Source organism: Clostridium sp. AM27-28, from assembly GCF_003480955.1.
GTDB lineage: Bacteria > Bacillota > Clostridia > Lachnospirales > Lachnospiraceae > Otoolea > Otoolea fessa.
This window is the reverse complement of the sequence record NZ_QUJT01000001.1, coordinates 404175-519517: the sequence shown is the minus strand read 5'-3', so window position 1 is coordinate 519517 and position 115343 is coordinate 404175. Positions and strand designations below refer to the sequence as shown.

108 protein-coding genes and 2 pseudogenes (2 of these 110 cut by a window edge) are annotated in these 115343 nt (G+C 49.4%); 21 read left to right on the top strand and 89 right to left on the bottom strand.

Going from position 1 to position 115343, the window contains the following annotated elements:
* On the bottom strand, positions 1-218 hold the 5' portion of the coding sequence (locus DW720_RS02570; protein ID WP_002584957.1) for a helix-turn-helix transcriptional regulator. 139 nt of this gene lie to the left of the window's left edge; 218 of the gene's 357 nt are visible here — the first part of the coding sequence; it begins with the start codon at positions 216-218; its stop codon lies off the left edge, out of view.
* Positions 219-605: 387 nt separating this feature from the next.
* On the opposite strand from DW720_RS02570, the gene DW720_RS02565 reads away from it, so the two are divergent.
* The 6 genes from DW720_RS02565 to DW720_RS02535 all read left to right on the top strand — a co-directional run bounded on the left by DW720_RS02565 (position 606) and on the right by DW720_RS02535 (position 5440).
* Positions 606-791, top strand: a complete 186-nt coding sequence (locus tag DW720_RS02565; protein WP_003431289.1) for a cysteine-rich KTR domain-containing protein — start codon at positions 606-608, stop codon at positions 789-791.
* Positions 792-807: 16 nt separating this feature from the next.
* The gene (gene rlmN / locus DW720_RS02560) at positions 808-1791 is read left to right on the top strand and encodes a 23S rRNA (adenine(2503)-C(2))-methyltransferase RlmN (protein ID WP_002584956.1); all 984 of its coding nucleotides are present in this window, start codon (positions 808-810) and stop codon (positions 1789-1791) included.
* A 473-nt stretch (positions 1792-2264) separates the two neighbouring features.
* The gene (locus DW720_RS02555) at positions 2265-2702 is read left to right on the top strand and encodes a sigma-70 family RNA polymerase sigma factor (RefSeq protein WP_002604474.1); all 438 of its coding nucleotides are present in this window, start codon (positions 2265-2267) and stop codon (positions 2700-2702) included.
* On the top strand, positions 2686-2928 hold the full coding sequence (locus DW720_RS02550; RefSeq protein WP_002604473.1) for a helix-turn-helix domain-containing protein: 243 nt from the start codon (positions 2686-2688) through the stop codon (positions 2926-2928). The genes DW720_RS02555 and DW720_RS02550 overlap by 17 nt, the downstream gene beginning before the upstream one ends.
* A 207-nt stretch (positions 2929-3135) precedes the next feature.
* Positions 3136-3663, top strand: coding sequence for a DUF6870 family protein (locus tag DW720_RS15885; RefSeq protein ID WP_231311547.1), 528 nt, complete (start codon positions 3136-3138; stop codon positions 3661-3663).
* Between the two features lie 94 nt (positions 3664-3757).
* On the top strand, positions 3758-5440 hold the full coding sequence (locus DW720_RS02535) for a recombinase family protein (RefSeq protein WP_008979761.1): 1683 nt from the start codon (positions 3758-3760) through the stop codon (positions 5438-5440).
* A gap of 688 nt (positions 5441-6128) precedes the next feature.
* Here the strand turns inward: DW720_RS02535 and tuf are convergent.
* From tuf to DW720_RS02490, 8 genes are all read right to left on the bottom strand, one after another.
* Positions 6129-7322: an elongation factor Tu gene (tuf, locus tag DW720_RS02525; RefSeq protein ID WP_107000672.1), complete on the bottom strand. Its 1194-nt coding sequence runs from the start codon at positions 7320-7322 to the stop codon at positions 6129-6131.
* 155 nt (positions 7323-7477) lie between these two features.
* Positions 7478-9598 carry an elongation factor G gene (fusA, locus tag DW720_RS02520; RefSeq protein WP_107000673.1) on the bottom strand — a complete coding sequence of 707 codons (2121 nt, stop codon included), beginning with the start codon at positions 9596-9598 and terminating at the stop codon, positions 7478-7480.
* A 15-nt stretch (positions 9599-9613) separates the two neighbouring features.
* Positions 9614-10084 carry a 30S ribosomal protein S7 gene (gene rpsG / locus DW720_RS02515; RefSeq protein ID WP_022358473.1) on the bottom strand — a complete coding sequence of 157 codons (471 nt, stop codon included), beginning with the start codon at positions 10082-10084 and terminating at the stop codon, positions 9614-9616.
* A gap of 343 nt (positions 10085-10427) precedes the next feature.
* Positions 10428-10847, bottom strand: a complete 420-nt coding sequence (rpsL, locus tag DW720_RS02510) for a 30S ribosomal protein S12 (RefSeq protein ID WP_022358472.1) — start codon at positions 10845-10847, stop codon at positions 10428-10430.
* A 392-nt stretch (positions 10848-11239) separates the two neighbouring features.
* Complete coding sequence (locus DW720_RS02505) at positions 11240-11656, bottom strand: DUF5684 domain-containing protein (RefSeq protein WP_022358471.1); 417 nt, start codon at positions 11654-11656, stop codon at positions 11240-11242.
* Positions 11657-11677: 21 nt separating this feature from the next.
* Positions 11678-12775 carry an N-acetylmuramoyl-L-alanine amidase gene (locus tag DW720_RS02500; protein WP_118494279.1) on the bottom strand — a complete coding sequence of 366 codons (1098 nt, stop codon included), beginning with the start codon at positions 12773-12775 and terminating at the stop codon, positions 11678-11680.
* A 360-nt stretch (positions 12776-13135) separates the two neighbouring features.
* Entirely contained in the window at positions 13136-16786 is a 3651-nt protein-coding gene (gene rpoC / locus DW720_RS02495) for a DNA-directed RNA polymerase subunit beta' (RefSeq protein ID WP_107000676.1), read from the bottom strand.
* 22 nt (positions 16787-16808) lie between these two features.
* Positions 16809-20687 carry a DNA-directed RNA polymerase subunit beta gene (locus DW720_RS02490; protein ID WP_107000677.1) on the bottom strand — a complete coding sequence of 1293 codons (3879 nt, stop codon included), beginning with the start codon at positions 20685-20687 and terminating at the stop codon, positions 16809-16811.
* Positions 20688-21032: 345 nt separating this feature from the next.
* Between DW720_RS02490 and DW720_RS02485 the strand changes: the two genes are divergently transcribed.
* A complete protein-coding gene (locus DW720_RS02485) occupies positions 21033-21518 on the top strand; it encodes a hypothetical protein (protein WP_022360091.1) in 486 nt (161 codons plus the stop codon).
* Positions 21519-21611: 93 nt separating this feature from the next.
* Here the strand turns inward: DW720_RS02485 and DW720_RS02480 are convergent, their stop codons facing one another.
* The 3 genes from DW720_RS02480 to DW720_RS02470 form a co-directional block, all read right to left on the bottom strand.
* Complete coding sequence (locus tag DW720_RS02480; RefSeq protein ID WP_022360090.1) at positions 21612-22061, bottom strand: DUF1934 domain-containing protein; 450 nt, start codon at positions 22059-22061, stop codon at positions 21612-21614.
* A 3-nt stretch (positions 22062-22064) separates the two neighbouring features.
* Positions 22065-22928 carry a glutamate racemase gene (murI, locus tag DW720_RS02475; RefSeq protein WP_118637870.1) on the bottom strand — a complete coding sequence of 288 codons (864 nt, stop codon included), beginning with the start codon at positions 22926-22928 and terminating at the stop codon, positions 22065-22067.
* A gap of 137 nt (positions 22929-23065) precedes the next feature.
* A complete protein-coding gene (locus tag DW720_RS02470) occupies positions 23066-24127 on the bottom strand; it encodes a D-alanine--D-alanine ligase family protein (protein ID WP_181357193.1) in 1062 nt (353 codons plus the stop codon).
* A gap of 138 nt (positions 24128-24265) precedes the next feature.
* Here DW720_RS02470 and DW720_RS02465 point away from each other — a divergent pair, with 138 nt between their 5' ends.
* Complete coding sequence (locus DW720_RS02465) at positions 24266-24961, top strand: hypothetical protein (protein WP_118471400.1); 696 nt, start codon at positions 24266-24268, stop codon at positions 24959-24961.
* Here the strand turns inward: DW720_RS02465 and DW720_RS02460 are convergent.
* The 6 genes from DW720_RS02460 to DW720_RS02435 are packed head-to-tail and all read right to left on the bottom strand — an operon-like array spanning position 24906 to position 29626.
* On the bottom strand, positions 24906-25532 hold the full coding sequence (locus DW720_RS02460; RefSeq protein WP_107000681.1) for an HD domain-containing protein: 627 nt from the start codon (positions 25530-25532) through the stop codon (positions 24906-24908). The two genes, DW720_RS02465 and DW720_RS02460, sit on opposite strands and share 56 nt — an antisense overlap.
* Before the next feature lie 13 nt (positions 25533-25545).
* Complete coding sequence (locus DW720_RS02455) at positions 25546-26766, bottom strand: aldo/keto reductase (protein ID WP_118742841.1); 1221 nt, start codon at positions 26764-26766, stop codon at positions 25546-25548.
* Positions 26763-27443 carry a GntR family transcriptional regulator gene (locus tag DW720_RS02450; RefSeq protein WP_107000683.1) on the bottom strand — a complete coding sequence of 227 codons (681 nt, stop codon included), beginning with the start codon at positions 27441-27443 and terminating at the stop codon, positions 26763-26765. The genes DW720_RS02455 and DW720_RS02450 overlap by 4 nt, the downstream gene beginning before the upstream one ends.
* Entirely contained in the window at positions 27427-28338 is a 912-nt protein-coding gene (gene ispE, locus DW720_RS02445) for a 4-(cytidine 5'-diphospho)-2-C-methyl-D-erythritol kinase (RefSeq protein ID WP_022360083.1), read from the bottom strand. Before ispE ends, DW720_RS02450 begins: the two co-directional genes overlap by 17 nt.
* Positions 28339-28393: 55 nt before the next feature.
* Positions 28394-29095: a GNAT family N-acetyltransferase gene (locus tag DW720_RS02440; protein ID WP_117796284.1), complete on the bottom strand. Its 702-nt coding sequence runs from the start codon at positions 29093-29095 to the stop codon at positions 28394-28396.
* A 3-nt stretch (positions 29096-29098) separates the two neighbouring features.
* Positions 29099-29626: a peptidylprolyl isomerase gene (locus DW720_RS02435; RefSeq protein ID WP_022360081.1), complete on the bottom strand. Its 528-nt coding sequence runs from the start codon at positions 29624-29626 to the stop codon at positions 29099-29101.
* 283 nt (positions 29627-29909) lie between these two features.
* Between DW720_RS02435 and DW720_RS02430 the strand changes: the two genes are divergently transcribed.
* On the top strand, positions 29910-30350 hold the full coding sequence (locus DW720_RS02430) for a hypothetical protein (RefSeq protein ID WP_118471406.1): 441 nt from the start codon (positions 29910-29912) through the stop codon (positions 30348-30350).
* Positions 30351-30717: 367 nt separating this feature from the next.
* Here DW720_RS02430 and DW720_RS02425 read toward each other — a convergent pair whose 3' ends face one another.
* Entirely contained in the window at positions 30718-32076 is a 1359-nt protein-coding gene (locus DW720_RS02425; RefSeq protein ID WP_118742840.1) for an alanine:cation symporter family protein, read from the bottom strand.
* Between the two features lie 241 nt (positions 32077-32317).
* Between DW720_RS02425 and DW720_RS02420 the strand changes: the two genes are divergently transcribed.
* Positions 32318-33295, top strand: a complete 978-nt coding sequence (locus tag DW720_RS02420) for a zinc dependent phospholipase C family protein (RefSeq protein ID WP_117796288.1) — start codon at positions 32318-32320, stop codon at positions 33293-33295.
* Positions 33296-33431: 136 nt separating this feature from the next.
* Here DW720_RS02420 and DW720_RS02415 read toward each other — a convergent pair whose 3' ends face one another.
* The 16 genes from DW720_RS02415 to DW720_RS02340 form a co-directional block, all read right to left on the bottom strand.
* On the bottom strand, positions 33432-34025 hold the full coding sequence (locus tag DW720_RS02415; protein ID WP_181357194.1) for a hypothetical protein: 594 nt from the start codon (positions 34023-34025) through the stop codon (positions 33432-33434).
* Between the two features lie 188 nt (positions 34026-34213).
* On the bottom strand, positions 34214-35959 hold the full coding sequence (locus tag DW720_RS02410; RefSeq protein WP_117796289.1) for a D-alanyl-D-alanine carboxypeptidase family protein: 1746 nt from the start codon (positions 35957-35959) through the stop codon (positions 34214-34216).
* A 14-nt stretch (positions 35960-35973) separates the two neighbouring features.
* The gene (locus tag DW720_RS02405) at positions 35974-36930 is read right to left on the bottom strand and encodes a glycosyltransferase family 2 protein (RefSeq protein WP_107001004.1); all 957 of its coding nucleotides are present in this window, start codon (positions 36928-36930) and stop codon (positions 35974-35976) included.
* A 110-nt stretch (positions 36931-37040) separates the two neighbouring features.
* On the bottom strand, positions 37041-37934 hold the full coding sequence (locus DW720_RS02400) for a LicD family protein (protein ID WP_118469173.1): 894 nt from the start codon (positions 37932-37934) through the stop codon (positions 37041-37043).
* A 121-nt stretch (positions 37935-38055) separates the two neighbouring features.
* Positions 38056-39411 (bottom strand): lipopolysaccharide biosynthesis protein RfbH, encoded by a 1356-nt coding sequence (gene rfbH / locus DW720_RS02395; RefSeq protein WP_022360072.1) that lies wholly within the window; start codon positions 39409-39411, stop codon positions 38056-38058.
* A gap of 88 nt (positions 39412-39499) precedes the next feature.
* On the bottom strand, positions 39500-40564 hold the full coding sequence (rfbG, locus tag DW720_RS02390) for a CDP-glucose 4,6-dehydratase (protein WP_118471414.1): 1065 nt from the start codon (positions 40562-40564) through the stop codon (positions 39500-39502).
* Positions 40565-40672: 108 nt separating this feature from the next.
* Positions 40673-40876, bottom strand: a complete 204-nt coding sequence (locus DW720_RS02385) for a hypothetical protein (RefSeq protein ID WP_118749230.1) — start codon at positions 40874-40876, stop codon at positions 40673-40675.
* 199 nt (positions 40877-41075) lie between these two features.
* Positions 41076-41849 carry a glucose-1-phosphate cytidylyltransferase gene (gene rfbF / locus DW720_RS02380; protein WP_022360069.1) on the bottom strand — a complete coding sequence of 258 codons (774 nt, stop codon included), beginning with the start codon at positions 41847-41849 and terminating at the stop codon, positions 41076-41078.
* Between the two features lie 26 nt (positions 41850-41875).
* Entirely contained in the window at positions 41876-43339 is a 1464-nt protein-coding gene (locus DW720_RS02375) for a hypothetical protein (RefSeq protein ID WP_118749229.1), read from the bottom strand.
* The gene (locus DW720_RS02370; protein ID WP_118749228.1) at positions 43336-44271 is read right to left on the bottom strand and encodes a glycosyltransferase family 2 protein; all 936 of its coding nucleotides are present in this window, start codon (positions 44269-44271) and stop codon (positions 43336-43338) included. The genes DW720_RS02375 and DW720_RS02370 overlap by 4 nt, the downstream gene beginning before the upstream one ends.
* A gap of 16 nt (positions 44272-44287) precedes the next feature.
* Positions 44288-46477: a hypothetical protein gene (locus DW720_RS02365; RefSeq protein WP_118749227.1), complete on the bottom strand. Its 2190-nt coding sequence runs from the start codon at positions 46475-46477 to the stop codon at positions 44288-44290.
* 90 nt (positions 46478-46567) lie between these two features.
* Positions 46568-47203 (bottom strand): SIS domain-containing protein, encoded by a 636-nt coding sequence (locus DW720_RS02360; protein ID WP_118749226.1) that lies wholly within the window; start codon positions 47201-47203, stop codon positions 46568-46570.
* Positions 47204-47237: 34 nt separating this feature from the next.
* Positions 47238-49649, bottom strand: a complete 2412-nt coding sequence (locus tag DW720_RS02355) for a potassium transporter KefB (protein WP_118749225.1) — start codon at positions 49647-49649, stop codon at positions 47238-47240.
* Between the two features lie 59 nt (positions 49650-49708).
* Entirely contained in the window at positions 49709-50326 is a 618-nt protein-coding gene (locus tag DW720_RS02350) for an HAD family hydrolase (RefSeq protein WP_118569927.1), read from the bottom strand.
* On the bottom strand, positions 50319-51389 hold the full coding sequence (locus DW720_RS02345) for a GHMP kinase (protein WP_118569928.1): 1071 nt from the start codon (positions 51387-51389) through the stop codon (positions 50319-50321). The genes DW720_RS02350 and DW720_RS02345 overlap by 8 nt, the downstream gene beginning before the upstream one ends.
* A complete protein-coding gene (locus DW720_RS02340; RefSeq protein WP_107000699.1) occupies positions 51383-52090 on the bottom strand; it encodes a nucleotidyltransferase family protein in 708 nt (235 codons plus the stop codon). The genes DW720_RS02345 and DW720_RS02340 overlap by 7 nt, the downstream gene beginning before the upstream one ends.
* Positions 52091-52413: 323 nt before the next feature.
* On the opposite strand from DW720_RS02340, the gene DW720_RS02335 reads away from it, so the two are divergent.
* Entirely contained in the window at positions 52414-53757 is a 1344-nt protein-coding gene (locus DW720_RS02335) for an MATE family efflux transporter (RefSeq protein ID WP_118749224.1), read from the top strand.
* Between the two features lie 170 nt (positions 53758-53927).
* Here DW720_RS02335 and DW720_RS02330 read toward each other — a convergent pair whose 3' ends face one another.
* Positions 53928-57920, bottom strand: a complete 3993-nt coding sequence (locus DW720_RS02330) for a glycosyltransferase (protein WP_118469194.1) — start codon at positions 57918-57920, stop codon at positions 53928-53930.
* Between the two features lie 15 nt (positions 57921-57935).
* A complete protein-coding gene (locus tag DW720_RS02325) occupies positions 57936-59516 on the bottom strand; it encodes an ABC transporter ATP-binding protein (RefSeq protein ID WP_118556264.1) in 1581 nt (526 codons plus the stop codon).
* A 199-nt stretch (positions 59517-59715) separates the two neighbouring features.
* Here DW720_RS02325 and DW720_RS02320 point away from each other — a divergent pair, with 199 nt between their 5' ends.
* From DW720_RS02320 to DW720_RS15880, 3 genes are all read left to right on the top strand, one after another.
* A complete protein-coding gene (locus tag DW720_RS02320; RefSeq protein WP_117796860.1) occupies positions 59716-60180 on the top strand; it encodes a methylglyoxal synthase in 465 nt (154 codons plus the stop codon).
* Positions 60181-60267: 87 nt separating this feature from the next.
* Positions 60268-61581, top strand: coding sequence for an MATE family efflux transporter (locus DW720_RS02315; RefSeq protein ID WP_118749223.1), 1314 nt, complete (start codon positions 60268-60270; stop codon positions 61579-61581).
* 274 nt (positions 61582-61855) lie between these two features.
* Positions 61856-62017, top strand: a complete 162-nt coding sequence (locus DW720_RS15880) for a hypothetical protein (RefSeq protein ID WP_243099686.1) — start codon at positions 61856-61858, stop codon at positions 62015-62017.
* A gap of 134 nt (positions 62018-62151) precedes the next feature.
* Here the strand turns inward: DW720_RS15880 and DW720_RS02300 are convergent, their stop codons facing one another.
* The 18 genes from DW720_RS02300 to DW720_RS02215 all read right to left on the bottom strand — a co-directional run bounded on the left by DW720_RS02300 (position 62152) and on the right by DW720_RS02215 (position 79700).
* Positions 62152-62358, bottom strand: coding sequence for a hypothetical protein (locus DW720_RS02300; RefSeq protein WP_107000704.1), 207 nt, complete (start codon positions 62356-62358; stop codon positions 62152-62154).
* A gap of 436 nt (positions 62359-62794) precedes the next feature.
* Entirely contained in the window at positions 62795-63073 is a 279-nt protein-coding gene (locus DW720_RS02295; RefSeq protein ID WP_107000705.1) for a helix-turn-helix transcriptional regulator, read from the bottom strand.
* A 17-nt stretch (positions 63074-63090) separates the two neighbouring features.
* Positions 63091-64221 carry a type II toxin-antitoxin system HipA family toxin gene (locus DW720_RS02290; RefSeq protein ID WP_107000706.1) on the bottom strand — a complete coding sequence of 377 codons (1131 nt, stop codon included), beginning with the start codon at positions 64219-64221 and terminating at the stop codon, positions 63091-63093.
* A gap of 363 nt (positions 64222-64584) precedes the next feature.
* Positions 64585-65721, bottom strand: coding sequence for a hypothetical protein (locus tag DW720_RS02285; RefSeq protein ID WP_118749222.1), 1137 nt, complete (start codon positions 65719-65721; stop codon positions 64585-64587).
* Between the two features lie 112 nt (positions 65722-65833).
* Positions 65834-67240, bottom strand: coding sequence for an MBOAT family O-acyltransferase (locus tag DW720_RS02280; protein ID WP_118749221.1), 1407 nt, complete (start codon positions 67238-67240; stop codon positions 65834-65836).
* Positions 67241-67377: 137 nt separating this feature from the next.
* The gene (locus tag DW720_RS02275) at positions 67378-68193 is read right to left on the bottom strand and encodes an ABC transporter permease (RefSeq protein WP_022360049.1); all 816 of its coding nucleotides are present in this window, start codon (positions 68191-68193) and stop codon (positions 67378-67380) included.
* Between the two features lie 18 nt (positions 68194-68211).
* On the bottom strand, positions 68212-68766 hold the full coding sequence (gene rfbC / locus DW720_RS02270; protein ID WP_022360048.1) for a dTDP-4-dehydrorhamnose 3,5-epimerase: 555 nt from the start codon (positions 68764-68766) through the stop codon (positions 68212-68214).
* Positions 68767-68856: 90 nt separating this feature from the next.
* Entirely contained in the window at positions 68857-69240 is a 384-nt protein-coding gene (locus tag DW720_RS02265) for a DUF2304 domain-containing protein (RefSeq protein ID WP_118749220.1), read from the bottom strand.
* A 4-nt stretch (positions 69241-69244) separates the two neighbouring features.
* Positions 69245-69982 carry a glycosyltransferase family 2 protein gene (locus tag DW720_RS02260; protein ID WP_118749219.1) on the bottom strand — a complete coding sequence of 246 codons (738 nt, stop codon included), beginning with the start codon at positions 69980-69982 and terminating at the stop codon, positions 69245-69247.
* Complete coding sequence (locus DW720_RS02255) at positions 69972-70922, bottom strand: glycosyltransferase (RefSeq protein ID WP_118749218.1); 951 nt, start codon at positions 70920-70922, stop codon at positions 69972-69974. Before DW720_RS02255 ends, DW720_RS02260 begins: the two co-directional genes overlap by 11 nt.
* Positions 70919-71794: a glycosyltransferase family A protein gene (locus DW720_RS02250; RefSeq protein WP_347560691.1), complete on the bottom strand. Its 876-nt coding sequence runs from the start codon at positions 71792-71794 to the stop codon at positions 70919-70921. Before DW720_RS02250 ends, DW720_RS02255 begins: the two co-directional genes overlap by 4 nt.
* Before the next feature lie 230 nt (positions 71795-72024).
* Positions 72025-73995, bottom strand: a complete 1971-nt coding sequence (locus tag DW720_RS02245; protein ID WP_118749244.1) for a DUF2142 domain-containing protein — start codon at positions 73993-73995, stop codon at positions 72025-72027.
* A 149-nt stretch (positions 73996-74144) separates the two neighbouring features.
* Positions 74145-74864, bottom strand: coding sequence for a phosphocholine cytidylyltransferase family protein (locus DW720_RS02240; protein WP_022360042.1), 720 nt, complete (start codon positions 74862-74864; stop codon positions 74145-74147).
* Entirely contained in the window at positions 74861-75952 is a 1092-nt protein-coding gene (locus DW720_RS02235) for an aminotransferase class V-fold PLP-dependent enzyme (protein ID WP_118749217.1), read from the bottom strand. Before DW720_RS02235 ends, DW720_RS02240 begins: the two co-directional genes overlap by 4 nt.
* Positions 75953-76148: 196 nt before the next feature.
* A complete protein-coding gene (locus DW720_RS02230; protein WP_347560690.1) occupies positions 76149-77432 on the bottom strand; it encodes a lipopolysaccharide biosynthesis protein in 1284 nt (427 codons plus the stop codon).
* Entirely contained in the window at positions 77432-78292 is an 861-nt protein-coding gene (locus tag DW720_RS02225; RefSeq protein ID WP_022360039.1) for a LicD family protein, read from the bottom strand. The genes DW720_RS02230 and DW720_RS02225 overlap by 1 nt, the downstream gene beginning before the upstream one ends.
* Before the next feature lie 119 nt (positions 78293-78411).
* On the bottom strand, positions 78412-78894 hold the full coding sequence (locus tag DW720_RS02220) for a threonine/serine exporter family protein (protein WP_022360038.1): 483 nt from the start codon (positions 78892-78894) through the stop codon (positions 78412-78414).
* Complete coding sequence (locus DW720_RS02215; RefSeq protein WP_022360037.1) at positions 78894-79700, bottom strand: threonine/serine exporter family protein; 807 nt, start codon at positions 79698-79700, stop codon at positions 78894-78896. Before DW720_RS02215 ends, DW720_RS02220 begins: the two co-directional genes overlap by 1 nt.
* Before the next feature lie 245 nt (positions 79701-79945).
* Here DW720_RS02215 and DW720_RS02210 point away from each other — a divergent pair, with 245 nt between their 5' ends.
* Positions 79946-80539, top strand: a complete 594-nt coding sequence (locus DW720_RS02210) for a cupin domain-containing protein (protein ID WP_022360036.1) — start codon at positions 79946-79948, stop codon at positions 80537-80539.
* A gap of 138 nt (positions 80540-80677) precedes the next feature.
* On the opposite strand, the gene DW720_RS02205 is transcribed toward DW720_RS02210, so the two are convergent.
* The 29 genes and pseudogenes from DW720_RS02205 to DW720_RS02055 all read right to left on the bottom strand — a co-directional run bounded on the left by DW720_RS02205 (position 80678) and on the right by DW720_RS02055 (position 109383).
* Entirely contained in the window at positions 80678-81877 is a 1200-nt protein-coding gene (locus tag DW720_RS02205; RefSeq protein WP_118749216.1) for an amidohydrolase family protein, read from the bottom strand.
* A 260-nt stretch (positions 81878-82137) separates the two neighbouring features.
* Positions 82138-83805 carry a 2-isopropylmalate synthase gene (gene leuA, locus DW720_RS02200; RefSeq protein WP_118749215.1) on the bottom strand — a complete coding sequence of 556 codons (1668 nt, stop codon included), beginning with the start codon at positions 83803-83805 and terminating at the stop codon, positions 82138-82140.
* Between the two features lie 477 nt (positions 83806-84282).
* On the bottom strand, positions 84283-84837 hold the full coding sequence (locus tag DW720_RS02195) for a phosphatase PAP2 family protein (protein ID WP_347560689.1): 555 nt from the start codon (positions 84835-84837) through the stop codon (positions 84283-84285).
* Positions 84838-84860: 23 nt separating this feature from the next.
* The gene (locus tag DW720_RS02190; protein WP_118672546.1) at positions 84861-86213 is read right to left on the bottom strand and encodes an MATE family efflux transporter; all 1353 of its coding nucleotides are present in this window, start codon (positions 86211-86213) and stop codon (positions 84861-84863) included.
* A 149-nt stretch (positions 86214-86362) separates the two neighbouring features.
* Positions 86363-87652, bottom strand: a complete 1290-nt coding sequence (locus tag DW720_RS02185; RefSeq protein WP_118749213.1) for a hypothetical protein — start codon at positions 87650-87652, stop codon at positions 86363-86365.
* On the bottom strand, positions 87639-88487 hold the full coding sequence (locus DW720_RS02180) for a DNA adenine methylase (RefSeq protein WP_118749212.1): 849 nt from the start codon (positions 88485-88487) through the stop codon (positions 87639-87641). The genes DW720_RS02185 and DW720_RS02180 overlap by 14 nt, the downstream gene beginning before the upstream one ends.
* Positions 88488-88798: 311 nt before the next feature.
* On the bottom strand, positions 88799-89026 hold the full coding sequence (locus tag DW720_RS02175) for a hypothetical protein (protein WP_118749211.1): 228 nt from the start codon (positions 89024-89026) through the stop codon (positions 88799-88801).
* Positions 89027-89035: 9 nt separating this feature from the next.
* A complete protein-coding gene (locus DW720_RS02170; RefSeq protein WP_118749210.1) occupies positions 89036-89197 on the bottom strand; it encodes a prepilin-type N-terminal cleavage/methylation domain-containing protein in 162 nt (53 codons plus the stop codon).
* Between the two features lie 135 nt (positions 89198-89332).
* Positions 89333-90676 carry an MATE family efflux transporter gene (locus DW720_RS02165; protein ID WP_118749209.1) on the bottom strand — a complete coding sequence of 448 codons (1344 nt, stop codon included), beginning with the start codon at positions 90674-90676 and terminating at the stop codon, positions 89333-89335.
* 382 nt (positions 90677-91058) lie between these two features.
* Positions 91059-91727 carry an aspartate/glutamate racemase family protein gene (locus tag DW720_RS02160; RefSeq protein ID WP_118749208.1) on the bottom strand — a complete coding sequence of 223 codons (669 nt, stop codon included), beginning with the start codon at positions 91725-91727 and terminating at the stop codon, positions 91059-91061.
* A 78-nt stretch (positions 91728-91805) separates the two neighbouring features.
* Positions 91806-92747: an aminopeptidase gene (locus tag DW720_RS02155; protein ID WP_118637818.1), complete on the bottom strand. Its 942-nt coding sequence runs from the start codon at positions 92745-92747 to the stop codon at positions 91806-91808.
* 16 nt (positions 92748-92763) lie between these two features.
* Entirely contained in the window at positions 92764-93441 is a 678-nt protein-coding gene (locus tag DW720_RS02150; protein WP_227589689.1) for an AroM family protein, read from the bottom strand.
* 238 nt (positions 93442-93679) lie between these two features.
* The gene (locus DW720_RS02145) at positions 93680-94765 is read right to left on the bottom strand and encodes a DUF917 family protein (protein WP_118471474.1); all 1086 of its coding nucleotides are present in this window, start codon (positions 94763-94765) and stop codon (positions 93680-93682) included.
* A gap of 42 nt (positions 94766-94807) precedes the next feature.
* Positions 94808-96121 carry a cytosine permease gene (locus DW720_RS02140; RefSeq protein ID WP_118749207.1) on the bottom strand — a complete coding sequence of 438 codons (1314 nt, stop codon included), beginning with the start codon at positions 96119-96121 and terminating at the stop codon, positions 94808-94810.
* A 16-nt stretch (positions 96122-96137) separates the two neighbouring features.
* A complete protein-coding gene (locus tag DW720_RS02135) occupies positions 96138-97826 on the bottom strand; it encodes a nitrilase-related carbon-nitrogen hydrolase (protein WP_118749206.1) in 1689 nt (562 codons plus the stop codon).
* 243 nt (positions 97827-98069) lie between these two features.
* Entirely contained in the window at positions 98070-98852 is a 783-nt protein-coding gene (locus DW720_RS02130; RefSeq protein WP_118749205.1) for an IclR family transcriptional regulator, read from the bottom strand.
* Between the two features lie 109 nt (positions 98853-98961).
* Complete coding sequence (locus DW720_RS02125) at positions 98962-99501, bottom strand: histidine phosphatase family protein (protein ID WP_118749204.1); 540 nt, start codon at positions 99499-99501, stop codon at positions 98962-98964.
* 312 nt (positions 99502-99813) lie between these two features.
* Positions 99814-100086 (bottom strand): hypothetical protein, encoded by a 273-nt coding sequence (locus DW720_RS15875; RefSeq protein WP_243099685.1) that lies wholly within the window; start codon positions 100084-100086, stop codon positions 99814-99816.
* A 3-nt stretch (positions 100087-100089) separates the two neighbouring features.
* Complete coding sequence (locus DW720_RS02115) at positions 100090-101274, bottom strand: AI-2E family transporter (RefSeq protein ID WP_147355500.1); 1185 nt, start codon at positions 101272-101274, stop codon at positions 100090-100092.
* 315 nt (positions 101275-101589) lie between these two features.
* On the bottom strand, positions 101590-102336 hold the full coding sequence (locus tag DW720_RS02105; RefSeq protein ID WP_118749202.1) for a YoaP domain-containing protein: 747 nt from the start codon (positions 102334-102336) through the stop codon (positions 101590-101592).
* Positions 102333-102989, bottom strand: coding sequence for a TetR/AcrR family transcriptional regulator (locus tag DW720_RS02100; protein ID WP_107000730.1), 657 nt, complete (start codon positions 102987-102989; stop codon positions 102333-102335). The genes DW720_RS02105 and DW720_RS02100 overlap by 4 nt, the downstream gene beginning before the upstream one ends.
* Before the next feature lie 194 nt (positions 102990-103183).
* Positions 103184-103654, bottom strand: a complete 471-nt coding sequence (locus DW720_RS02090) for a flavodoxin (RefSeq protein ID WP_107000731.1) — start codon at positions 103652-103654, stop codon at positions 103184-103186.
* Between the two features lie 122 nt (positions 103655-103776).
* A pseudogene (locus tag DW720_RS15865) lies at positions 103777-103914 on the bottom strand (LysR family transcriptional regulator); the annotation flags it as partial.
* 94 nt (positions 103915-104008) lie between these two features.
* Positions 104009-106009, bottom strand: coding sequence for a heavy metal translocating P-type ATPase (locus DW720_RS02080; protein ID WP_118749201.1), 2001 nt, complete (start codon positions 106007-106009; stop codon positions 104009-104011).
* A 98-nt stretch (positions 106010-106107) separates the two neighbouring features.
* Positions 106108-106326, bottom strand: coding sequence for a cation transporter (locus DW720_RS02075; protein WP_117509136.1), 219 nt, complete (start codon positions 106324-106326; stop codon positions 106108-106110).
* 247 nt (positions 106327-106573) lie between these two features.
* Positions 106574-106681: pseudogene (locus DW720_RS02070) on the bottom strand (DNA-3-methyladenine glycosylase I); the annotation flags it as partial.
* Complete coding sequence (locus DW720_RS02065; RefSeq protein ID WP_118749199.1) at positions 106672-107508, bottom strand: NAD-dependent protein deacetylase, SIR2 family; 837 nt, start codon at positions 107506-107508, stop codon at positions 106672-106674. The gene DW720_RS02065 and the pseudogene DW720_RS02070, both read right to left, overlap by 10 nt.
* 16 nt (positions 107509-107524) lie before the next feature.
* Entirely contained in the window at positions 107525-108406 is an 882-nt protein-coding gene (locus tag DW720_RS02060) for an NAD-dependent protein deacetylase, SIR2 family (RefSeq protein ID WP_118749198.1), read from the bottom strand.
* Positions 108403-109383 carry an NAD-dependent protein deacetylase gene (locus DW720_RS02055; protein WP_182436505.1) on the bottom strand — a complete coding sequence of 327 codons (981 nt, stop codon included), beginning with the start codon at positions 109381-109383 and terminating at the stop codon, positions 108403-108405. Before DW720_RS02055 ends, DW720_RS02060 begins: the two co-directional genes overlap by 4 nt.
* Positions 109384-109510: 127 nt before the next feature.
* Between DW720_RS02055 and DW720_RS02050 the strand changes: the two genes are divergently transcribed.
* The 4 genes from DW720_RS02050 (at position 109511) to DW720_RS02035 (ending at position 112020) form a co-directional block, all read left to right on the top strand.
* On the top strand, positions 109511-109954 hold the full coding sequence (locus DW720_RS02050; protein WP_107000738.1) for an Rrf2 family transcriptional regulator: 444 nt from the start codon (positions 109511-109513) through the stop codon (positions 109952-109954).
* 244 nt (positions 109955-110198) lie between these two features.
* Entirely contained in the window at positions 110199-110561 is a 363-nt protein-coding gene (locus DW720_RS02045; RefSeq protein ID WP_107000739.1) for a CGGC domain-containing protein, read from the top strand.
* Between the two features lie 53 nt (positions 110562-110614).
* Positions 110615-111001, top strand: coding sequence for a metalloregulator ArsR/SmtB family transcription factor (locus DW720_RS02040; protein WP_118538464.1), 387 nt, complete (start codon positions 110615-110617; stop codon positions 110999-111001).
* A complete protein-coding gene (locus DW720_RS02035; protein ID WP_118749196.1) occupies positions 110998-112020 on the top strand; it encodes an AraC family transcriptional regulator in 1023 nt (340 codons plus the stop codon). The genes DW720_RS02040 and DW720_RS02035 overlap by 4 nt, the downstream gene beginning before the upstream one ends.
* Before the next feature lie 126 nt (positions 112021-112146).
* On the opposite strand, the gene DW720_RS02030 is transcribed toward DW720_RS02035, so the two are convergent.
* From DW720_RS02030 to DW720_RS02025, 3 genes are all read right to left on the bottom strand, one after another.
* The gene (locus DW720_RS02030) at positions 112147-112740 is read right to left on the bottom strand and encodes a sugar O-acetyltransferase (protein ID WP_107001009.1); all 594 of its coding nucleotides are present in this window, start codon (positions 112738-112740) and stop codon (positions 112147-112149) included.
* An 83-nt stretch (positions 112741-112823) separates the two neighbouring features.
* Positions 112824-112934 (bottom strand): DUF2200 domain-containing protein, encoded by a 111-nt coding sequence (locus DW720_RS15860; RefSeq protein WP_147353120.1) that lies wholly within the window; start codon positions 112932-112934, stop codon positions 112824-112826.
* A gap of 142 nt (positions 112935-113076) precedes the next feature.
* Positions 113077-113472: a pyridoxamine 5'-phosphate oxidase family protein gene (locus DW720_RS02025; RefSeq protein ID WP_118481843.1), complete on the bottom strand. Its 396-nt coding sequence runs from the start codon at positions 113470-113472 to the stop codon at positions 113077-113079.
* Between the two features lie 119 nt (positions 113473-113591).
* Between DW720_RS02025 and DW720_RS02020 the strand changes: the two genes are divergently transcribed.
* Positions 113592-113930: a helix-turn-helix domain-containing protein gene (locus tag DW720_RS02020; protein WP_107000743.1), complete on the top strand. Its 339-nt coding sequence runs from the start codon at positions 113592-113594 to the stop codon at positions 113928-113930.
* A 411-nt stretch (positions 113931-114341) separates the two neighbouring features.
* On the opposite strand, the gene DW720_RS02015 is transcribed toward DW720_RS02020, so the two are convergent.
* Together DW720_RS02015 and DW720_RS02010 are read right to left on the bottom strand one after the other, a co-directional pair.
* Complete coding sequence (locus tag DW720_RS02015; RefSeq protein WP_333489793.1) at positions 114342-114656, bottom strand: hypothetical protein; 315 nt, start codon at positions 114654-114656, stop codon at positions 114342-114344.
* A 12-nt stretch (positions 114657-114668) separates the two neighbouring features.
* The gene (locus DW720_RS02010) at positions 114669-114932 is read right to left on the bottom strand and encodes a hypothetical protein (protein WP_333489792.1); all 264 of its coding nucleotides are present in this window, start codon (positions 114930-114932) and stop codon (positions 114669-114671) included.
* Between the two features lie 324 nt (positions 114933-115256).
* Here DW720_RS02010 and DW720_RS02005 point away from each other — a divergent pair, with 324 nt between their 5' ends.
* Positions 115257-115343, top strand: the beginning of a protein-coding gene (locus DW720_RS02005) for a diguanylate cyclase (RefSeq protein WP_118749241.1). 1674 nt of this gene lie beyond the right edge of the window; the window shows 87 of its 1761 coding nt (coding positions 1-87); the start codon lies at positions 115257-115259; its stop codon lies beyond the right edge, outside the window.

Here is a 115343-nt window from a genome sequence, read left to right as displayed (position 1 = left end):
AAAAATTGATCTACCGAAATATGATACCGGGTTACAAGGTCATAGAATACCTGTAAACTCGGCTGTTGTCCCTTGTTCTCGATATTCGCAAGGTAGCGCGGGGAAATATATAACTCGTCGCTTACCTTTTTGCGGCTCTCGCCGTATTCATTTCTCGCGGCTTTTATAGCTGCCCCGAAAGCCTTAAAGTCGTACAATGGTACGGGTCTTTTTGCCATTTTCATTCACCCTGTTACATTTTACAGTTCACCTTTCTTTTTGGATATGTCCACACAATTCATATCATTAGGTTAAATACTTCCTGTTGTGTATTGACAGTAGACTGATTTTCTGATAAAATAAAATTTATGTAAAAGGAGGCGGCGTTTATGTTGCATAGCATGCGTATTAGATAAGCATTGAAAAAAAGGATTTTCCCATTTTCAACATGGGCTTTTTTGTCATGCTTATTTTGCGGATGCTATACAAAAAACTAACGACGTATAGATATAGTGCAAGCTATGCCTTAGTTTTGTTGTACTGCTCTGTGCATTATAAATGCAGGTCAATGCTCATGTTGAGGATTGACCTGCATTTTTTTGTGTAAAAAGGACGAGTGAAATATAATGCTTAAAAAATATTGGATAAAATGTCCGATTTGTAACGGAAAGACGAGAGTTCAAGTATTTCATAATACTGTATTAAAAGATTTTCCTCTTTTCTGCCCTAAATGCAAATTGACGCATATCATTGATGTAGAAAAATTAGAGATTGTAATCAAAAATACAGAAAAACAAACTTTTATTATTTAGAAGAAAGGATATAAAAATGAAACGTTTACCTAAATATACGCCTGCGGAAGTACGGAATGATCCATACGGATTTACTTACAAAGAAATGTCGGAAGTTATTGGCGAGAATGAAGCAAAAGCCTTATATGAAGAATTATATAAGCAATTACCACGCAAAAAAAATCTATCAATGTTGGTAAAAAATATTTGCAAAAGCAGTGATACTGAAAAGTATGTTTACGAACTGAAAGACAACAAATACATTGAAACGGTTTTTATCAAGCGGCGAGATGGTGGAACTGTTTGCGTGAGCACACAAGTCGGTTGTCCTGTTGGTTGTATTTTTTGTGAGTCCGGGCGAAATGGCTTTGTTCGTAATCTAACATCGTCAGAAATCGTACAACAGATTATATTGTTGCGTCGAAAAGTAAACCGTATCGTTTTTATGGGTATGGGAGAGCCTTTATTCAATTATGACAACTTGATAAAAGCAATCCATATTCTCCGAGATAGATATGGGCTCAACTTTCCAACCGACGGCATTACCATATCAACAGTTGGTCCGGTCGATCAATTAAAAAAATTGCGCGAGGAACATCTTAAAATTCAGTTGACAATATCTTTACACGCAGCAACACAATCTGCAAGAAATCGTATTATTCCTCACATGCGCATATATGCTATTGAAGATGTTGTTAAGCAAGCCTTATCCTATTCTGAAAGGCATAATCGCAAAATTGTCTTTGCGTATTTGCTTTTACCGGGTATAAATGACCGGCCCTCAGATGTAAGACAACTTGCAAAATGGTTTCGGGGCAAAAAAGTTATGATTAACGTGTTACAATACAACCCAACAAGCAATTCAAGAATTAAAGCACCACAGAAACGGGAAATAGTTGCATTCAAACATCAATTAGAGCAAGCAGGACTTGAAGTTACTATGAGAGTTTCTCATGGCAGAGAGATTAACGCGGCTTGTGGACAGTTAGCTAACACATATAATAAATTCAAAAAAAAATGATTAAAAGTGCCAGACGCATAGACGCAGAGCCGATAACGCATTAGGTCAAAAAACCTATGTGTTATCGGCTTTTTTATTTAATATTGCGCAAAAGCCGCTGTTCCCTATTATAGAATGGATTGCGGGTAGTGTATTAAAGTCGCCCTTTTTTAAGGATACGGCGGTATCGGGGAGGTATCGCCGTGTCCATTTTTATTTACTGTAACCCGCCTAATGCTTTGCGGTCAAAAAAAGCTATGCTCCGCAAGCGGGATATTCCGGCTATGAATGTGAACTGTCAATACATTTAGCTACTGCTTACATTTCCTTTGCGCCCGTCCGCGTCTTGCGGACGGGCGCATTTTGCTTTTTTCAACTTTTTTCTGAAAAGCGCACTCAAGAGCCATCTCCCGAACGGGTACGGAGCGAAAGGGGCAGAGAGGACAAGCCCTTAACTCCCGTCCTCTACTCCACGCGGGAAGGAGGTGAACTCTATGGAGCTATCTTCTTCCGACAAGGAAAGAATACAACATCAGTACGACGCATTAGCAAAGAAAACTTTGGTCGGCGAAGCGAAAAGCCACCGCCGCACTCTTGCGAAACGCGCAGCACGCGAAGTTACTTTTTCGGATTTGAGCGAAAGCGAACTCGCGCAGCTTTTCACAACGGACGAATACGAAAGCGATTATTTCCGTTTTCAAGTGTCCGGCTTTGATGTACTCGTCAAAAATGAACTGCTTGCCGAAGCCCTTAACGCTTTGCCCGAAAGGAAACGCGACATTATCCTTTTGTCCTACTTCTTGGATATGAGCGACGCGGAAATTGGCGAACTGCTGAATGTTGTACGCACGACGGTTTTCCGGCACAGGAAATCCGCGCTTGCGAAAATCAAACAGTATTTGGAGGGAAAAGCAGATGATGAATACCGTTAGGAAGTCTGAAAATCTGTTGCCGTTCCCTGTCATTTCCGCAGCGGCAAACGGCGACACAACCGCCATGTGCGCGATCTTGAAGCACTACGAGGGTTACATAGCGAAACTTTGTACCCGCACGCTGAAAGACGACGCGGGCAATACCTATTCCTATGTGGACGAGGAAATGCGTAACAGGCTGCAAGTGCGCCTTATTACCCGCACCCTTGCTTTTCATGTAGGATAATCTTTTAGCCCATGCGGGGAGCGTGTCCCCTTTCCACGCTTCCCGTTATGGGCTATTTGTCGTTCCGCAAAAGCATATCCGCTGTTGATGTGCTTTTGCAGGCCGACAAAGCCTATTGTTCTTTGACAAAGAAAGCGGCCTTTGGTGCGCAGCATAACAGGCAAACGGGTACATTCCGTCTGTACCGAGCCAGTCGGCGGGTACGCCATGACAGCTTTTCCCCTACGGGGAAAAGTCGAGCGACAACTACCGCGCCGTAAAACAGGTTTAGCAGCTTGTGGGCGACGACATACAAGGCGGCACAATGATACTCCCGCGTTGAACACCCTCAAAGTATTGCGCGGCGCACCCATAAGCATGGGCCGGGGTGAAACTCCCGTGAGGTTGCAGCTAACAACCGCCCGTTTCAGCCTTATTTCTCATATCGTACAAGCCGGAGCGCATATTCTGTACTATGCCGCTAACCGGGAGGGAAAGAAGATGATTACCAAGTTACAACTTCAACAAATGAGAAATGTTGATATTACACAGGTTGACCGCAGCACTTTGGTTGATATTCGTAATATCCATATTGACAGTTCTTTGCCAGCAGCAAAAAAAATGCAAAGCTACTTGGAGCAGATCGTCAATCCGTATTGTTTTCTTTGCGGCGATACGCCCGTAAGAATACGGTTTGTCGCAGAGGATAGAACGCTAAAGCAATCATTGTGCGATTACTTTTTAAGTCTGAAATAACCGCCGACTTTCCCTAACTCTATGGGTAAGACCTTGTGATTACGGGGCGAAAATGGTATAATTAACTCGTAATTATAGGGGGAAAGGAGGTATAATGCCCCGCATACGCAAAGACAAAATGGCACGCAGTTATGCAGAGCCGTTTTGGAAAATTGGGCTATACATTCGACTATCCAGAGAGGACGACAACGAGGACGAAAGCGAGAGTGTTATCAACCAAGAAAAGATACTCCGCGACTTTGTAGACAGCTATTTTGAGCCGGGAACCTATGTGATTGTAGACGTGTTTGCCGACGACGGATTGACAGGCACCGACACAGCGCGACCAAACTTCAAACGGCTTGAGGGCTGCATTGTCCGAAAAGAAGTAAACTGCATGATTATCAAATCCCTTGCACGCGGTTTCCGCAACCTTGCCGACCAGCAAAAGTTTTTAGAGGAGTTCATACCCATTAACGGTGCAAGGTTTATTTGCACAGGCACACCATTTATTGACACTTACGCAAATCCCCATTCTGCAAGCGGCCTTGAAGTACCTATTAGGGGAATGTTCAACGAGCAGTTTGCCGCGACCACTTCCGAAGAAATCCGCAAAACATTCAAGATGAAACGGGAGCGCGGCGAGTTCATAGGCGCGTTTGCCCCTTACGGCTACAAGAAAGACCCAAACGACAAAAACAGCTTGATTGTAGATGAAGAAGCAGCGGAGGTTGTCAAAAGCATTTACCATTGGTTTGTCAATGAGGGGTACAGTAAAATGGGGATTGCAAAGCGGCTTAACCAAATGGGAGAGCCGAACCCCGAAGCCTATAAGAAGAAAAAAGGCTTTAAGTATAACAACCCTAATTCCGACAAAAACGATGGTTTGTGGTCTGCCAGCACGATTGTAAGGATATTGCAAAATGAAGTTTATACGGGCGTAATGGTGCAAGGCCGTAATCGCGTAATAAGCTACAAAGTACACAAGCAGATCAACGTCCCCGAAGAAGAATGGTTTGTCGTCCCCAACACACACGAAGCGATTATTGACAGGGAAACATTCGAGAAAGCGCAAGCCCTACATAAGCGCGACACAAGGACAGCCCCCGGCAAACAGGAAGTCTATCTCATGTCCGGCTTTGTCCGTTGCGCGGATTGCAAAAAGGCCATGCGGCGCAAAACCGCCCGCGATATTGCCTACTACTCTTGCCGCAGCTACACCGATAAGAAGATTTGCAGCAAACATTCTATCCGGCAAGACAAGTTGGAAAACGCGGTATTGGCAGCGTTGCAAATGCAAATTGCCCTTGTAGATCGGCTTGCAGAAGAAATTGAACGGATTAACAACGCGCCTGTTATCAACCGGGAAAGCAAGAGATTATCCCATTCCTTGAAACAGGCAGAGAAGCAGCTAAAACAGTACAATGACGCTTCCGATAGCTTGTACCTTGATTGGAAAAGCGGTGAGATTACCAAAGAGGAATACCGCCGCTTGAAAGGCAAGATTGCAGAACAGATACAACAGCTTGAAGCGAACATCTCCTATCTGAAAGAGGAAATGCAGGTAATGGCTGATGGTATCGGAACCGACGACCCGTATCTAACCGCCTTTCTGAAATACAAAAACATTCAGAGCCTTAACCGCGGGATTATGGTTGAACTCGTAAAAGCGGTTTGGGTGCATGAGAACGGGGAAATAACGGTTGACTTCAATTTTGCCGACGAGTACCAGCGAATTATTGATTACATCGAGAATAACCACAACGTTATCCGAGTGATTGAGAACAAGGCAATCTAACGGCTTGCCTATTCAACACAAAGGAAAATCTAATGTTGTGCATAAATAAACGGCTCTACGGGTCCGACTGGGCCGGCTGGCGCTGACGGGGCTGCGGGTCCGACTGGGCCGACCGGGGCTGACGGCGCTACCGGCCCAACTGGCGCTACAGGAGCTACCGGCGCTGCGGGGCCGACTGGCGCTACAGGTCCTACCGGCGCTGCAGGAGCTGTCGGCGCTACAGGAGCTACCGGCGCAACGGGTCCTACCGGCGCAACGGGTCCTACCGGTCCCGCCGCCATCGTCACCGCCGCTGCTCCCGTCGCAGATGCAACAAGTGCTGAAGATGTCGTTGAACGCTTCAATGAACTTCTTGCCAACCTGCGTGCCGCCGGACTTCTAGCAACCGACAATGCGTAAAAGGCTGAAATTCTGTGAAAAAGAATGTACCTTGACACATTCGGGCGTCTCGCGCGGTCGCTTGCGACATGTTTCTGCTTCGCGCGAGTACGCATCCTCGCGGAGCGTTTGTTGTTTCATAGAACGCAATTTCCTATGAAACAACAGAAAAACCCCGGAAACCTTACGGTTCCGGGGTATCTCTTACGTCTGGACACAATGCGCTTCCTGGAAGCGACTTTATAATATATATACGGTACATCTTCTTGCCTACTGTGCATACAAGAAGCACCTTTGTTTAATTCATTGATTACTCGATGATAGTAGCAACTCTACCAGATCCTACTGTACGGCCGCCCTCACGGATAGCGAAACGAAGACCCTGCTCCATAGCTACCGGATGAATCAGCTCTACAGTCATCTCTACGTTGTCGCCCGGCATACACATCTCGGTACCAGCCGGTAACTCACAAACGCCTGTTACGTCAGTGGTTCTGAAGTAGAACTGCGGACGATAGTTGTTGAAGAACGGAGTATGACGACCACCCTCGTCTTTTGTCAGAACGTAAACCTGAGCAGTAAATTTCTTATGGCATTTTACAGAGCCCGGTTTAACCAGACACTGACCACGCTGGATGTCAGTTCTCTGAACACCACGAAGCAGAGCACCGATGTTATCACCAGCCTCAGCCTGATCAAGCAGCTTACGGAACATCTCGATACCAGTTACAACAGTCTTACGAGTCTCCTCGTGAATACCAACGATCTCAACCTCATCGTTCAGTTTCAGAGTACCACGCTCAACACGGCCGGTAGCAACAGTACCACGACCTGTGATGGTGAATACGTCCTCGATTGGCATCAGGAACGGCTTATCAGTAGCACGTACCGGATCCGGAATGTAGGAATCTACAGCGTCCATGAGCTCCATGATCTTGTCGCCCCACTCGCCGTTCGGATCTTCAAGAGCCTTCAGAGCAGAACCCTGGATGATCGGTGTGTCATCGCCCGGGAACTCGTACTCGTTCAGCAGGTCTCTGATCTCCATCTCAACCAGCTCAAGCAGCTCCGGATCGTCTACCATATCGCACTTGTTCATGAATACTACGATGTACGGTACGCCTACCTGACGGGAAAGCAGGATGTGCTCTCTTGTCTGAGCCATAACACCATCGGTAGCAGCTACAACCAGAATAGCGCCATCCATCTGAGCAGCACCAGTGATCATGTTCTTAACGTAGTCAGCATGTCCTGGGCAGTCAACGTGTGCGTAATGTCTCTTCTCTGTCTGATACTCAACGTGTGCAGTAGAGATAGTAATACCACGCTCTCTCTCTTCCGGAGCTTTATCGATATCCTCGAAGTTCTCAGCTGTGTTACCAGCTACTCTTGCAGCCAGAACTTTTGTGATAGCTGCTGTCAGGGTTGTTTTACCATGGTCTACGTGTCCGATAGTACCAATGTTACAATGCGGTTTAGTTCTTTCAAACTTTGCTTTTGCCATTTTAAGACGTCCTCCTTAATTTACACCCAATACGGGTATCTCAATTTATGTTAGGCTGACTCTAATTATATTCGATTAGAGCCGTTTTTTCAAGCCTAATATTGCTTTTCCGGGCAGTTATCTGCCCGGAAAAGGCAATATAGTTACATTTTTAATTATTTCTCAGCTTTTCCAGCAAGAACTTTCTCCTGAACGCTCTTCGGAACCTGCTCATATTTCTCAAAGAACATGGAGTAGTTACCACGTCCCTGAGTTCTGGAACGAAGGTCGGTAGAATAACCGAACATCTCTGCCAGCGGAACATAAGCCTTAACCAGCTTGCCGCCGCCGATGTCTTCCATACCCTCGATACGACCACGACGAGAGTTGATATCACCGATGATATCACCCATATACTCTTCCGGCATGGTTACCTCAACCTTCATGATCGGCTCAAGCAGTACCGGGTTACCTTTACGCATAGCATCCTTGAATGCCATGGAACCTGCGATATGGAAAGCCATCTCAGAAGAGTCGACCTCATGGTAGGAACCATCGTATACGTCAGCGTGAACGCCGAGTACCGGGAATCCGCCGAGGATACCTGCCTTAGCAGCCTCTTCGATACCTTCGCCTACAGCCGGGATGTACTCTTTCGGGATAGCACCGCCGACAACGCTGGACTCAAACTTGAAGGTCTCTTCGCCGTTCGGATCCATCGGAGTGAAGTGTACCTTACAGTGACCGTACTGACCACGACCACCAGACTGTTTTGCATACTTGCTGTCTACATCTACAGCCTTTGTGAAGGTCTCTTTGTAAGCTACCTGCGGAGCACCTACGTTAGCTTCAACGTGGAACTCACGAAGCAGACGGTCTACGATAATCTCCAGATGGAGCTCGCCCATACCAGCGATGATTGTCTGACCAGTCTCTTTGTTTGTATAAGCACGGAAGGTCGGATCCTCCTCTGCCAGTTTTGCAAGAGCCTCGCCCATCTTGTCCTGACCAGCTTTGGTCTTCGGCTCGATAGCGATGTCGATAACCGGCTCCGGGAACTCCATGGACTCCAGGATTACCGGATGCTGCTCATCACAGATAGTATCACCTGTGGTGGAGAACTTGAATCCGATCGCTGCTGCGATATCACCGGAGTAAACCTTTTCCAGCTCGTGACGCTTGTTGGCATGCATCTGAAGGATACGTCCAACACGCTCTTTTTTGTCCTTTGTTGCATTCAGTACATATGAACCGGAGTTCATAACACCTGAGTACACACGGAAGTAAGCCAGCTTACCTACGAACGGGTCGGTCATGATCTTGAATACAAGAGCGGAGAACGGCTCTTCGTCGGAAGAATGTCTTACAGTCTCGTTGCCATCCAGGTCAACACCCTTGATCGGCGGGATGTCAAGCGGAGACGGCATGAACTCGATGATTGCATCCAGGAGCTTCTGAACACCCTTATTTCTGTATGCAGTACCACAGCATACCGGGATTGCCTGACACTCGCAGGTTGCTTTTCTTAATACTTTCTTTAACTCATCTACAGACGGCTCTTCACCCTCAAGGTAAGCCATCATCAGATCGTCGTCCAGCTCGCAGATCTTCTCTACCAGCTCGGTGTGGTAAAGCTCAGCGTCATCCTTCATATCCTCCGGGATATCAAGGATGCTAATGTCCTCACCCTTATCATCATTGTAGATGTATGCTTTCATCTCGAACAGGTCGATAATTCCCTTGAAATCATCTTCCTTGCCGATCGGAAGCTGTAAACAGATAGCATTCTTACCAAGTCTGGTCTTGATCTGCTCTACACAGCCATAGAAGTTTGCACCCAGGATATCCATCTTGTTGATGAATGCCATACGCGGTACATTGTAGGTATCAGCCTGACGCCATACGTTCTCAGACTGCGGCTCTACACCACCCTTAGCACAGAATACACCTACAGCACCGTCCAGTACACGCAGGGAACGCTCAACCTCAACCGTGAAGTCAACGTGTCCTGGAGTATCGATGATGTTGATACGATGCTCCAGAGCGCCTGGTTTCGGTTTGCAGTTTTCCTGCAGAGTCCAGTGACAGGTTGTCGCTGCAGAAGTGATGGTAATACCTCTCTCCTGCTCCTGAGCCATCCAGTCCATGGTAGCAGTACCTTCATGAGTATCACCGATCTTATAGTTAACACCAGTATAATACAGAATACGCTCAGTAGTGGTAGTCTTACCAGCATCGATATGAGCCATAATACCAATATTTCTGGTTCTCTCTAACGGATATTCTCTTCCAGCCAAAGCTTTTTCCTCCTATTAGAATCTGTAATGAGCAAATGCCTTGTTAGCCTCTGCCATCTTATGCATATCTTCTTTCTTCTTCACAGATGCACCAGTGTTGTTAGCTGCATCCAGAATCTCTTTTGCCAGTCTCTCTTCCTGAGTCTTCTCGCCTCTCTTACGGGAGTACAGAGTGATCCAGCGAAGTGCAAGAGCCTGTCTTCTTTCCGGCTTAACCTCGATCGGTACCTGATAGGTAGCACCACCGATACGTTTTGCCTTAACTTCCAGAACCGGCATGATGTTGTTCATTGCCTCTTCGAAAACCTCTACAGCTTCCTTACCGGATTCTGCAGCGACACGATCAAACGCGCCGTATACGATCTTCTGAGCAACGCCCTTTTTGCCGTCCAGCATGATGTTGTTGATTAATTTAGTAACAACCTTATTGTTGTACAGCGGATCCGCTAATACGTCTCTTTTCTGAGTATGTCCTTTACGTGGCACGTTACTTCCCTCCTTAATATCTGCTCCGGCGGGGAGCCGCGGGAGCCATTCATTAGATCTTAGGTACTCGCATTATTCGCTTAGTGAGGTCTTTCACGAACTTAGCGAATAAGCACACCTGCGAAACGAGCGCGTCTTTCAGCGCGCCACCACGCATGGTGCCTCTTTCTTGGCGACGAATTCAATTTCTTGAACAGCCGTCTTCTTCGCCTTTTCACGAAATTGCTCACCTAAGTCTTGTTGCGTCTCGTGCGCGGTTCTATGATTCCCTGCAACCTACAGGATCAATATCAAAGTCCGGCACATTCATTCTAAATCTAATAGAACTTCTACCTAATTAAAATTATTTCTTGTCTTTCGGTCTCTTAGCGCCGTATTTGGAACGCGCCTGTTTTCTGTTGGCTACGCCTGCAGTATCAAGAGTACCTCTGATGATGTGGTATCTGGTACCTGGTAAGTCTTTTACACGACCACCACGAATCAGAACAACGCTGTGCTCCTGTAAGTTGTGTCCCTCACCCGGGATGTAGCTTGTTACTTCGATACCGTTGGAAAGACGAACTCTGGCGATTTTTCTAAGAGCAGAGTTAGGCTTTTTAGGTGTTGCAGTCTTAACGGCTGTACACACGCCTCTCTTCTGCGGTGCAGAAACGTTGATAGCTTTCTTCTGTAAAGAGTTGTATCCCTTCTGCAGAGCCGGAGCTGTTGATTTCTTTTCAGATGTCTGTCTTCCCTTTCTTACTAACTGGTTAAATGTAGGCATCCTTTTCACCTCCTGTGATATTGTCTGTGGTTGCTTTTTTAAGCTTGTATTTCCGCGCAGAAATTCCTTGAATTTTGCACGCTTACTTATTATAGCTAGTTTGAGTTGCACTGTCAAGGTATAAAATGCAAATTTTTCCCGTAAAATAAAGGGTTTGTTACTGTTCACGCATACGTGCCCAGTAACGGAATTTGCCGTGGCTTCGCATTTAAATACGGCAAATTCCTGCTGCCACCACGTTTTCTTACGGCACTTTCGGTTCCAAAAGTGCCTACCTGTGAGCAGTAACAAGGGTTTTGCGCTGTAGACAGGTACAGTGCAAAACCCTCTATTGTCTCATCTGACTCTTTTTTTCTGGAAAATATCTTAAATATCCCGGAACTTCATTTCCGCTACTCCTGCGGTCCCATGTACTCCGAATCACCAAAACCAAGAATCAGCATAAAAAGCGGATTCAGGAAAAATAAACCAATAGTAAATCCTATCCCGTGACCATAGGCACACGCCAGCTTATAGAGTGCCACCACATTCATGAGTGCTGTTCCCAGAAGCGCAAGCGAACCGATAACTCCCACGATTCCGCCGAAGGAATTTAAAATACCTCCGCCGACCGCCAGTCCGAGTGCCACCCAGAAATACTGCACATCCCAGGTCAGCCGGTACTGTACATAGCCATTGTAAATCGGAATGATGGATTTCCATCCTTCTTCCCCGGCTTTTGTAAAGATCTTCCAGTATGCAATTACCTGCAGAATATAAAAGATAAACGCAAATAATGCATATGCCATAATAAACGCCACCAATCCCATACGCTTTCCTCCTTTCAGTTTTTACTGTCCGAAGAATGTATTCACGCCAGCCAGCAGTCCGTTCGCCAGAGTCTCAAGCGTCGCACCCGAATGATCGGACGCCTTATCTCCCAGCTCAATATCCACACTCGGAATCGTTGAATAGGAAGTCTGGGTCAAATCCATCTCCATGCTGCCTTTAGAATAAATCTTCACACCCGCGCTCTTTAAGCCGCTGATCAGCGACTCGCCCAGTTGGTTGTGCTGCTTCCAATGAGAGGCAACCGGCTCCATCGCACGGTAGGTTGCATTGCTTGGAACGCTCATGAAAAAGGCACCCTTGTTGCTGCTGGTTGAATCCCAGTGCAAGGCTATATGACAGTCCGCGTTGTTATTCGCAATGACCGTACGAGCTATATTATCCAGCTGTACATCATCTGATTCACGGATCATCAGTACATCATAGCCTGCATTCAGAAGTTTTGTCTTAAGCACCTTTGCCATAGCAAGTGTTACCTTGCTCTCTGCTGTTCCATCTGCAAAGGTCATACCGCTGGAAACTGCCACTGCTGAGGTAGCACCGGCTCCGGTTGTGCCGCCGGTTACTTTCGCACTTCCATCCGGATGACACTGGGTCTTGACGCTTCCGCCACCGTTTGTTCCATGTCCGGCATTGACACAGACCACTTTATTTTTCTTGTTGGAAGCAGTCGAGCGGTACAGGGTCGCAGTTCCGCTGTTGATCTTTGAATAATTTGCGTATTTATAATTAGAAGAAAGTGCGATCGCCGTGCCGCCGGATGTCTGCGCTCCCGCTGCTGTCTGGCTGGTTGTCTGGACAGCACCTGCAGATGCCGGTTTTTTGCTTGTCACATAGGCGGATGAAACGTAATACTTCTTTCCATTCAAAAGAATCATCGTCCACTGCCCGCTGGTTCCCACGCGCTCCAGCTTCTGACCGTAGGACAGATTGCCCGCGATATTATTGTCCTTGATCTGCGCCGATGTCCGGTAGCGCAGGGAAGACGTATTGACATACACCGAGTCACCTGCCAGCGCGATCTGCGACATACCGGCTGTCATCAGCAGAGCCGCCGCCAGTCCCAGTGTGTGTTTTTTGAGCCAATTGTGTCTCTTCATCTATATAATCTCCTTCCAATGTCTCTATTTTTAAAATAATTGTTTCTGTTTTGAAAGTCTAAAATCGTTAAATTTGTTCTTTAAATTTATACAATTTAATCACATTACTTTGGATTTTAAACATTTCCTTTATAAGTATAACGGATTTTCCCCTTCGATTCAACCAATCCCGCGCTTCTATTTCTTACGGTTTTCTGTCTATGATATGGCAGGAACGAATGTGCCTTGGCACATTCGGGCGTCTCGCGCGGTCGCTTGCGACAACCTACAGCTTCGCGCGAGTGCGCATCATTGGCACAAAAAAAGACCGCCGCATCTCTGCGGCGATCTCCAAAAAACGATTCCGTTTTTCATTTTTAATTATTCTTCACTCAGCTCATCCTCGTTGAGTACAATCTTGTCTGCCTCGTCCAGTTCAGCCGGCTCGTTGAAGTCGTCCTCTGCCAGATCGATATCATCCTCTTCCTCAACATCAGTGTTCAGCTTGATGGAGCGGTAACGCTTCATACCGGTACCAGCCGGAATCAGCTTACCAATCAGAACGTTCTCCTTCAGACCAATCAGCTTATCTACCTTTCCGTTGATGGCAGCCTCGGTCAGAACCTTGGTTGTCTCCTGGAAGGATGCAGCGGATAAGAAGGAGTCGGTTGCCAGAGATGCCTTGGTGATACCCAGCATAACCTGACGTCCGATCGCCGGCTCTTTGCCCTCGGCTTCCAGCGCCTCGTTCATCTCGTTGAAATCGAGTACATCCATGGATACGCCCGGCAGTACGTCGGAATCTCCACTTTCCTCAATCTTAATCTTCTTTAACATCTGGTGTACGATCATCTCGATATGCTTATCATTGATTTCTACACCCTGTAAGCGGTATACACGCTGTACTTCCTGGATCATGTAATCCTGTACGGCGCGGACGCCCTTGATCTTCAGAATATCGTGCGGGTTCACGCTACCTTCGGTCAGCTCGTCACCAGCCTCCAGAACCGCGCCGTCCTGAATCTTGATACGGGAGCCGTAAGGAATCAGGTATGTCTTGGAATTGCCCGTCTCATTATCCGTGATAATGATCTCACGTTTCTTCTTGGTATCTTTGATGGTTGCCACACCGCCGAACTCAGCGATGATAGCAAGTCCCTTCGGCTTACGTGCCTCGAAAAGCTCCTCGACACGCGGAAGACCCTGTGTGATATCGCCACCGGCAACGCCGCCCGAGTGGAACGTACGCATGGTCAGCTGTGTACCAGGCTCACCGATGGACTGTGCCGCGATGATGCCGACTGCCTCACCGACCTGAACCGGCTGACCGGTTGCCATGTTGGCACCGTAGCACTTCGCACACACACCGATATGGGATTTACAGGTCAGAACGGTACGGATCTTGATGGAATCTCTGCCCTGTTTCTTCAATGCTGCCATAACAGCCGCTGCACGCTTCGGCGTACACATATGGTTCTTCTCGATCACCACTTCACCTGTATCCGGGTCTGTGATTGTCTCAGCGATGAAACGTCCTGTGATACGCTCCTGCAATGTCTCGATGGTCTCCTGACCATCCATGAATGCCTTGATCTCCATATACGGAATTTCCGGCTTATCCCAGCAGCAGTCCTCCTCGCGGACGATCAGATCCTGGGATACGTCTACCAGACGTCTGGTCAGGTAACCAGAGTCGGCAGTACGCAGAGCCGTATCGGACATACCTTTTCGAGCTCCGTGTGCGGAGATGAAGTACTCCAGTACGTCCAGACCCTCACGGAAGTTGGACTTGATAGGAAGTTCAATCGTATGACCGGTCGTATCTGCCATCAGTCCTCGCATACCAGCAAGCTGTTTAATCTGCTTATCCGATCCTCGCGCACCGGAGTCAGCCATCATGAAGATGTTGTTATATTTGTCAAGTCCTGTCAGCAGGTCGTGAGTCAACTGATCATCGGTTGCCTTCCAGGTCTCGATAACTTCTTTGTAACGCTCTTCCTCTGTGATAAGACCACGGCGGAAGTTCTTTGCGATATGATCAACCGTTGCCTGCGCGTCAGCAATCAGCTTCGGCTTGCTTGCCGGTACGGTCATATCGGAAATCGATACGGTCATGGCTGCACGTGTAGAGAACTTGTAGCCAATCGCCTTGATATCATCCAGGGTGATCGCTGTCTGGGTTGCACCATGGACATTGATAACCTTCTCCAGAATCTGCTTTAACTGCTTCTTGCCTACGTGGAAGTCAACTTCCAGTTTCAGCTCGTTCTCTTTCTGGGAACGGTCTACGAAGCCCAGATCCTGCGGGATGATCTCGTTGAAGATGAAACGTCCAACGGTAGACTCGATGATACCAGTCTTCGTTGTGCCATCCGGCATCGTGCGGGTTACTCTTACTTTGACACGGGAATGCAGGGTAACAACCTTGTTCTCGTATGCAAGAATCGCCTCGTTGATGCTCTTGAATGCCATGCCCTCGCCCTTGGCGCCCGGACGTTCCTGGGTCAGATAGTAAATACCAAGTACCATATCCTGGGAAGGAACGGCTACCGGACCACCATCGGACGGTTTTAACAGGTTATTCGGAGAAAGCAGCAGGAAACGGCACTCTGCCTGTGCCTCCACGGAAAGCGGAAGATGTACCGCCATCTGGTCGCCATCGAAATCGGCGTTGAATGCGGTACAAACAAGCGGATGCAGCTTGATTGCCTTACCTTCTACCAGAATCGGCTCGAATGCCTGGATACCCAGACGATGCAGTGTAGGAGCACGGTTTAACATAACCGGATGCTCTTTGATTACATCCTCGAGAACGTCCCAAACCTCCGGCTGAAGGCGCTCTACCATCTTCTTTGCATTTTTAATGTTATGAGCGGTTCCGTTGGAAACCAGCTCTTTCATAACGAACGGTTTAAACAGCTCGATCGCCATCTCTTTCGGCAGACCGCACTGGTAAATCTTTAACTCCGGTCCTACGACGATAACGGAACGTCCAGAATAGTCAACTCGCTTACCCAGAAGGTTCTGACGGAAACGTCCCTGTTTACCCTTTAACATATCAGAAAGGGACTTGAGGGCACGGTTGCCAGGACCGGTAACCGGACGGCCACGGCGGCCATTATCAATTAATGCGTCAACTGCCTCCTGAAGCATACGTTTCTCGTTGCGCACGATGATATCCGGTGCGCCGAGCTCCAGAAGTCTTGCAAGACGGTTGTTACGGTTGATAATACGACGATACAGATCGTTTAAGTCGGAAGTTGCGAAACGTCCGCCATCCAACTGTACCATCGGACGGATATCCGGCGGGATAACCGGGACAACGGTCATGATCATCCACTCCGGTTTGTTGCCGGAATTTCTGAATGCCTCTACGACTTCCAGACGCTTGATGATGCGGGCACGCTTCTGTCCGGTTGCATCCTGTAACTGGTTTCTCAGATCCTCAGAATCCTTCTCCAGGTCGATCGCCTTTAAAAGCTCCTGAATCGCCTCGGCACCCATGCCGACACGGAAAGAACCGTAACCGTATTTCTCGATCTCGTCACGGTACTCCTTCTCAGACAGAACCTGCTTCATCTGCAGTCCGGTCTGTCCCGGATCCAGCACGATATAGGAAGCGAAGTACAGAACCTTCTCCAGAGTTCTCGGAGAAATGTCCAGAATCAGACCCATGCGGCTCGGAATTCCCTTGAAATACCAGATGTGGGAAACCGGAGCTGCAAGCTCGATATGACCCATGCGCTCACGGCGGACGCTGGCTTTTGTAACCTCAACGCCGCAGCGGTCACAGATAACACCTTTATATCTGATTTTTTTATATTTACCACAGTGGCACTCCCAGTCCTTGCTCGGTCCAAAGATTCTCTCACAGAACAGGCCGTCTTTCTCCGGCTTTAATGTTCTGTAGTTGATGGTCTCCGGCTTTTTAACCTCGCCGTGAGACCACTCCAGAATCTTTTCAGGGGATGCCAAACCGATCTTGATTGCGTCAAATGTCAATGGTTGATATGTTTCATTTGTCTCTGGCATGAGCGGTACTCCCTCCTATCGATTATTCTTCGTCGTCAGATCCATTATCATCGGAAACGTCTGCATAGTCATCGTCCGTATAGCCGTCTGCCTCTGCTGTATACTCATCGTGCTCTACATCGGTCAGCTCACCATCTTTAAATTCCTGCTCCTGGTAACCGTAGTTGCCAAAGGACTCATTCTGAGAGTAACGCTTGCTGTCACCCTCGATGACGGAACGAAGATCGGTATCGCCTTCGTCGATGTTCTCCTTGAGCTCGATCTCGGAACCGTCTTCTGCCAGAACTCTGACATCCAGACCCAGGGACTGAAGCTCTTTTAAGAGTACCTTGAAGGACTCCGGAATACCCGGCTCCGGAATATTCTCGCCCTTGATGATTGCCTCGTATGTCTTCACACGACCTACCACATCATCAGACTTCACGGTCAGGATCTCCTGCAGCGTGTAGGATGCGCCATACGCCTCCAGAGCCCAAACCTCCATCTCTCCGAAACGCTGGCCACCGAACTGAGCTTTACCACCCAGCGGCTGCTGTGTAACGAGGGAGTAAGGACCTGTGGAACGTGCATGAATCTTATCATCAACCAGATGATGCAGTTTCAGGTAATGCATGTGTCCGATTGTAACCGGGCTGTCGAAGTATTCGCCGGTACGTCCATCTCTCAGGCGGACTTTACCGTCACGTCCGATCGGAACGCCCTTCCAGAGTTTTCTGTGCTCCAGATGGGTACCCAGATACTCCATAACTTCCGGATCTACAATATCTTTATATTTTGCTTCGAACTCTTCCCAGGAGGTGTTGACATAGTCATTTGCCATCTCCAGAGTGTTCTGAATATCTTTCTCGTCTGCGCCATCGAAAATCGGGGTGGACACATCAAAACCAAGTGCTTTGGCAGCAAGGCTTAAATGAATCTCCAGGACCTGTCCGATATTCATACGGGACGGTACGCCCAGTGGGTTCAGTACGATGTCGAGCGGACGGCCATTCGGAAGGAACGGCATATCCTCAACCGGAAGTACACGGGAAACGACACCCTTGTTACCATGACGGCCAGCCATCTTATCGCCGACGGAAATCTTTCTCTTCTGTGCAATGTAGATACGAACGGTCTTATTTACACCCGGAGCCAGCTCGTCGCCGTTCTCTCTTGTAAATACCTTCGCATCAATGATGATACCGTATGCACCATGCGGTACTTTCAGGGAAGTATCACGAACCTCTCTTGCCTTCTCACCGAAGATCGCACGTAACAGGCGCTCTTCTGCGGTCAGCTCGGTCTCTCCCTTCGGAGTAACCTTACCTACCAGGATATCACCGGCACGAACCTCTGCACCAATGCGGATGATACCGCGCTCGTCCAGATCTTTCAGTGCATCCTCGCCGACACCCGGAACATCTCTTGTGATCTCTTCCGGTCCCAGCTTGGTATCACGTGCTTCTGCCTCGTATTCCTCGATATGGACGGAGGTATATACATCCTCCTGAACCAGACGCTCAGACAGAAGAACGGCATCCTCGTAGTTGTAGCCTTCCCAGGTCATGAAGCCGATCAGCGGGTTTTTGCCCAGACCGATCTCACCGTTGCAGGTGGACGGGCCATCTGCGATAACCTCGCCAGCTTCGACATGGTCATTCTTGTATACAATCGGTTTCTGATTGTAGCAGTTGGACTGGTTACTTCTCTTGAATTTTGTCAGATGGTATACATCGCGGTTTCCATCGGAATCTCTCTTGATGATGATCTCGTTGGAAGCGGAGCGCTCAACCACACCGGCATTCTTTGCAACGACACACACACCGGAGTCAACAGCTGCCTTCGCGGAAATACCGGTATCGACAACGGCTCTCTCGGTGGTCAGAAGCGGTACCGCCTGACGCTGCATGTTCGATCCCATCAGAGCACGGTTCGCATCGTCGTTCTGCAGGAACGGAATCATGGAAGTAGCTACGGAGAATACCATCTTCGGGGATACGTCCATCAGGTCGATTTTCTTCTTCTGGAACTCGGAGGTCTCCTCACGGAAACGACCAGATACGTTATTGTGGACGAAGTGTCCTTCTTCGTCTAACTGCTCGTTTGCCTGTGCAACAACGAAGTTATCTTCCTCGTCTGCTGTCAGGTATACAACCTCATCCGTAACAACCGGGTTGGACGGATCGGTTTTATCTACTACACGGTACGGAGCTTCGATGAAACCGTACTCATTGACACGTGCGTAAGATGCCAGGGAGTTGATTAGACCGATGTTCGGTCCCTCAGGTGTCTCGATCGGGCACATACGGCCATAGTGTGTGTAGTGTACATCTCGTACCTCGAATCCGGCACGGTCCCTTGACAGACCGCCAGGACCCAGGGCAGAAAGACGTCTCTTATGGGTCAGCTCGGACAGCGGATTGTTCTGATCCATGAACTGGGACAGCTGGGAACTTCCGAAGAACTCCTTGACTGCTGCTGTAACCGGCTTGATATTGATCAGGGACTGGGCAGAAACACCTTCCATGTCCTGTGTTGTCATACGCTCACGTACCACACGCTCCATACGGGACAGACCGATACGGTACTGGTTCTGAAGCAGCTCGCCGACCGCACGGATACGACGGTTGCCCAGATGGTCGATATCATCTGGATTGCCGATGCCGCCTTCCAGATGCATGTTGTAGTTGATGGAAGCGATGATATCTTCCTTCGTAATGTGCTTCGGAATCAAGTCATGGATATCTCTGCGGATAATCTCTTTTAACTCCTCATCAGAAGCGCCGGCATTTTCTTCCAGAATACCCTGGAGAACCGGATAGAATACTAACTCTGTGACGCCTACTTCTTCCGGATCGAAATTCACATAAGCGCCCAGATCTACCATCATGTTAGAAAGAACCTTGTGATTCTTCTTCTCACCCTGAATCCATACAAACGGAACGCCTGCGTTCTGGATGTCAGTAGCAAGTTCCTTGGTAACCTTTGTTCCCTGCTCCGCCAGAATCTCTCCGGTAGTTGTATCAACCACATCCTCAGCCAGAACGTGACCTACGATACGGTTCTTAAAGTGAAGCTTTTTATTGAATTTATAACGACCTACCTTTGCCAGATCGTAGCGGCGCGGATCGAAGAACATGCTGTTTAACAGGCTCTCTGCGCTGTCTACGGAAAGCGGCTCACCTGGACGAATCTTCTTATATAATTCCAGAAGGCCATCCTGGTAGTTGTTGGACGGATCCTTCTCAAAGCTCTTCTCCAGTTTCAGCTCATCGCCGAACAGGTCAATGATCTCGGCGTTAGTACCGTAACCAAGAGCACGGATCAGAACAGTAACAGGAACTTTTCTGGTCCGGTCTACACGCACGTAGAAAATGTCGTTGGAATCTGTCTCATACTCCAGCCAGGCACCCCGGTTCGGGATAACGGTGCAGCTGTATAACTCTGTACCGATCTTATCGTGCGCGATTCCATAATAAATACCAGGGGAACGAACAAGCTGGCTGACGATAACTCGCTCCGCTCCGTTGATAACGAAGGAGCCGGTGTCGGTCATAAGTGGAAGATCACCCATGAAAATCTCATGTTCATTGATCTCATCTTTATCTTTATTGCAAAGTCTTACCTTTACCTTCAGAGGAGCTGCATAGGTCGCATCGCGCTCTTTGCACTCTTCGATCGTATATTTGATATCGTTTTTACACAGTGTAAAATCCACAAATTCCAGACTCAAGTGACCTGCGAAATCCGTGATCGGGGAGATATCAGCAAACACTTCTTTCAGTCCCTCATCCAGGAACCACTGATACGAGTTTTTCTGAATCTCAATCAAATTCGGCATTTCCAGAACTTCTTTTTGTCTTGAGAAGGTCATCCTTACACCTTTACCGGTTTTTACCGGACGCATCCTGCTTTTCTCCATTCGATGTTTCACCCCTGTTTTCTTTCTATCTCTATGGTTTGCATTTTTCCATCTCCGAACCAGCCTTGTTTCATGCCGCCGGAGCTGCACTGTCATTTGGGCATACGAATACCCGGAAAACACAGTTTTCCACAATAGTGCATTCTCCATCTTAGCATGGGATTTGATGGGTGTCAAGTGGTTTTTTGATGGATTTGGAATAAGCCATAGTTACCCGTCTATTTTTCTTGCCATTTCCCCTCTCCAATGCTATAATACATAGTAATTGCGCGGCTATTTTCGTTATTTCTGCGAAATGGGATTGGATTTGCGTCCCGCCGCTATCTACAACGGAGGTATATATATATGTCATTTTGGAATGTACTGCTAGTTATTATCGTCATTCTGGCTATCCTTCTTGTCGTACTGTATATTCTGGGTTCCCGGATGCAGAAACGTCAGGCAGAGCAGCAGACTATGATCGACGCTTCGAAACAGACAGTTTCGATTCTGGCGATTGACAAAAAGAAACTGAAAATCGGAGATTCCGGTCTCCCGAAGATGGTTATTGACCAGACTCCATGGTATATGAAGTGGGCGAAGCTCCCGATCGTAAAGGCTAAGATCGGACCGAAGGTTGTGACCATGATCGCGGATGAGAAGGTATTCCTTCAGTTACCGCTCCGCACCGAGGCAAAGGTTGTCATCAGCGGTCTTTATATCACAGAGATCAAGAGCGTGCGCGGAGGTATCCCGCCGCTGCCGAAGAAGAAAAAATTCTTTGACCGTTTCAAGAAAAATACAGAAGAGGCAGCAAAGAAAGAAGCTTCCAAGTCCAAGAAAAATAAATAATGGATCTTAAAATCCCGGAAATGTAACTGATTGCACGTTTCCGGGATTTTTGATTCATCGATTTTATTTCTTTGTTTCTATATTCTTTTATATTTACTGCTCTTTCAGGTTCAATTTCGCCGTCGCCTTCGATTTCACATCAATTTCAATATGGCTCTGGCTGGTCTGCTCATAGTTGAGTTCCAGCGTATAATCAATCTGGATTTTCAGATGATCCGGACCTTCATTGATCTTGATGCGGTCGGTCGTGACGCCCACGATCATCTGACCGTATGGAGTCACATAACAGCTGACATTCGGACGGTTCTCCTGAAAAATCATATGCGCCCGCGCATCGCCTCCCTTGATCATATCGACGCTGTCCGCATTGGCTTTGATGGTATTGCGGATGCTTCCTTCCTCGCCCTCCAGGATCTCATCATAGATGATATAATGCTTGCCATTTTTGAAATAATAGCTGCCTGCCGTGATAACCTCCAGGTTATTCGTCTCCCCGTCCGCAATATGGGCACCGCGCACGGATACAAGCACATCTTTCGTCATATTTTAATACTCCTCAATGTTAATCTGTTTCGTGTCTTTTACCTCTTTTGGCAGAATCGCCTTGGCAAAACGCGTGAAATTCTCCGCCCGGTCGCTGACAAAGAACTGATACTGGTCAAGAATCGGCTCCCCGGCAGCAGCGCGGCGGCTGTTTTCCTCCGAAAAACGTTCCAGATCCTCCGAACTGCGTGTCAGATCCATGTCCCGCAGCAGAGTTTTAAGTTCAATCGCCGTCTCATATGCCGGATTTACCAAAGTCACCTCGTCGCCCATCAGCCGATGCAACGTCGAACGCAGCAGCGGATAATGCGTACATCCCATAACCAGCGTATCAATGTATTTTTCTTTCAGCGAAGAAAGATACCGGGAGGCAATCTCGTCTGTTACCGAATCATGAAAGAGTCCTTCCTCCACCAGCGGCACAAAGAGCGGACACGGTTTTCCAATGACCTCAATATCCGGGCGCAGCTTCTGCATTTCTCTGGTATAAATACCGCTCCGGATGGTCGCCTCGGTTCCAATCACGCCAATCTTTCCATTATGGGTTGCCTCGGCAGCCGTACGCGCGCCCGCGTAGATAACCCCGATGATCGGGATATCCAATTCCTGTTTGACCGTCTCCAGTGCACACGCCGAGGCCGTGTTGCAGGCAATCACGATCGCCTTGACTCCCTGTGTTTTCAGAAAACGGATGATCTGGCGGGAATAGCGCAGTACCGTCTCCTGCGATTTGCTTCCATATGGAACGCGCGCCGTATCTCCAAAGTATACGATGCGCTCCTGCGGCATCTGGCGCATGATCTCACGGGCTACCGTCAGACCGCCGATGCCTGAATCAAAAACTCCGATCGGGGCATTTCTATCCATGTTTACCTTCCTTTCGGCAAAATTCTTATGGTCATGTTTCCATTCTTTCCCGAACTTCTGTGTATATCGAATCATATAACGTCCAAAAGTAGATTCTCTCACACTGTTTCAGGATTCTGAAACATTTTTATTTATTTCTAGGCTTCGTAGCGTTTCAGTCCGTGTTCAATCAGCTTTGTCACCATCTCCGGCTTCGGGATTCCGGCCGCCTCAAAGAGCATCGGGTACATACTAATCGCGGTAAAGCCCGGCATGGTATTGATCTCATTGAAGATAACCTCGCCGTCCTTCGTCACAAAGAAATCGACACGCGACAGACCATAGCCATCTACCGCCTTGAAAATACGTCTCGCCGCCTGACGCACACGCTCGGTCGCATCGCCCGGAAGCTCTGGATTTACCACGGTTCTGGACTCTGCGTTGTAATATTTCGCATCAAAATCATAGAAATCGGCTGCTGCCAGAATCTCGCCAACACCGGAAGCGATGACCGGTTCTGTGCCATTTCCAAAGACCGCACATTCGATCTCACGGCCGACAATCGTCTCCTCAACCAGAATCTTGCGGTCATGGTGCGCCGCCTCCTTTAAGCCTGCAATCAGCTCTTCGCGATCCGACGCCTTGCTGACACCTCTGGAAGAACCTGCATTGGACGGCTTGATAAATACCGGATATGAGAACCGGTTCTCGATGCGTGCCACAACCTCATCCATCTTTTCAAGTTCTTTGCGGATGACCAGCTCATATGCCGCCTGGCGCACGCCTGTGTGGTCAACAATCTGTTTTGTATACACTTTATCCATCGAAACGCTGGACGCCAGCACACCGCATCCGACATACGGGATTTTTGCCAACTCAAAGATGCCCTGAATGGTGCCGTCCTCGCCCCAGAGTCCATGCAGAACCGGGAATACCACATCAATGCGGATCATTTCCGCCTTACCATCTTTCAGGACGATCACGGATTTCTCCGTTGCATCCGGGGAAAGGATCGCGGTCGTCGTGTTCTTTCTCCAGCTCTCATCCTCGATCTGCTCGACCGAGTCAACCAGCAGCCATTTTCCCTCTTCGGTAATTCCGATCAGGGTTACATCATAGCGCTCTGTATCTATATTTTTAATGACATTGATTGCCGACATACATGAAACAATATGTTCCGAAGACTGTCCGCCAAATACCACAAGTACACTCTTTTTCATAATATCCGCCTTTCTGCCGGGTGTGGGAAGCTTCACCACACGCCGGAATGCTATTCCAAAATATAGTTTAGATTATACCATAACTGTCAATACTTGCGACAAGAAGATTCGATTTCTTTCAGTAAAAGGAGAGCCATTATGTTAAATCAAGTGATTTCGTTCCAGTCTGAAAATTCTCTGTCATCCGCATCCAGGATTCATCCACCTGTTACCAATAAATGCCGCCATTTTTCCACCGGTTCCTGCAAGTTTTCCCATATCTACGATGGAATACTCCCGCTTCTCGCATTATGTTCCATGCTCTTATTTCTGCTTTTCTGCCTGCCTCTTCTTACTTTTACCAGAAACCAGATTCAGCAGAAAGTCCTGGCGTACGCGATCGCCCCGCCGATCCTGCAGACTCATGTGATCGACAACTGGTGGGGTGTTCTCTATCCGCCGCCCGCCCTGTCCGGAGGTGTCATGCCGGAAGAAAACTCAAAAAATCAGAGCGCCGATTCCGTCTCTGACGCTCTGATTTTTGATAACGATATGAACTGGCTGTCGCAAAAGAAACATATCGTTTTTGATGTAAACAAGAAAGCTGCTGCTCTGATTTCCTCTAAAGCTGACCCGATGACTTGCTCCAATCACTCGGAACGTTCTGGAACAGCTTCAGCTTCCAAAATAACCACCGAACCGACAGAATCTTCTTCGAACTCAAAAATAGCAGCCACGCACGCCGTTTCCGCTGACAGCAGTCTGCCGGATAAAGCTCATGCTTCCTCCGACAATTCGATTACTCTTCGGGTAACGTGTCGTTTTTTATCTTTCCTTCCCGGAGGCTCGGAGTGATGAAATTCTCATAGGAATAGTTCCACAGCGTCTCCGAGCCCTTGGCGGTATTCTTATTTCTTCCAAGAATCTGGCTCAGGTGCACGCCGCGCGTCGCCCACGCCTTTCCCTTGGAAGCATCATTGAGCATCGTCGGCTGGATGTTGTCCATCGTATGTGCAAACCGTGCTTCCGGCGTCTCCCCGGCTTCAAATTCATCCCAGAGAGCGCGCAGTTTTTCGCCCTGATCCGGCGGCAGCATTCCGAAAATGCGCTCTGCACCCTTTAATTCTCTCTCCCGCTGGGTTTTCTTCGCCTCCTCGTCATAGGCATATGTGTCGCCGGCGTCGATCTCGACCAGATCGTGAATCAGAAGCATGGTAACCGTTTTCAGCACATCGATCGGCTCATTGGAATACTCCGCCAGAAGCACCGTCATGATCGCCATATGCCATGCGTGCTCCGCGTCATTTTCCTTCCGCTCGCCGTCTGTCAGATACGTCTGGCGACCGATAAATTTCTCCTTGTCTATCTCCCGGATAAATGCAAACTGCTGCTCCAGACGTTCTTTCTGTTTCTGATTTATATCCATTGTTTCCGCCTCCTTACAGCTTTTTCCCCGCCAGAACCTCTTTATAATCCTTATAATTCTCCTCCAAAAGCTTCGGCGTATCCAGACCATACGGGCACATCGACTTGCAGTGTCCGCAATGCAGGCAGTCCTCTATCTTCTTCATCTTCGCCTGTCCCTCCGGGGAGAGGTATCTCGCTGACGGAGAACGGCGCAGAAGCAGGGACATACGCGCACAGTTGTTGATCTCGATTCCTGCCGGACACGGCATACAGTAGCCGCAGCCCCGGCAGAATTCACCTGCCAGCTCTTTCTGGTCTTTTTCAATAACAGCTTTCAGCTCGTCCGTCAGTTCCGGTGGATTGCCGATGTAGCTTAAAAATTCGTCCAGCTCGCTTTCCTTCTGTACACCCCAGATCGGCAGTACATTCTCAAACTGTGCCATATAGGCATAGATCGCAGCCGAATTGGTCAGCAGACCGCCCGACAGACCCTTCATTGCGATAAATCCCATTTCGTGCTCCGCACAGGCCTTCGCCAACGCGATCTCCCGCTCGGTGGAAAGATAATTAAATGGGAACTGCAGGGTATCGTAAAGCCCCGACTCAATCGCCTCCTCCGCAATGCTCATGCGGTGGTTCGTGATGCCGATGAAACGGATTTTCCCCTGCTCTTTTGCCTCGAACATCGCCTCATAAAGACCGCTTCCGTCTCCCGGCTTCGGACAGACTGCCGGATTGTGAAACTGGTAAATGTCCACGTAGTCTGTTTTTAAATTATGTAAACTCGTCTCCAGATCCTTCCAGAAGCCTTCCGCCGTCGTTGCCGCTGTCTTGGTCGCAATATAGATATGCTCGCGCACGTCGCTCAGCGCATAGCCGATCTTCTCCTCACTGTCCGTATAAAAGCGCGCCGTATCAAAGAAACGGACACCCGCATCATACGCCTTGCGAAGCAGTACCTTCGCATCATCAAAAGAAATACGCTGGATTGGCAGCGCGCCAAATCCATTTTTATTGACGATAATATCCGTCTTTCCAAGGGTAACCGGCGTACCGGCTACCCTTTCTCTTGCGTCCAGCATCTCTTTCAGCGCCTCGTCGCTGTCATCGATCCAGACATCCTCCTCATCGGCGTTGAGACCGAGATATTTTGCCAGTGTCCGCTCATCATCCGACCGGTTCCAACGGGAAATATAGCGATCGATTTCCTCAAATGGAATCTGTCCGGACAGGTACAATTCTTTAAATGTCATACTTCCTTCCGCTCCTTTAAATTCTTAAGTACCGTGATTTCCTGGTTATCTATGTGCCCCCTGGCTACCGCCTTTGCCTCCGCCATATGGCGCAGACGCAGTGCCGCCAATATTTTTTCATGCTCTAACTGCAGAATCTGCCGTTTATCCTCGTCCTTGATGTATTCCAGACGGAACCGGTACATCTGCTCACGCAGGTTGTTCAAAATCTGCACCAGACGCTTGTTGCGGGTCGAATGGTAGATCACGTCATGATATGCCTCGTCCGTCTCCGCGATCTTCATCGCATCGCCCTGATCAATCGCCGCTTTAAATGCTTTCTGTGCTTCTTCCAATGCCTGCATATCTTCTTCCGTCATGCGCTGGCACGCCAGCTCAATCGCCAGTTCCTCCAGCGAACGGCGCACTTCCAGCACATCTTTCAGGCTTTTTTCCGAAATCCGCGCCACCTCCGCGCCGCGCCGCGGAATCATCAGAACGAGTCCTTCCAGCTCCAGCTTGCGGATCGCCTCACGGATCGGGGTGCGGCTGACGCCCAGCTTCTGTGCCAGCTGAATCTCCATCAGGCGCTCGCCCGGTGCCAGCTCTCCCTTTAAGATTGCCTGGCGGAGTGTGTTGAATACCACATCCCTGAGTGGGAGATATTCATTCATTTTAACCTCAAAATTGTTCCCCATCTGCATGCCCCTTCCTGTTGTAAAAACTAGTCAGGTATACCTGTTTCGCCAGATCCTGGCTGCTACCATAGCGGAGTTCCTCATACGCCGCCTGGGCCGCCGTCTGGTTCGTAAACAAGCCAAATACGGTTGGACCGCTTCCGCTCATCAGAGAGCCGTCCGCGCCCATCTCCATCATCTTATCTTTGAGTGTCTGAATCACCGGATTTTCCGGGATCGTCACCGTTTCCAGCACGTTTCCAAGCTGTGAAACGACGCCGGAGAGGTCTTTTTTCTCGATCGCCGCCCGCATCGCATCAATATCCGGATGCGCCTCTGCACCCAGAGACGGCAGGTTTAAGCTCTCGTACACATGCTTCGTTGAAACGCTGACCGCCGGTTTGGCAATCAGCACGCGGCACTGCGGCATCGGCGGAAGCGGTGTCAGGATCTCCCCGATTCCCTCCGAAAGAGCCGTTCCCCGCATGATACAGTACGGCACATCCGCCCCCAGACGGACGCCGCGCTCCATCAGCTCCTGTTTCGAAAGCCCCAGTCCGAACATCTTGTTGACACCAAACAGGACTGCGGCCGCATCGCTGCTGCCGCCTGCCATCCCGGCTGCCACCGGGATAAATTTCTTCATCTTGATCTCCACACCGTCGCGGATTCCAAACTCATCCATCAGAAGTTTCGCCGCGCGGTAACCTAAGTTATTTTCATTGTCCGGCAGATAATAAAGGTTCGTTGAAAGACGGATTCCCTCTTCCTCCGTCCGGTTCAGTTCGATCGCGTCGTACACGCGCACCGTCTGCATGATCATCCGCACTTCGTGGTAGCCGTCTTCTCTCCGGCGGACTACATCCAGACCGAGATTGATCTTTCCATATGCTTTCAGCTCCAGATGCCTGATCATCGGTCATTCCTCCCATCGTTCCCTTAGTGTAATCACACTAGATTGTATTTTTTCATTATTTTGTATACAAGCTATTATATCCTTTTTGCATACAAAATACAATAGAATCCTTGCAGGATGAAGGTACCTGAACGAATTCCATTTTTTCCGCCAATATCCGTGAAGCCGTGTTGGAACGCTTCGTGCAAATCCGGATCTTATCCAGCTCCAGCGTTTCAAACCCATATTTCACAATCGCCCGGCAGGCTTCCAGCGCATATCCCTGACGGCGGAACGGTTCATAAATATGATATCCCAGCTCTCCGTCCGTCAGCCCCGCCTTTCCAACCAGCACACCGTCCGCGCGGCGTTCCAGCGCCCACAAACCGCACTCGGCAAAGCGGTACTGGTGTTTCCGGTATTCCTCGCGCTTGTTCCAATCAGAAAAAGTTCCGTCGGCATCCTCAGCGGATGCCGGTTCCAACGGATCGTCCTGGGAAAATTCACGGATGATGAGGCGGTCAGTTTCAGCAATGAGCCACGGGAGAGCCAGGTGGCGGCGGACGACGCGTTCCAGGAATGTTTCATCGGCGTCTTCAGGGTCTGTAATAAGGTAAAGGCAAGATGAATAGTCGGCCGGCTGTTTTTCCTCGTTTTCCCTCCATAAGCCAACAATAGCTCTCCCGGCTGCTTTCGCAGCCTGAAGAGCTTCGTTTTCATCGGAGAGAATCACCGGGTATGTCTGTCCCGCAATGGTTACTTCTCGTTCGATTGTCATAGATTATCTTTCTTTTCCTTTTTCCGGCTCCGGGTACTCCTCGCCGAAGGTGTCAACGGTCATCTTTTTGATCTTCTGCTCTTTCAGCGGACGATCGCCCCAGTCGGTGCGGACGCCGGCAATCTTGTCCACGATATCCAGACCTTCAACTATCTTCCCGAAGGATGCATACTGACCATCCAGATGCGGGGAAGTCTCATGCATGATGAAGAACTGGGAACCTGCGGAGTTCGGGTCCATCGCACGCGCCATAGAGAGAACGCCCTTGGTGTGCTTGAAATTGTTCGTAAAACCATTCTGGCTGAACTCACCCTTGATGGTATACCCTGGACCGCCCATACCATTTCCATTCGGGCATCCGCCCTGAATCATAAAGCCCTTGATGACACGGTGGAAGATCAGACCATCATAAAAGCCCTTCTTGATCAGGCTGATAAAGTTGTTGACTGTGTTCGGCGCAATCTCTGGGTAGAGCTCTGCCTTCATGATATCACCATTTTCCATCTCAATGGTAACAACTGGATTTTTCATGTATGTTTCCTCCTGAATTTTAAAAAATACCTCATTAAGTGGTCACATTATACCATAAGAACGTTCGAAAATCGACTGTTTTTCGTTCCATATTTGTCCATTTTCTTTACATTTCGTAAGTTTCTCCTCACAATTCGTTCACATTTATGGCTTAAGATGTATAGCACAATGTCGAAATGGACATTCTATGCGAAAAGATGAATGTTGCGCTCAGGAATCATCATCTGTCCTGCATCATACATCTGTGAGCAAACTAAGTCAAAAGAAAGGTTGGTAATGTACTATGAAAAAAACATATTTTGCTATCCTGGGCGCGGCTGCGATCCTCTCGCTCGCAACCGCCTGCTCTTCCAAAAACGTGAATGAACCGACTGCTAATGAATCGTCCCAGTCCGCCTCCTCCGAGTCCAGCTCGAATGGCATGGACGAAAGCAGCCCGATGGATGATTTAAAAGAAGACGCCAAAGACGCCGTTCTTCCATCCGAAGGAACTGCCGATGCAAAACAGTCCACATTGACTGGTACGATCAGCGACATCAAAGACTTTATGTTTACGATCACCGCCGACGGAACCGATTATGAATTCAGCTTCGAGCAGGATCAGAAACCGGACGGGCTTTCTGATGTAAAAGATGGGGATAAAGTTACCGTAACGTATACGGGAACCGTCAGTGAAGTGGATGCATTCAGCGGAACCGTTTTATCAGTTAAAAAAGCGGAATAAGGATTGTTGACACACTTTATACCCGTATTTTTTATGGCAGTCTTGACAGACGAAGCACGCAAAATATCTGCGCTTCCTGCCCAGGCTGCCATTTTCGATCCTCTGAACATAAAACATACTTACCAGGATCATGGAATCCATGTTCCGCGTTCATATTTCGTTCACACTTCATTAAAAAACCTTTTACACAATTAACATGGTTTCTTCACGATTTTTCCCTATACTATAACCATAGCAACAAGCAATGCTTACAAATTTTTTTCATAATACCGAGCTGAGTTTATATCAGCTCTCCTCCCTTTTTCAATACCAAAAGACCTCTCACTGCTGGAGAGGTCTTTTGTTGTATCTGAATTCCTCGATTCTCTCACTGTTCCGGTCTTCGTACCTTCCTGCCAAGCACCACCAGCGCTGCAAGGTTTGGCACCGCCATCAGCCCATTGAAAATATCAGATACCGCCCAGACGGCTTCCATCCGGCTGACGCAGCCGAGAAAGACCGAAACAAGATAACCCCCGTGATACAAAATACATATTTTATCGGCGCGCTTCTGTGGGACATCCCGCATCAGCCATCCAAGGGCCTGATCGCCGATGTAAAACCAGGCAAGGATCGTGGCAAAGGCAAACAGCACCATGCACGCCGCCGTCACTATGCCGCCTGCATTCCCAAAACGGGCTGCCAGAGCCGCCGCCACCGCGCCGCTGCCGCCCAGGGAATCGATCTTTTCGGTCAGATTGTGCGGAAATACACAGAGCAGTAAAAAAGCGGTCAGGCTGCACCCTATGATCGTATCGAAAAACACCTCGAAAATCGCCCACATCCCCTGTTTCTGCGCTTCCTGCCTCTGTCTTAGCCGCTCCTTTCCCTCACTCATCCCATGCAGCACCGCCAGACTCCCCAGACCCGCCTCATTGGAAAACACACCGCGGGATACCCCGCTTCGGATCGCCGCTGCAATTCCGTACCCGGTCATCCCGCCCGAAATTCCTGAAAAATTCAAAATACTGCTTCCATCCGTCTGTCCTGCATTATCTGCCAGTCCAAATGCCCCGCCCATAATTTTTCCCAATACTCCCGGTATCTGATCATAAAAGCTGAACACGGCGATTCCACCTGCCAGCAGATACAGCCCCGCCGATACCGGCACCAGCACCGAAGCCGTCCATCCGATGCGTTTTGCCCCGCCAAAGAGCACCACGGCGGTCAAAACTGCCAGTAGGATACCGGTTCCAAGCGGCGGCAGGGACGCTGCATAGCGCAGACTATCCGCCAGAGCTCCCGCCTGTACCATACATCCCATTCCAAGCGACGCCAGCACGCAAAACAGGGCATAGCATTTTCCAGCGAAACAGCTTCCAACCCCATTTTCCAGATAGACATAAGGTCCGCCCCCATACAAAATTCCCAGATAAACCTCCGTATATGCCAGCGCCATCCCCAGAAATGCCGCCGCCCACATCCAGAACACAGCACCCGGACCACCCATCGCCAACGCGGCTGCCACACCCGTGATATTTCCCGTTCCGACCGTCGCCGCCAGCGCGGTGCAGGTCGTCAAAAGCTGTCCTTTCCCGCCGCTCCCAACCGTCTCTCCCCACCAGACTCTGATATGACGGATCGGAAATCCCCGCAGACGCACCATGCAGAGGACTCCAACCGCCAGAAACAGTCCCAGAAGCCACGGTCCCCACACCATTTTCTGTACGATTCTGAGCGCTTCCATCCGAGCACCTTTCTATATCTATTTTCACTCTATCAAACCAATCTTATGATTTACTATGATATTTTATTCTCCAAGCCGTGATATTGCCTTCCGAGAACTCTCTTTCCATCCACGTTTTCTTACACTTTCTGTAAACATCCGCAAACCCCATGACAAACCAGACCGGCAGTGCTACAATAAGCATATCGGACAGGCGGACAAATTTCCAAATCTCTGTCCTTCTGGAAAGGATGAAAACAATATGCCAGGTTTTACCACGCACTATATATTCGGCATGAAAGCATACAACGATATGCCGTTCACACCCTTAAAACACACGATCGCCAAATACCGCTGGCTCTACCAGCTCGGTCTGCAGGGACCGGATATGTTTTTCTATAATATCCCGATCCTGCGCCACCGCGATTACCGCAACGTCGGTTCCTATATGCACGAACACAAGGTAAACGCCTTTTTTGAGTGCTGTCTGCGCCGTATTGGAACCATCCGCTCGCGCCAGCAGCAGGAGGAAGCCATCTCCTATCTGGCCGGATTTATAAACCATTACATTGCCGATTCGATCTGTCATCCTTACGTGTACGGGCGCATCGGCTATCCAGTGGATGCCCCGACCTCCATGCATCACGGGATGCACGCACATCTGGAAAATGAGCTCGACGCGATCCTGCTCTGGAAATATAAAAAAAAGAAGCCGTCCGAATTTAACCAGACCGCCACGATCTGTCTAAATGGACAGGAAATCCAGTTTATTTCCCATTTCCTGGCTTCCTGCATCAACGAAACCTATTATCCGATCACCTACCGCAACAACTTCCAGGTTACTCCGGCGATGGTGCACCGCTCCATCTGGGCGCTGCGCTTCGGCTGCCGGACACTCTCGGACAAGAACGGCAAGAAAAAATTCGGCATTGCACAGGTCGAATCCATCTTCGTCAACCACCCAGTTGCTTCCGCGAAAATGGTAACGGACTCCGTAACCGACTACCGGAGCAGCTGTAACCTAAACCACGAAGCATGGGGCAACCCGTGGGATCCGACCCGCGTCTCAACCGCCTCGTTTGTTGATCTCTTCCATGAAACATTGGACAAATGCAGCCGTGTCTATGCGCTTTTAAACAGCGCCGTCACAGACAACATGCCGTTAGATAAACAGGATTTATCGCCGCTTCTGGCTGAACTGGGGAATGAGTCTTATCACAGCGGACTACCTGTTGAGTGAAAACACGTACTTCGGTTCCTGGTAAATAAAAGCTGTCATATGAAGAACACTCATCTGTTTCTCATATGACAGCTTTTTTGATCACTTTTCTCTTAATTATACACAGAAAATATCCCGTGTCTGTGCAGACAACCTCTTATTCTGCGTTCTCTGTCTCTTCCTCCGCCTCAGTCGTATCGTACTCGCCTGCTGCTTCTTTCTCTTTCACCTTGGAAATCAGCTCTTTGGTATCCGGAAGTTTGAAATCTGCGCCAGCCTCATAGGAACCACTGATAAACCATGCGTCCTCGTTATCCTGGTCGCTCTCCGGAACGATGCTGTAGGACAGTGCATACTGTTTCCACAGTCCGCCGTAGGAATCTTCACCGGACATCTCAATCGAGAAGTCCTGGGTGTGGACAATGTCGTTGAATCCCTTGATTAAATCTTCCGCATAGGTTCCTATCTGATCATCCGGCAGATCATCTGCCACTACCCAGATCAGCATGATCTGTTTCTTGTTCGGCTCCATATAGAAATGGAAATCGCGGCCGTACTCGTAGGTACTTGTATCCTTGAACATGTCTTCCGCGTCCGTGCTGACCTGTGTCCAGTCGATCTCAACATTTTCCTGGGTCTCAAAATTCGGATCTCCGACTACCGTCTCAGAAGTCGGTTTTACAATCGTACTCTCCGTGCATCCGCTGAGCAGCGCCATACACGCAACCATCATTATCAGAAGTTTTTTCATCGTGTTCTTCTATCCCTTCATTCACTCATTCACAGCCGGAACCAGCCCGAACCGCATGGCTATTATATAATATCGCCTTTTGTTTTTGTAGTCATTTTAGAAAAATTCAAAAAATCTTCATACTTTCCAAAATTTCCCGTAAACAATCCATCTGGACCATTTTACCGCCATTTAGCGCATCCAGGTTGTCAATCCAAATCCTCAACCGTAAGCTCTGTGTCATCCTCCTGCACACCCTGCTGTGTTTTGGCATCCTCTGCCTCTTTCTGTGCAGGTTTTTCTTTCAGCGGCTTCTTTTCCGTGGAACCAGTTCTTACTTTTCCACTCTCTGCCAGCCGGGACGCGGCTGCATCTGCCGCCGGAACCTGTCCTGAACCAGATCGCACATCCATGTCAGACTCCGCCTGCTCTGTGCTCTCATCTGCCTCCGCTGTGCCAGGCGCCCTGTAGGACGCGCCCATCCGCTTTTCAAGCAGTTTTTCAAACTCTTCCCGCGAACAGCCGATCTCCTGCAGACGCTGTCTTCTCCGTTTTCTCCGCTCCTCCTGGCGTCTCTTTTCTTCCTGATGACGCTGGTAGAACAACCATACAAGCGCCGCACACGCCGCTGCCAGAAGCACACTGACGACCACAATCAGCACCGTTCTCACCGATACTTTCGGAAGTTTCGGCAGGGTCAGGTGGAACGAAGATTTCGCCTGCTTTGGTTTTCCGGACGCGCCTGTATTGGATGCTGCCGGATCCGATGCCGTATTTCCGTCATCCGGAGCCGTCTCCCCGTTTGCTGCCGCTTCTGCCGCCGATGCGCTGATCAGATACACCTGTCCGATCTTGCGGTCGTTGTATTTGTAAGAAAGCAGTGCCACCGCGCCCAGCGGTGCATCCTCCGGCAGATCCGTTACCACCGTCTTCTCCGCATCCGCAAACGAAGCATCCTTCGGGATCGTGATGACTGCCGACGTATCCATCGATAAATCGGACGGCTGATAGCTATTGTCTCCGATCTGCACCGGCTGATCGCCGCTTGTGTATGCCGTCTCATTTTCCGAAATATTTACATTTTCAAACCGTAGAAAGCCGAAATCCAGCAATGCAATCGTATCCTGATAATGGGTCGCCTGCGTACTCTTCATCGTGACCGCGATCTGGCGTCTGTCATCCTTGATCGCATAGGTAACAAGCGTCTGCCCCGCAACGGATGTGTAACCGGTCTTTCCGGCCACCGCATATGGATAATAGTTCGGACTCTCTGTGTCAGTCGTGATAAGAAGCTTGTGCTCCGGCTGGATGGTCACACCGTCCGGATTGTTCTTCGTCGCCGGTAATCGGTAGCTCTTATCCTTACTGATCGTTAAAAGCGTGTCATTTTTATACGCCGCCGATGCGATCAGCGCCATATCATACACCGAAGTGAGCTGTGTGTCGTCATTCAGACCGGACGGATTCGCAAAATGGCTGTTCTCACAGCCAAGCTCCGCCGTCTTCTCGTTCATCATCTTCACAAAACCGTCGCGGCTTCCGCCCACATGCTCCGCCAACGCATTCGCCGCCTGGTTGGAAGAACGCATCAGCAGCAGGTAGAGACAATCGCGCACCGAAAGCGTGTCGCCCTCCTCGATGGCGTTCTTGTTTCCGCTGCCATCTTCCACGTTGTAAACGGCATCGTGGGAAAATGTGACCGTATCATCCAGACTGCTGTTCTCAATGACTACGAGCGCCGTCAATATTTTCGTGATACTTGCCGGCGCCTTCTGCACATGGATGTTCTGCCCAAATAAAACCGCCCCGGAGTCCGCATCCATGACAATGCCTGCCTCCGACTCGATCCCCGTATCCGAGGGCCAGTCCGGCTTTGCGAATGCCGTCATCGGCATTCCGGCAGCCATCAGTGCCGTGATCATCAAACTTATCAGTAAACGTCTTAATCTCTTCATACGATTCCTTCCTGTCAGCTTTCCTTTTCCGGAAATCCTTTTGTATCATGAACGATATAAATTGGACGATCCTTCAATTCTGTAAACAGGATCGCGATATACTCCCCGATAATTCCCACAATCACGAACAGCATCGCGAACATAAAGCATAAAAGCACTACGATCGTCGCGTAACCATTGGGCGTTCCTTTGACCGCCCACTCATAAATCGTTTCCAGCATCACGAGCAGCCCCAGAAAGCCCACGATAATTCCCGAGTAAATGCCGAGCTTTAGCGGCAGATCCGAAAAGCAGAGAATCGTATTGATCGAAAATTTAAATAATTTCCGAATACTGTACTTGCTCTCGCCCGCCACCCTGGCTCTCGCCTCATACTCGATGGTCGTCCGGTTAAATCCGATATTCTGCACATAGCCGCGCAGGAAACGCACTTTTTCCCGGTAATTGGTCTTTAACACCTGCGCCGCATTGGCAGTCAGCGCAAAGAAATCGGATGCGTTATTTTCCAGCTTCACATCTGAAATCTTGTTCAAAAATTTATAAAAAGCAGAAGACGTCAGGTTTTTGATGAATCCAGCCGATTTATTTTTCGTCCGGACCATGTTGATAACCTCATAGCCCTCTTCGAATTTTTCGATTATCTGCGCCACACATTCCGGCGGATGCTGCAGATCGGCATCCATACACACGATGCCCTCCCCGATGCTGTGATCCAGCCCCGCAAGCATCGCCGCCTCATGGCCAAAGTTGCGGGAAAAGTTGATCACACGTACCCGCGGATCCGCTGCCGCCAGTTCTGCCAGAATCTGCCCCGAGGCGTCCGCACTTCCGTCGTTGACAAAAATCAGTTCGTAATTCCACGGCAGCGCCTCAAAAACCGGAGTTGCCTCCCGATAGAACTCATGCAGCGCCTTTTCCTCGTTGTAAACAGAAATCACGATCGAGATCGTCTTTGGTTTCTGTCCGTTCATATTTTCCATCCTGTTCTGCATGGTCGACTGTCTGGTTTCATTTTTCTTCTTATCTTCCATGCTGTCTGTCCGTTTTTTCTTATCTTTCTTACTCATATTTCATCTTTCAATTAAGCATCCGGGTCATCCAAAATTTCGATCGCTATCGAAGAATGTGCCGGAACCCGTTTTTCCACCGGCGGCAGCGTCATATAGTCGCCGTAAATCCACTCCAGCACATGCTCATAGCCCACCGGCACCATCAGCTTTGTGTCCTCAAACGGCAGATCCACCGCGTGCTCGCACCATGCGCCCTCCAGCGTTACATAGAGATAATCCGGCTGGTAATTGCTGTAATACCAGTGTTTCGTTTTCTTTTTGCGATCCTTCGCCGCTGCAAGTCTCTGCAGCTTAAATAAAACCGGCATCGGGACAAGGTGTCCCACACCTGCCAGCACACCAACCCGCAGCTTATCCATCAGGCTGTATTTGCTGAAATCAATCTGATCACGGTGTGCGATCGCCATTCCATAAATAACCTTCTGAAGAAATTTTGCGCTCCACGCGCCCACCTTACTATCCGGCAGGCGGTCAAGGACGAACAGATCCACCCAGAGATGGTTTAATTTTCCCTCATAAAACTGCATCTGCTCATTGTCCTCATGGACGCGGCTGTTGTCATAGATGACGCGCGTTGTAAAATCATAAAACACCTTGCCACCCCGGATCTCCTCCGGGCGCAGCAGGGACATTCCCTCCGGCAGCTCCCGCGGCGCTACCTTCAAAAACATCTCATAATTGGCACGTGTAAATGCCAGATCGACATCATCATCCCACGGGATAAATCCCTCATGACGCACCGCGCCCAAAAGTGTCCCGGAATCCAGCATATAGGAAATCTTGTACTTCCGGCAGATCCGGTCTATCTCCTTCAAAAGGCGCAGATTCGCCCGGTGAACCTTCTCAAGCCCCGGATACGGCGGCAGTTTGACCGCCCTGCGGCTCTCTGATTTTTCCTCATTCATGATGGTTGTCCCCTCATTTTCTCCTGCAACTGCTCATTCTCTGTCACAGCTGCTCATTTTCACAGGCATTTTCTTACAGGCAGAGTATCTCCCCGCCTGTGAATTGCCGCGGTCCCCGTCCCTACTGACGGCATGCCTCACGAAGTGTCTTTGCCATATAATCAATCATTTCATCTGTCATGCCCGGATAAACGCCGACCCAGAAGGTATCGCGCATGATACGGTCGGTATTTTCCAGAGTTCCGGCTACGCGGTAGCCGCAGTTTTCTTTCCGCATCTCATCAAAGCACGGATGCTTGATCAGGTTTCCGGCAAAGAGCATACGCGTCTGCACGCCCTTTTCCTCGACATATTTGACTACCTTGTTCCGATCCACGCCCTCTTGGCAGGTCAGAAGGAAACCAAACCAGCTCGGATCGGAATGCTCACAGGCAACCGGCAGGATATATGCGTCCTCGGTTCCGGCAAGTCCCGCTTTCAGACGGGCGAAATTGTGTTTTCTGCGCTCCACGAAGGATGGAAACTTTTCAAGCTGCGCGCAGCCGATCGACGCCTGCAGGTCGGTCGCCTTTAAATTATATCCAAAATGGGAGTATACATATTTATGGTCGTAGCCAAGCGGCAGCTCACCATACTGGCGGTCAAATCGGTGACCGCAGAGGTTATCGCAGCCGGACGGGCAGACACAGTCGCGTCCCCAGTCGCGGAAGGAACGGATAATCTTGTTTAAAAGCGGATTGTCCGTGTACACGGCGCCGCCCTCGCCCATCGTCATGTGGTGCGGCGGATAAAAGCTGGACGTTCCGATATCTCCGATCGTACCGGTAAAATGCCACTCGCCGTTCAGCTCATAGCGGCTTCCGAGGGCATCACAGTTATCCTCCACCAGCCACAAGTTATGACGGTCACAGAATTCTTTTACCTTCTGTAAATCAAACGGATTTCCCAGTGTATGGGCGATCATAACCGCTTTCGTCTTCTCTGAAAGCGCCGCCTCCAGCTTATCGGCGTCGATGTTGTATTGTGGAATCGTCACATCCACAAACACTGGAACTGCGCCATACTGGATCGCCGGGGTTACCGTCGTCGGGAAACCTGCCGCAACCGTGATAATCTCATCGCCGCGGCACACCCGGCGCTCTCCCAGCAATGGGGAAGTCAGCGCCATAAATGCGATCAGGTTCGCGGAGGAACCGGAGTTTACAAGGGAACAGTATTTGACGCCCAGGTAGTTCGCAAGCCCCGCCTCAAACTGATCGGTGTAACGTCCGGAGGTCAGCCAGAACTCCAGCGCACTGTCTACCAGATTGACCATCTCATGGTTATCGTAAACGCGGGACGCATACGGAATCCGCTGTCCCTCGGTAAATTCTTTTTTCTGATTATGATATTTATCACAATACTCTGCCACCAGATCGAGAATCTGCTGACGCGCAGCCTCTTTTCCGTCCGACAAGGTTACTTTTTCTTCTGACATGTTTCTCCTCCTGCTTTTGCTACCGTTCTCTGCCGCACCCGTTCTGCCTGCTGCCAGACACACCTTTCGTGCAGCCGCCTGCATCTATCTATTTTTCTTCAAACCGAGCCGCATACGCCCGGATCTGCTCATCCGTCACCTCGCGCATATCCGCTCCGGCAAGCCACTTCTTCGACCATTCCACCGTCGCAGCCATCGCTTCTTCTACATGGAAGTGCGGCTTCCAGCCAAATACCTTTTTCACTTTGGAACAATCCAGTTTCAGAAAATTCGCCTCATGCGGACCTCCGTCATAGCGGTTGATCCAATGCATCCCGCCGCCCCATGTTTCACAGAACAGATCCGCCAGACGTCCTGTATTGACGCAGTCACAGTCATCCGGTCCGACGTTGTAGCAGCCCGCCAGCTCCGCATTTTCCCACTGCGCCTTTGCCACCGTCAGATACAAAAACAGCGGCTCTAACACATGCTGGAACGGGCGCGTCGAATGCGGATTCCGCACGATGATCGGCTCTTTCTTTTCCGCTGCGCGCACGCAATCCGGCACGATCCGGTCCGCCGCAAAATCACCGCCGCCGATCACATTGCCAGCACGACAGGTTGAGACGGCGCAGCGGCCGTCCGTGAAGAACGACTGCTTATAGCTGTGTGTCACCAGCTCCGAACAGGATTTGCTATTGGAATAGGGATCATAGCCGTCCAGCGGGTCATTTTCGCGGTAACCGTACTCCCATTCCTTATTTTCATAAACCTTGTCCGTCGTCACATTGACGAGAGAGCGGACGGATTCACACTGTCTGGCGCATTCCAGCACATGAACCGTACCCATGACATTCGCCGCATACGTGCCGACCGGATCCCGGTACGACTCGCGCACGATCGGCTGCGCTGCCAGATGGAGTACAATCTCTGGCTTCGTCTCATCAAACACCTGTTTTAGATGGGCAAAATCGCGCACATCCCCATCCACATGGTGAATCGTCTCCCCCAGATGCAGGATTTCAAACATCGACGGCTCGGTCGGCGCTTTCAGCGCATAGCCGGTCACCTCCGCCCCCGCCAGATGGAGGATGCGGACCAGCCAGCTTCCCTTAAAGCCTGTGTCACCGGTCACAAGGACCCGTTTTCCTTTATAAAAATCAAGAAGTTCCATGGTTTTCCTCTTTTTAATTAATTTTGTGATTTCATCACTCCATTATCTTTGCTGAGTGCTCTTATTATATTTCTCACCCGTCCACTCACGAACCCGCGCTATCGCGCTCTACCGCCCTGCTTCGCATGGCTGTTCGTTCGTTAATGGCGCAAGAAAAGAATATGTCTGCTTCGCAGCCGCATTCTTTCCTTCCGCGCTCATTATATCACGATTCGCATCTTCGATGCTTACCGCTGCTGACGCAGCTATCGTGATCGCCATTCGCCGTTCGCCATAAACCTGCAAGCAGCTTTCTGGCTCACTTGCGCTCATTATATCATACTTTCTTACAGGATTTGTGTATATTCCTTGAATTTTCCCTTACAGTATATTATTGTTACTGTTCACGGGTAGGCACTTTTGGAACCGAAAGTGCCGTAAGAAAACGTGGTGGCAGCAGGAATTTGCCGTATTTAAATGCGAAGCCACGGCAAATTCCGTTACTGGGCACGTATGCGTGTACAGTAACATATTATTTCCACAGCTTCCAGGGCGCATTGCCTTCCTGCCACATCTGTTCCAGCTGCATCTTGTCACGCTGGGTATCCATACATTTCCAGAAACCGTCGTGGCGGTATACCATCAGCTGTCCGTCCTTGGCAAGCTGCTCCAACGGCGCTTTCTCAAAGACGGTATCATCGCCCTCGATATAGTCAAAGACGCCCGGTTCGAGTACCATGAAGCCGCCGTTGACGATCTTGCCGTCATCATCGTTCTTCTCACGGAACTCGCGGATATGTCCGTCGCTGTCCACATCCATGACACCGAAACGCTGTCCGATGTTGACGCCGGTCAGGGTCGCGATCTTGCCGTGCTGCTTGTGGAATGCCACCAGCGCGTCCAGATCTACGTTGGAAACGCCGTCGCCGTAGGTCAGCATGAACGTCTCATCCCCAATGTAATCGCGGATACGTTTGATACGACCGCCCGTCATCGTGTGCAGTCCGGTATCGACCAGCGTCACGCGCCACGGCTCGGAATAGTTGTTATGCACCTGCATCTCGTTCTTCGCCAGATCGAAGGTCACATCCGACGTATGCAGGAAATAATCGGCAAAATACTCTTTTACTACATACTGTTTGTAGCCCAGGCAGATCACAAAATCATTGAATCCATACTGGGAATAGTGCTTCATGATATGCCAGAGAATCGGCTGTTCTCCGATCTCGATCATTGGCTTTGGTTTTAAATGGCTTTCCTCGCTGATTCGTGTGCCGAATCCACCCGCTAATATTACAACTTTCATTGCACTTCTCCTTTTGTCCATCGTTTTTATCGAAATATATTCAAATGGTTTTCTTCCAAAATTCTCATCGCATCCCGCACTGCATCCGGGTCGTTATGCAGGTAGGTCTCCAGATCCTCATCGCTCGCCGTCCGGTAATTCAGTCCCAGCTCCCTTGATACCTGTAAATATGCTTTCCGGTACGGCGCTGTCCGGATTTCTGCCCGGGTTGTCCATGCATTTCCAAAGACCGTCAGCACGGTAAATGCCAGCATACAGACCTTTAAAAGTGTGCGGGCTGCCCGTTTCTCCGGCACGCGTGTTTTTGCCTTATCTGCCTCTGTTTCCTGCGCCTTTTCCCGGCACATACTCCAGACGAGTGCAAACGTAAGCAGAATTCCTACAATTCCCATCTGATACTGTATCTCGTACCGCGAGGACATCCCGTACTCGTCCTTCAGGAAAATCCACCGCGCCGCCAGCACCAGCAGATGGTTACAGCCGCCGCTGAGAACCAGCAGAAGCGGAAAAATAGTCTTTTTATAAAGCTGAAACCGCACATTCAGATACAGTGCCAGCAGATACGAAACAAACACTGCCAGCCCCAGCAGATACACCAGATGCAGCCGGACAAACCAGGGGCTTCCTGCCTCCAGCTCCTGAATCTGCGCCACGCCGATCACCGACGATGCCACCGCTTTCAGCAGAAACCGCAGGAAAAAGAGCGGCTGGGCGGCAAATTCCTGAGCGATTGAAACATCCGTCACTGCTCCACGGTGCACGTAAACTGCCTGTGAATTGCTCCAAAGATATAATACCATCGCAAGAACCGTTGTCAATGCCCCGATGCACCAGGTTCTCCGGCACTTTCGGCTCCAGGAGCGGCTGCTTGTTTCAGCACCCCCGCGCCGATCCGCCAGCCACAGTGCGCCGTATGCCAGCACCAGAATCACCACATAGCCGCCGCTGTACGGTCCTGCCACCAGCACGACCAGCAGGATCGGCAGAATTACCAGAAGCACCCGGTCAGACATATTCCGGCACCGGGTCGCCGCTGCATGGTCGAGGACTGCAAAATGGAATAAAAATCCGGAGATCGACAGAGTGCAGACCCAGCCGGTCCCGTTCGTCATCATTTCCCATTTATTCAGACTGAAATATACAAACTGAATCAACAGGAAGGAAAGATAGCCGACCGAGCGGTTCCGCTCTGCGTAGAGCGCCAGCACCGCCGCGCCCGCCCCCAGGCTCAAAACACCCAGAATCATATCAAAATACGTATTATAGCCAAATAGTTTCACATTGATAATGCGCCCCAGATACGTGATCGGAACGCGCGTCAGGATATCCGGTACAAAGAATTTCGCCGGATTTGTCACATCCGGCAGATACGAATTGATCAGCCGGATATAATCCGAATACGCCACATTGTCCGAGGCATGAAATATATACCAGATATAAAACAAAATCCCCAAAATAACCGGAAGCCCTAAAAATACACGGCGTTTCATCCGTTTCTCCTCTTTAAAATGCTCAGCTGGTTCAAGTAAAGTTCAAATAACTGACGGTGTTTCTTCGTAATAACCTCCAGAATCACACCACTGATCCACAACAGGAACGAAATCACATAGAGCCCGGAACACGCGATCAGGGTCGGGAACTTCGGCACCATGCCGGTTGCCAGATAGCCGCTGAGCACTGGCGCGAAAAATGCCGTTGCAATCGCAAAACAAATGAGCCCCAGCCATCCAAAAAACGCAAACGGCTTGTAATCCCGGAAGAGTCTCGCGATCGTGCGTAGCACCTTAAATCCATCCGAAAATGTATTTAACTTTGACACACTTCCCTCCGGGCGGTCACGGTATCCAACCGGGATCTCCACCAGCTTAAAGTTCTTGTCCAGCGCATGAATGCTCATCTCCGTCTCAATCTCAAATCCGGTCGAAAGAATCGGGAAGCTCTTGACAAATTCATAGTTAAATGCGCGCGCGCCTGTCATGATATCCTTGATATTGCTCTTGAAAATCAGATTGATAAGCCCACGCACCAGACGATTTCCCGTATTGTGGAACGGACGCTTATTTTCGGTAAAATACGTCGAAGAAAGGCGGTCGCCGATGACCATATCCGCTTTTCCCTGTAAAATCTGGTCTGCCAGCTTTCTCGCGTCCTCCGCCGGGTAGGTGTCATCGCCGTCCGTCATGACATAGCACTCCGCGTGAATGTCGCGGAACATGCTGCGGATGACATTTCCCTTGCCCTGCTGGTATTCATAGCGCACAACCGCGCCTGCCTCCCTGGCAATCTCATCCGTGTGATCCGATGAATTATTGTCATATACGTAGATCGTTGCCTCCGGCAATGCCTCGCGGTAGTCCTTGACCACCTTGGCAATCGTCTGACCTTCATTATAACACGGAATTAATACCGCTATCTTGTCCATTTTTCTCCTCCCGTTTTCACTCTTCCACCGTTTTGGCGGACCATTCCGGATTGATCACAACAGCCCGTTTTGTCTCAGCTGTACTTACCAATTCCAATTTTATCTCTCTCTGAAGCCCTGTCAGATCAAGCTGTACTTCCATCGGTTCATATTCCTTCTGTCCCGCCTGGATCACAGCAGCCGTCCGGCTGTTTGTCCCATCCGAGGCAATGATTTCCACTTCAAATGGCTGCTTCAGCACCCAGTAGTCCGGATCACACAGAACCGCCCGGATAGTCGGATGATCGTCCCCGCTGGTATTCTCCCAGCGCCATTCTGGTACTTCTTTTTCCGGTTCCTGTGCATCCATGAAAATCTCCTGTGTGCGGTACCAGCAGTTTTCGCGTCCATGCGCCATCTCAAGCCCTGCCAGTGTAAAGGACTGGCTGCCCTGCAGGATTGTTTCCTGATACTCCATATCATGCACGTACCATCCCGCCTCATTCATCCATTCCAGATAGCTTTCCAACGTCTCAAGTCCCTGCGGGATCATGTCATAGACGCCCTCGCCTGCCTCCATCGCCGCCTCGATTTCATCGATATAGGCGCCTTTCTGCTCCGAAAGCTCATTGACGATCGAATACCGGTTCCAGACCGGCACATCTTCGCCCGCAAGCCGCGCATAACTTCCCACATCCGACCAAGTCAGGAAAATGCGGTCAATCTTGGAACGTTCTTCCGGTGTAAACAGCTGATGATCGTGAAATACGTAAGGCAGGTTGCTACGGATACTCTCACGGCTCACCGCCCGCATCGCCCATTCCCTGCCGTTCCAGACACAGGTGTAAGCATCGTAAGCGCGCCCGGCGTAAACAACTATAAACATAATTGCAAATACAACGCCGCCTGTCAGCCTGGGAGAAATGGAAGCCATTCCCTGCAGCACCAGGCACCCGCAAAGCATTCCGGCAAATAAGATTCCGCCCATAAAATAGCGGCTGTGTCCCGTCGTTGCCGCCCAGAGAATAAAGGATGCGGCATACAGCAGAAATAGGGTTCCCGTCCTGCTGCTGACCCGCTTCCAAATCCAGCAGAGCCCGGCTCCCGCCGCTCCCAGATACATCAGCGCCAGATCCAGGTTGTATTTCGCCGGGATCTCACTCAGGCGGTAATCTGGATGCCGGATCATCGAATATGCCCACAAAAGAAACTCTTTTATATTGCTGGGTCCCCATCTCGGGTCCTTAAAGTCCGTTTCCCCAAAATACGGCGAATGAAACAGGCTGTTATAATAAGGATAAACTGGATTTTTCATCGCTATCCCATTGTAAATCAGGTACACGCTGACGGGAATCACCCCCGTCACCAGACACCCCAGAAACAGCTTCGGTGTCAGATACTTCCGGATTTTCCACAGATACAGAAGCACCAGCGGCACCAGATACACGATATTCGTCATCTTGAGGCAGAACAGGATTCCACCAAACAAGCAGAATAAAACCGCCTCGCGCTCCCGCTTCGCCTCATCCAGCCCGCGCAGAAGCAGAAATACCATTTCCAGCAGAAACGGCAGCGCCAGAAGCTCGACCATATAGCTGCCGCTCTCCTGAATCAACTCCAGGCGGCTGACAATCAGAAATGCCAGTACCGGCGCAAGATGCTTCGACCAGCTGCATTTTCTTTCCAGCCGGTCTGCCTCCATGCTCAGGAACACCGTTACCTGCCGATAAATCACAAGCATCGCCAGTGCGTTTAACAATGTCCCCATCCGAAGCCCCAAAATCGCCCTGAATGGATAAAACATCCGGTCGCCCAGCCGGAAACCGAACATCTGGAACCGTCCCGGTATCACATGATAATGAAGGTTGTCCACAAATCCGGGAATCTGTGACAGCAGATGATAGTTCTGCGTATCATAGCTCTGATCCGGGGCAAATCCTTTGACCGAAAAGAACGCCAGGATGAACAAGCTTCCCGCTATAAAAAACGGGCTCACTCCCGCATGGTCCCATTCAAATCTTCCGATTGCCGCCATGACAGCGCCGCATAAAACAAGCGCTGCCGCCCGCGACAAAACCGTTCCCTGTGGTACATGTAAAAGCCATGCCAGAAGATCCAGCACTTCCAGCCACCAGATAAAAAGCGTATAGGCAAGCAGCACTGCAAAGCTGCGGGTACTGACTCTCCATTTTGCCGTTTTGTCCGCCGGCCTGTTTCCAAATAACATACTTTTCCCCTGTAATCATTCAGTCTTTTTCATGAACCTACTGAATCATTACTTCCTTTCCATGAAACAAATTCAAACCATTGATATATCCTAAAAGAAATACTCCTCCAGCATCAGGCACAGTGCATGATACACCGGAAGATGCAGCTCCTGAATCTTAAATGTCTCCTGCTCCGGCACGACAATCGCAGTGTCGCAGTACCCACGGATCCGCCCGCCGTCGCGTCCCAGAAGCCCGATAACCTTAAGCCCCTTTGCCTTTGCCGTCACGGCTGCATACAGGACATTTTTCGAATTGCCCGATGTTGAGATTCCGAGGAACACATCCCCCTCTTCTCCATATCCAAGCACCTGTTCCGCGTAAGTCATGCTGCCATCCACATCATTCATAAATGCGGTGGTCAGTCCTGCATGGCCAGTCAGCGCGATCGCCGGAAGTCCCTGCTGCAGCTTTTCAGAAAGTTCCGCTCCCATCTGCGGGTCTACCGTTTTAAGCGCCGCCTCTATCTCCGCCGAAACCAGGCGTTTCTTCACAAACCCCTTCATCAGCTCGCCCACGATGTGCTCCGAATCCGCACAGCTTCCGCCATTTCCGGCAATCAGAAGTTTTCCGCCGCGCTCATAGCACTCCTTCATCGTCTCATAGGCAGTGCGAATATCCGCTTTCACAGGTGCAAGAACCGGATAGCGGCTGATCAGTTCGTCCAGATACTCGTATTCCTTCATGATTTCTATTTCCTCCTGTCAGTTTTTTCGATGTCTATTGAGCTTCTGCATCATAAAATAAATACTCCTGCTCAAACATTTCCAGATTGTTCTGCGCTTCTTCCTCCGGCACCGCTGTGTCGGATACCCGCGCAAGCATATTTCCATTTTCAAAAAACAGATCGGTCAGGCTGCCTCTGCGGATCTGCTCCCGCAGAAGATCCAGACTCCACTCCCAGCTTCCCGGTCCCAGATAGCCTGCTTCCGCGTAGACATAATCTGTCTTCGCATACGCCATATAGGTTTCAAACGCCTCCGGCGAGTTGACGAGTTCGACGTTGCCCCACGGCGATGTAATATCCTTATACGACTCCACATTGCACGGGAACTGCAAACAGTATGGATGCGTTCCAAATGCGATCACCCGGTTTTCCGGATCCTGCGACACTTCCTGCCAGATCAGCGTGTTTCCCTTTTCATCCATCCGCGCCTGTTCCTGCGCCCGGTGGTTGACACGCCCTTTATTCAGAAGATGAATCTCCGAAAATCCAGCCGTCCACGCCCAGCTGCTGATCGCCGTGACAATCAGATTTAATACCAGCAACGGCGCTAGGCACTTCGACGCGAGCGGATAAAAGCCGATTTTCTTAAAATACACCATCGCCCGGCATGCCCCCAGAATCAGCATAGAATACAGAAGCATGAAATAATTTCCGTCGATCTGGTAAAGCATCGACAGGCTGATCAGGCTGACGATCACAAATGGGAAGAAAATTACCAATGCCGCGTTCCAGATATGGGACTGCTCATCTCCCTTTTTAGACAAAATCCCATAAAGCACCAGCATCACAATCAGCACCGCCATCAGCGAGGTTCCCCACGCCAGAATTACATGCCCCATATCTTCACCCTGCGGCTGCATCAGCATCTGCCAGATGCGCCGCGCCAGCACATGAAGCGTTGATTCCTCCTGATAATTCTGCGGCAGCTCCGAGGTAGCAAATGGGTATTTCATTTTAAAACCAAACCATGCAAAAATCGAAGTAAACACCGAAGTGACCGGCATTCCCGTGATCTTCATCGTCCGCGCCCAGATACCGGCCAATGCCCCAAACGGCAGGCATAATGAGCCAATCAGGCGGACCAGATGGTGAAACAGGTCAGCCGCCGCCCCGCGCTCATGAAACCAGAACCACAGAAGGTACAGCCCCATCATGCCAAATACGGCAGTGGAAAAGACCAGGGAGGTCGGCTTCATCGTGAGGGACAGGAAATAGGAACCGGCTGCCCCGGAGAGGAATATCCAATGATTTTCATACACATGAATATACTGAAAGAAACATCCCAGCATAATGAGCTGCAGCAGCCACGTAATCAAATCCGCCTTGGCTGTGAGCGCCATATTCATGATGCCCGGCACCGAAATGCTCAAAACAGCTGCCATAATTCCCGGCAAGACGCTGCGATACGTTAGTTTCTTCTCTATTCCCGCTTCCCGACTCTCTGTCTCCTGCTTTCGCTCGCCCGTCAACAGCACCGCATTCCAGACCATCGCCCCGATTCCCAGAACTGCCAGCCAGAGGTTAAAGAACGTCAGGTAGCTGTGACTCGCCAGATCGCAGAGCGGCAGGGTCAGCACCTCAAAGCCCTTCGAATACACATAGACCATGCCGACCAGCCCCGGATTCTCATACAGCCCGGTTCCGCCTGCCACAATGTACTGGGAACGCACACCATACCAGAGTGTATCAAAGTCGAGTGCGATATTCAGGCGTCCCACCTGAATCAGGAACATCAGGACACACCAGCCAGCCGCCAGCGTCCATGCCCGGCGCACCCGGCGCGGTATTTCCCTCGATCCCCCGCTGCCATCCAGCATCCAGGAAAGCGTCTGCCATCCCATGATGCACTGGCAGGAAATCGAGGAAAAATCAAAGCCCAGCGCCGCCACACCCAGAACATAGACGCTCAGGCGCATCCAGGCGATTTTTCCAACGCCAAGGGCAGAAAGGAGGCAATACACAACGATTGCAAAGGAGGCGCCAAAAAGGAAGTCCATATAAAAAGAAAAATAAGGCCGCTCCCAGACCGTTCCCCTGAAAAACACCCGTTTTCTCATAAACCGCCCGATCGCCAACAGGCTAATCAGATACACCGCCGACACCACCATCGGCAGAAATACCACATGAATCCAGGAAAACACCAGCACAACCGCCGTCAGCCAGTACATCCGGCTGCGTCCGCGCTTCAAAAGCGCCAGCCCCCCAAAGATCAAGACTGCCAGAATCGCAATCTCCACATACATCCGTTTCGATTCCGTGAAATGAATGTAATCTGCAAAAAAACCATTTCCCGTAAACAGCGTTTTCGCCGGAATCAGAACCGCCGCCACGCAGAACAGCACCAGAAAAAGACCAGCCATGCGCACGGCTGCGTCTGGTCGTCCGTTTTGTCTCTGATTCTGCATGTCGATGGTTCCTCTCTTTCTAGTTTATGTACTCCCGGAATCTTTTTGTGAGCCGCATTCTATATACGCCCGCCTAAAATCCCGCGCACCGCATCCAGCAGCGTATCTGCATACGCGTCATAACCGCCCGCCGGACAGCTTCCGTCCTCTTTTATAAGTCCAGCCGCCCTATCTTCCGCATGTTCTTTTGCCCCATAGCCGGTTCCGACAAGGACTCCGGTCACGCCGAAGTTTTTTCCTGCCTGCGCGTCGATGCGCTTGTCCCCGATCATATAGGAATGCACCTTATCAATGCCCTCCGGCAGATCGCGCTCTGCCATCTCAAACATTCCCGTCTCCGGCTTGCGGCAATGGCATTTTTTCTTATAAAGTCCAATCCCATGCTCCGGGTGGTGCGGGCAATAGTAAAACGCATCTACGTGTGCTCCGTCACGCTCCAGCACCTCATTCATATAATCATGAAGGATTTTTACATCCGCCTCGGTATAGTAACCTCTCGCCACGCCCGCCTGGTTGGTAATGACGATCACCTTATATCCGGCCTCGTTCAGGAGACGGACCGCCTCTGCGGTACCGTCAATCAGCTTCAAATCTTCCTTTCGGTGAAGATAATTGACCTCCACGTTCATCGTGCCATCACGGTCGAGGAATACTACTTTACAGCTATTTTTACACATGGAATGTATACTCCTTATCCGGCATCTGCACCTGAATATCGCGGTAGTCCCAGCGGTCCTCATCGCAGATCCAGCTCTGAGCGCCGCGCAGTTCGAAATTCCAATCCATCAGCTGTCCGCCTGCCGCTTCCAGACGGCGCGCCACCTGATGTCTGACGTTGTATGGGCAGTACACAAGAAGGAAGCCGCCGCCGCCCGCACCTAAAAGCTTTCCGCCGAGGGCGCCCGCTTTTTTCGCCTCGTCATAGAGCATATCAATCTGCGGATTTGTGATCTTGCTGCTCATCCGCTTCTTGCTCTCCCAGCCGTAATCCAGGAGGCGGCCAAAATTGTGGAGATTTCCCTTTAAAAGCTCATCCTTCATCGCATAGGAAAGCGCCTTTACCTCGCACATCGCCTGAAATGCGTCCGGTTTCTTATAGTTGCTTACCTGATCCTTGATAATATTCGCGGATACATGGATATTGCCCGTGTAGCATAACAACAGGTTATACTGCAGCTCATTGATAATATCGCGGCGGATGCGGAGCGGGTTTACCACGACGTTGTTGCGTCCGTGAAATTCGATAAAGTTAAAGCCGCCGAAGGTCGCCGCATACTGATCCTGATAACCGCCTGAAATCCCCAGATCGATCCGCTCCACGCCGTAAGCCAGATCCGCCATCGCATAATTATCCAGCGTAATTCCTTTCCAGCGCGCCATCGCGGTCAGAAGACTTACCATGACGGTCGAGGAGGTTCCAAGTCCCGAACCAGCCGGAGCATCACACTGTAAATAAACCTCGCATCCCTGCTTGATATCCATCGCCCGCAGCGCTGCCGTGACAAGATCCAGCCGTCCATCGCAGACGTAATTTTCCTTCGCATTGTACTTGACTGTCATATCAAAATCCAGGGAATGAACCGTGATCTGGTCATCATCCCTCGGAATGATCGAACAATATGCATATTTATTGATAGTACTTCCGATAATGGCACCGCCCTGTTCTACACAGAATGGTTCTACATCCGTACCGCCGCCGCCAAAGCTCACGCGCAGCGGCGCTCTTCCTCTGATTACCATGTAATGTCTCCTTTTCTTACGTCCTCCTGAAACCGGAAATAATCCTCCGGCACACCGATATCAATAAAATAGCCATCATTTACGATGCCGCCGAGACGTCTTCCCTCCTGCATCCACCTGGGGATGCACTCATTTTCCAGCGAAACTTTTCCCTCCGGAATCTCGTCCAGCAGCGCCCGCTTCATCAGGTACACACCGCCGTTAATCGTGCCCGCCCCAGTATTGCCGTTTTTCTCATTAAAAGCGGTCAGCAGTCCGTCGGTCAGGCGCGCCGCCCCATAACGGGAAATATCCGGCACACCGCGCAGAACCAGCGCCATCTCCAGATTTTTTTCCTGCTGAATCCGGCTCAAATCACCGAAATCCATCTGATAAAATGTATCGCCATTCAGGACAAAAAACTGCTCGTCCGTCACATATTTCCCGGCATTCTTGATCGCGCCCGCCGTGCCGAGCAGCTCTTCCTCATACGCATACCGCGCCCGGATGCCAAACCGCGATCCGTCTCCAAAATATTCTTCCACCATGCCGCCCTTATAACCGACGGCAAAAATAATATCATCAATTCCGCTTTTTTTCAGCCCCTGAAGCACATACTCCAGAAACGGCTTACCTTCAACCAGCGCCATCGGTTTCGGACGGTCGCTTACCACACTGCGAAGCCGCGTCCCCAGTCCGCCAGCCAGAATGATTGCCTGCATACTGTACTTCCTTTCTGTCTGTTATTTCCAACTCAATTTTTACTGTTTTTATACTGAAAGATACAATTTTTACTTTTGTCAATCTGTCAACCGCTATTAAGTCCAGTTTAACTTATATATCTTACCACATTTCCTTAGTGATTTCCACTAGATAGGGCGGTTTTATGCTGTTACCACTTTCCCATCGGATTCGCAGCGCTTCCTTGCGGAAATTGCAACAATTTGTTGATTTTTTTGCATGATTCGACAGATTTTTTTATTTGGCAGACACTCTGTTCCGTGCTACAATCTTGGTTATAAATTGGGATTTGGAGGAAATGCTTATGGCACGTGATATGACAAAAGGAAATATAACCGGACACCTGATTGCCTACGCGGTTCCGCTTGTTTTTGGAAATTTATTTCAGCAGCTCTACCATACGGTCGATTCGGTGGTTGTCGGACAATTTTACGGAAAAGAAGCATTGGCGGCGGTCGGCGCGGCGGGTCCGATCATGAATATCCTGACTTTTCTGATTGTGGGACTGTCACTCGGCGCATCGATTTTGATGGCAAGCTACTTTGGAGCAAAAGATTACCAGCATTTGAAAGATGAATTTGCGACCTCTGTACTCTCCGGACTGCTTTTGACCATCGTGCTCTCCGGAATCTCACTGGTCGGAAGCCGCCTGTTTATCCGCCTGACGCAGACGCCAGAAGAAATATCGGCGCAGGCATCCTTGTATTTGCAGATTATCTCGCTGGGTCTTATTTTTACCTTTTTTTACAATATTTTCTCCGCCGCCCTGCGCGCGATCGGAGATTCCAGAGCGCCGCTCTATGTCCTGATCCTGACAACCGTTGTCAATGTATTTCTGGATGTATTCCTGGTTGGCATCTGCCGCCTTGGTGTTCCCGGTGCGGCAATCGCTACAATCATCTCGCAGGCAGTCTCTGCGCTCGCCCTCTTTGTCTATATCTGGTCGAAAGTGCCGCTCTTACGGCTCGGCATCCGGGATCTGAAACTGAAAACCTCGATGCTCAAAAAAACGATCGATTTCAGCTCCATTTCCGCCGTCCAGCAGACGATTCTCTACGTCGGCCGCCTGCTCGTCCAGTCCGGCGTCAATGCGCTCGGTGTCGATGCTGTTGCCGCTTTTAATGCCGTCTCCATCATCGACAGCTACGTGCTCGCCCCGGGCGACAGCCTCGCGGCATCTATCACGACGTTCTCCGCACAGAACCTCGGCGCGAAAGAGTATGACCGGATTCCGAAAGGGCTTCGGAAAATGCTGGTGATTGCAGAAATTTATATTATTTTGACAGCGGTAGTCGTGCTGTTCTGCCGTCACCCGCTGCTCGGCATTTTCTTGAAGGCGAATGAAACGGAGGCGCTGCGTCAGGGCATGTCCTATCTGGTGCCGATGGCTAGTTTTTACTTCATCAGTGGTATCACCAATACCTTTCAGGGATATTACCGGGGAATCGGGCACCTGATGATCACCCTGTTCGCGACTCTGGTGCAGATTCCGATCCGCATTGTGATCAGTTATGCGCTGTTTGGACGGCTGGGAATTCAGGCTGTAGCGATTGGTACGACGATTGGATGGGCTTGTATGGTGGTATTTGAGCTTTTGATGTATCGGAGGTATGGACGGGTGGAAGCGCTGCGGAAGAACGATCGGTAATATAGAATGCTCTACCCGGTAGTCCAGGAAAGAGCCTGCAGCCTGCCGGCGTAGCTGGCTCTTTCCTTCCTTGGATAACTTTAAATTATCCTTACGCAAGAAAACGATCAGAAGCACATCCCCCTGATCGTTTTCTTTATTATATATAATTTTCTATCTTTTACTTTCTTTTATTCAAAATCTTCCTTAATCACATCCCAAGCCGCATCAATACTGAAATGCTCGCGGATATAAACCTGTGTTTTCTCTGCCAGGTCTTCCAGGCGTTTTTCGTCTTTGTAGAGCTCTACGACTGTCTCGGCAAATTCGTCCGGCTGATCCTTGACGAGGAGAACTTTTTCTACATCCGGGATTCCCTCGCTGCCGACGGAGGTAGTGACGATGGGGGCACCGTTATAGATGGCTTCTACCACCTTGCCCTTAACACCTGCGCCGTAGCGGAGCGGTACCACTACAATCCGGCAGTTCCGGTACAGGTCTGCCAGTTCTTCTTCACTTACAAAGCCTTTGACGATGATGCCGTTTCCAGGCTGTTCCAATGCTTTGATCTCGTCGGTTACTTTGGAACCTACGATGTAGAAGTTGACCTTGATCTGTTCCCGGATCTTCGGGAATACTTCTTTCGCGAACCAGAGCACCGCGTCTGCGTTCGGCGGATGCGCAAAGCCGCCGACAAACAGAAGTCCTTCCCGTTTGGCGAAGTCTTTGTTCAGATTCTGTAAAAACTCCTCATAGACATATGCCGTGATCGCCTTGACCGGAATCGTCTCATCAACGGCGTGGATCGCCTCTTCTTCGACGTAGGACGGATAATAAGACACCGCCACTTTGTGGAAGAGTGAAAACTCGATCGATTTCCAATATTCGGATTCCTGACGCTTCTTCACATCGCCGGTCAGCTCATACTCGCGGAACTCACGCATAAAATGAAGGTCGTGACCGTAATAAATCATCTTGATATCCGTGTGTTCTTTGATAAAATCCACATATTTTGTCGCGATATGCGGACGGTTCAGATATGCCACGTGGATATCTTTTCCATTTTTCACCAGCCAGTCCCAGATACCGGTCAGGTATTCCTGTCCGTAGAGGACCTCGATTCCCATCTGCTGCAGCGTAGACGTATACGGTTCCTCATGGAGGTAATTATCTCCGATAAATTTAACAACATACCCCTTTTTCAGGAACATTTTCAGGTACTGGAACGTTGTCTTGGAACCAGCGTCTTTGTCAAAGGTCGGCACATAGTGATCGATCACGACAATGATCTTTTTGCCCATGCTGCGCTCGCGTGCGCGGAATGGATTCGGATTGCCGTTGTTGACGCACTGGTTCTTAAACTCTTCTTTCCATTTTTCTTTGAGCTTCTCGCTGTTTTCCACCTGATACCGTTTCAGACCGGTTCCGTTGACATCCGTTCCGTTGGAAATGCCTTCGAAATGGATGACCTTGGATTTTGGCTGGTAAACGACGCGGTAGCCCGCTTTCCGCACCTCAAATGCCAGATCCGAATCTTCGCAGTACGCCGGGGCAAACCGCTCGTCGAAACCACCTATCTGCTTCCAGAGTGCGGTGGATAAAAGGATCGCTGCGCCGGAAATATAGTCCACATCCTTGACGTAGTTATATTCTGCCTTATCCGGATCGTCGAGGCGGCCGTAATTCCAGCCGGAACCATCGCTCCAGATAATGCCGCCTGCCTCCTGTAAACGTCCATCCGGATATACCAGCTTAGACCCTACCATACCGATGGTGGAGTCAGATTCAATGAGATTTACCAGGGAGCTGAGCCAGCCTTCTGTTACCTGGGTATCGTTGTTTAAAAACATCACATATTTGCCGCGCGCCGCCTTGGCCGCCTGGTTGCAGTTGCGCAAGAATCCCTGATTGGTCTGATTGCGGCAGATCACCAGGTTATCGGCAAACTCCGCCAGATGCTCGGTGGCATCGGTTGAAACGTCATCTGCGATGATAACCTCATAACTCACATCCTTCGTATGCTCCAGAATCGACTGCAGGCACAGATAGGTATAGTGAATCTGGTTGTATACCGGAATTACGATGGAAACCGTCGGATTTTCTTCCTTCGGAAGGTGGATTTTTCCGTAGGTCAGATACTCCTCACCGATCTCAAAATCACCTTTGATAAGGTTCTTTCCTTCCTCGGTGGTGTACATCTTCATCATTTTACCCGGATGAAGAATCGTCCGTTTCCAGTAGCCGAGCTTCTTGCGGCGTACCGTGCCCTTTGGATAGCACCGGTTAAATGCCTGTCCGAGCTTGCGGCGCACCTTGAAAATGACCGCCTCATGACCATTTAAGTAGGTCAGCGTCTTGCCAAGCTCTGCATTTTCATGGCGCAGATCAGAAATGATAACGTCCAGATTCGCCACGTGGTTATTCGTCAGGCGCTGTACCTCCTGCACTTTGCGGAGCGCCGTATCTTTTTCCGAATTTTCTGCCCGGAGCGCATCCAGACGTTCGTTTGCCCTTGCAAGTTCTCCGTCCACATGGGAAAGATCGGCTAATGTCTTCGTCTTTACCATGTAATCTTCCTGGTAGGTGCGCTGGTTTTCCCCGTGCACGTACTCCTGGAAGCCGCGTTCCATCGCCTCGTAAAGCGAAAGCAGCTTCTCATCCGCCTTCACATACTCCGGGAACTGTCCGATAAATTCCCGCTCGGCCTGACCGCCCAACAGACTCTTATAACGGCGGTAGAAATAAACCAGTGTCCTGTATTTCACAAAACCAGCCGGAACCGGGAATAAGAAGACCCACTCATAGTCGATCGCGTAGGTTCCGTCCGCCGTCACCAGCATATTTTCAAAAAGGGCATCAATGTTGGAGGCGCTGTAGCTCTCGTCCGCAAGAACTGCCCCTAAAGAAGCCCATCCGCCGCCATTTTCTGTCTCTTTATCCCGATAGGAATCCAGCTCGCCCAGCGCATTAAATACCTTGATAAATTCCGGTGTCACCGCAAATGGTTTGCGTTCCTCCGGGCGGATGCTGTAGATCTCATCCATCGCAGCCCGGATCGCCGAAACCTCCGCATCCGCGCCCTGGGCAGTCAGAATTTCTCCCAGAAGTTCCGCCCGCGTTTTTCCCTCTAAATACGGAAATACTGCTGTCATTCCCTCGTCCTGAAGCTCCGGTTTTGCCAGTTTCAGGGACGGATTCTGACGGTCAAGCACCTGATATTTTTCTTCGAAGGACTGGATGTGCGCCTTTCCCTCCGGATAGAGCGCCGTCTTCCAGACCTCGCGGGTTCCATTCTTTTCACGGATCTCTGTCCGGATCTGGAAGCAGTCTTCGCGGGTGCGATTGTATTTCACATAGATAACGTCCTGTGAAGCATTCTCAGCTTCCGGCGCAGCCTGTCTCTGCCAAAAAACCAGAAATGCATTCGCAAATTCCGGGAACCGTCCGTCCTCGCAGGCTGCATCGAGCGCCGCCCCCATATCCATCAGCATATACTGCGGACAGTCATAGACCGGTAACACACCGGTCAGATCGCCTTTTTTCGGCAGATAGGCATCTGAAAAAATCTCTCCCGCCGTCCGGTAATCCGGCATCGGATAGTAAAATTCCCCGCCCGGAAGCAGCTGCTTCATTTCGTTCCAGGAAAGTGCGCCCGTCTCCCGCTCTGCGCCTGCCATGTATTTCACGCCAAACCAGTTGGAAGCCGCCGCAATCAAGGTTCCATGAGCAGAAAGAAGCTGTTTTGCGGCTGTCATCTGCGCCGCGCGTCCAGCCCTATCTGCCGCCGTCAAATTCCCGATCAGCACTACATATCCATATGTCCCGCCGCGCTTTTCCGCTTCCCTCGCATACGTCTCCACATCCGCACAGACATAGCGGATCTTCGCCGCCAGCTCCGGCTCTGTCTTGAAACGACGGCGTACTACCTCCAGATTTTCTTCGGAAACATCCAGCACCGTTACCGATGATAAACGTCTGGCAAGCAGCCCTGTCAGCGCGCCCGCGTCCGCCCCGATCTGCAGCGCCTGCTGTTCCGGGTCAAATTGACACCAGTCCAGCAGGTTTTCCCGCAGATCTGCCAGTGCGTACAGATAGGAAAGCTTCTTATTTTCCCGCAGCGCCCGGCGCCGGTCACTGCCGTATTTATCAAACAGAGCGATCAGCTCCTGATTGATTTTTTTCATCTTAATCTCCTTTTATCATGCCTGCAGATCTTCCTGTGCCGCCTCGTCCGCACTGAGCGACTCCGCCTGCTTTGCCGCCTCTCCGGCTGGCGATAACCTGATTGCTACATCCGGCTCCATGTCGTAGACACCGACCGTATTCTTATTGGAAATAACGGTAATATTGGCCACATCGTAGAGACGGTGGTACACCACGTGCTCGCCGCCCTCAAATCCGGTACAGCTCATGGACAGCAGGTATTCGCCGCCCTGCAGGGTCATCTTCTGCGTAAACGCGACATCGTAAATATCGCCCTCCTTGACCGGATGGACATCCGTTCCCTCAAACAGGGTGTTCGTGCCGGTCAGATCGGTTCCCTTCTTATCCTTGATCGTATAAGTAAAGATCGGTGCCTGAATCGGTGCATTGAAACGGATGCGCTCGCGGATGGTAAACTCTTCGCCTTTTAAGAGCAGGTTAGTAATATTGCCGCGCGCGTCCACCAGTCCCAAATCGAAGATCTGCGCCCTGCCGTCGCCGTACTCCTCGCGGTTTGCGTTGATCGTCAGCTTGTCGCGCATCAAGCCCGGCTTTTTCGCCGTTTCTCCGTTCAAACCAGCCGGATTTCCGGTGCCGTCCGATGCTGAACCAACTCCATTTTCTGCGGTGCCATCCACTGCCCCGGAGCCGTTTACATTTCCGGCATCGTTATTTCCAGCCTCATTTCCAGATGCACCATTCTCCGCACTTCCGGCTCCTGCTTTCTCCGCTTTTACTACCTTGTCCCCGGAAAAATCGTTCATCACTTCCAGCTCGGCGCGCAGCGCGTCCATCTGTCCTGCCAGAATCTTTTTGTAGAGATCGACCATCTTGCCCGCCGAACCCTGTGCGATAAATTCTCCCTTATTGAGCAACACTACCTTATCGCAGTATTTGATGATACTTCCCATATCGTGGGTTACCATGATGATCGTCGTGCCGTTTTTGCGGATCTCCTCCATGCGGCGGTAGCACTTGGACTGGAAAAAGACATCCCCGACCGAGAGCGCCTCATCAACGATCAGGATCTCCGGCTCGACGTTGATCGCAAGCGCAAATGCCAGACGCACGAACATACCGCTCGAGTACGTCTTGACCGGCTGATAGACGAAATCGCCAATCTCGGCAAAATCGAGAATCTCCGGCAGCTTTGCATCCATCTCTTTTTTGGTATATCCCATCATCGTACCGTTCATATAGATATTTTCGATACCGGTGTAGTCCTGGTTAAATCCGGCTCCCAGCTCCAGCAGCGCCGAAATTTTGCCGCGCACCGTCACCTCGCCGGTCGTCGGCGTGAGAACGCCGGTAATGATCTTAAGGATCGTCGATTTACCCGAACCATTCGTACCGATGATGCCGACCGTCTGACCTTTTTCAACCGTAAAGGAAAGATCGCTCAACGCGTAGAAATCCTTGTGGTATTCTTTATGGCTGACGCTCAGCGATTCTTTCAGCCGATCGATCGGTTTATCATACAGCCTGTATATCTTGGTCACATTTTTCACTTCGACCGCGTACTTCTCTGCGTTCTCCGCCTCTTGTGCCCCTGTGTTTGTTGTATTTTCAGCAGACATATATCTTTTTCGTTCCTCCTGTTCCACTATTCTCGTAGTATAGCATGTTTTCTATGTTTCTTGCAATTCCTGTACGCAGAAAAACACACCTCTTTCTATGTACTCACGAAAAACATTCGTATTTTTTTGTGAAATGTTTTGTATTTTCTTGACAATATCCAGATGCTATGCAAAAATCATGGCAAAGGAGGATGATTCTATGGATTTTTTAACAATGACAATTCGAAAACAAAAAAATATTGCACTCATCGCACACGACAATAAAAAACGTGAACTCATCGACTGGTGTGAGGCGAACAAAGAGATCCTCAAAAAACATTTCTTATGCGGAACCGGCACAACCGCCCGCATGATTACGGAATATACCGGGCTTCCGGTCAAGGGCTATAACAGCGGTCCTCTGGGCGGCGACCAGCAGATCGGTGCAAAAGTCGTCGAGGGACAGGTTGATTTTATCATCTTCTTCTCCGATCCCCTGACCGCCCAGCCGCACGATCCGGATGTCAAGGCGCTTCTTCGAATCGCCCAGGTTTACGATATCCCGATCGCCAACAATAAAGCGACTGCCGATTTTATGATTACCTCGCCGCTGATGGATGAGGAGTATGAGCATGACATCATCAACTTCCATCAGAATATTAAAGAGCGGGCCAAGAAGCTGTAAAAAAACACATTCTCCCTTGTATTTATTTCCATTCTTCGGTACAATGGTCGTTACCGTTTATGAGAATACATACAAGGGAGATTTTTTATGTTACAGAAATTTTTTAAATACATTTTCCAAAGCATGGCGGGCATGCTGGGAATTTCCGTCTACATTCTCGCAGACACCTATTTTATCTCGGTCTACTCCGGTGCAGATGGTCTGGCGGTTTTAAACCTGATTTTACCGGTTTACGGGCTGATCTATGCGATTGGAGCCATGATCGGGATCGGATCGGCAACCCGTTATGCAATCGACCGCGCGCGGGGCAAAAACGCCAGCTTCTATTTTCTCTCCGCTGTAACCTGGGATATTCTCATCAGCATTCCGCTGGTGCTGGCAGGCATTTTCATCCCGGATAAAATCTTGCAGCTTCTCGGCGCAGACGCGGGGCTGACCGCGCTCGGAAAGCAGTATCTCCGCATTATTCTGGCTGCCTCGCCGTTTTTTATGTCCAACTACGCGTTCACGGCGTTTGCGCGCAATGACAGCGCTCCGGCGATCGCGATGCTCGGCTCCATCGCCGGAAGTATGTTCAACATCGTGTTTGACTACGTCTTCATGTTTCCGGCAAGTCTGGGACTGACCGGCGCGGCGCTGGCGACAGCATTCTGCCCGCTAGTGACGATGATCATCTGCAGCACGCACTACCTGGGAAAACACAATCAGGTCGGATTCCATTTCCGCGCTCCATCCCTGCGCCACCTGATCGCCTGCTGCCAGCTCGGCGTATCCGCCTTTGTCGGCGAAATATCCTCCGCCGTGATCGCGATCGTCTTTAATTTCCTGCTTCTGGGGCTCGCCGGAAATGTCGGTGTCGCCGCTTACGGCGTCACTGCCAATCTCTCCGTCGTTGCCATGTGCCTGTTCAACGGACTCGCGCAGGGCACGCAGCCGCTCATCAGCGAGAGCTACGGAAAAGGCGATCACACGCAGAGCCGCCAGTTCCTGACCTGGGGCATCATCGCCTGCCTGATCGTGGAAGCGCTCATTCTGGTGCTGACCTGGAGCATGACTGATCCACTGATCCAGATCTTCAACCAGGAGCAGAACGCCGAACTTCTGCATTACGCCCACAGCGGGCTCCGGCTGTATTTCCTGGGCTTTCTCTTTGCTGGCATCAACATCCTGCTGGTTGCCTATTTTTCCGCCGTCGCGCAGCCAAAACCAGCCATCGCCGGTTCTCTGCTGCGCGGGGCCGTCGCTATCATCCCCTGCGCTGTCACACTGGCACGCCTGTTTGGGCTGAACGGTGTCTGGCTGTCTTTCCTGGCGTCGGAAATGATCACTTTCTTCGCTATTTTGCTGCTGGCAAGGCTGGGACATACTTCCAAAGAATCGCATAATTTTAAAAAAATTTAATTTTTTCCCAAAAAATATTTGACACTTTACATCATCGTAGTATATTGATGAAAAATCAAGCACACCAAAACCGTTGAAGCGGAGATCAAAGCAGCATATGCGCGCACAGAGAGTCCGGGAGGCTGAGAACCGGGTCGAGATGCAGGCTGCCAAATGGACCGCTGAGGGCGCAGCCAAAAGCTGGATATATTTTCAGCCTAGTACTCTGCGACGTAGGGCATCCGTTAGTTGCCGGAGATATGCAGGTATCTCGCAAAGCGCATGGAGTCACTCCATGAATCAAGGTGTCACCGGCGTCCGGAGTGAGATCACGACCGATATCGGCGCGATGGTAAATCTGGTAAAAGAAGAAAGCGATATCCCGTGTGCCGTATGTGGCAGAATACGTGAAATCCATGAAAGACGCGATTCGGTAAAAAAAGAAAACCGTCTGTAAAAGAATCTTTCATTCTTTCTCAGACGGTTTTCTTTTTCTGGCTTCAGAAGCCTTGTTCTGTCGTAAATGCTTTAGGTTGGTGGTAACTCATCCAATTCTGCCGGATGGTTATAAGCTTGCGAGCAGATTATCCATTACATTTCGCACAGAAACTCTTTTTCTACTTCTGCCTCAGATTCGGTATAACCTAACTGTGCAGCTAAACGATGTACCAGTACCGGCATTGCTTCCTGCTCTAAGGACTCGGAAACTACATGCTTTTCTGCTGGTGTGTTGTAATATGCCTGATATAAATTCTCCTGATATAAACCGTTATTGAATGTTCTTGTTGCTTTCATCATGATAATTACCTCCATCAAATAAAATTATATTTTTTCATATGATAGGCGGAAATCCATTGCAATATTCTTATGATGCTATTACGATATCCGTCTGTGAAAATCTCTTGTTTCTTTCGATGGCAATAATATAACACTGTCAAACAAAAAGTACCATCCCCGGAAGTGGTATAAACTTATAAGTCATTTGCAATTATATAAACATAAGTTAATATATGTAATAAGTACCAATTTTGACACCCTTACTATGTACAAAAGTTACAAAAACATCCATATTTGAAATATAAACAAAAACGTCCGGCGGCGATTTTCGGATTTGTGCATCCCGCCTAAAAAAGAATGTACCTTGGCTCATTCGGGCGTCTCGCGCGGTCGCCTGCGAACGGTTCTGGCAGGGCTACGCGGATGGGCGCTGCCTACACAATGCGTGAACGGTGGCTTAACGGGATTCGCGGATTACCTCCTCAATATTTTTGTACGGAACCCGCGTAAAAAGCCCCCGCAGCTCTTCCGCCAAATCCAGTGCCATCGCGATTTTTGTGAGTGACAAAAGGGAAATCTGCCCCGTCGCCTCAAATCGCTTAATTGAGCCATAACTCACCCCACTCATGTCCGCCAGTCTCTGCTGTGAAATAGCGCGGCGTTTCCGGATGTTACGCAGCCGTGATGCCAGTTTCTGATCCAGTTCATCTGCAGTTTCCCAGATAAGTGCTTCCATATTGCTCTCCTGCCTCTCTAAAGATAATGACCTAACATGTCCTGCACACATGTACGAATCTGTTTTATCATTTCCATGCATCTCGTTTTTTTCATTCCGGCTGCAAGCCCAACTGCAAGCAGCTCCTTCTCACCCGGATTTCGTCCATTTCCATCTACGCTGGTCGTATGTTCCCCATAATATGTGTTGCTGTACGTCAGATCATACGCTGGTCCCAGGCGCCATTGCTCTTCCTCCTCCCGATATATATAAGTAAAATTCTTTGAATGATCATCCCGGTTGTGGGCAAACACATTAAAACACATACGGCGGAACATGTTTTCTATATCTTCTGCCTTCCCGTTCGTCAATATTTTCGTTAATTTCATCAATTGATGGTAATCCAGACTTGGCTGTTCAAAATCCAGTTCTAATAACGCCGCTGCCGTCAGCATATGAACCCGCTTTACCATCCCATTTTCTATTTCCCGATCAAATCGTCTGGTTCCAAAATATCCTTTGCATCGCCTTGAGGGAAACAATCTCGATTCACTCATGACAATTCCGCACTGTTTTGCACAGCACGCATAGTCATACTCCATCTTCCCTGCATCTTTTCCATCTATATGTGCCGGAAATTTAATCAGCCAGTCCTCTCCCTGAATCTGCGTCATAATTTTCGGGCGCGCACCTCCGCTTGTACCGCCCAGCCGGTACAGTTCATCCAGTTTGTCCGAGTATTCGGTATTTAATATTTTCTGGCAGGCCTCCGCAAGTTCGTCCAGATTATCATTTTTCTCCTCAACCGAAAGTTCCCGTTGCGGACGATAGGTCAACGCCCCCATCCCAGATCTTCCCACAACCGCCAGCCGGTCTAACACTGTCCAATCGTCTGGCTGCTGCTTATGCGCCAGCAAAAGACGCCGCAAAAGCAGGCGCCCCCACGCATCTGGCAGGCTATCCGCAAACACTCCAAACAAACCTTCAAAATAATCCTTATTTGGAATAAACACCTGCTTTTTCAAAGGCAGTGAAAACGGACTGATCGAAAATCCCTCTTCCAGCCATGCATCATCATACTCAAATGCCACCTTGTGATTCGCTGTTAATGCAAGAGTTCCTACCAGTCTGTCTTCATACATAACCTGAAGTTTCTTTCCTGTCTCCATCCGCCCCATCCTTTCTCCTTTATTATCCCATAAACACAAACTTTGGGGAAATTCTATTTTAATTTTTTCCATTTAAATCATGGATAAAATATTATCTATTAATGCTATATTTTATTTGTTTTGTATAATATATTATCCATTTATTTTAATCTATCCACCCCTGATTTTCAAGCCTTCTACCTTCGCTTTTCAAAATTTCCCTCTTTACATCCTCTTCCATTTTTTTATAATAACCCTCGCGCAACAAAATATGGAATCAAGAGGCATAAAAAAAGAATCACCCGAACTAGCACTTTACGAGTGATTCTTTTTATTTAGTTTTAAAAAAACTTTGCAGCCCCTTCCGCCCGGACATCCGGCACCTTACCCGTCCTTCTCCGGCACCTCATCCCGCCAGACAACCGTCTCCACATCCTCAAACAGCTCCTGGTTGCGCTCGACCGTCAGATAGACAAAATCATCCGGCTGGTATTCATCCAGAAGCGCCTCCGTGTACGTGTCAAAGGTCGCAAACACCGTTTTCCGGTAGAGCTTCGGCATAAAATATTTAAGGTTCTGGCTAAAGGAATCGCCTACCACCAGAAGTGTTTTATCATTCGGCGAATCCGACTCAAACACTGCAAAGCTGTTGTCCTCGTTCATATCCACCGTCGTAGCCGTCACCTCCGGCAGATAATTCTGAATCATATATTCGGTATCGTCACTGTACTCTGCTGCCATGTTAAGCATCCGCGCCAGGTCTCCGAACGCCGGTCCTGCCGCCTCAATCGAGACTGCACTGAGCGGTGTCGAGGTTCCAAGCAAAGTCTGTGCAATCTGCTGGCTTCCGATAAAAGAGCCGATCTGGTTCCAGTGCGTATCATATTTGTAATAAAGCTGATACGTGTCCGCCTCTTTCAGAAGCTCCGGCTTCATGTCATACACCGGAAGTCCCTGCGCCGCAAGCTCCGGGAGCGCCGCATCCAGACGCGACTCACTTCCGTATACCCGGACCGAATCCGGCATATATTCCGCATAGACACTTTCCTTGTTGGGTGCCTCAAACATCATAAACCGGATGCCGCGCTCTTTCATTTTCTCGTTTATCGAGGTAATCGCGTCCGCCAGCGCTGTTTTCTCATCCTCCGTATAGAGATTCGTCCGCTGATAATCTGCCAGCGCATCCTCGCCGTCCTCCGAAACCGTGTAAAACAGCCAGTTTTCTTTTCCGACCGTCACATCCGAAATCGAGCTCTCATTTAAAAGCTCCAGATCCAGCTTTGTCTTCGCCTTGACAAACAGATTTTTAAACGGAACATGGTCGTTGTAATACGCTTCAAATTCCGTCGGAATATTGTCAAAATTGGCAGCCGACAATTCCGGAAAGGATGCCAATTCCCTGTTTTCATAATTCTGCTGATCCAGATGGCTCCTGACCGCCGGATAGACAAGCGTCGGCAACGCCAGAGTTGCCGCGAAGGAAGCAATCAAAAGTATTTTTGTCCCTGTCTCTCGATTCATATCTCTCGTTCTCTTCTCCCTGCATGAATCCTTCTGTACTTTCACGCCCTGCCGCCCATGCTTTCATTTTTATGTTCTCATTGCACAGGCAAGCATGCTTTCTACACCGCCTTTAAAAACGGAAATAAATAAATGGATTGTATGTATTGTTGACGAGCAGCAAAATGGAAAACCACAGGATCGCCATGTAGCCGATCCAGCTTGTGACCGTCACCGAGCCATCCTGCGCCAGCACGCGCCCTTTCCATTTCATCCAGAACCACTGCACCGGACCACATGCCAGCAGCGCCGCCGCCAGAAACATCCAGAGTTTCCGGTTCATGTAGCGTTCCATCAAAACGACTGCGCTGTGCGGCACAAACATATACCGGATAAAGGAAAATGCCTGCCCGATCGTGTCCGCGCGGAAGAAAATCCAGCCGATCAGCACGACAAACACCGCATAGATATGCGCCAATGGTCGGAATTTCTCCTGCTTCAGCCATTTTCCCAGGAAACAGCGCTCCAGAACGTTGAAAAAGCCATGGTAAATGCCCCAGAAAATGAACGTCCAGCCCGCCCCGTGCCAGATGCCGGTCAGCAGAAAGACCGTCCAAAGGTTGATATACGTCCGCACCGTGCCCCTCCTGTTTCCGCCGAGCGGAATGTACACATACTCTTTAAACCAGCTGGAGAGGGAAATATGCCATTTCCGCCAGAAATCCTGGATCGAAGTCGCTGTGTACGGCAGCCGGAAGTTTTCAATAAATGTAAACCCAAACATTTTTCCAAGCCCAATCGCCATGTCCGAATAACCGGAAAAATCGAAATAAATCTGCAGCATATAGAGAAGCGCCGTCAGCCAGAGCATCGCCTGACTCACATCCGCTGCCTGATACGCGTAGACCGCGTCCACCACCTCGGCAAAGGTATTTGCCAGGATGACCTTCTTTCCCAGGCCGAAAATAAAACGTTTCACGCCGTAAGAAAAGCCCTCCAGCGTGACGGTCCTGTTTTCGATCTGCTCCTCGATGTCATGGTATTTCACGATGGGTCCCGCTATGAGCTGCGGGAAGAAGGAAATATAAAGCATCATGTTGAGCGGATTTTTCTGCGCCTGATTTTCGCCCCGGTACACATCCACCACGTAGGAAAGCGCCTGGAAGGTATAGAAGGAAATTCCGATCGGCAGCGTCACCTGAATCGCCGGAAGTGCTATATCAAACCCGCGAAGCAGCGGATTCAGCACCTCGGCGAGGAAATTGTAATATTTAAAATAGCCGAGGATCAGAAGGTTGAGCGCCACGCAGAGCGCCAAAAGCCATCTCTTTTTCCCGAATTTCTCCACCAGACGCCCGAAACCGTAGTTGAGCAGAACCGAAAAAATCATGAGCACCACATACCGCGGTTCGCCCCAGGCATAGAAAAAGAAGCTGAATACGGTCAGGATGCCGTTTTTGAACGGTTTGGGACTCACGTAGTAGAGGAGCAGGATGCAGGGGAGAAGAACCCATAGAAAGATGATTGAACTGAAAACCATTTTATGTAAACTCCTATTGATAAGTTGTCGCAGAAGGGAGCTGCCGGAGGCGGCGCTGGCAGCTTCTCAGATTATCGTTGTTCGCATCCCGATAATCCGAAAGCTGCCAACACCATCTACAGCAGCTCCCTTCCCTTCTACAGTACGTCTGAGAAATGGGGACGAAGTTTTTTGAATACCTTCAGTCCTATTATCATCAAAATAAATGTTACCACCCAGAAATAAATCGTCATCGTCGGTCGCTCGAAGAACCAGCTTCCCGTAAGCATGCTGTCGCGGTAGCCTGCGGCGATGTAGTAGAATGGGTTAAGCTTGAATACCCACTCCAGCCAGGATGCACGGCTGGTGAAGATTGCCTCGTCATACATGATCGGGGTCAGCCACATGCCGAACTGGAGACAGATGCCGACGATCTGTGCCATATCTTTAAAGAATACCTGCACGGCGCTGGTAAAATAGGTAAGCGCCAGTCCAAGCATCGACGCCGCAAAAGAATAGTATAACACCTGAATCCAGGTTGCAGACGGCATACGCCCGTCAATCAGGTACAGCCCTGCCATAATGATCAGGAAGCAGGCGTGTACCAGGAAACAGGAGATAAGCTTGATAACCGGAAGCATCTCCACCTGGAATACTACCTTTTTAACCAGATAATGGTACTCCTGCAGGCAATTTGTACCCGTATTTAAAATCTCGCTGAAATAAAACCACGGGATGATACCCGGCGTCAGCCAGATGACATAGGTCGCCCCCGGAACCGGCGGCGCATTTTTCATGCCATGTTCACCGAAGATGAACGCATAGATCGCGATCGTAACCATCGGCTGGATAAACATCCAGACAATTCCAAAATACGAGCCAACAAAGCGCTTGCGGAAATCCGCCTTGGCAAGCTCGGTGACCAATTTTCTTTTTCCTATCAGTTCCCGAAACAGGGAAATCAGTTCCCGCATTCTATCCTAACTCCATTCTTAAAATTTGAATGCATCCCGGAAGCCGCCCCATTTCTGGTCTTTCTCCGAAATAATCAACTCCATGCCTTCCTCGATCGGCCACTCAACGCCAATCTCCGGATCGTTCCATGCCATACCGCCCTCATCGCCCGGATGATAGAAATCGGTACATTTGTATGCAAATTCCGCCTCATCAGACAGTACCAGGAAGCCGTGTGCAAATCCTTCCGGAATGTAGAACTGCTTCTTGTTTTCCGCGGAAAGAACCACGCCAAACCATTTGCCGTAGGTTTCAGAACCGGTACGAAGGTCTACCGCTACATCAAATACGGTACCGCGCACTGCACGCACCAGCTTGCCCTGCGGATACTGTTTCTGGTAATGAAGTCCGCGCAGAACGCCCTTGACAGACATAGACTGGTTGTCCTGTACAAATACCATGTCGAGTCCCGCCTCATGGAAATCGTTCTGGTTGTATGTCTCCATAAAATAACCGCGCTCGTCCTTGAAAACGGTCGGTTCGATTACATAAAGTCCCTTGATGTCACATGGTGTTACTTTAATCTTTCCCATTTTTCTATCTCCTTCTTATGCAGGTATTTCAATTCATTTTTCAATACGTAACTGGCATCATCCTTTTCGGCTGTGCCATCCTTAACTATATCATTCGTTTTTCTGGCTGACAACCTTTTTTACAGATGTTTGTGCCTCTTTCCCCCGCTCATTTTCATCCAGCGCAATCTTCTGCGCCAGATCCTTGATCTTCGTCTCCAGCTGCGACTGTTTGATCGACATATGGAACATTTTCACAATCAGGAGAAAAATAACAGCCAGATAGATGAAATTGGCAGTCGTGTAGGTTCCCGCCAGCTCCGCCAAAAGATCCGGCAGCCTCGGGAAGATACTGAACACAATGAGAATGGACGAGAATCCCAGCCAGAAAATCGAATCCTCGATCTGGAGTTTTGACTGCCGGATCTTCCGCATAATCATAAAGGTTGTCAGGATCGACACAACGATCAGGACAACTCTGAGTGTTGGCGTCATGGCGCTACCTCCTCTTTCTGAAATTCTGGATTAACAGAATTGAAATCAGCATTTTAAGCATATACCGCATCGCATTGACCGGCGTCAGGTAACTGACGCCCAGAATCCGTTCATCCATGATAACCGACACCTCCGCCACCCGCGCGCCCTGGCGGATCAGGTAGGAAACGGTGTCAGGCTCCGGACCGTAGTTAAGACCTGATGCAAATTCCCGGATCATGCGCTTGCTGAACATCCGCATTCCCGATGTCGGATCCTTGATATTGACACCAGTTGTGAAGCGGATCGCCATCTCGATCAGATTGCTTCCAAGCATCCGCATCGTAAATGGCTTTTTCTCCCCGACAAACCGGGAACCGATGACGATATCGTAACCTTCTTCCATTTTTTTCATCATGGCTTCCAGATACTCCGGGCGGTGCTGTCCGTCTCCGTCGAGCTGGACTGCATACCGATATCCGTACTTGTCGGCATATTTAAGTCCCGCCTGAAATGCCCCCGCCAATCCCAGATTGACCGGAAGGTTCAACAGATTATATCCATTTTTCTGGCAGATCGCCGCCGTCTCATCGCGCGATCCGTCATTGACGACCACATAATCATACTGTGGGAAATTAGCGGTCAGATGGTTCACAACCCGCTCTATGTTTTCGGCTTCATTGTATGCCGGTATGACTATCAAAAGTTCGGCTTTTTCCGTACCAGAAGCACCTTCCCTGGACAATAACGCCTTATCTTCCATTGCCCGCTTCTCCTTCCCAGTATGCCGGATTCATCGTCAGGCTTCGAATCAGCCCCTCCGGCAGCTTTTTATAATGCTTTCCCAGCCAGTACCCGGCATATTTACTTCCGCTCGCCATCACAAGCTGTGGCAGAAGAAGCCCATGACCGTTTTCCACCAGCCATTTCGCCGTTTTTTTTACCAGACGGATTCCCTCGCCCTCCGAATGAAGCCGCCCAAACACCTCCGGGTGATCCGCCTGCGATACGCCAAGGTCGAAATTCCGGTGCAGCTGCTGCATTGCCGTATAATTGTGCGAGTGGATGACCTGCGCATCCGCCGCGTAAGCAATCTGGTACCCGGCTTCCACCGCGTGTCCGGCAAAAATCATATCCTCGTTGAAAATGGTTTTCTTCGTAAATCCGCCAAGCTTCAGGTAAATATCCCGCCGGTACGCCGCGCAGACATTTGAACAAAAATACGTCTTGATTCCCAGCTCGTCCTCATCCTCTTTCCCTTTCAGGCGGCTCACCGCCGGATAATTAAAGTCCCTCGTATACCGTTCAATCACGCCGCAGTCCGCCGCCGGGAGCTGTCTCGCATATGCTGCCGCCACTCGTTCCGACGCATCCAGCGCCTCCAAAAGCTCCTTTACCAGATCCCGGTCATAGGGCACGCAGTCATGGGTCATGCAGATGCAGACATCCGCATCTGATTTCAAAATTCCCTCATGGCGAGTTCTTCCATGGTCAAATTCCGACTGGCGGATATGGCACACGGTCAGCTTCGTATCTTCCCCCTCAAATAAGGATTCAAACCGCCCGGCATCCCAATATTGTTCTTCCGTATTCATGATGATCACACGGCCCACCGACACACTCTGTTCCAACAACCTCCGCAGAAGTTTTTCCAGCTTATCCCCCGGTTTGAAGGTGGGTATAATCACATCAGCTTTTCTCATTTTTCGTACTCCTTATAGGCTTTTCTGTAAAAATGCATCAGAATCCTTACCATCCAGTCCGGCCACATTTTCCGGAACATCGCCATCTCATCCGCCGGGCGCCGGTTGTCCTCGATGCAGGCTTTCGTCGTCGCCGCCGCATGGACACGGTAGGCAATCAACGGTTTTTCCGAACAGATAAAACGCCCCTTTTTTCCCGCCAGCTCGTAAAGGTTGTCCCAGTCCAGCGCAAAATCATACTCCGAATGGAACATATCGTCCCCAATCTGTTCTTTATTGTACGTGCAGGACGGACAGCAGATTGAATTGCCAAACCAGACACTGCTCCGCTTGATCCATGTGCGGTTTGCTAGGAAACGAAGCCGCAGCGGCAGGCGCAGTATCTTTTTTACCAGCCAGACCATGTTAAATGGCTCCGGAATGGCTTTCATTTTTCCCTCTTTCTCCGTCATGCGGATCGTGAGATAATCGCTCGCAAACAGCAGCAGATCCGGATATTTCTTCCATGCCTTTAAAAGCTTTTCGGCATAATCGCTGCGGTATCGGTCGTCCTGATGGGCGATCGTGACGAAACGCCCCTGCGCCTTTCCATAGGCAAACATCCAGTCCTCACGGATATTGCTCGCCCCGTCCCGCACATAGAGCGGCACCTGATACCGCGCTGCCAGCTCCCGGATATAGCTGCTCGGCGTCGAGGTACAGCAGATCACCTCCGATTTGACCGTCTGGCTCGTCACCGAACGCAGACATTCTTCCAGATATGGCGAATCCTTGTATGCACAGACCGCAAATGTATGAATGATTTCCTGCTGCATCTCGTTTCCTTTCTCTCTCGCTCTTTCATGCCGCACTTCTGCCTTCTCGTTTTTCAAGAGCGGTACCTGCTTGAATTTATTTTTACCAGACTTATGATCGATTTTAACGTTTCAAACATCTTTGCCTGTTACTGTTCACGCATACGTGCCCAGTAACGGAATTTGCCGTGGCTTCGCATTTAAATACGGCAAATTCCTGCTACCACCACGTTTTCTTACGGCACTTTCGGTTCCAAAAGTGCCTACCCGTATACAGTAACCTTTGCCTTCTTCTAGCTTGCTTATGCTTACCGGCAGAACTTCATCCAGATATCCAGATAAACCGTTGCCGCCAGAATCAGCGCCGCCGCCCCTAACACCAGCGCATGATAGTTTTTATTCTCCATCCGCACCATCACCCGCTCCGGGTTTAAAACGAGCCAGACAAGCGGCAGAAATGGCAGGTAATAGCGCCCCTGTACGCCGTCGATATAGGTATTACCCGGTCTGGTAAATGCGATGTACATCGAAGTCCAGACCAGCACTGCCGTTCCCGCGCAGAGTATAAATATCCACAGCTTCTGTTTTTTTGACAGACGTTTTCCACAAAATGGCTGCCCGGCTGTGAGGATAACGGCCGCCGAACCGGCGTACAGCGCCCACGGAAATGACATCGTTCCCGTGTGTCCCAGAAGTCCCAGGGAATTTTCGCCCAGCACATAGGACGGAAGCGTCCGGAACAGGTTGCAGATCAGCACCCACGCGTAGGCAAGCGGCTGTCCCAGAATGTACGCCATCTGCCCTTTCTCGCTGGTGCTGTCACCTCTCGTATCCCCGATATCGCGCGGCGCGATCAGAACCGGCAGGATGAAGGATAACATCATCAGACCGCAGATCACGATAAATCCACCCTTCATCAGGTATATTTCCCGTTTAGAACGGAACTTTTCTGCCGGAATCATCAGTCCCAGAAGAATTAGCGGCGCATATACCGCCTTGACGCGGCAGCCCCAGACAAAGGTAAGCACGATAAGCGCATACGCTTTCCAGTCCATTTTCCGCCCGCCAAGCGCCGCTTCCAGAATGCCCGCGAAAGACAGCCACAAAAATGCCGTGACGGTCGGGTCATAGGAATATGCCCCCGCCAGCATCATCGGCTCGGGCATCAGCGCCAGAAATGCCAGGATCGCCTTGCCGACCGGTGTCTTTTTGATGGCAAAATACAAAACTGCCGCATAGACATAGAGATTTCCCAGCCTCCCCAGCTTATACAGGATTCCAAATGGGATATGAAGCAGCCCTCCCGCTTTCAGCGCCAGCGCCGAACCCACATATCCGGTCATCGTCGTTTTGTTGAGATCCGTACTCCAGAGATGTTCACCGTGCCGGTAACCCGCATTCTGATTCAGATACGAAGTGAGCGCCGCCTGCTCGTCCCGACTCTCCGGCTGATTGTACGGCCAGGTATCTACGCCCGTCGTAAACTCCTGTAAAAGCGCCGGTTCCGCCTGCACCGGCGTCCGGTAATTTGCCATCCAGAATGCCTGCGCGAAATGCACTTCCTCATCCCAGCTCACCTTATTTGCCGGGAGCGACAGTGAAAATATTGTTCCAAACGTCAGGGAGATCAGCAGAAATCCAACCTCGATGCGCTTTGCCACGAAATTCCGGAAACAGAGAAGTGCGATCAAAACCGCCGCCGCACACCAGAAAAGTCCCAGCCGGTACCAGTTGATACCTGCCCGCGCCACCGTCGCAAACCCGGTCAGTGCAAGCGGCATCCCGCCAAAATTCATGTAGGAAAGCCCTTCTTCGTCTAGATCCTCCCGCGTAATCAGAAGATCCACGTAGTCCAGCTTCCCATTCACCGGAACCGAAGAAAATTTCAGCACCCGGCAGTTGCGGTCCATGACCATCTTTGCGTCGTGCTCCCGCTGCTCGCCGTAGATGTTGCGGTAACCGAGGCGGACGGTGGCATTTAACAGACCATCGTAATCATAGTGGTAGAGAAACTGGCTGACATAGCTGCCGTCCAGCGGAATGTGGAGATAACCGCTTGCATCCGAAAGCTGCAGCACCTCTGTTTTTTCTGTCTCTAACCGCTCAAATCCACTCGCCTGCACCTCGTCCAGAGCAAGCGTCCGCGTCGCCTGCCGCGTCCATCCACTTGCCCGAAGCGCCGGGAGATTGCAGGCAAACTCGCCCAGAACGCCCATCACAAGGACTGCCACAAGCGCCAGAAGCAGCCGGAGCACATCTTTTTTCTCTATTCGATTCATAAAATGCCTGTTAAACTGCATCTGTACTTCTCCCTTATTTTTCCCGTTTAAATTCGGTAAATTTCTGCTGCCACCACGTTTTCTTACGGCACTTTCGGTTCCAAAAGCGCCTACCCGTGAACCGTGTTTTGTCTTTCAAATCAAGCGCTCTAGCGCACTATCTTCTCCACGCCCCTGTGTTCCAGGATGCGCTCATAATCCTCAATATAATCAACCTCCGCCCAGAAATGCCCGCTGACGTCCTCGACATAGACCGGCTGCTGCCCGGTCATGCTGTAAACAACATTTTCCCACCAGACGCCGTGCTCCTGGCGGTCGATCATCTCCTCCATCCGGCAGATAAATTCCGGCATAAATGCCGCTGAAAACCGTCCGATTCCGATGTACTCGCCCGTCACATCATCCCCGGTCAGCTCTTTTCCATATTTTTTCAAAATTCCATCTTCATAGAAGAACTTATAATCCGCTGTCTCCCGGCGGCTCTCGTCCGCAAACATCACCGGGCTCCTGCCCTGCGCGAGGATCCGGTCAAGCAATTTTTCCTCCAGGTATACGTCACCGTTCATGATCAGCAGATCGTCCCCTGTCAGGAACTCCTTCGCAAACCATGCAGACGCGATGCTGTTTGTCACATCGTAAAACGGGTTGTAGAAAAAGGAAACTCCCTTGTCTGCCAAGACCTCGCGGATCACCTGCGCCTCATAGCCCAGCACGATGCCGATATCCTGGATGCCGCGGGAATGAAGCAGGTCAATCGTGTACTCGATCAGGCACTGCCCGCCGCCGATATCCACCGTACATTTTGGTTTTCCCGACAGATAACGCGAGATCCGGGTTCCCCGTCCCGCTGCCAGAATCAATACTTTCACAGAAGTCCCCTCCTTTGCATATCTTTCCATGCCGCAATCAGGCTGTCATTGTCTTCCGGCGTCAATGCGCCGATATGACCGACACGGAACACCGTGTCGGCAAGCGCGCCGCCGTTCGGGCAGATCCAGATGCCGTATTCATCCTTCAAAATCTCAAAAATCCGATGCGCTGAGACCGTTTTCCCCTCTTTGTCCACGCCCGTCGGGTGAAGTGGCGTCAATGCCGCCGAGAGAGAATTGGAAACGATCTCAAACGGAAGAGCTTTTATTTTGCTTCGGAAATCCTCCGCCTGACAGCGGATCCATGCCTGTTCTGCCGCAAGCCCTTTTTCCTCGATCATCGTCAGCCGTTTATGAAGCTGTAAAAGCACTCCGACCGCTGGTGTAAACGGCGTCTGCCCCCGCTCGCCATTTTTCAGATAGTCGCGCAGATCAAAATACATCGAGCGGACCACCGTCTCCTGCACTCTCGCGATCGCACGCGCCCCCAGCACCAGAATCGAGAGTCCCGGCGGAAGTGCCAGCGCTTTCTGAGAACCGGTCAGCACCAGATCAACGCCCCATTTTCCCATCCAAAATGGATCGGCAAGAAACGAGCTGACCGCGTCAACCGCCAGAATCAGCTGGTTTCGTCTGCAAAAGTCCGAAATCAGCTCCATATCATAGAGAACGCCCGTGGAAGTCTCATGGACATTGACTAAAAATCCGGTAAATCCTTTTCCCTCATACGGTGCCAGGTCTTCTGCCCGAAGCGCCCGTCCGCTCTCCAGCTGGATCTCCTCATGAGGAACTTCATGGATCTCACAAATTTTCGCAAACCGCGCGCCAAAACTGCCGCCGTTTACGACCAGCACGCGGTCGCGCTCTGTAAAAAGGTTCATGACTGCCGCTTCCATCGCCGCCGTGCCCGAACCTGTCAGGAAAACCGCCCGTGCATCCTCAGGCGCCCCGGTGAACTGCTTCATCAGGCGCTCATTTTCCTTCATAATTGCAGAAAATTCCGGTGTGCGGAAATATGGCACTTCTTCCGCCCCGATCGCCCGGATTTCCTCGTCCATCTGAACCGGTCCTACCGCAAAATTAATCATACATTTCCTCCAAATCTATCTAATGTACTCTCGAAATCTTTCTGTGCTCGATTTTGTGAGATGATTTTTTGTCAGTTGTGCCCAAATTTCTGAGGCGTACGCGGTGCGTACGTTGATGAAATTCGGGTGCGGCTGGCGGAAAATCAGCCACAAAAGCAAGTGCAGAAAGACTCCGAGAGTACATTCTAAACAAGTTCTATATCCCGCGTACCCGTCTCCGGTACATCACAAGCGACGTCAGTCCAAAGCAAGCAGTCAGTGCCGCCATCAAAAGCAGATACGAAAGCGATCCTCCCAGCAGTCCCGCCGCCCGTACACAGGGCGAAGAAATAAGGAGCGCCGCTGCCGTCACACCGACATAACCCAGAAAAATTCGTTTCTGCTCCTGCATAATGATGAGTGCATAATAAAACAGATTCACATACGCATTAAACGCGCCGCCCAGAATGATAAACGCCAGCGCCAGGCGGCATTCCCGCAGCATATACGCAATCTTCGGATATAACATTGAGAGAACCGGGATTCCGAGAATCCAGGCACCCCCGACTGCCAGCGCCGTAAGCGCCGCGATGATTGCCGCCAGCCGGCCTACCGTCCCGGCAAATTCCGGGAGCGCATTCCGCTCCCACTGATCCGAGAGTTTCGTGATATACGGGCGGATGACGAAGCCTGCCACCAGATTGATGACGCTGGTCGGCATGAAGATCGCACCGAATACCGCCTGATACTTGTCCGCCATATTGCCCTCGATCGCATATTTCGCGGCAGAAAAAATATAAAAATCCAGGATAACCGATAAAAACAGAACTACATTTTCTTTAAACAACAGCCCGACACGTCCGGAGCGGACCTCCCAGTCCACCTGCGGCAGATGACCAATTACCGAAAAATCAAACAGGCACACGCCCACCAGCTGCGCCAGTACTGCCGCCAGGCAGGAGCCGACCAGGTTATGGGTCGCATTCAAACAGCCCAAAAAGACACCGACTGATAAAACCGTCCGGAATGCATTTGATTTGCCCGTCAGATACAGGCGTCCGTCACGCTGAAATTCTGCCTCATAAGCGTCCGCGAAACCATCGATCACCTTGTACGCTACCATCAAAAATACCGTCGCCGCCTTGACAAAGGCATAGTCCCGGTTGATCACCGTCACATAAAAAAGCCCAGCCACCAGCGCCGCACCACAGGTCATCAGGCGCAGCCGCAGATATTCGCCAAACGTAAACCGCCGCCTCGTATCCGTGATCTGGAACGGACGGATGCCAAAATAGGCCACCATAAACATATGCTGACCAAATGTAGAATACGCAAAGGAGAAGATACCGCCCTCATCCTCGCCGACAATCTGGATGACCGCGATCGTCAGCACCATGGACGCCAGCGCATAGAGAAAGCTCCCTATCATATTCCAGCTCATATTTCGTTTTTCAATCTGCCCGTCTCCACCAATCAGAGCGTTCGCTAAATATTTTATCACTACAGTATCTCTTCCTTTGAAAATTCCAGCCGGCTCGGTGTGTGTGTTTTGCGCTTCTCAACCGGCGGAAGCTGCATGAAATCGCCGTACATATTTGTCAGCATTTCCTCGATATTTCCCGGAAAATTCATGCGTCTGCCCTCAAATTCCAGCTTCCGGAGCGGATAACAGCGTGTCCGGTCCACGACATTCCAGTATGGGCTTGTGTCCGGCAGAAATGCCATCCGGCGTGTCCGGTATTTATTGTATTTGCGGCAGACCCGCTCACAGCGCATCCGCAGCCACTGAGGCGAGATATGGAGCAGCTTCATCGCCTTGTAGACCATCCCGCAGACCGCCCAGATAAGCTTCGCCTTGATGCCCCGCTGCTGCAGCGTCGGGCGCGGAATCGCCCGCAGAATCATCAGCTTACTCCAGAACCATGCCGTCCACGACTGAATCTGGTATAGAACCGGGTTGTCCGCCACATTGTCAAGCACATAAAGATCCAGAAAGATACCGAACGGACAGTCCACATCCTTCATAACCTCCTCGACAAACACCGTCCCCTTCTTCACCAGACGGGTCGTCATCAGCGGATAATTGGGATATCGCTCCGCATTGAGAACCAGATACCGGTCGCTCATCTTCTTTTCCACGATCCGGAGCAGGTGCTCAAAATCTCGCCGCGGCATCGCAATATCGATATCATCGTCCCAGGGAATAAATCCCTTGTGCCGCAGCGCACCGATTCCCGTTCCGGCTATCCCGAAATATTCCAGATGATAGTCTTCACAGATCCGGATAAAATCATCCAGAATCGACAAAATCTCTCCCTGCAGCTGTTTCAGAACTTCTGGCTCATAAAATTTACTGTCCATATCGATGTCTGTCCCCTCCACCAAGCCCGCAGAATACCCCACTCCTGCCGCAGCCGATCATATTTTCCTTAATAGTACGAGGGTATTCTACTATATTTTAAAGGAAAAGTAAACCGCGGCTACTTTTTACCTTCTTTCCCAGGTTCCCACACCTCTATCTCCCGCTTCCATCCAAACAGATGTCCCGGAAGCGAATATGCCGCTCCGATCCCCAGCCCGATTGCGATCGCCATCTTGATTGTATCCATGCCATACTGGAGCGCCAGCGCTTCCTGCCCCATGAAGAAGTTGTAGGCGGTATAGTAGATCGCCGCTCCAGGCACAAGCGGGAAGATGCCGCATACCAGAAAGAGGATCGTCGGCGCTTTCCGCTGTATCGCCAGACAGCGCGACAGCATCGTCAAAACCGCGCTCGCCGCGAAGGTCCCGATGATCGGCGTCTGATAAGCTGCCATGACCGCCAGATACACGCCCCAGCCGACTGCCCCGCAGATACCACAGTCCAGCCAATACTTCTTCGGAACTCCAAACAGCGCCGAAAAGGCGGCAGTTCCGACACAGGCCGCCAGAAGCTGCCCCAGAATTTCCCCTGCCATTTCCATCAGAGCATACCTCCCATCGCAAACATCCAGAACCGCAGTGCCACACCAACTCCGATTGCAATACAGCCCGCCGTCAAAAAGGCGTCTACAAAACGGATCAGACCGGATAAATAATCATTTTCCAAAAAATTCCGGATCGAATTGGTCAGCGGCACACCCGGCGCCAGCGTGAACACAGCTCCGATCATGACATGATCCAGGCTTTCTCCCAGCCCGATCCAGCACAGCAAACAACAGCACAATGCAAGCACGCTGCTCGTCATGATCGTCTGCATCATCCGGGACGAAGAAAAGCGCGGAGCTGCGTATAAAAGGAACAAATACAGCAGCACTCCCGCCACAAATGCCGCCGCCGTATCGCGCAGGCTGCCCTGGAACAGGTAACAAAATCCAGCGCTTCCAATTCCTGCCGCCAGAACCTTTCCCCGATTTTCGAGCACTTTCATGTGTTCAATCTGCTCAAGGCGCATCCGCATCTCATAAGGACCGCATTTACCCGCCGCAATCTTTCTCGACAGATCATTTAAGGCATCCACCCGGCATAGAATCGTAGGTGCCAGCGGCACATAACAGATACGGCTGGAATAAAACCGCCCGTCAATTACCACATTTGAAAAAATTCCATTCGCAATCACATACGCATTAAATGCTTCAAGACGCAGCGCCCGCGCCGCATACTCCATCGCCTGCTCCGCCCGGAATACCTCCCCGCCGTTGGAAAGAATCGCATTTCCCAGACGGGTCACCAAACGGAAGCGCTCGATCTGGGAACAATCCTCGATCGAAGCGCGTACTATTTCCTTCATTCTGTTTCTCCCCCTGTTTTTTATTTTCTGTCCACCCGTTTTCTCTATCCCATTCTCCTGCCCCTTCTATCCTCTCACCGATTCACTTCTCCAAATCTGCCGCCCATTTCAGCCTTTTCCAAAAAAACGTTCCATTTTGAAATAAATTTGCCCTCCAAAACTCCCCCTTTGGTTGACGTTCCACTGAAAATCCTGTATAGTGGATATATTATATTAAAGAATGATGCCGCAAGGGGGATATATCTATGGATCATAATGTTACCATCGGTGCCAAGGTGAAAGCCTTCCGTACCGCAAAAAAATACACACTGAAACAGCTCAGCGAAGAGTCCGGTCTGTCCATCGGCTTTCTTTCCCAGTTGGAGCGCGGTCTCTCTTCGATCGCAATCGACTCTCTGGCAAAGCTTGCTACGATTCTCGGAGTTAGTCTGTCTTCGTTCTTTGACTCCTCCGCCGATCAGGAGAAATCCCCGGTCAGCCGGAGTTTTGCCATGCACTGTTCCCAGATCAACCCCCAGATCGTACAGTACCTGGTCAATGGAAATGCACAGGGATTTGCCTGTCTTCCGCGTATTTTCCACCTGATGCCGTCTGCCACCACAAGCTCTGAAAACCAGCTTGAGATGAATCAGCACGACGGTGAAGAATTTATCTACGTTCTGGAGGGTATCCTGACCGTATATCTGGACGGCAGCGAATACTGCCTGAATCCGGGCGACAGCATCCAGATCCACTCCCAGACCCCGCATGACTGGGTCAACAACACAAACCGTGTCGTTAAGATTCTGACCGTACACACGCCGAATCCGTTTGTTCATGGGAATGAAGTCGTATTTTAAATAGTCTGCGCGGTATAGAAACATAATAAAAGCTGTCTCTTTTAGAATTTCAAGATGTTTTTATTTTCTTTTTGGTTTTTCCCATCTCAGGAAACAAAAACTCCTGCATTTCTGAAAAAGACAGCTTTTTCATATCTTTTACGCCGTATACACTATTTTTCCTGCCAGATACACTTCCTGCACATCATCCAGCGCACGAATATTCTTTGAGACATCCCCCTTTACAATCAGCAAATCGCCAGCCAATCCTTCTTTCAGGCTGCCTGTCTCGTTCTCAATACCAAGCACGCTTGCCGCGTTGTAGGTTGCCGTGCGGATCGCCTCCATCGGCGTGATTCCATAGTCTACCATATAGCCAAGTTCCTGATGAATCGGAAGCGGCGGTGCCTTGTAAAGCACCATATCGCTGCCTGCCAGCACCGTAACCCCTGTGTCATAGAGCTTTTTAAAATTATCCCGGTATGCCTCAAACGCCGGTTTGAAAAATGCCTGATCGTGAACGGCTCTGGCGGCGATCGGGTTGTCCATGTCCACACCCGCCTCGATCATCTGCTTCGTCTGCTCATACAAATACGTGTACGCCGTGATCGTCGGCGTCCACGCGATTCCTTTTTCTGCCATCTGACGCGCCTGCGCCTCTGTTAAAAAGGTTCCGTGCTCGATCGTGTCAAATCCCGCGTCAATACACATCTGAATCGACGGCTGCGTACCCGAATGAACCGCGATCTTCACCCCCTGGCGGTGCGCCTCATCGACCGCTGCATCCAGCTCTTCCTGCGTAAATTCCGGGATATCGCCACGGTTGCTCGTCAGGATCTTGACCCAGTCAGCTCCCGCACGCAGCTGTCTTCGGATAGCGGCGCGCACGCCCCACGGGCTGTCCGCCTCCTCGACCCCATCCTGATGTCCGTGTCCACCGGTCATGCAGATACCTGCGTCCGCATGGATGATTCGCGGGACCGTCACATACCCCTTCTGCCCTGCCAGACGCAGCTGCTTCATCAGATTGGGCGGACAGGACAGATCGCGCACCGTCGTAATGCCGAGCCGCAGCGACTGTTTCGCCTGTTCCAGCGCATAGTATGCCACCATATAATCGTCATAATTATCCAGATCCGGCTGGCTGTAGTAGTAGCCAAAATGCACATGCATATCAAACAGTCCCGGCAGGATCGTCGCCTCGCCGTAATCCTTTACCATCTCTTCCGGGTAGCGCCCCGCCGCTTCCGCTGCGTCTCCTATCCAGCCGATTTTTCCCTCTTTATCCAGATACACCGCCTGATCCTGCAAGCAGGTTCTTCCATCTCCGGTAATTAAATACTTTGCCCTTAGAATCATTTTCACGGACTTCCTTTCTCTTTTTCATAAGCATGAAATTTTCAGTCGAATATCGTCATTTCATGCAGTTTTTCAGTTTTCTATATCGTAACACCGGGATTTTGTTCTTGTCAATATTGGAATGCGGAGTATCCGGTGAAACCTGTTTTAAAAAAGATGGGCAGGCAGAAAAAGAGCGGCACACATTTCTGCATACCGCCCAAACCAGCGACTGTCCACACGTACACAAGCAGTCACCCTGAATTGATTCATTTTAATTCTTAGTAGAACAATCTGTTTACCGCACTGAAGATACCGCGGATCGATGCTCTCGTAATGTTGGAGCTGATGCCGACACCGTAGGTTGCCCGGCCGCTCTTTACATCCATCAGGTGGATGTAGGAAGCTGCCTGTGCGCCGGAACCGGAACGAAGTGCATGCTCGTTGTAGTCCAGAACACGGATCTCAATGCCAAGTGCCTCCTCGATCGCTCTCTGTACCGCATCGATCGGTCCGTTACCTACGCCCTCAACGGTACGCTCGGTGTCATGATCGGTAAAGGTAAGAATTGCAACGGTTGCGAATGCGCCGCCCTCGTACTCCTTGTCTGTGATCTGGCATTTTTTGAAGTGCATCGGCTCTTTTCTGTCCAGATAGTTTGCACGGAACTCGTCCATGATCTGCTCCGGAGCTACCTCACCCTGCTTTTCTGCAATCTTCTGGATAATGTCAGCAAACTCTTTGTGCATTCCCTTCGGAAGACGGAATCCGTAGAAGGAATCCATAACGAAGGCTACGCCGCCCTTGCCGGACTGGCTGTTGATGCGGACAACCGGCTCGTACTCGCGTCCGATATCGCTCGGATCGATCGGCAGGTACGGAACCTCCCAGATGCCATCGGTTCTCTTCTGAAGCGCCTGCATACCTTTGCTGATCGCATCCTGATGGGAACCGGAAAATGCGGTAAATACCAGCTTGCCTGCATACGGATGTCTCGGATCAACGGTCATCTTTGTGCAGCGCTCGCAAACCTCGGTGATCTCCTTTACATTTTCCAGATTCAACTCCGGGTTGATACCCTGCGAGAACATATTGTAAGCGATATTTAATATGTCGATATTACCAGTACGCTCGCCGTTTCCAAGCAGTGTACCCTCGACACGGTCTGCACCTGCCAAGAGAGCCAGCTCGGTCGCTGCAATGCCGGTACCACGGTCATTGTGCGGATGGATACTTAAAATAATGCTGTCGCGGTTCTTAAAATGCTTGTTCATCCACTCGATCTGGTCTGCGTATACGTTCGGAGTCGTCATCTCAACCGTTGCCGGAAGGTTGATGATGATCTTATTGTCCGGGGTTGCGCCCCACTCTTCCTGTACAGCGGTGCAGATATCCAGTGCAAAATCAAGCTCGGTTCCGGTAAAGCTCTCCGGAGAGTACTCAAGGATTACTTTTCCGTCGTAATCTTTCATATATTTCTTTACCATGCGGGTACCATCGATCGCGATCTGCTTTACTTCCTCGCGCTCTGCATGGAATACAACCTCACGCTGTAAGGTAGAAGTCGAATTGTAAATATGTACGATCGCCTTCGGAATACCCTGGATGGCATCGAAGGTTCTCTTGATCAGGTGCTCGCGGCACTGGGTCAGAACCTGTACAACTACGTCGTCCGGGATAAGCTTGCGTTCTACTAACTGGCGCAGGAAATCGTACTCGATCTGGGAAGCTGCCGGGAAGCCAATCTCGATCTCTTTAAATCCAAGTTTTACCAGGAGGTTGAACATCTCGATCTTCTCCTCTACGACCATCGGCTCAACCAGTGCCTGGTTGCCGTCGCGCAGGTCAACGCTGCACCAGATCGGCGCTTTCTCAATCTCTTTATTCGGCCACTCACGCTCCGGGTAATCTACCACCGGAACTCTCTTATATTTCTTGTAATTTAACATGTCTTTCTCCTCCATCACTCTATAATGTACTCTCGGAGTCTTTTCTGCACCTGCTTTTGTGGCTGATTTTCCGCCAGCCGCACCCGAATTTCAGAGGCGGACGCAACGCCAACGCCTCAGAAATTTGGGCACAACTGACAAAAAAATCATCTCACAAAATCAAGCACAGAAAGATTCCGAGAGCACATTACCCCTGGTCGCTTTCCAGGTACCTCATCATCAAAAAACGCAGTTCCTATCATCCTAAGCTTTGGAGTCGATAGATCACGCCGTACCTTTTAACAATGAATAAAATTACTGATTCTGGTCTAACCCCATCATAATCATCCCTTTTCTATCATAAAAGAAATTATTTCGATTATAGATTATACCATCGGAAATAAAGGATATCAAGAGAAAAACGGGGCAATTACAGGTGTTCTGGCATTACTGTACACGCATACGTGCCCAGTAACTTCTGGCATCTCTTACATAAAATTATCTATTTTTTCTGTCCTCTGGTTTTTTCATCTTCTGTCTCCAGGACCGTATCAGATGCGCCGCCAGCCGGTTTCCAAAATACCCCGCCGCGCATCCCACAATCATGCCGCCCAAAACATCGGTCGGGTAATGCACATATAAATACATTCTTGAAAACGCCATCAGGATCGCCAGAGGCAGCGTGATTTTCCACCATTTTTTCGCCCCAGCAAAGTACAGAGCCGCGACCGCAGCAAACGAAGCCGCCGTATGTCCCGACGGGAAGGAATAGTCCGCCGGGCGGGCAATGAGCAGCTGAACTGTCTGGTTCACATCGCACGGACGGATCCGGCAAACCATAGGCTTTAGTAAGATATTACAGATGATCGCATCCAGACAGAGCGCTGCCGCCAGCGCAGCTCCCCATCTTCTCGTCCGCGGAATCATAAGCAGCAGGCATGTAAACAGAATCCAAATCATTCCTGCATTTCCAAGCCGCGAAATAAACACCATCCAGATATCGCCCACCGGCGTCCGCATCTGCTGAATCCAATCCAGTATTTGTAACTCCATTTTCATTTTGCTCCCTCTGTTTTTTACACAACTTTATGCGCGAGCCATCTCCGGCCCATAAAGCGGAATGTGAATACGATGCCCCGGATCGTCCAGTCTGTAAACATGCCGATCCATACCGCGATCGGTCCGAAGCCGTGGACGCGGCAGAGATAAATGCACAGCGTCACCCGAAACGCCCACATACTGATGCAGGAGAGAATCATCGAAAACCTCACATCCCCGGCAGCCCGCATTCCATATGCCGGAATAAATGCGAGCGTCCAGACGATCGGCTTTACCACCGTGATCCATCCGACCATGTAGAGACACATCTTCGCACTCTCCGGCTCCATGCCGCCCAGAATCGTGACCGGCTTCGTCGCCAGAAACACGAGCGCACAGCTTGCGATGATGACGATCTCCGCCACTGCCGTCAATTTTTTGATATAATAGATCGCCTCATCCTTGCGCCCCGCGCCGAGACACTGTCCGACCACAGTCATCATACCGATTCCGATACCGATCGCCGCGATGCCGTTTAAGTTTTCCAGAATATTCGTCATCGCCTGGGCTGCGATCGCGATCGTCCCGAGGGTCGAGACGGTTGACTGAATCGCAAGCTTTCCAAACTGGAACATCGCATTTTCGATACCGTTTGGGATTCCCAATGAGAGAATCCGCATAATCCGGCGTCCGTCCGGACGGATATGCAGATAGTCACGCACCGCAATTTCCTGGCTGGGATTGTGCAAAAAGGCAAACACCACCACTGCCGAGATAACGCGGGAACCGAGCGTGGCAATCGCCGCACCGGCAACTCCAAGATGGAAGCCCCAGATAAGCACCGCATTTCCGGCGATATTTAACCCGTTAGAGACGACCGCGATCGTCATCGGAAGCCTTGTATTTCCCTGCGCCCGGTAGATCGAGGAACCAGCATCATAGAGGGCGATAAATGGGAACGAAAGCGCCGTGTAGAAGAAATAGATCTGCGCTGCCTCCATGACATCCGCCTCGACGCTGCCGAAAATCAGCCGCAGCAGCGGTCCGCGTGTCAGAAGGCAGACTGCCATGACCGCCGACGAGATGCACGCCACCACAAAAGATAACTGTCTCGCGGATTCCTCCGCATTTTTCTTATCTTTCTGTCCGATGTACTGGGAGCAGACGATCGTGCCGCCTGCCGCCAACGCATAGAATGCCTGTATCACTAAAATATTGATGGAGTCAACCAAAGAAACCGCCGAGATCGCCGCCGATCCCACGTTGCTGACCATAATGCTGTCCGCTGTACCCATCAGGGAGTTTAAAATCTGCTCTACGATCAGCGGAACCAGAAGAATCCGCAGATCGCGATTGCTGAAAAGATGATTTGTCTGCTCTTGTCTGCCCATATGCTGTCCTGTAACTTTCTATATTTTATTCTCTGTCCAAATGGTCTGTTTTTCTAACGGTCAGGCATCACATGCACGGACGCCGCCGCATCTGAGACGAAATTACCCCCTTAGCATGATAACGGATAAATATAATAATTCCCATTTCCCTATCCTTCGTTCACCAGCGTCAGAATCCAGTACAGCCATGCCCGCACTGAACTTGACCTCCGCACGATCAGATTCTCCCCGCAGACCTGGTATTCCCGCATTTTCTTTGCAACATACTCCTTGTCCGGAACATCTCCGATCTGAAGGGCAGCTTCAAATAAATCGTGGAAAATCGGGTGTTCCAGAATCAGGCGGACGTATTCGAGCTGGCGCGCCCTATACGGCAGTTTCAAAAGCCGTCTTCCCATCGCCGTGATATGCACTTTCACGCCGTCCTCATCCGTCTGCTTCTCCGCCAGCCCCAGATAGCGGCACGCGTTGAAATAATAGTCCGACTGTCGCTCCTTAAATCCAAAAAGCTGCGCGATCTCCCCGCCCGTCATTGGATTCTCGTTCAGCCGTTCCACCAGTGAAATAACCTTGTAAAAGCTGTCCGCCTGGATAAAGGTAACCGCCGGTTCCGGCTTGACCTTTGTCCGTGCCCAGACATCGTATAAATCATCCAGCGTAATCTCGATTTCCTCTAAGCTGTAATTTCGCTCCTGCACCAGCCGCAGCGAATTGTAGTAGCGCAGGTCCGTAAATTCATATTCCAGCAGGCGGAAAATATTATTCGAATACACCATAAACACCGGACGGATCGGCTTGTGTATCTTCTCCGCCCAGAGTCTCGCCGGATAATAAAGCTGCCGGATCAGAAAATTGCTGTGGACGACGTTTTTTCCCTCGATCAGCGTAAATACATTCTCATTTTCAAATCCACCGTCGATCTCGACTTGCGAATTCTGTACCTGGATAAGCGGCTTTTTTTCAATCGGCTCTGATTTTTGATAGTCGCTGACATAAAACTCAAAATTTCCAGACCCCATCCGCCCCGAAACCGTCTGCACCATGCGATCCTCGCCCAGAAAATCATCCAGAATCCCCGTGATGCTCATAACGTTGATCGCGCTGGCTTCCGAGCGGATGTCATGAAGGTCGATCGACTCAAAGTAATCGGGTATCTTCGCGCTCGTCACCCGTTTGATATCGGACGGAATCTCCGGAAAATCCTGATACAAGTCAAACTCGCCCAGCACATAGCCGCCGCGCGACACCGGAAGAATCGAAATCTTCTTTCCAAACACCCGCGGCAGGGATTCCCGCGTGTCAAATTTCGTCATCAGACGCGGTTCCTTGACTTCGCGGATCTGGTCAGCGGTGATGTAAAACCGCCCATGTTTCTCAATTTCCCGCTCAATCCGGTATTTATCAAATAAAATTCTCCATTTATCATCAATCAAGCTCATAATTGCGTACCAGAACTTCCTGAATCTCTCCGCGCTTCTCCGGTTTCACGTTGATCGCGCGCTTGGCATCCACGTGGTCGATGATGTAATCTTTATATAAATCCTCGATAAATTCGCAGGACGAATTGGAAAGCAGGAACTTGATGCCCTTTGCATTCAACATGTCGCACTGCTCTTTTAATGCGATCTGCTCTTCCTCCCCGAATCCGCCCGCGGTGTAGCCCGTGAACGACGCCGACGAGCTGATCGGCATATAAGGCGGGTCAAAATAGACGAACGCGCCCTTCCGGATGCCCTTTAACGCCTCGCGGTAATCGCCGCATTTGATCGTAATATTCGCTTTATTTAAATACGTATTCAGCGCATGGATCGTCGCCTCGTTCGTGATATTCGGGTTCTTATATCTGCCCCACGGAGAATTGAACTCGCCGGAGCTGTTGACGCGGAACAGGCCGTTGTAGCAGGTCTTGTTCAGGTAAATGATCCGCGCTGCCCGCTCGACGTTGGTCCGCGTCTGATACGTCTCCTTGTCGCGATCCCACGCCCGCACCGTATAATAATACTCCTCGCAGTTCTGTTCCTTATGTGCGCTCAGCGCCGCAATCAGCTCTTCCGGCTCTTCCTTGATCGTCCGGTATACATTGATCAGCTCTTCGTTGGAGTCATTGATCACCGCCTTGTTCGGCTGTCTCCCAAAGAGCACCGCACCGCCCCCGATAAACGGCTCATAATAGGTCGAACATTCCGGGATCAGCGGATTGATGCTGTCCAGCAGCTGCCGTTTGCCGCCTACCCATTTGAGGATGGGCATGACGAACGGATTTTTTCTTGACATCGGATAGGGTACCTCCTTCTGTTTGTCTTTCTATTCACCTACAGAACCTGCCGCCGGCAGCTTCTTCCGGATACATTGCAACACAAAAACGGGAAATCAGATGTCCGCTTGTGCTCTGATTACCCGTTTATTATAATCGTACAACTGTTCTAGTTTATTATACTTGACTTTGGGGTGGATGTCCAGCATTAGAAGTAGATGTTATCCACTTTACTATTAATTTGTTACTGTTCACTGCGTTCTCAGTAACACGCTTCGCGATGCACAGAATTTACGCTTTCTGCGTAAATTCCTTATGTATTCTCAATACTCTATCCTTGACTAGTGTAGTTCTCCCCCAAACCCAAGTCACATTCTTTATGGTATTTATTACAGTTATACGCAATTGAATATCCTTTATCCTTCTCAAAATGAACTGCACAGCTTCCAGCCTTCATCTCAGCCGTATGCCCATCTAAAAAAGTTACCGAATGCCAGTCATAATCGCCCACTGCATCCTCAATCACTTTAACTTTCGGATTCTTCTTCTGGGTAGACATATAATCTGCCTATATTTCCGCATAATATGCCCTGAGATTCGCCCAATCTGCCGCCACCTTCGCCTTGTGCATCTGTGCCGTAAAAATCGGAATTGAAATTGATACCAGTATTCCAATAATAACCACCACTATCAATAGCTCAACCAGTGTAAAACCTTCCCGTCTCTTCATCACAAATTTCTCCTTCTGTCAGTTTATGTTATTATATTCGTTTTTTCCTCTAAAGCAAATACCTATTTTTAACAAAATCGATATTCATAAATCAAACAAGGCAAAAGTATGTATTTCGTTTCCATACATCCAAATTTATCGGGATGGCTCCACGTTCTCAGCCGGCCAGGATTTTCTCAGTGCCGCATAGGACACCAAAAAGTTGGCAAGCCATCCTGCCGGCACGGCAAGCCAAACAAAATCAATGCCAAAACGTGGTGCACCGATCAATGCCACGGACAGGCGGATCGCAAGGTTTACCATGTTGGCAATGAGGAATGGCTGCATGATTCCGAGTCCGCGAAGGACTCCATCGGTCGCCATTTTAATTCCCATAAAGATAAAGAAGTAACCAAGCCATCTCATATAATCCCCAGACACCTGATAAGCCAGGGCGGTTCCGTCTTTTCCAAGGAACAGTGATGAAATCTGCGTGTGCAGCGTTTCAATGACAAGGAAAGCAAGCGCCGCAAAACACACATCCAGCACCAATGCTGCGTGGTAGCCTTTTTTGATGCGCTGGGTTTTGTTTGCGCCAAGATTCTGGGAAACAAATGGGGAAACCGCATTGCCGATGGACACAAAAATCAGGGAAAAAACATTCTCTACACGCATCGTTGCCGCGTATCCGGCGAGTGCCTGTGTGCCAAAAGGATTTACCACCGCCTGTACGATCATCATACCGATGGATACGGTAGACTGCTGAAGAACCGACGGAACAGCAATCCGAAGCATCGAGCGCAGCTCCTGTCCCTCAAACCAGGCAAAGATACTCTTATACCGCCGCATCCGGTAAAAGAAAATCAAAAGTGAAAACACAGCCGAAATGCCCTGTGCGATCAAAGTTGCAAGCGCCGCACCGAACACGCCAAGTCCCAGACCGGCTACCATCCAAAGATCCATTACAATATTCAGGATTGATGAAAAGATCAGCAGTCCCAACGGAATTTTTGATTCACCGATGGAAGTGAACATGGTAGAGAGAATATTGTACATGAACAAAAACGGAAAGCCCACAAAATAGACCCGCAGGTACAGCACTGCTTCCTCCAGAATATCGGCAGGAGTCTGTAATCCGCTCATCATCGCATGGGAAAAACAAAAGCCAAAGACACCAAGGATGATGCTCAGCAGCAAAAAGCTGATCAGTGATGTAGACACAATCGTTTTCATTTTTCCATACTCTTTGGCACCGAAATAGCGGCTCACAAGCACACCTGCACCAGCACCGGCCCCCAGTGCCACACAAATGAAAACATTCGTCAGCGCTGCACAGGCGCCAACCGCCGCCAGTGCGGAGGAACCCACAAACTGGCCGACGATAATGGAGTCCGCCATATTGTATACCTGCTGAAAAAAACTGCCGAGAATCATCGGCATTGCAAAAACCGTCAACGCTTTCAGCGGCGCATCGGTAATCAAATACTCATCTTTTGACATGATCCTATTCCTCCACAACTTCCTGCTTTTTACCCGAAAGCACGAACTTAGCAAGTACGATCCGTAATTCGTGTACAAAAATTCCGGCAAAACCAAAACAGGGTCCAGAAATAATTGGCATAACATTGTTAATTCGTTTCATAATTTCACTCATTCACTTTCTGCGCCACAGTTGCAGCTATGGTTATCCGGTGCCTCCATTGCCTTTTACTGTGTTCAGCAGCTGCTGGGAATGTATGTGTACCCAGCATAATATTTATATAAACCGCCAGTTTTTCTGTCTATTTATATTATAATCGATCTTCCATTTAAGATACAATCATTATACACAAAAAAGCTCCGCCTATATTTTAGTATAGACGAAGCTTCCTAATTCTAACTCCTAATCCTCCATATTTTCTCTTCTCAATAGCTCAAACAATGTCAGCAGTCCCTCACACAAAACAGGATCCAGAACCGGAATTCCTACTGTCTTTTCGATGGAGGGAGCAATACGGATACTGGACATTCCTGTACAGCTAAGGGCAATCACATCGGCCCCCATCTCTTTCTGCGCAGCCGCTGCTTTCATGGTGGCTTTATATCCTCCGTCTGTCATCAAATCCAGGACATTTTCTACCCCATCTCCCTTTGCATTGTCTACAATCCGATCACCGAATATCCGCTGATATCCTGACGGTACATCTTCAGTAATCCCCAACACAGCCGGATGACTGCCAAAAAACAGACTCAACGCTGCAGTACTGGCTCCCGCTCCTATAACCGGAATCGGTACGGCCTGTCTTGCCTCCGGAACTCCCGGGTCACCGGCACAGCTGATAATAATAGCCTGACAGCCTTCCTTCCACAGTTCCACTGCAAGATTCACCACCTTAGGTACACCTACAGCGAATGTTTCATCGTCATGAATTCCCTCCGGTTGTTCCGGAATACATCGTGACACCACCTGGAACATAGGGAAATACGATTCTATCAGCTTTCCATGCAGCTGCAGCAATTCCTCGTCCTCTGTGGTCAGCACCCGAATCAGACCAACTTTATAAGTTTTCATATTATACGTTCCTTCTCTCCTGGTTTCCTAAAAATACTTTCATGAGCAAAATACTCAGGCAGCAATTGGAGTATCTCCTTAAATCTGGAAAACTCCATCTAATATAACTAGCTTGTCATCCAAATACAATGTGGGATTCTTAATAATTCCGTCCATATGGCAGTCTGCCTGATTATTTCCTCCAAATCCTACGTTAGTACCAAAGGCAATATGGACCGTTTGATAAGCTTTCTCATCCTCCAGAATAACGCCGATCAGTCTGGCCGCATAGTTGGTTCCAATGCCCAGTTCACACAGAGTGGCATTGTTCTTATTTCTCAAGAGAATCTCCAGTTTCTCTGCTTCTTTTCCTTGGATGCTTTGAAGAACCCCGTCCTTCACTTTCACTTCCAAAGGCTGTTCTAATAAACCGATTCCAACCATAGATCCATCAATTACCATCGTACCATTTGCTCCTGTCTCTATCGGAGCTATGTAGGACTCTCCGGAAGGAAGATTTCCCGCCTGCCCCTTTTCCCGATAGACACCAGGGCTAGATACTCCACGCCGTCCCCGAAGATCCAGCGTTAAAACATGTCCATCTTTCTCTATGCGGGCTGTATTGGCATTCGTCAATAAATCAGTCACCTGCTCTGTAAGTGCCATAACACGACTGTAATCTGCAGTCATAGCACCCATGGCAAACATTTCCTCCGTGATTCCCGGCATTGTAGCAATCCTTGCTCCAGCTTCCGCTGCCTCAATTTTGGCTCGTGTATGCGTAATAGATGTTTTCATGGGGCAAATTACCACATCCGCCGCTTTCATGGCAGCTGCCACTACAGCGGGTGGTTCCTGACCAGACACCTCTCTAGCAGTCATAGTCATTAACATAGCTTCTGCTTTCAAAAGTTTAGCCGCCTGATACAAGGCCTGACCAATGGCATACTTCTCATCATCGGTCACTATCAGTACATTCTCCCCCGGTTTGACATTCATGCAGTTTGTTAAAATATTTTTTCCAATTTCCGCCAGTTCCATCGCATTTCCCTCCCTCTTATGACAGCAGTTCCATCATAACCCGAACTGCAAGTGTCCGGGACAAAATCACCCGTTTTCCAGATAATTTTTGAAATTGTTCTTTCATTCCGATATTATAGCCAATGCAGTCCATTACCACCAGATCCACATCCATTTTCGCTGCAGCTCTAGCCGCCGCATCCAAATCATCCTGGCTACCGTAGGGAGAAGCCGGAATAATAATACTCTCCTTTACATACTGATTCCACTTTTTCTCTGTCTGATCCACGTGCTGCGGTGTTGGAACCACTACAGCGATCTTTCCTCGATTAGACAAGGCTGGCACAAGCCCATTAAGCACCTTGCACGGAAAAATCAATGGCACTTTAGAATGAAACACAGCCGGAAAATCCCCCGTGCACAAAAACAGAATCAAATTTACGCCCTGCTCTTCCAACCGTTCGATACACTGCTGCAGCTGGGGCAGAATATGTCGTTCGGCAATCATAACCGAACTTCCGTCTCGAAGTCGTGAGATTAAAGTATAATCCTCTGGTCCTGGTGCAAATGCCTGGATATCCTCCCGAGTGAGCCCATCTAATGCACCTGCCTGAATTAGTTCCACCTGCTCACCCATCAGCGGAAACAGTTCTTGTACCACATCCGTCCTGGGTGACTGCCCAATGGTTATTGCTCCAACTTTCATCTTCACCATCTTAATTTCCTCCATCTTATACTTGCCCTATCGTAACTGTTCAGTACCTTCACAGTCACGCGCAAAAATCCATTAAAAATTGCCTACGGCAATGGGATTTTTGCCTGCTGACCCATGTTTTCGTACGGTCAGTGCAGTAAATGCACAGACCTACTGAACCGTTACGTCCTATCTACAAAGGCCCCGCTGCCAGTATTTTGGCGGCGGGGTCTTTCGCATAGATTTCCTTATCTCCTTATCAGAATGACACACAATCCACAATAGGACGGTTGATGATCTTCTCTACGCCCGCCAATAAGTCCTTGTCAAACATGGGAGCCGCCAACTTCAGATGCTGATAACCCACATGAATGAGATAAACTTCTTGGCCCTGTTTCAAGTCAGATGTAGGCGTTGGCCGTCCAGTCTGGCTGTCAAATGTCATAATCAGATCAGGGAATGTGCCTTTGCGCTGTCCATCTGGTCCATCCACCGTCATGTACTCATTCCAGAAAGACATCTCATATCCACCAATCTTAACGATACCTACATCAAAGCCGCCTTCACTGCGCAGCTGATACTCCTCTACCGGACCGTGAGCCAATATCTCACCGCCTAAAAATTCACAAACCTCCTGCACACCATTTTCTACCGACTTTTCTAATCCCTGTGAATAACGGCGTCCCGTCTCAATAGCCAGTGACAAGCCCCCCACAGCGCTGTTTTTTTGCAGGAACGAAGCCTTCACCGGGTTCCGGATTACAGCCACAAGGCCTCCAGCCTCCACAGCAGCCGCCCGCACCAGTTTAGAACAATGATCAATAGAACCTGTAACTGTACATTCCACGTGTCGACCCAATTCCTTTCGTCCGCCCACACAGGTCATGGTAGTAATATAATTGGGATCACGATGAAGATTCAGGCTTCCCATCACTCCCGTAGGATGAGCACGGCCGTTGCAGGGAGCGTCTATCAGAGGGATTCCCAGCATGGATGCCTCTAGCCATCCATTGAACGTAGAACCGCCTCCATTCTCATTAGTAACGATACCTCCTGGACGAATACCCGTGCTTTGAGTAAAGAGCTCCACGCAGCGCATCATATCTGCCGGGGAGACAAACTTCTCCTGTGCGGCAGGAGCCCCTACCATAGAAGCTGTGACAACCACGGTTTCCGGATCAATCTGATCCAACGGGGTTAATTCCAGCTGGCTGAACCGCACAGCCAGATCTCCGAACTCAGCTCCGGTCTTTGCCGAACCGCCTCCACCGCCGCCAAGAATGGAGCCACCAAGAGCCGCCCAACGGACATGTTCTTCTGTCAATTTCATTCTAATATGTTCCATAACTTTCTTCCTTTCTATATTCTACATCAAAATGCTTCCACCTTAATTCTTCTTATTTGCCATCAGATTAAATACCACATGCAGCACAACCGTAGCTACCATACCATTAATAGCCTGAATGCCCGGAGAGAAAATAGCAACTGCTACACCACATCCCCAAGCCAGAACGGAAGGCCACTTGATAAGTGGAAGGTTTTCGTAAGAAATGTCATTATAATTATAATTATGTTTTACTCCAAACAAAGGCAGTACCAAATAATCAGCCACCATAACTGCAGCCATTGGCGGGATTACAATACCAAGCCATGTCATATACGGCACAAAGTAGTCCACCACACCACAGAAACCTAAAGCAATTCCGATCGCGCCCAGAACAATGGTAACAGTGCTCTTTTTCTTCACTTCGATAATGTTGCATGTCGCATTGGATGCGGAGTACAGGTTCTGCTGGTTAGTTGTCCATGCAGCTAAAGTAATAAGCACAGCACCAATGATTCCTGAACCAGTGGCCAATACGCCGATGTAATCAGATACTACTCCGAAATCCCATGTTTCCAGATGCAGAGCAGCTGCAATACCAGCAATTGGAAGCAGAAAATGACCAAAGAAAAGACCAGCGATCCAAACGATAGAGATCTTTATGATATCCGTCTTTGCAAATCGGCCGCAGTCGGGAACAGTAGCCATTCCGGCTGCCCAGCTGCCAATAACTGTGGTAACGCCAGTAGCCATGGTGCCAATCTGACTTCCCGTAGGGCTATAAGAGAACAAAGAATCTACGCCAATCAATCTTACACAGTTAACCAGTGCCAAAACAATAAACAGAAGCAACGGAATCGCTGCAAATGTGCTTAACTTCTCCATTCCCTTAAATCCCTTAATTGCTGTAGACGCCATCATAATTCCGCCCAGCACTGCCAGAATCGGTACACTTATCGGAAGATACTGAGACCAAATCTGCCCAAAGAAGCCCAACTGGGTGGCAAACCAACCCACGGAGGTCACACAGATAATCGCCGAGAAAATATAAGTTCCTACCCGACCTACGGTAAACCGAATCAATGACATTGCTGCCAATCCGGTTTTTGAACCGATATACACAGTCATAATCATGACCACCACTAATATAATATCACCGATTGACAGGGCAATGAGAGCATCCCGAAACTTCATGCTGGATCCTAACGCCGTACCTGTAGCCAGGTCTCCTACTACTACATTCCAACATAACCAGACGAAAAACATCTTAATCCATCCGTACCGCTTATTCTGAGGAACCGGAGTATAAATATAATCCTGATCTTCCACGTTAGGCTCAGTTGTCACAGCATTCACATCATGTTTTTTATCGCTCATATGGCTCTCCCTTCTTTTAAAGCACACAATCCGTTTCTTCTATCAACTTGTCATACCATGTAGTATGTCTGGTTCCAAGCATTGGCTTTTCTCGAACCAGGTTTATCGCTGGACATCCACTTTCATCTGACAATATAAATCGAGTATCCATTGTCATATCTGCAAATCCGCTCTCGTTGAGCACCACCTCATTCCGCGGTACCGGGAACATATCCGGACCAAATATGCCGCTCACTCCTTTTTGAGCAGCAAAGACCGCGTATGTATTATTTTCGTTAGCCCTTACCCTAGCAAGATGATAATGTTCCACCTCCTGTTGGACTGCTGGAATACCAGGAGGGCACGACGGATTTTCCACCGCTGGAACAGCTAAAATATCGCATCCGCCATTTGCCAGCAATCGAGGCACTTCCGTAATAAAAATTTCGTTGCCTAACAGTACACCGATTCTGCCATATGGTCGATCAAGGACCAGTCCGGCACGGTCTCCTGCTTCCGCCCACTGTGCTTCCCTCTCAGTCAGATGACTCTTCCGATAGTAATGTCGAGAACCATCCTCGCACAAGCATGCTGCTGCATTCCATAGCTTCCCGTTTTCTTCTAATACAAAGCCCAGAATCACATCCACATGATTCTCCATGACTAGAGAAGATAGTTCTTTCCACACCGGATCATCCTCTCGAATGGCCACGCACTGTGCTTGCTGCAAGTCATCAGGTACACCTCCAAGCACCAGTTCTGGCAGAACCAGCAAGCGCTCTCCTTGCTTCCCAGCTTGACTGATAGCCTGCTTTACAGCCATAAACCCTTCTTCCCGATTCTCCGGTTTCATGCTGCATACCGCCGTTGAAAATTGCTTTCCCTCAAGCAATGGCTCCGTAGCATATGCTTGGTAATACTGGCTCTGATACCATGGATAACGCTGTAACTGAAGTTCACGGTAGAGCTTCGGGCGGCGTAAAGGAATCTCGCTTCGATCCGGCTTCATCTCTAAATCAATCTCAGCCATAGCAATTCCATCTCCATAAGGATGACACGCCACTACTCTGCCCTCTGGATCAATAATCCCGCTTCCGCCGCAGAAATCGAATCCTTTTTCATTTCCGTGTCGATTAGAAGCAATCACATACATACCGTTTTCCTTAGCACGTGTCAGCCAGATAGATGAAGGGATAGATGGCTCGTTCCAGTTCATAGGCGAACACAAAACCTGTGCTCCCATAAGCCTGCTTAACCTAGGTCCTTCCGGATAACTTAGATCCATACAAATTTGTATGCCTATATTTCCAATAGGAGTATTAAACACCTTTACCGGTTCATCTCCCGTTTTAGCCCATGTACTATCAGGAACATAATGGTGCATTTTCCGATGTCGGCCAATCAGCCCCTCCGGTCCTATAAGAACCGCTGAATTGTACAACCTCTCTCCATCCGACTCAGGAAGTCCTGCAACCAAATAGCAATCTAACTCCTTTGCTAAATTCTCCAATAATCGTACCGTTTGCCCATTTGCTATGGGCTCTGCCATCTCGGCCGCCTGTTCCATGCTATCAAAATAGTATCCAGTCGCACACATTTCTGGCAGGACAATGAGCTTCGCCCCTTGAGCTGCTGCCTGACGCACCAAGTTCGTCAGAGCAGCCAAGTTTTTCTCTTTATCCATAAAATGGCAGTCATATTGGATTGCAGCACCTTTGTATTTCATGATTCTCACGCTCCTTTCTATCGTTCATTTGTTTGAGGTTCCTATTATAGGAACAGCATTACTTAGATAGGAATTATGTTTTTATATTAGCATCTTGTCAGAGTCTTGTCAATATATTACATCATTTTCTAACAGATTAATTTTATATCAATATTTTTAGCAATAAAAAAAGAAACCCAGACAAAAGAGTATTTCTTCTGTCCGAATTTCTCATATTATCATTCTTCTTTGCATCTCAACAAATCAATCAGATATTCTACTGTAATAGTTTGAGCCCATTTGATTATTGATCTCAACAGCCAGTTGACGCCCCTGCTGAATATATTTCTCCACAGCGTCTGGTCGTTCCAAATCATATACTCCCCCTACACTCAGACCAGCCACTAGCTGGTTAGCTGAGTTATAGATAGGAAATCCGACGGCAAACAGTCCCTCTGTCAGCCTGTTATGAGTAATATCATATCCACGAGCTCGAGCAGCTTTCAAATCCTCCTTCAGCTGAGTCTTCTCCTCTTCTGCCAACTCTAAGCTATTGAGATAGTTGCTTTGAAATTGAGGCGAAGCAAATGCCAGTAATACTCGATTGCTTGCCCCACGAAACAACGGGTATACTCCCCCCACAAACACTGAACTCAAACGCCCAGTATTATCTGAAACCACACGATCCACACACAAACTCTGATTCCCACACGGAATAGTAAGATAAGTGCTGATCTTGGTGCGCTCATGGAAATTCCAAAGAAAATCGTGAGCAATTCGTTTAACATCCAGCCTATGCACCGCACAAAATCCCAATATCAGCACCTGCTCTCCCAAAGAGTACTGTTTCGTAAAAGGATCCTGTATTAAGAATCCCTCTTCGGTCAAAGTATGTACCAATCGATAGGCGATGGTTTTTCCCACCCCCAGCTCCCTGGCAATCGACGGCAGAGACAGTGTATTCTGCTGTCTGAACATTTCTAAAATAGTTAGGGCACGACCAACCGTCTGCAGGTAGCTCGCATCCTCCTTTTTATTTGAATTCATCTCTCCTCCTTAAGTTTGTGATTTTGTAACTGTTCAGTACCTTCACAGTTACGTGATTTTTACTCTCCCGTTGCTTCCCGGTAAGCTTTACTGCCCCCCTCGCTCCAGATTAGAAGTCATACCGCACCACCTGGCAGTTTTTTACGCCAAAGGATGCAAATTCTTCATTAGTCATATCCGTAAAATAAGACTGAATCATCCTTGAAATTCCATTGTGTGCCACCAGAATGTATGTCTTATGGTCAGACTCCTGTTTTATCTCATCCAGCAGATTATAGATACGCTGTGCAAGTTGCAGCATGGATTCTCCCCCTTCATATCGGCAGGCAAATGACTCTTTCGCCGTCTTAAACTCTTTGCCGTCTCTCGGCGTAGACTCCCATTTTCCAAAGTTCTGCTCTATGAGTCTTGGTTCTTCCCTGCAGGGAATCCCGCTCATTTCAGAAATAATTTTTGCTGTATCTGCTGCACGGCTAAGGGGTGAATAGAGAATTTCATCTGCCTTGATTCCGCTTTCTACAATATTTTTCCCGGTTTCAGCCGCCTGCTGCCGTCCATGCTCCGTCAACGGACTGTCTGTTGCTCCGCAAATTTTATTCTCCACATTCCACACAGTCTGTCCGTGTCTTACAAAATAAAAATGTCCCATGATGTCATCCCTTCTCATTAGCTTCGCAAGCTTTTTTATACCCAGGAAATTCCCTGCTGCCTATCATCGTCATACATCATTTCCGTCATTGATAATCCTGGAAAAGCAGCTGTCATAATTGTATTATAACTATACTCAGGTTAAGATACAACTCTATCCTTTACTGGGCACGTATGCGCAAACAGTTCCAGTGCTGTTCTCAAAATCCGTTTCTTTGTGACTTCCGCCATAATTATTTTCTTCATTAAAGTAACCATTCGATAACTACGCTATGATTACCGAATGGTTACTTATCAAGAACTAATGAATAATTCAAGTCGAACGCCTTCCATTTGACTTGCCTCCCTCGAAAACCCTTCGTTTTTCCTCGAACGGCAGCCCTAGATCAATGCCGGCTGCTTCCGACGCCCCCAACTTATCAGCAGATACTTTCAGAACCATACCATACCATTTATTATTGTCGTTGCGCCTCAGCACAGCTTTCCAGTCATTCCAGGGATATTCCGGCTCTGCGCCGTAATGGTCATCCATCTCATCGTAAATAATATGCTCGATAATTGCCGTGGTCTTTGTTGAATAGACCACAACTTAAAGGGTACTTGCTTTCTTCATGAACTCCAGATAAAGGCTGAACAGCACGGCGCAGACGGGAACGCTGAACAGCATCCCTAAGATGCCGAATGCTTCGCCGCCAATCGTAACAGCCATCAGCACAAGCAGTCCAGGAAGTCCGACGGACTTGCCGACCACCTTGGGATAAATCAGATTGCCCTCCACCTGCTGCAAAACGATCAGAAAGAGAATGAACCACAGAGCCTTGCCAGGTTCTGCCAGCAGAATTAAAAACGCACCAAAGCCGCCGCCAATCCATGCGCCAAAAATCGGCATCAGCGCAGTGACGGCCACAAACGCGGAGACAGCACCGGCATACGGAATCCCAAGAATCAGCATTCCAAAGAAGCACAGAACACCGATGATAACCGCTTCGGTAAGCTGGCCGCTGACAAAATTTGTGAAGGTCTGATTGGTCAGCGCGGCAATACTAAGAAGCCGCTGCGCCGTCTTTTGCGGAAGGACTGTCTCAATGAGTTTTTTCAAATGTGCCGCGACGACCTCCTTCTTCGCAAGCAAATAAAGTGCAAAAACAAGCCCCAAGAGAACATCTACAAAAACCGACAGGACAGAGGTTGCCGCGCCCCATGTCACGGTGAGAATCCCGCTTTTCTCGTCACTGATCAAGGCGGTGACCTTCTCAATCAACAGGTCAGAGTCTATGACATATTCGGGCAGGACAATGTTATATTTTGCAGCAAACTGGACAACGCCAGCCCACCACCGCCCGATTTCCTCCACATAGACCGGAATGTTTTGGATAAACTCATCGCCGGATTCCCGCAAGCTGGGGAGCATCATAAATACCACAGCAAATAGAATTCCAAGGATAAGCACGGTGCTTGCTGTCAGGCACACGGGGCGAGTCAGCTTTGCAGGAGCTTTGCGGCACGCCTTGTTCCAGCAGCATTCCATTGGTCGAAGAACTACGTTGATCAAAAAAGCAATCGCGCCGCCGATCAGAAACGGAGTGAACAGTGCAAGCACCTTGCCGAGAAAACACAAAACAGCGTCAAGGTTTACCAGCGCCCATGCGAATACAATAAGCAGCAAAAAAGCACGGATGATATAGCGAATGATCGTCTCGTCCGGCCATTTGCCTCCCTGCGGTGCGGGTGTTTCATTTTTGTTAGAGGTTGGATTTTGCAATTTTTTCTCCATGTTTTTCCTTTCTGTCAGTATCAGAATCCCTTTTTTTAAATCCGAAAGCACTTTTGCAGGGCTTTATACTCACTCCTTGTGAATCGCGCGATAGCTTTATTGTGTATTACAACGGTGTCAGGACCCAAATCCAGAGGCGAATAAACGGAGCACTGAACAACGCAAAGCGTTCAGGGGTATCCTTCGCAACACCCTTTGGGGTGATCGCACCAATATCTCCGTAAAGTTCGACAAACAGAAGCGTGCCGATGCTTCGCATCCTCGCGGAGCGTTTATGTTGCGACTCAAAAGCGACACAAAAATAGCGGAGTAAAATCAATTTTGTAAACCTGCCAGCGCCAGGAATTTTTTATCTGACTGGATACTCTGTGTCAGAAACTGACCGTCCCGAAACAGTGCATAAGTCGTGACCGGTGCAGGTACATTCTGTGCGCTTTCTTTATCAGTGATATGGATAACCTTAAACGGGATACCATGTTCCTTCGCCGCCTCCTGCACTCTTGGCACCCAATAATAGGTATATGGGCATTGATCGGTGTAATAAAGAACAAAACCTGCTTCTTCAATCACCGGATGTTTCGCACATTCCTTGAAATGCGGCGGTTGTGCACCCAATTCAATGGGAAGATACATAAGATTGATCCCACAGTCGGATATGTCTGACACACGGAAGCCCTTATAGGTAAGGAATTTCGGGTCAGCGAGGAATTCCCGCTTTCGGCCCTCCGCGCACAGAATGCAAATACCTTTCTTTCCCTGCACCCTGGCATCACGGACACATGCCTCCAGCAGATCATTTGAGTATCCGTGTCCCTTCATAGAGCCGGATACCCATAGACAGTTAATGTAAAGATAACCATCTGCCGCAATCGGCACCCAGGCGTTTTCAGCTGGAATGTATTCGATAAAGCATTTGCCGCGCTCCTCGCTGCGATAGAAAACAAGTCCATCATCAAAGCGCTGCCGCAGCCATTCCTTTTTTACAACACTCTGCTTACCGGACATGGCGCAGCAGATATGTTCCTTGTCAATATTGTCTTTGGTGATCCGAATATAGTTCATCCGTTATTCCTCCTGCTTAAAACAGCTGTCCCGGCAGCTTCTGATCTGTAACCAGCCTCAACCTTGGCAATAAAGCGATCAATGTGTGTCGCCAATAAGGAAGAAACCGATTCTTTTTCCTCCGCACCGTCGTAGACACTGTATAGAAGATACATTGGCCCATAGAATTCCAACGCCAGCTGCATAGCCTCCTCATCAGAATCTGCCAATTTGCGGAAGATGGCCGCCATATACTCCAGAGGACCGCCCGCCAGATAGTCGTGGTGAAGCTGTGCAAGCTTGGAATCACGGTATTGCTCCAGCGTCAGCATTTTACGGAAATTGGAGGAAAACGGCTCCTTTGTCCAATGGTCAAACTGGGCAAGGCTGTATGTGCGAATTTTTTGAATTGGTGTATGCAGATATGCTTCCGCAAAGCCGTCTGGTTCCGTTTCCGGCATTTCATACGCCTCAGCGCGCTCATAGTCCATCTTGTTCATTCGCTCCACGATCTTATCTAAGATTTCCTGTTTGCTGGCATAGTGCTTATATAAAGCAGCTTTCGTAATTCCCAACTGCCCTGCAATATCATTCATAGATGTCCCCAGATAGCCGTTCTGCGCAAACAGTTCCAGTGCTGTTCTCAAAATCCGTTCCTTTGTACCCTCTGCCATAATTATCTCCTTTATCAAAGTAACCATTCGGTAACTACATTATAGTTACCGAATGGTTACTTGTCAAGAACGAATGAAAAAATTATGCCCTTTCGTTAAAATGTGCAAACTCCGGCGCAAATTCGCCAAGCGCATTTCTTCCTGCTGTCTGTACCATTTTTTCCATATTCTGTATACTTCCATAACACTGCTGTTTATAAAGAATTTACCCACTCACTGACTTTCTGTTTTGTTCCGCGGTTTAACAGACTGCCTTCTGTGATAACAGCCTCTGGTGCGGATGGCTGCAATTCTTTTACAGTATTACCGAATCCACTTCCACCGGATGTTGCAAAAAGAACGATCTTTTTACCGCTGAAATCATAGGCTTCCAAAAATGTATTGATAATTGTTGGAGCTACATACCACCAGATAGGGAATCCCAGAAGGATTTCATCATAAGAGCTCATATCTATCTCTTTCTTCATAATCTCCGGTCTGTATTTCTTATCACTCATTTCCACACTGCTCCGAGATTTTTTATCCATCCAGTCAAGATCAGCCTTTGTATATGGAACTTTTGGCTCAATCTCAAATAAATCAGCTTTTGCTTCCTCTGCAATCATCTCTGCTACTTTTTTTGTTGTTCCGCTTGCACTGAAAAATGCCACTAATTTTTTACTCATAATAAAAAGCCCCTTTCTTTGCAAATTTCTTGTATAAAAATAGATGTATAAGATTTGAATTTCTCTTATACATCTATTTTATACCCATTATTTTATTATGTCTAATGCTTATATTGAATTCTATCTACAAGTCCTTTTTTCATCATCTCATAAACCGTATCTGCTGTTGCGGTATGAAGTTCAATCTGAATCAGTGGGTATTTTTCTTTATACGTTTTACATATCCTTGCCAAGGTCTCTACTGCCGCAAATTCACCGCATCAATAGATTTTGCGATTATAAACCGCAATTCTTATTGATTTCCATTGACTTTTTCGGATTGTGTCGAATTCTGTTTTCGTTTATTTCTGAACTTTAAAGATTTTTCACAAACAGTGCCCGGATAGCGTTGAGGACGGCTATAATCATCACGCCCACATCCGCAAACACGGCCAGCCACATATTGGCGAAGCCCAGAGCGACCAGCACGAGGCAGACCAGTTTTACGCCGATGGCCACCACGATGTTCTGATAGACGATGCCAAGGCACTTGCGTGAGATTTTGATTGCTTTGGAAATTTGCATTGGATCGTCATCCATCAGTACTACATCCGCAGCTTCAATGGCAGCGTCAGAACCCATAGCGCCCATAGCAATGCCGATGTCTGCCCGGCGAAGCACCGGGGCATCGTTGATGCCATCTCCCACAAAAGCCAGTTTTTCTTTCTCCGGCTTGTTCTGAATCAACTGCTCCACTTTCTCCACCTTGTCGGCAGGAAGCAGTTCACTGTAAACCTCATCCAGCCCCAGTGCGGAGGCTACACTATCAGCCACCTTCTTGGCGTCACCAGTAAGCATCACAGTCTTGCGAACCCCAGCCGACTTTAATGCCTGGATGGCTTCCTTGGAGTGAGGCTTCACGATGTCGGAAATAACAATGTGCCCGGCATATTTCCCGTCAATCGCCATGTGAATAATGGTGCCTACGCTGTGGCACGGAATAGCCTGGACCCCCAGACGATTCATGAGCTTGTCGTTACCAGCTGCCACCTGATGACCGTCCACCGTAGCGATGACACCGTTGCCGCTTAGCTCCTGAATATTGGTTACACGGCTACGATCGATTTCCATACCGTAGGCTTTCTGTAAGCTCTTGCTGATGGGATGGCTGGAAGCGCTCTCTGCCAGAGCGGCGTATTCCACCAGCTTGTGCTCATCCATCTCATTGTGATGGATCGCATTCACCTCAAATACGCCCTGAGTCAGTGTGCCGGTCTTGTCAAAGACCACGATCTTAGCCTGTGACAGGGTCTCCAGATAGTTGGACCCCTTCACCAGAACGCCCGCCTTACTGGCTCCGCCAATTCCTGCAAAGAAGGACAAAGGAATGGAAATGACCAAAGCGCAGGGGCAACTGGCAACGAGGAAGGTCAGCGCACGATAGATCCAGGTCTCCCAGCCTGCATCCAGCCCCATGGCAAACATCCGTACCAGCGGCGGCAATACAGCCAGCGCCAGCGCGGCATAGCACACCGCAGGAGTGTAGATCTTGGCAAAGCGGGAAATGAAGTCCTCCGACTTGGACTTCCGGGAGGAGGCGTTCTCCACCAGATCCAGAATCTTGGAGACAGTGGACTCACCAAATTCTTTGGTGGTCTGGATATGGAGCAAACCTGTCATGTTGATACAGCCGGAGATGATCTCATCGCCAGTCTTGACCTCACGGGGCAAACTTTCACCAGTGAGAGCGGCAGTGTTCAAAGTGGATTTTCCCTGCACCACGGTACCGTCAATAGGAACTTTCTCACCGGGCTGTACCACAATAATGGTGCCGATACCCACTTCGTCCGGGTCTACCTGTTCTAGTTTTCCCTCCCGTTCGATATTGGCATAATCAGGACGGATGTCCATCAGATCACTGATGTTCCGGCGGCTCTTGCCCACAGCGTAGGACTGGAACCATTCGCCCACCTGGTAGAACAGCATCACTGCGATGGCCTCCAGATAGTCACCGTTTTCATATACAGCCAGTGCCAGAGCCCCCAGCGTAGCCACCGCCATCAGAAAGTGCTCATCGAACACCTGACCGTTACGGATACCTTTTTCGGCTTTTCTCAGAATGTCGTAGCCAATAACCAGATAATCCACCAGGAACACAGCCAGACGTACCCAGCGGCCTACCGCACCAAACACTTCAAATGCGCCTGCGCCCAGGACCTGCAAAATTAACAGTAGAACCGTAGCAGTTAGAATCCGCCACAACATCACTTTTTGTTTCTTGGTCATACCGGCGGAGGGCCGCGTGCCGATGATCTGAAGGATCACGGCCAGCAGAGCCACCACAATCAGCAGACCGTTGATGATATACTCCTGCATTTCGTTTTACCCCTTTCACGATTGCTTATTCGTTTATTTGTCTAAGAGAAAGAACGCCCTGCAAGCTGCCGCTCGACAGGGCATTTCGTTTTGCTGGCTTACAGGAAGATCTCGCAATCGGGTTCCACCTTCTTGCAGGCCTTGCGAACCTCCTGCATAACAGCCTTGGGGTCCTGACCCTCCTCAAACTCCACGTTCATCTTGAGGGTCATAAAGTTCACCGTAGCGCTCTGTACGCCGCTGGTCTTGCGGGCGGCATCTTCCATCAGGTTGGCGCAGTTAGCGCAATCCACATCGATTTTGTAAGTCTTTTTCATTTTGAAAATCTCCTCTCTTAATTTGTTCCTGTTGCCAGAACAATTAAATCATCGTTTAATTGTATCTTCATCATACGCAGGAAAACCGTCCTCGTCAACGCTTTGAACCCATATCCTGCTATTCGGGAAAAGGGTTCTTCTGTTTGGGCAAAATGCAGCTTTTATCGGCACATTCCAGTACCCGGTAAAAAGCCGAAAGGCATTGACAATTTGAGTCAACTTCCCGGCGTTTTATTTTCTGCATTTTCTACTGCTGCAAAGGATTCAGAAAGCAAATTGATTCATGAGAGTTGATAACTCCCACCGCCTGCAAATAGGCATAGATGATTACGGTCCCCACAAACTTCATGCCTCGCACGCCTCCCGGAGTGCAGGCAGCAGCTCATCCAGCCGCCCGTCCAGTCCGAAGGACTTCTCTTTGATATTGTCCGCAATGTAGATCTCACCCAGATTGATGGTCACATAAGTGGCGTTTGGCTCACTGGCCACCAGGCGCATCATCGGAGCCTTGATCAGCTGATTGCGCCAGCCAATGCCCAGCTCCAGAACCACCAGTTTCTTTCCGTGGTAGGTTTTCAGAAAGTTTTGGAACCGTGCCTGCGCTGCGGTATCCGAAATCATTCTCTGACCCGCGCCCATGTGGATGTCCATGGGACCTCCGCACTTGGGACAACGCGGCACCAATTCTGTAGGCACATGGCCGCCCTGTTCGGCAGCCGATAATTTTTCGACCAACTCTAAACTTGAATAGAGGGTGTCGTGGCAGGGGCGGGCACACTGCATCGTAAACCAGTTGCCCTCAATCTCATAGATTTTCGTCGGATCGAAACCACACCGTTCAAAGTGACCTTCTCCGTTTGATGTGACGACAAAGTAATCTTTCTCTCCCACAATGGCCTTCAAATCGTTCATCACCGGCGTAGGCTGGTATTGCCCGCAGTAATGATGGATGAGCCGGGCCCAGAAGGCCCATTTTTTCTCCTCGCTGGGCCATCCGGCCATCATTCCCTGCAAAATACAATGTAAGCCGTATTTTTGTTTGAAATCTCCAAACAATTCATCAAAGGCTGCATTGTCTGCAAACAAATGCAGTCCTTCGGTGATGGACAGGCCGTTACTGGTCCCGATCAGGATAGCGTCCGCTTCTCTGAATTTTTCGGCACTGGGTTTCCAATCAATCATATTCGTTCGCTCCTTTCTATTTTATGGTTGCTGCGATGGATCGCGCCTGCCGGAGAGCAGCCAGAGTTTCCGCCAAATCTCCTTGCAGATACAGGCTGCGTCCCCGCAGATGCTCCGGACTATGAGATACCTCTCGATTAAGACATGCATAAAAGACGTTTTCGTTTTTGGCAGTAAGTTCCCAGAAGGGTAGTTTGATGATACTGGGTGTCATCTCACCCACGCCAAGTTCCAACAGCAGGACTTTTTTGTCGGACTGATCCATTATCCAGTGTCGCAGGAATCTATGGTAGCGATGCAGACTATCCTGCCAGAAGGTTCCCTCCAGAAAGGTATCATCTCGTACCCAGGGCACCAGCACTCGCCCGCAATCCAGGCAACGGGGAACAGCCTCCTCCGGCAGGCGAACACCTACCAAGCAACCAGTCAGTTCCTTCACCAGTTCGCGGTTTTCCCCAATATCATCCCGGCAAGGCTGACTGCATTGGCAGTAGCTAAAGTCTCCCTGAAAGGCGCAAATTTGTTTCTGAGGAAATACTCGAAAAAACTGCTGATCCACATTGGTGGTCAGAACAAAAGCAGGTTTGTCCGCAACAAGTGCCTGCAGGTCCAGATAGGGCTGCCCAGTAGGGGCTTCCCACATGAAGCGGATATATTGACTGTAATATCCCCACTGCTCTCCATAGCTGGAAAAGCAATGGTAGAATCCAGCCAGCGGGGAGGTGAAGCCATACTGTTCGCGAAAGGGAGCCAATGCCTCCGAAAGTGCCGGGGACCAATGGTAGTGGTCGTATCCAGCCGCGCTTGACAGGCCGGAGCCGCCTCCGATCACAACAGCATCTGCTTGATCAATACGCTCGGCAAGTTCCTGAAGCGTTGCTTGGTTTGCAACCCTCATCGATCGTTATCTCCGCTGTCCATGGTATCCCGTGCATCCCGTAGCACTTGAGCAATGTCGGCCACAATGGTCATGCCCTTGTCCTCCAACTGTTTGGGCAGGAAGTCATACTTGTTGTTGACAGCAATATACCGGGCATGGGGAAAACTGAGGGTCAGGTTCCAGAAAGGCTCCTGAATAAACATGGGAGTCATTCGGCCAACGCCCAGCTCCAGGAACAGAATTTTGCTGTCTTTGTGTTCCAATACGTAGCGCGAAATTTTTTCGTACTGTTCTTCATATTTCTTTCCTTGCAGGAAATTCCCATATCCTCGCACCCATGGGAATGCCTCACCGCCGCAGTGGGGGCACCGGGGAATGAGATCCGTAGGAATCTTCGTGCCCTCCCCCATAGCAGCTACCATATCAGCCACCGGCTTTACCGCATCCCAGGTGTCATCGGTACAGCAGGCGGCACACTGAAAGAAGCGGTGATCCCCCTGAATCTCCGCCACCTTCTCCTCCGGGTAGAGTTTGACAAACTGGGTATCCTGGTTAGTGGTGAGGATGAAGAAGTCCTTGCCTTTCAGCAAAGCGTCCAGATCCAGATAGGGATGACGCACAGGTGCGGTCTGGGTGGTGTGAAGGAAGGTGGCGAGATACCCCCAATACTCTTCCCTTGTCTTCCATGGGTGCATCATCCCTGCAAAAGCACCTTTGAAGTGGTACTTCTCGGCAAAAGGTCGGAAGTATTTGCGGTAGGAGTCGCTGTCCTCATAGTAAAAATCTCCGCCACCGGCAGCGGACAGGCCGGAGGCCCCGCCCACTACCACACAGTCAGCTTCCTTTACCTCCTGTACCAACCGATTAATCTGTTCGCTATACGGCAGCGGCTTTTTGTCAGTCAGCTGATAAGGCGTACTGCCGGAAGCATAGATATGATAGTGTCTGGAATAATTCATCTGGGTCTGCATGACCAGATCATCATAGAAGTTCATTTTCACCATTCCTTTCGAGTGGGTGTTATTTTTATTCTTACTTCAAATCATCTTAGCATCCTCTTGCATCGCTGTCAATATGCTGTTATAATAAAAATAACATCAAAGCAAAAAAGGAGATCCGTCCATGAAATATCCAACCCGCCTTAGCGATGCTGTTCACATTCTGACTTTTATCGCTCTGTACCCAGACTGCGACCTAACCAGTAACAAGCTGGCAGAGAGCATTCAGACGAATCCTGCCTATGTGCGCCAGCTCATGTCCTCCTTGCGGAAGGGAGGACTGCTGGTCAGCGTGAAGGGACATCCCCGACCCGCTCTGGCTCGTGAGCCGGAGAAAATCACTCTGCTGGATGCCTATCGGGCCGTAGAGGGCAACAAGCCCCTGCTCCATCAGGACATCCACACCAACCCCGCTTGTGGCGTGGGTGTAAATATCCAACTGGTGCTGCGGGATTTTTACTTGGACATTCAAAAAACAGCGGAACAAAGAATGCAAGAAATTACACTGAAAGATGTACTGGAACAATATCACATGAAGTTAGAAGGGACGCTCTTGCAGCGTTTATGATGGATTGATTTTCAGAAACTCTTCCATTTGGGACAAAAATTCTTCTGAACGGGAAATACAGAACCTCCTTGCGGAGCTATACTGAGAACCGGAGAGGCCTATAACCCGTATTTTGTGAATGATTAAAGAGGATCGCTACTACGAGGACATTTCCATCCAGCTGTTGGAAAATCTGGTTACATAATAATAGACAATGGACCGGCCAAATCTGAATGGCAGGCCCTAAATTAAGGAGGAAACTAATATGAAACTTGGCATTATTCGTTGTATGCAGACAGAGGATTACTGCCCCGGAAGCCGGGATTTTCGGACAATCCGAGAGAGAAAAGGCGCTTTTATGGGAGAGGATGATATTCAGTTAGTGGGCTTCATCAACTGCGGTGGCTGCCCCGGAAAAAAAGCGGTGCTGCGGGCCCGTTCTCTGGTAGAACAGGGCGCTGACACCATTGCTTTTGCTTCTTGCATCAGCAAAGGGACTCCCATTGGTTACCCCTGTCCTTTTGCTAAGCGTATGCGGGAGCTGGTGCAGAAAGAGGTAGGCGATGGTGTCCGTATCTTGGATTACACCCATGACGCTGGCCCTGAACCAGAAACATCTCAAAAGTAAAGTTTCTTTTCTCTCCGGTCTATGATAAGATAGACTTCAAGGAGGAGTGCTAAATGATTCAGAACCACTTACCCCACGACCACGGACAAACTATCGAGCATGAACTGGAATATATGCCCAGCGTAGAAAACTTTCAAACCGTAGCTGATATTTTCAAGCAGCTGGGAGATGGCAGCCGTATTCGCATTTTTTGGCTGCTTTGCCACTGTGAGGAATGTGTTATCAATCTTTCAGCCATGGTAAATATGAGCAGTCCTGCAGTTTCTCACCATCTCAAGCAGTTGAAATCAGCGGGTCTGATCGTTAGCCGCCGGGACGGGAAAGAGGTCTATTATAAAGCGGCTGATACCGAGCAGGCCCGAAATTTCCATCACATGATTGAGTGGCTTGTAAAAATCGCCTGTCCGTCGCAAGTAGAAAAACAAAAAGGAACGCCATGAAAAAAGAAGAATCCAAAGTTATCGCTCAAAAACTTCAAAAGATCCCAAACGGCACCCTCGCCTTGAAGCATTGCCGGGCTGGTGGAACGGGTACTACACTCTTTGGAGAACAGTTTCGAGCGGTTACCGCTGGAAAAGGGTGTATGGAGGCATATGAAACTTTTCCTGGAATAGAGGTATCCTTCAATGTTTTTCTTGCTTCAGAGGTCAGGTTTCGGCATGATGCTTCGGATTCTGTTTTAGAAATTTACTATTGTCGCAGTGGTCGCGTGGGTTGGAATATGCACGGCGGTACTGCCGTCTATTTAGGTACAGGTGATGTGACAGCACACAGTATGGCCTGCTGCGCGGATTCCGCCATGATGTTTCCCCTAGGATATTCAGAGGGAATTTCCATTTCCGTGGATCTGAAACAGCTCTCTTCCATTTGCCCGGAAGTTTTAAAGAATGCCGGTGTGGAAGCAGACCAGTTACAGAATCGATTTTGCTCCGGAAAGCCATCCGCAATCCCGTCTTGTTCCGATTTAGAGCATATTTTTGCCCCACTCTTTTCTGCTCCTGTGTCCGTTCGAATTTCCCTCTTGAAATTGAAGGTGCTGGAAATTTTGATTTATTTGAGCAACATGAAATCGGAGCATAAAGAATTGACTCAATACTTCTCCCAGCAAACCGAATTGATAAAAGAAATTCATCAACAGTTGACAGAGCACTTGGATCAACGATTTACGATTGCAGAACTTTCCAAACAGTATTTGATAAATACCTCCACTCTAAAAGAGATATTCAAGGCAGTCTACGGTCAGCCTATCGCCACCTATATGAAGGAATTTCGAGTGCGTCAGGCTATGAAATTATTACGGGAAACAAATGACACTATCGCGGATATTGCTTCCCAGGTAGGCTACCAAACTCAGGGAAAGTTTTCAAGCGCTTTTCAGTCTATCGTCAAAATGTCACCCAGAGAATACAGGAAAATCCAGGGTATAGCTCCATTGGATTCCTTTAGCAAAACACTGTAATGAAAAATCCCGAATTGTCATTCCCAGTATACCATGCCTTCTCCCCGCAGAAAAGCATGGCGAAAAACAAAAATGTCCCCGGAGAGCTTGTGCGTATGTTTTTTCAGCGTTTCTGATCTGAATTTCTCAGAACAGAATATCCTCCGGCTTGAACTTATCTTTTTCGGTAATGGGGCGGATCACCTTGCAGGGCACCCCTACTGCGATGACACCGGCGGGAATGTCATGGGTGACGACGCTTCCCGCCCCGATAACCGAGCCTGCCCCGATGGTAACGCCGCCGCAGACGGTGGAATTTGCACCGATCCAGACGTTTTCCTCCAGCGTAATAGGTGCTGAGGTTCCAATGCCGTGGCTGCGCTGCTCCGGGTCGATGGCATGACCGGAGCAGGCAAGGCATACGCCGGGGGCAATAAAGGCACCTGCTCCGATGTTTACCGGAGAGGTATCCAGAATGACACAGTTATAGTTGATGACCGCCAAGCCGTGGGTATGGATGTTGAAGCCATAGTCACAGTGGAAATCCGGTTGAATGCCGGTCATGGGAGAGCAGGTGCCCAGCAGGGTCTGCAGGATGCTACGCCGCTTTTCCTGTTCGTTGGGAGCAGTGCGGTTGTACTCCCAGCACAGTTGCTTTGCACGGTTCTGTTCCTCCGTGGGGGTGTTTTCATAGCCGCTTACGTAGGCGGCAGGGCGTTTCATAATATCCAGAGCGTTCATCGTGTTTGTCCTTTCCATACAATGTTTCCTCAAGGATTATACCACATTCTCTGTCGGTGTGTAATAGGCTGCTTTCCCCTCCCTCATTTGTTTGTCCGCTTGATCTTCTCCATCACTTTGCCCTTAGCCAGCTCATCCACTAGCATGGGATATATTTTTGCAAATGGCATAGCATATACTTTTTCAGTTTCCATTTTCGTCCCTCCCTCAGGTGCGTCTATGTGCAGCGTATACCACTCTTCCGGATAATAAAGAATGTGTGCCGCCGCCCACAGCGCCAAACATCAGCCGGGGAATTTCCAGTCTGACAAACCGTAATGTACATTACTCAAAATTTTACAGATTGATAACCTTCGGTTCTTCTGTGAATGAATAAATAGTTGCGATGACACTTTCAAAAACGAATACCGTCATCAAATTGTCATCAACCGTATACATAGACTGGAGAGCATTTTTATTTGCTTCCATCATGGCTACACGAGCTTCACGGCGAGTATCTTCTTTTACTGCACCTTTCACACGAATCCAAGTACCTTTGTTCATTCCACACATTTCAACTTTTCCATTTACTTTCATCTGGTTGTAAACATCTTTTTTATTATTCGTTACAATATAAAGTTTTCCTTCAAATTCACATACAGCACCAAATGGGCGTACATGTGGCTGGTCTCCTTCTACCGTGGCAAGATAAAAAGTTCCGCATTCCTGCAAATATTTTACTACGTCATTCATTTCAAAATCCTCCTGAAAACAAATTGTATTTTTATTTTTTATGCGTATAATTATATATCATAGGAGAAAACAAACAAGTACGATATTTTACGATACTGGTATCAGAAAGGAACGTATATATGGAAAAGAAAAATCTATTTGGGCTTTGCCCGTATGTGACTTCGCAAAAAGTTTTAACAGGTAAATGGTCTATGTATATTATGTATTTGTTAACAGATGGCCCCATCCGGTTTAATGAATTACAAAGAAAAATGCCAGAAGAAATGACACATACAACGCTATCAAGACAGCTGAAAAAGTTGGAAGAAGAAGGCTTGATTGAACGCATAGAATATCAGCAGATTCCACCAAAAGTAGAATACAAATTAAGTGATATTGGAGAAAAATTCAGGAAAGTACTGAAGGAGTTGGAAATATGGGGAAACGAGTATATTCAATATTTAAACGATAAAGAATGATGAAATATTCTCCTACGAATATGGGTAGCATATAAGCTATTCAGTTTTCAAGGAACATCCGTTTTCGCGTTGGCCTCGTAGGCGCGCTTTGGTTGTCCTTGCAGGACTACCTACGGTTCGTTTTGACTTTTTTAGTGTCCTATGCAGTCGGATTGGGGCAAAAAAATACCCCGTTGGTTTCCCAACGAGGCATCGAAGACGATTCTATTCTGTTTTCTGTAAACTGGTAACCGTTTATCTCCTGGTGACCATTTGAGTCACGGCCAATGTATTAAAAAAGCAAAGCTCATCTCAGCAAATCAGACAAGCTGTATTCTCCTTTGGGGATATTTGCTGTTCTGCGATACTCTTTTATGGCTTTCACCAAGAGCTGTGGGTTACTGAAATACTGCTTCACAAAATCATACGACTTCACATCATGCATCCGAAGATTTGTTTTACAAAATTCGCTTGTTTTTTTCCAGAACGCTTAAACTGATCATATGCTTTACTCAATCGAAATTCCTCTCTGCGAGAATCCAAAATCCGTATCACAGAAATCTGCTCATCAAATCCTTTCCGTAAGTATCGCTCCTCAAATCGTTTAGCACTTCTGCAACGGATAACACATTCTTCCAACATTTCTTCTCTTTTGAAAATCAGAAGATCATTATCAACCAGTATGTCGATAATAGCTTCTTCGGCAGATCCTTCACATATACACGCCTTATATTTTGCTAATTCCATTCTGCTGCCTCCTTAATTGATTGAAGCAGCCAGGCTTTTCTTCAAGCGCATATACGCTTCATATGCTGGCGTTGTTCCCTCAAGGAAACCGCTCTGATAGGCATCACTCTTTTTAATATCATTACGTTTCAATATATGGCTCAAATTTTCTGCTGTAATGCCATTACGGTTTCTTACAATACAAATTCCGTCATTTCGGTCATATTCATCCAGCAGTTCCGGATAATGCGTAGTGAAAATAAGCGTTCCGCCATTCTTGTTCAGTCGGCTGTCCATAAATAAACGTAACCGCCATGTTGAATTCCAAAAGAAAAGATGCCATAAAAACAAGCAATCCAACAATCAAACTGTACTTTTTTTATTTGTTTAGGAGCACTGCTTCTTTTTTCCATTGTACGCAAGGAAAACGTTATCAGTACACTGGAAAAACGTTCTATAACTTTTTTGGCAAGATTTATTCCATTTTTTTACTTCCGTGATATAATGCTTAATTATAAAAACATCAGTCAGAAACCCAACTCCCACTGAGACAAATTTGCTATTACTCACCACCTGAAGAGGTGGGAGTCTTCTCGACTGAGATAAAACGAGGTGAATCAGGTGAAAAAAAAGACACTTGTGCCTCTTCTCGTTTTTTTAATGGGCATATGCCTTGTTAGTTTAGTCGTATACAACACAGATACTCAT

Excerpts from the sequence above, each read along its gene's own strand:
- DW720_RS02565 (WP_003431289.1), top strand. The coding sequence starts at position 606 with ATGCTTAAAAAATATTGGATAAAATGTCCGATTTGTAACGGAAAGACG.
- rlmN (WP_002584956.1), top strand. The coding sequence starts at position 808 with ATGAAACGTTTACCTAAATATACGCCTGCGGAAGTACGGAATGATCCA.
- DW720_RS02555 (WP_002604474.1), top strand. The coding sequence starts at position 2,265 with ATGGAGCTATCTTCTTCCGACAAGGAAAGAATACAACATCAGTACGAC.
- DW720_RS02550 (WP_002604473.1), top strand. The coding sequence starts at position 2,686 with ATGATGAATACCGTTAGGAAGTCTGAAAATCTGTTGCCGTTCCCTGTC.
- DW720_RS15885 (WP_231311547.1), top strand. The coding sequence starts at position 3,136 with ATGACAGCTTTTCCCCTACGGGGAAAAGTCGAGCGACAACTACCGCGC.
- DW720_RS02535 (WP_008979761.1), top strand. The coding sequence starts at position 3,758 with ATGCCCCGCATACGCAAAGACAAAATGGCACGCAGTTATGCAGAGCCG.
- tuf (WP_107000672.1), bottom strand. The coding sequence starts at position 7,322 with ATGGCAAAAGCAAAGTTTGAAAGAACTAAACCGCATTGTAACATTGGT.
- rpsL (WP_022358472.1), bottom strand. The coding sequence starts at position 10,847 with ATGCCTACATTTAACCAGTTAGTAAGAAAGGGAAGACAGACATCTGAA.
- DW720_RS02505 (WP_022358471.1), bottom strand. The coding sequence starts at position 11,656 with ATGGGATTGGTGGCGTTTATTATGGCATATGCATTATTTGCGTTTATC.
- DW720_RS02500 (WP_118494279.1), bottom strand. The coding sequence starts at position 12,775 with ATGAAGAGACACAATTGGCTCAAAAAACACACACTGGGACTGGCGGCG.
- rpoC (WP_107000676.1), bottom strand. The coding sequence starts at position 16,786 with ATGCCAGAGACAAATGAAACATATCAACCATTGACATTTGACGCAATC.
- DW720_RS02490 (WP_107000677.1), bottom strand. The coding sequence starts at position 20,687 with ATGGAGAAAAGCAGGATGCGTCCGGTAAAAACCGGTAAAGGTGTAAGG.
- DW720_RS02485 (WP_022360091.1), top strand. The coding sequence starts at position 21,033 with ATGTCATTTTGGAATGTACTGCTAGTTATTATCGTCATTCTGGCTATC.
- DW720_RS02480 (WP_022360090.1), bottom strand. The coding sequence starts at position 22,061 with ATGACGAAAGATGTGCTTGTATCCGTGCGCGGTGCCCATATTGCGGAC.
- murI (WP_118637870.1), bottom strand. The coding sequence starts at position 22,928 with ATGGATAGAAATGCCCCGATCGGAGTTTTTGATTCAGGCATCGGCGGT.
- DW720_RS02470 (WP_181357193.1), bottom strand. The coding sequence starts at position 24,127 with ATGAAAAAGAGTGTACTTGTGGTATTTGGCGGACAGTCTTCGGAACAT.
- DW720_RS02465 (WP_118471400.1), top strand. The coding sequence starts at position 24,266 with ATGTTAAATCAAGTGATTTCGTTCCAGTCTGAAAATTCTCTGTCATCC.
- DW720_RS02460 (WP_107000681.1), bottom strand. The coding sequence starts at position 25,532 with ATGGATATAAATCAGAAACAGAAAGAACGTCTGGAGCAGCAGTTTGCA.
- DW720_RS02455 (WP_118742841.1), bottom strand. The coding sequence starts at position 26,766 with ATGACATTTAAAGAATTGTACCTGTCCGGACAGATTCCATTTGAGGAA.
- DW720_RS02450 (WP_107000683.1), bottom strand. The coding sequence starts at position 27,443 with ATGGGGAACAATTTTGAGGTTAAAATGAATGAATATCTCCCACTCAGG.
- ispE (WP_022360083.1), bottom strand. The coding sequence starts at position 28,338 with ATGATCAGGCATCTGGAGCTGAAAGCATATGGAAAGATCAATCTCGGT.
- DW720_RS02440 (WP_117796284.1), bottom strand. The coding sequence starts at position 29,095 with ATGACAATCGAACGAGAAGTAACCATTGCGGGACAGACATACCCGGTG.
- DW720_RS02435 (WP_022360081.1), bottom strand. The coding sequence starts at position 29,626 with ATGAAAAATCCAGTTGTTACCATTGAGATGGAAAATGGTGATATCATG.
- DW720_RS02430 (WP_118471406.1), top strand. The coding sequence starts at position 29,910 with ATGAAAAAAACATATTTTGCTATCCTGGGCGCGGCTGCGATCCTCTCG.
- DW720_RS02425 (WP_118742840.1), bottom strand. The coding sequence starts at position 32,076 with ATGGAAGCGCTCAGAATCGTACAGAAAATGGTGTGGGGACCGTGGCTT.
- DW720_RS02420 (WP_117796288.1), top strand. The coding sequence starts at position 32,318 with ATGCCAGGTTTTACCACGCACTATATATTCGGCATGAAAGCATACAAC.
- DW720_RS02415 (WP_181357194.1), bottom strand. The coding sequence starts at position 34,025 with ATGAAAAAACTTCTGATAATGATGGTTGCGTGTATGGCGCTGCTCAGC.
- DW720_RS02410 (WP_117796289.1), bottom strand. The coding sequence starts at position 35,959 with ATGAAGAGATTAAGACGTTTACTGATAAGTTTGATGATCACGGCACTG.
- DW720_RS02405 (WP_107001004.1), bottom strand. The coding sequence starts at position 36,930 with ATGAACGGACAGAAACCAAAGACGATCTCGATCGTGATTTCTGTTTAC.
- DW720_RS02400 (WP_118469173.1), bottom strand. The coding sequence starts at position 37,934 with ATGAATGAGGAAAAATCAGAGAGCCGCAGGGCGGTCAAACTGCCGCCG.
- rfbH (WP_022360072.1), bottom strand. The coding sequence starts at position 39,411 with ATGTCAGAAGAAAAAGTAACCTTGTCGGACGGAAAAGAGGCTGCGCGT.
- rfbG (WP_118471414.1), bottom strand. The coding sequence starts at position 40,564 with ATGGAACTTCTTGATTTTTATAAAGGAAAACGGGTCCTTGTGACCGGT.
- DW720_RS02385 (WP_118749230.1), bottom strand. The coding sequence starts at position 40,876 with ATGAGCGCAAGTGAGCCAGAAAGCTGCTTGCAGGTTTATGGCGAACGG.
- rfbF (WP_022360069.1), bottom strand. The coding sequence starts at position 41,849 with ATGAAAGTTGTAATATTAGCGGGTGGATTCGGCACACGAATCAGCGAG.
- DW720_RS02375 (WP_118749229.1), bottom strand. The coding sequence starts at position 43,339 with ATGAAACGCCGTGTATTTTTAGGGCTTCCGGTTATTTTGGGGATTTTG.
- DW720_RS02370 (WP_118749228.1), bottom strand. The coding sequence starts at position 44,271 with ATGGACAAGATAGCGGTATTAATTCCGTGTTATAATGAAGGTCAGACG.
- DW720_RS02365 (WP_118749227.1), bottom strand. The coding sequence starts at position 46,477 with ATGTTATTTGGAAACAGGCCGGCGGACAAAACGGCAAAATGGAGAGTC.
- DW720_RS02360 (WP_118749226.1), bottom strand. The coding sequence starts at position 47,203 with ATGAAGGAATACGAGTATCTGGACGAACTGATCAGCCGCTATCCGGTT.
- DW720_RS02355 (WP_118749225.1), bottom strand. The coding sequence starts at position 49,649 with ATGCAGAATCAGAGACAAAACGGACGACCAGACGCAGCCGTGCGCATG.
- DW720_RS02350 (WP_118569927.1), bottom strand. The coding sequence starts at position 50,326 with ATGTGTAAAAATAGCTGTAAAGTAGTATTCCTCGACCGTGATGGCACG.
- DW720_RS02345 (WP_118569928.1), bottom strand. The coding sequence starts at position 51,389 with ATGGTAATCAGAGGAAGAGCGCCGCTGCGCGTGAGCTTTGGCGGCGGC.
- DW720_RS02340 (WP_107000699.1), bottom strand. The coding sequence starts at position 52,090 with ATGCAGGCAATCATTCTGGCTGGCGGACTGGGGACGCGGCTTCGCAGT.
- DW720_RS02335 (WP_118749224.1), top strand. The coding sequence starts at position 52,414 with ATGGCACGTGATATGACAAAAGGAAATATAACCGGACACCTGATTGCC.
- DW720_RS02330 (WP_118469194.1), bottom strand. The coding sequence starts at position 57,920 with ATGAAAAAAATCAATCAGGAGCTGATCGCTCTGTTTGATAAATACGGC.
- DW720_RS02325 (WP_118556264.1), bottom strand. The coding sequence starts at position 59,516 with ATGTCTGCTGAAAATACAACAAACACAGGGGCACAAGAGGCGGAGAAC.
- DW720_RS02320 (WP_117796860.1), top strand. The coding sequence starts at position 59,716 with ATGGATTTTTTAACAATGACAATTCGAAAACAAAAAAATATTGCACTC.
- DW720_RS02315 (WP_118749223.1), top strand. The coding sequence starts at position 60,268 with ATGTTACAGAAATTTTTTAAATACATTTTCCAAAGCATGGCGGGCATG.
- DW720_RS15880 (WP_243099686.1), top strand. The coding sequence starts at position 61,856 with ATGAATCAAGGTGTCACCGGCGTCCGGAGTGAGATCACGACCGATATC.
- DW720_RS02300 (WP_107000704.1), bottom strand. The coding sequence starts at position 62,358 with ATGATGAAAGCAACAAGAACATTCAATAACGGTTTATATCAGGAGAAT.
- DW720_RS02295 (WP_107000705.1), bottom strand. The coding sequence starts at position 63,073 with ATGGAAGCACTTATCTGGGAAACTGCAGATGAACTGGATCAGAAACTG.
- DW720_RS02290 (WP_107000706.1), bottom strand. The coding sequence starts at position 64,221 with ATGGAGACAGGAAAGAAACTTCAGGTTATGTATGAAGACAGACTGGTA.
- DW720_RS02285 (WP_118749222.1), bottom strand. The coding sequence starts at position 65,721 with ATGAATCGAGAGACAGGGACAAAAATACTTTTGATTGCTTCCTTCGCG.
- DW720_RS02280 (WP_118749221.1), bottom strand. The coding sequence starts at position 67,240 with ATGGTTTTCAGTTCAATCATCTTTCTATGGGTTCTTCTCCCCTGCATC.
- DW720_RS02275 (WP_022360049.1), bottom strand. The coding sequence starts at position 68,193 with ATGCGGGAACTGATTTCCCTGTTTCGGGAACTGATAGGAAAAAGAAAA.
- rfbC (WP_022360048.1), bottom strand. The coding sequence starts at position 68,766 with ATGGGAAAGATTAAAGTAACACCATGTGACATCAAGGGACTTTATGTA.
- DW720_RS02265 (WP_118749220.1), bottom strand. The coding sequence starts at position 69,240 with ATGACGCCAACACTCAGAGTTGTCCTGATCGTTGTGTCGATCCTGACA.
- DW720_RS02260 (WP_118749219.1), bottom strand. The coding sequence starts at position 69,982 with ATGGAAGATAAGGCGTTATTGTCCAGGGAAGGTGCTTCTGGTACGGAA.
- DW720_RS02255 (WP_118749218.1), bottom strand. The coding sequence starts at position 70,922 with ATGAGAAAAGCTGATGTGATTATACCCACCTTCAAACCGGGGGATAAG.
- DW720_RS02245 (WP_118749244.1), bottom strand. The coding sequence starts at position 73,995 with ATGAATCGAATAGAGAAAAAAGATGTGCTCCGGCTGCTTCTGGCGCTT.
- DW720_RS02235 (WP_118749217.1), bottom strand. The coding sequence starts at position 75,952 with ATGATTAATTTTGCGGTAGGACCGGTTCAGATGGACGAGGAAATCCGG.
- DW720_RS02225 (WP_022360039.1), bottom strand. The coding sequence starts at position 78,292 with ATGGACAGTAAATTTTATGAGCCAGAAGTTCTGAAACAGCTGCAGGGA.
- DW720_RS02220 (WP_022360038.1), bottom strand. The coding sequence starts at position 78,894 with ATGGAAATGGCAGGGGAAATTCTGGGGCAGCTTCTGGCGGCCTGTGTC.
- DW720_RS02215 (WP_022360037.1), bottom strand. The coding sequence starts at position 79,700 with ATGAAGGAAATAGTACGCGCTTCGATCGAGGATTGTTCCCAGATCGAG.
- DW720_RS02210 (WP_022360036.1), top strand. The coding sequence starts at position 79,946 with ATGGATCATAATGTTACCATCGGTGCCAAGGTGAAAGCCTTCCGTACC.
- DW720_RS02205 (WP_118749216.1), bottom strand. The coding sequence starts at position 81,877 with ATGATTCTAAGGGCAAAGTATTTAATTACCGGAGATGGAAGAACCTGC.
- leuA (WP_118749215.1), bottom strand. The coding sequence starts at position 83,805 with ATGTTAAATTACAAGAAATATAAGAGAGTTCCGGTGGTAGATTACCCG.
- DW720_RS02195 (WP_347560689.1), bottom strand. The coding sequence starts at position 84,837 with ATGGAGTTACAAATACTGGATTGGATTCAGCAGATGCGGACGCCGGTG.
- DW720_RS02190 (WP_118672546.1), bottom strand. The coding sequence starts at position 86,213 with ATGGGCAGACAAGAGCAGACAAATCATCTTTTCAGCAATCGCGATCTG.
- DW720_RS02185 (WP_118749213.1), bottom strand. The coding sequence starts at position 87,652 with ATGAGCTTGATTGATGATAAATGGAGAATTTTATTTGATAAATACCGG.
- DW720_RS02180 (WP_118749212.1), bottom strand. The coding sequence starts at position 88,487 with ATGTCAAGAAAAAATCCGTTCGTCATGCCCATCCTCAAATGGGTAGGC.
- DW720_RS02175 (WP_118749211.1), bottom strand. The coding sequence starts at position 89,026 with ATGTCTACCCAGAAGAAGAATCCGAAAGTTAAAGTGATTGAGGATGCA.
- DW720_RS02170 (WP_118749210.1), bottom strand. The coding sequence starts at position 89,197 with ATGAAGAGACGGGAAGGTTTTACACTGGTTGAGCTATTGATAGTGGTG.
- DW720_RS02165 (WP_118749209.1), bottom strand. The coding sequence starts at position 90,676 with ATGTCAAAAGATGAGTATTTGATTACCGATGCGCCGCTGAAAGCGTTG.
- DW720_RS02160 (WP_118749208.1), bottom strand. The coding sequence starts at position 91,727 with ATGAAAACTTATAAAGTTGGTCTGATTCGGGTGCTGACCACAGAGGAC.
- DW720_RS02155 (WP_118637818.1), bottom strand. The coding sequence starts at position 92,747 with ATGGAACTGGCGGAAATTGGAAAAAATATTTTAACAAACTGCATGAAT.
- DW720_RS02150 (WP_227589689.1), bottom strand. The coding sequence starts at position 93,441 with ATGGTGAAGATGAAAGTTGGAGCAATAACCATTGGGCAGTCACCCAGG.
- DW720_RS02145 (WP_118471474.1), bottom strand. The coding sequence starts at position 94,765 with ATGGAACATATTAGAATGAAATTGACAGAAGAACATGTCCGTTGGGCG.
- DW720_RS02140 (WP_118749207.1), bottom strand. The coding sequence starts at position 96,121 with ATGAGCGATAAAAAACATGATGTGAATGCTGTGACAACTGAGCCTAAC.
- DW720_RS02135 (WP_118749206.1), bottom strand. The coding sequence starts at position 97,826 with ATGAAATACAAAGGTGCTGCAATCCAATATGACTGCCATTTTATGGAT.
- DW720_RS02130 (WP_118749205.1), bottom strand. The coding sequence starts at position 98,852 with ATGAATTCAAATAAAAAGGAGGATGCGAGCTACCTGCAGACGGTTGGT.
- DW720_RS02125 (WP_118749204.1), bottom strand. The coding sequence starts at position 99,501 with ATGGGACATTTTTATTTTGTAAGACACGGACAGACTGTGTGGAATGTG.
- DW720_RS02115 (WP_147355500.1), bottom strand. The coding sequence starts at position 101,274 with ATGGAGAAAAAATTGCAAAATCCAACCTCTAACAAAAATGAAACACCC.
- DW720_RS02105 (WP_118749202.1), bottom strand. The coding sequence starts at position 102,336 with ATGAACTATATTCGGATCACCAAAGACAATATTGACAAGGAACATATC.
- DW720_RS02100 (WP_107000730.1), bottom strand. The coding sequence starts at position 102,989 with ATGGCAGAGGGTACAAAGGAACGGATTTTGAGAACAGCACTGGAACTG.
- DW720_RS02090 (WP_107000731.1), bottom strand. The coding sequence starts at position 103,654 with ATGAGTAAAAAATTAGTGGCATTTTTCAGTGCAAGCGGAACAACAAAA.
- DW720_RS02080 (WP_118749201.1), bottom strand. The coding sequence starts at position 106,009 with ATGCAGGAGTATATCATCAACGGTCTGCTGATTGTGGTGGCTCTGCTG.
- DW720_RS02075 (WP_117509136.1), bottom strand. The coding sequence starts at position 106,326 with ATGAAAAAGACTTACAAAATCGATGTGGATTGCGCTAACTGCGCCAAC.
- DW720_RS02065 (WP_118749199.1), bottom strand. The coding sequence starts at position 107,508 with ATGATTGATTGGAAACCCAGTGCCGAAAAATTCAGAGAAGCGGACGCT.
- DW720_RS02060 (WP_118749198.1), bottom strand. The coding sequence starts at position 108,406 with ATGAGGGTTGCAAACCAAGCAACGCTTCAGGAACTTGCCGAGCGTATT.
- DW720_RS02055 (WP_182436505.1), bottom strand. The coding sequence starts at position 109,383 with ATGAACTTCTATGATGATCTGGTCATGCAGACCCAGATGAATTATTCC.
- DW720_RS02050 (WP_107000738.1), top strand. The coding sequence starts at position 109,511 with ATGAAATATCCAACCCGCCTTAGCGATGCTGTTCACATTCTGACTTTT.
- DW720_RS02045 (WP_107000739.1), top strand. The coding sequence starts at position 110,199 with ATGAAACTTGGCATTATTCGTTGTATGCAGACAGAGGATTACTGCCCC.
- DW720_RS02040 (WP_118538464.1), top strand. The coding sequence starts at position 110,615 with ATGATTCAGAACCACTTACCCCACGACCACGGACAAACTATCGAGCAT.
- DW720_RS02035 (WP_118749196.1), top strand. The coding sequence starts at position 110,998 with ATGAAAAAAGAAGAATCCAAAGTTATCGCTCAAAAACTTCAAAAGATC.
- DW720_RS02030 (WP_107001009.1), bottom strand. The coding sequence starts at position 112,740 with ATGAACGCTCTGGATATTATGAAACGCCCTGCCGCCTACGTAAGCGGC.
- DW720_RS15860 (WP_147353120.1), bottom strand. The coding sequence starts at position 112,934 with ATGGAAACTGAAAAAGTATATGCTATGCCATTTGCAAAAATATATCCC.
- DW720_RS02025 (WP_118481843.1), bottom strand. The coding sequence starts at position 113,472 with ATGAATGACGTAGTAAAATATTTGCAGGAATGCGGAACTTTTTATCTT.
- DW720_RS02020 (WP_107000743.1), top strand. The coding sequence starts at position 113,592 with ATGGAAAAGAAAAATCTATTTGGGCTTTGCCCGTATGTGACTTCGCAA.
- DW720_RS02015 (WP_333489793.1), bottom strand. The coding sequence starts at position 114,656 with ATGGAATTAGCAAAATATAAGGCGTGTATATGTGAAGGATCTGCCGAA.
- DW720_RS02010 (WP_333489792.1), bottom strand. The coding sequence starts at position 114,932 with ATGGACAGCCGACTGAACAAGAATGGCGGAACGCTTATTTTCACTACG.